The following is a 115,343-nucleotide window of genomic DNA, read 5'->3' as shown; positions in this document are numbered from 1 at the left end:
TCATGCTGCACGTGAAGAACAGAGTTTTTGTGAAAATAAAATTTGCGAAATTGAAAATAAATTATTATGCGCGGAAATTATTGATGTTACTAAAATACCTTTTAAAGGGATTGTTATCTTTGGATCTACTGTAGTAGTATCGCAAATACGTACTAATAAAATTTTTATATATACTATTGTTGGTGACGATGAAGCAAACTGTAAAGAATGTTCTATTTCTATTTATTCGCCTATGTCACGAGCATTAATTGGAAAAAAAGAAAAAGATATTGTAACAGTAAAAACTCCTTCAGGTTCTGTAGAATATTTAATTAAAAAAATTGAGTATATATAAAAAGATATATTTATATTTGATAGAATATTTTTTATTAAAGTATTGATTTGCTTGAATCAGTAAATTTTTAAGTAAATTAAAGATAGATTTTTTTTATATCAGATAATTTTATTTAATTTATAAATATATATAAAGATATATTTTACATATTTTTAATAATTAAATAATTATTTAATATTTATATAAATTAATGATTTTATTTGTATTTTTTAAATTTTTTTATTTAATTTTATATTTTATTATTTTTTGTATAAAACGAGATTATGATTTCAATAAAAAGATCAAATAAATCCAAAAATTGGTTGAAACGTCATTTTTCTGATCCTTATGTCAAAGAAAGAAATAGAAAAAAATTAAGATCTAGAGCATGGTTTAAATTAAAAGAAATTAATGAATCAGAAAAAATTTTTCATACTGGAATGAAAATTATAGATTTAGGATCTAATCCGGGTGGTTGGTCAGAGTATGCTCTTGAAAAAATTGGAAAATCGGGAATGATTTTTGCGTATGATATTTTACCGATGCGTCCATTAAAAAATGTAACCTTTTTTCATGTAGATATCGCTAATATATTGGTTCAACGAAAAATTTTTATTAGTTTAAAAAAATATTCTTGGAATGTTATTATGTCTGATATATCGCCGAATATTAGCGGTTGTTCTATTGTAGATAATGTTAATATGTTTAAATTAAGCAATATTGTATTAAAAATTTCTACATCTGTATTATCAATGCATGGATGTTTAGTAATGAAATTATTTCAAGGTTATGGTTTTAATGAACACGTACAGAAAATTTTTAATATGTTTAAAATAGTAAAAATTTATAAGCCACGCTCTTCGCGTGTTAACTCTCGAGAAGTATTCATTATAGCTCGTAGAATTAAAATATAATTTTTTTTGATTTTAATATTAGTGTAAAGTGAGGTTATCGTTTAATTAATATGGTTAAAAATTTAATTTGTTGTTTTTTTGTTTCAATTATATCAATATTATTGTTTCATCATTTAAATATATATTCTATAAATAATTCTCGTGTTAATTATTCTACATTTTTATCAGACGTTAATAATGATAATATTATTAAAATTCAAATTAATGATAAAAAAGTAGAAGTTACTAAAAAAGATATGACGAAGTATATTACGTATATTCCTTTTCATGATCCCCAATTACTGCACTCATTATTAGAAAAAAACGTTATTATTGCTGGACCTGTTCCGCAAGCATCTAATTTTTTAATATCTACGTTGTCATCTATTTTTCCTGGTTTTTTATCAACAATAATGTGGTTCTTTTTAACAAAAATAATATCTAATAGTAATGGACAAGGAGCATTATTTTTTGGTAAAAGTAAAGCTAAAATGTTATCTAATAGTAAGATTAATATTACTTTTTCAGATATTGCTGGATGTAAAGAAGCAAAAGAAGATGTGTCTGAAATAGTTGAATATTTAAAGGAGCCGGGAAGATTTCAAAAATTAGGAGGAAAAATACCTAAAGGCATATTGATGGTTGGTCCTCCGGGTACCGGAAAAACTTTATTAGCTAAAGCAATTGCAGGTGAAGCTAATGTTCCCTTTTTTACAATTTCAGGATCTGATTTTGTAGAAATGTTTGTAGGAGTCGGAGCTTCTCGAGTACGTGATATGTTTGAAAATGCAAGAAGATATGCTCCTTGTATAATTTTTATTGATGAAATTGATGCTGTTGGTAAACAGAGAGGTACAAGTGTAGGAAACAATCATGATGAACGTGAACAAACTTTAAATCAAATATTAGTTGAAATGGATGGATTTAAAGTTAATACAGGAATTATTTTAATTGCAGCAACAAATCGACCGGATGTACTAGATCCAGCTTTATTAAGGCCTGGTAGATTTGATCGTCAAGTAGTAGTATCATTGCCAGATCTGCTTGGCCGAGAAGAAATTTTAAAAATTCATATGCGTAAAGTTTCTGTTGCCAATGATGTAATACCGATAGTAATTGCTAGAAGTACTCCTGGATTTTCTGGAGCTGATTTAGCTAATTTAGTAAATGAATCAGCTTTATTAGCAGCTCGCTGTCATAAAATAGCAATTACTATGTTAGAATTTGAAATATCGAAAGATAAGATAATCATGGGATCTGAAAGACGATCTATTGTTATGACTGAACATCAAAAAGAATCTACCGCTTATCATGAATCTGGGCACGCAATTGTTGGAAGACTAGTTCCCAGTCATGATCCGTTACATAAAGTTACAATTATTCCTCGAGGACAAGCTTTAGGTATTACGTTATTTTTGCCAACAAATGATATTGATGTATTAGTTACACATCGTCAGAAGTTAGAAGGCCAGATTGCTACATTATATGGAGGACGTTTAGCAGAAGAAATTATTTATGGATCAGATAAAGTATCAACTGGTGCGTCTAACGATATTAGAATAGCTACTGATTTAGCTAGAAAAATGGTAACTCAGTGGGGTTTTTCGGATAAATTAGGTCCGATATTATATATGAATGAAGATAAAGAATTTTTTTTAGAAAAATCTGGATCTCAATTAAAACGCTTTTCTGATAAAACTATTCAGATTATTGATGAAGAAGTAAAATCAATAATTGAAATAAATTGTCAACGTGCAAAAAAAATTTTAAATGAAAATATTGATATTTTACATGCAATGAAGGATGCTTTAATAAAATATGAAACTATTAATTTATTACAAATTGATGATTTAATGTCTAGAAAAACAGTTCGTGAACCGGAAGGATGGAATTTACGATAAAAATAATTTTTATTATGTACAAAAATTTAAATTATTAATTTTTATATTTTATATGTGATTTATATAAATTATTTTATTGCAATAGCTAGTATTTTATTTTTTAAGTGGTTATTAAAAAAATATTTTTTTACATTTATTTGTATATTATTAATATGTTGTAATATAATGGTATCTATTTAAAACGATAGATATCATTAGTGTATTTAAAATAGTACGTGATTGTATTTTAAATATTTAATATGTAATATATTTAAATATATTAATTTGTATATGTAATTTAAGCCCCATATATAAATATAATTTATATAATATTTGATATTTATATATTTTATTTGTAATTATAATACTTATTATTGTTTTATATATTTTAACATCATTTAAATTAGATATATTAATATATGTACATGAATTTATGTTTTTAAAATTAACTAAAAATAAAAATTATTAACTATAATATTATGAATAATATATGAATTGATGATTATTATATTAATATAAATTGTAAATAGTCAATAAAGATAAATTTTTAATTTATCTGTGTATATATCTTTTTAGGTATTACTATAAATAATAGATATATATAAATGATATAATATTTTCATATATATTTAATTAAAATATTGGCAATATAATTAAATTTATATAATATTTTTTAAATTTTTTATAGACAAAATAATTACTTCTGATATATATATAAGTAATTATTTTTACATATAGTTATTTAAATATAAAAATCTTTATATATAGTATTTTATTTTAGTATATTATTGTACAATATATGTAATAATAAATAATATGATTATTGAGTGATTAGATATATAAATAAATATTTATATTTATTAATTATAATATCATCAATATTATAATAATATATACGGTGTTGTTATGCATTTTTTTTTATTAATTATGTTTATTGTTATTTCTTTTTTATTAATTACTACTATTATATTTCAATATAGTTCAGGTAATAATTTATCTGCTAATACTAATGATTATTCATCTCAATTGTTTACTGAACATTCAAAAAGTCATGCAATTATATACATAATATTAGTATTAATAGTCCTATTTTTTATAGTGAGTGTACTACTATGTAGGTTTAGTATATGGGCAAATAGTAGTTTACATATATGATTATTGATAAATAATTTTTATTACATATTATCAATTTAAGTAATACAAATATTTTATATAGTAATAACAGATAATAATAATATTTTTATTTTTAATTATTTTATTTATTTAGTATAAATTTATAAATTATACTAGTATAAAAACTTTAGCCGAAGTGGTGAAATAGGTATACACGCTATCTTGAGGGGGTAGTACTTAATTAAAATAAGTATACGGGTTCAAGTCCCGTCTTCGGCATAAATTATGTTTCTTTTTTCTTTCTTTTTTAATTTTTAAATTGCATTTATTTGTATTACAGTAGATATTTAATATTTTAACCCCGAACAGCTCGGGGTTTTTTGTTATAAATGTTTTATATATACCGTTTTTGATTAGTAATATTTACTACAAAAATTATTAAATATGATTAAAATTAATTTTATACATAAAATATTATTATTTATTTGGATTAATAAAAATTTATTTTTCTTTTGAATTGTTTATTTGGTTGAATATATCCATTTTTAATTTAAGGATAACTGATATGAACAAAGAAATATTATCTGTAGTAGATGCTGTTTCACACGAAAAATCTATTCCAAGAGAAAAAATTTTTGAAGCGTTAGAAAGCGCTTTAGCTATTGCTACTAAAAAAAAATATGATCAAGATATTAATATTAGAGTATGTATAAATCGAAAAAACGGTAGTTTTAATACATATCGAAGATGGTTAGTAGTAAATATTGTATCTAATCCAACTAAAGAAATTACATTAGAAGCGGCTCGTTTTGAAGATAATACTATACAATTAGATGATTATATGGAAGACTGTATTAATTCAGTAACTTTTGATCGTATTGCTACTCAAATAGCGAAGCAAGTTATTATACAAAAAGTAAGAGAAGCTGAACGAGAAATTAGTATTAATCAATTTTATAAAAAAAAAGGTCATATTATTGTAGGAACGGTGAAAAAAATTAGCAGAGATTACATCATCTTAGATGTTGGTAATAGTGTTGAAGGCATAATTACGCGAGAAGACATGCTCCCCAGAGAAAATTTTAGAATTAATGATAGAGTGCGAGGTTTATTGTATAATATTTCTAATGAAACACATGGTGCTCGATTATTGATGAGTCGATCTAGATCTGATATGTTAATTGAATTATTTCGTATTGAAGTTCCTGAAATTGGAGAAAAATTAATAGAAATCAAAGCTATTGCACGTGATCCTGGATCGCGATCTAAAATAGCTGTTACAACATATGACGGTAGAATTGATCCTGTAGGAGCATGTGTAGGTATGAGAGGAGCTCGAGTACAAGCAGTTTCTAGTGAATTATGCGGCGAAAGAATTGATGTAATTTTATGGGATAATAATCCAGAAAAATTTGTAATTAATTCTATGTCTCCTGCTGATGTATCATCAATTATTTTAGATAATAATACTCATACTATCAATATATCTGTTAAATCTTGTAATTTAGCTCAAGCAATTGGGAGGAATGGACAAAATGTTCGTTTAGCATCACAATTGACAGGATGGGAACTCAATATTATGACTTCAAATGATTTGAAAAAAACTAATAAATTAGAAAAAAATGAATTTTTTCAGATTTTTAAAAACGAATTGAAACTTACTGATAATGATATTTCAATATTAATTAGTGCAGGATTTTCTTCAATACAAGCTATTGCTAATGCATCAATACATACTTTATTATCTATTACGGGTATTAAAAATGATGTAATATTAAATGTACAAAGAAAAGCTATGTTTATCTTGAAAAGTGATCCAGTAAAATTAGTTAAACATTTTAACAAAAATTATATTGATTCAGAATTATTGCATTTAAAGTATATTAATAAAATTGTTGTTCAAAAGTTAATAGAAAAAAAAATATATACGGTAGAGCATCTTGCCGAACAAAGTATTGATGATTTAAATGATATTGCGGCGTTAACATCTACACAAGCCGGTAAATTAATCATGGAAGCTAGAAATATTTGTTGGTTTCATGAAAATAAATAATATGGAGTATAAAATATGAAATCTATTATAAACATAATTATAAATCTTTTAAAAAATATTAAATCATTTTTTAAGAAATTTATATAATATTTATTAACTTAAAATATTACATATATTATTATTAATATTCTAATTATTATTTATTAATAATATTATATATGTACTATATATAGTATATATATTAATAATAATATAAACAATTGTTTAAAATAATATTACTTTAAACATTTAAGAATAATATACATAATATATGTTTATATCTTTGATAAAATAAATTTTATAATATTAATTTTTAATTGAATGTACCTTTAAAATAAAAGAGATAATTTTACCAGTGAAATTTAAAAAAATAAGAGATAAACATGATAATAAATTATTAATTAAAGATCATAAAAAAACATTGATAAATACAAATAATGTATTTAAAAAATTTGTATCTAAAAAAAATATAATTTGTAATCAGACAAACAAAAATCATGCATTAATGATTAAACAAAATAATTCTAATTCTACGATACCTTTGAATGATAAAAAAACAAATAATACAAAAGATTTGAATAGTGTAACGAGTAATTATATTGATAATAAAAAATCTATTAGATTTGTTAAAAATAAAATTATTAAAAAAAAAAATAATATATTTTCTGTAAAAGGGTCTGAAAAAAGATTTTCGAATTATAAACAACAAAATAAAGCATATTTAATAAAAAATTCTATTTTACATCAAAAATTTAACAAACCTACTAAAATTTTAAATAAAACAATTAGTATAGGTAGCACTATATCAGTATTAGAATTGTCTAAAAAAATGGCAGTTAAACATTCTATAATTATTAAGATGTTACTTAATTTAGGTATTTCGGCAACTTTTACTCAAATTTTAGACCAAGATACCGCTCAATTAATAATAGAAGAAATGGGTCATAAAGCGTATATACAACCAGATAATATGTTAGAAATTTCTTTAATGCAAGATCGTGATTTTGGTGATGGTATACAAAAAACTAGGTCGCCTATTGTTACTTTGGTAGGGCATGTAGATCATGGCAAAACATCATTATTAGATTATATTCGATCTACTAAAGTAGTGTCTAAAGAAGCAGGAGGTATTACGCAATATATTGGTGCGTATCACGTTAAAACACCTCAGGGTATTATTACATTTCTTGATACTCCGGGTCATGCTGCTTTTACTGCTATGCGAGCAAGAGGAACTAAAATTACTGATATAGTAGTTTTAGTAGTAGCAGCAGATGATGGGGTTATGCCTCAAACTATAGAAGCTATTCAGCATGCTAAAAATGCAAATGTACCAATTATAGTAGCTATTAATAAAATTGATAAAACAAAATCTAATATAATTAAAATAAAAAAAGAATTGATGAAGTATTCTGTTATTTCTGAAGAATTTGGCGGAGAAAATATATTTGTATTAGTATCAGCTAAAACAGGTTTTGGTATTAATAATTTATTATCTGCGATTTTATTACAAGCTGAAATACTAGAATTAAGAGCAGTACACACAGGAATGGCTACAGGTATAGTAATTGAATCTTTTTTAGATACTCAACGAGGACCGGTAGCTACAGTTTTAATAAATGAAGGAACTTTACATATACACGATGTAGTTATTTGTGGAATAGAATACGGTAAAATTAAATCACTTAGAAATGAATTTCATCAAAATATTTCTTTAGCTGGACCATCAATTCCAATAGAAGTTTTTGGTTTATCTGGTGTACCTAAAACAGGCGATACATTAGTTGTAGTTCGTAATGAAAAAAAAGCTAGAGAATTATCGTTATATCGAAAAATAAAATATCGAGATATTAAATTATTAAACAAAAAAAAATTTGATATGAATAATTTATTTGATCAAATTAGTTCAAAAAAGATATCTGATTTAAATATTATTTTAAAAACAGATACGCAGGGTTCTTTAGAAGTAATATTAGATTCATTACATTTAATATCTGATAAAATTATTAAAATTAATATTATCATGTCAGGTGTAGGATCAATTACAGAAACAGATGCTCATTTAAGTATCACCACTACATCCACTTTAATAGGATTTAATGTTCGTGCAGATATTTCTGCAAGAAAAATTATAGAATCAGAGAATTTAAATATTCGATATTATTCAATAATATATAATTTAATTAATGATATTAAAGTTGTTATGTCCGGTTTATTGGTACCGATTAATAAACAAAAAATAATTGGATTAGCAGAAGTTAGAAGTATATTTAAAACTCCTAAATTCGGTTTAGTAGCAGGATGTATGGTAAAAGAAGGAGTTATTAAAAAAGATAATCCGATAAGAGTGTTGCGTAATAATATTGTAATTTATGAGGGAGAACTAGAGTCACTACGTCGCTTTAAAGAAGATGTTATAGAAGTTCGTAGCGGTATTGAATGTGGTATTGGGGTTAAAAATTATAATGATGTCCGTATAGGAGATATGATTGAAGTATTTCAGTTTTTAAAATAAATAATCTTTTATATTGAAATTAAATGATAAGTATTCTCTGATATATATATTGATATTTATTATTATCGGAAAATAATATGTTAAAGAATTTTAGTCGATTAATACGGTTAGAGCGTATTCTACATAAAGAAATTGCTATAATTGTTCAAAGATATTTACGAGATCCAAGATTAAATTTTTTGATTACAATATTAGAAGTAAAATTATCTTCAGATTTAAGTTATGCTAAAATATTTTTTACATGTTTAAATTGTCAAGATAATCATCGCATTAAATTAGTATTAAAGATTTTACAGAAATCAGAAGGATTTATTCGTTCGCTTATTAATAAAAATGTTCTGATTCGTGTTATTCCTAAACTGAATTTTATTTATGATACGTCTTATACTACAGGAATGTTTGTTTCTAATTTAATTAAAAATATTAAATTTAAATAAGTGACCAAATATATTATAAAATCTTATATATTTAGGTTTTACAATGGCCTATCAAAATATTAAAAATAATTCCGGAATATTATTACTAGATAAACCAAAAGATATTTCATCTAATGGTGTATTACAGCATGTTAGAAAAATTTTTTATGGACATAAAGCCGGATATACTGGTTCATTAGATCCTATAGCTACTGGTGTTTTACCTATTTTGTTTAATAATGCAACAAAATTTTCAAAATATTTAACAAATTCAATAAAAAAATATCATGTAATTGCAAAATTAGGTGTAGTTACAGATACTGGAGATTTATCAGGTGAAGTATTATATACTCGTTCAGTATATGTTAGCACAAACAATATTATTAATATTTTAAATAAATTTATCGGTGCAGTAAAACAAATTCCACCTATGTTTTCAGCTATTAAATATCATGGAACTCCATTATATAAATATGCTCGATTAGGAATCGTTATATCTCGGTATCCACGAACAGTTATTATTTATCAATTAAATTTTATTAAGAGAATTGACAAATTTTTAGAATTTACAGTATTGTGTTCAAAAGGAACATATATTCGTAGTTTAGTATATGATATTGGTAATATTTTAAAATGTGGCGCACATGTTGTTTTTTTACGTCGCTTACAAATTGGACCATATTATTCATCACAGCTAGTGAATTTGTCGAATTTATATTTTGTTGAAAATAAATACACGAAACAAACATATCGTTTTTATAAAAAAAATATGTTAAAAACATTTTTATTACCTGTAAGTTCTATGTTTTTACAATATCCTCAGATAAAATTATTTAATAAAGATATAGAAAATTTTAAAAAAAAAATATGTATATCTGTGTTTTTATTTTCTAAAATTGGCTTGGTACGAGTTGTAGCGGGTATAAATAATATGTTTTTAGGAATTGGAAAAATAAATAAATTAGGATTATTGGTTCCGAAATGTATTTTACAAAGTTAGTTGTAATGAATTAAAAATAACATATTTGATTTTTATTTTTGGTAAATTTATATATAGGAGTTTTTATGTTAAAAAATACATCAGCAACACAAGATTTGATTTTAAAATATGGAAATTCGAATAGTAATACTGGCAATTCGTCAGTACAAATTGCATTATTAACATGGAAAATAAATTATTTACAAAAACATTTTATTTTGCATCGTAATGATCATTGTGGTCGCAAGGGTTTATTAAAACTAGTTTCTCGACGTAGAAAATTATTGGATTATATTAAGTTTCATCAACATCAACACTATCTTTCTTTAATTAAAGAGCTCAGCTTACGCTATTAAGTTGTCGTAAAATAGTTATTTTATAGCATTAAAATTTATTAAAAATAGAGTATAATTTATTTACAGGAAAGGGCTATTATAGCTCTTTTCTATGTATTTATATATTTATTACTAATATAATTTTAATTTTTAAAAAAATATTTTATATTATACTGTTTTTATTAATATATAAATATTTTTTAAATTATTTTTATTTAAGGATATTAATTTTGTTAAAACCAATTATACATAAATTTAAATATGGTCAGCATTCTATTGTTTTAGAAACAGGGGTAATTGCTCGACAAGCTACTGCTTCAGTTTTAGCTAGTATGGACGATACTACTGTACTGGTAACTATAGTTAGCGGCGCTCCCGTGTTGTCTGGACAAAAATTTTTTCCTTTAGTTGTTAATTATCAAGAACGTACTTATGCTGCAGGTAGAATTCCTGGTGGGTTTTTTCGTAGAGAAGGACGTCCTAGTGAGAATGAAATTTTAATTTCTAGATTAATTGATAGACCAATACGTCCATTGTTTCCTAAAGATTTTTTGAATGAAGTTCAAATTATTGCAACAGTTATTTCAGTAAATCCTCAAATTAATCCTGATATAATTTCTATTATTGGAGTATCGGCTGCATTATGTTTATCCGGATTACCTTTTTCAGGTCCTGTAGGAGCTGCTCGAGTAGGATTATTAAATAATCAGTATATTTTAAATCCATCAATAGAAAAAATTAAAAAAAGTTGTTTAGATTTAGTAGTATCAGGAACTAAAGATACTATTTTAATGGTTGAGGCTGAAGCACATATTTTATCTGAAGAAGATATTTTAAACGCTATTTTGTTTGGACATGAAAATCAAAAATCATTGATTGATAATATTTGTTTTTTTTCTGAAAAAGCAAATAAAACTCCTAATGTTAGTTATGATTTATATACTGCTGATAATATTTTATATAACTTAGTCTCTAAAAGAGCTAAAAAAGATATTAAATATGCATATCATATTTTTACAAAAAAAGAGAGATTAAATAAATTAAACGAAATTAAACAAAAATTAATTATAGATTTATTAGATCACGATAGTTTATTAACTAGTTCTAAAATTGAAGAAGCAGTTTACTTATTAGAACGTAATATTGTTCGCAAACGTATTTTAAAAGGTAAGCTAAGAATTGATGGACGTACGAATAATGAGATTAGACCAATTGATGTAAGAACAGGAATTCTTCCTCGTGTTCATGGATCTGCTTTATTTACCCGGGGAGAAACGCAAGCATTAGTGTCAGCTACCCTAGGAACATCTAGGGATGCACAAAATTTAGATGATTTGCTAGGAGACAGAACTGATAATTTTTTATTTCATTATAATTTTCCTCCATATTCTGTTGGTGAGATCGGAGTAGTAGGATCACCAAAACGAAGAGAGATTGGTCATGGTAAACTTGCTAAACGTAGTTTTTTGGCTGTTATGCCGAATATTGAGGAATTTCCATATACTATTCGTTTAGTTTCTGAAATTACTGAGTCTAATGGTTCGTCTTCTATGGCTTCTGTTTGTGGTGCTTCTTTAGCTTTAATGGATGCCGGAGTTCCTATTAAGTCAGCTGTTGCTGGAATTGCTATGGGTTTAATAAAAGAACAAGATTCTTATATAATTTTATCAGATATTTTAGGAGATGAAGATTATTTAGGAGATATGGATTTTAAAGTAGCTGGTAGCAGGATAGGTATTACTGCTTTACAAATGGATATAAAAATTTCCGATATTACTAGTGATATTATTAAAGCAGCATTATATCACGCAAAATCTGCAAGATTAAAGATTTTAGATATTATGGAAACTACGTTACATATTCCTAGAAGTGATATTTCTAAATTTGCTCCCAGAATATATACTATGAAAATTAATCCAGAAAAAATAAAAGATGTAATTGGTAAAGGCGGCTCTATTATCAGAATGTTAACTGAAGAAACGGGTACAGTTATTGAAATTAAAGATGATGGAATAGTTAAAATTTCAGCTACGGCAGGAGACAAAGCGAAGCATGCTATTCGTAGAATTAAAGAAATTACTGAAGATATTATAATTGGAAAGATTTATTCCGGTAAAGTAACACGTATTTTAGATTTTGGAGCTTTTGTTTCTATTGGTTTTGGGCGAGAAGGATTAATACATATTTCACAAATTTCACATAAAAGAGTAGATAAAGTTATTGATTATTTAAAAATTGATCAAGTCATTTTTGTGAAAGTATTAGAAGTAGATCGACAAGGTCGTATTCGTTTAAGCATGAAAGATACCAATTTATTAGATAAATTATAAAAATTCTATTTATTTTTATAATTTATATTGACTATCTTATTTTTAACATTTATTGTATAATGAATTTTTATTATTTTATTTATAAAAATAAAATATTTTTAATATTTATATTTTTTATTGAAAACTCTGCTATTTTTAAAAAATTATATACATGCAATTTAGCCTGTTCATACTCTTTCGTAAAAATATAAAAAATTTTCATTACGAGTTATGTAGTAGACTGGCATGGTTGTAACATAAAGAGGCTTATACTCTGCATGACTCAAATTCATCATTCTTTTTCTATTTTTGGACTTAATCCTGTTTTATTGAAATCTCTAAAAAAACTAGGATATATAAAGCCTTCACCAATTCAATCTATTTGTATCCCTTATTTATTATCCGGAAAAGACGTATTAGGTATGGCTCAAACGGGTAGCGGTAAAACAGCTGCATTTGCATTGCCGTTGTTACATAATATTGATATTTCTTTAAAATCTCCCCAAATTTTAGTTTTAGTACCAACTCGAGAATTAGCTATACAAGTAGCAAAAGCATTTTTTGATTTTTCTCAGTATCTTATGGGAACGCAAGTATTAGCATTATATGGCGGTCAAAGATATGAAATTCAATTACAAACACTAAGAAAAGGTCCTCAAATTATTGTAGGAACTCCTGGTCGATTATTAGATCATTTAAAAAGAGGTACTTTAAATTTAATACATTTACACAGTTTGGTTTTAGATGAAGCAGATGAAATGTTGCGTATGGGATTTATAGAAGATGTAGAAAATATTATGTCAAAAATTCCCAAAAAACATCAGACTGCATTATTTTCGGCTACAATGCCTAATATGATTCGTAGGATATCTCAACGCTTTATGAATTTTCCTAAAGAAGTTAAGATACAATCTACCGGAGTGACACGTCCTGATATACAACAAAGTTATTGGATAGTACGTGGCAAAAAAACTGATGCTTTAATTCGATTTTTAGAAGTTGAAGATTTTTCGGCAACTATTATTTTTGTACGTACTAAAAGTGCTACTTTGGAAGTATCTGAAACATTAGAAAAGCATGGATATAATAGTGCTGCATTAAATGGTGATATGAACCAATTATTAAGAGAGCAAACATTAGAACGATTAAAAACAGGAAAATTAGATATATTAATTGCTACAGATGTTGCTGCTAGAGGATTAGATGTAGATCGAATTAGTTTTGTTATTAACTATGATATTCCAATGGATGCTGAATCATACGTGCATCGTATTGGTCGTACAGGTCGAGCAGGCCGAGCAGGCCGAGCATTGCTGTTTGTAGAGTATCGTGAACGTAGATTATTACGTAATATTGAAAGAATTATAAAGCACTCTATTCAAGAAATAGAATTACCGAAATCTGAACTTGTAGCGCAATGCCGATTAAAAGTTATTTCGGAAAAAATACAAAATCAATTAGATAGTTCTGATTTAGAATCATATAAATTATTATTATATAAATTAAATTTAAAAGATAGTTTGGATTTTGAAAAATTATCGGCAGCATTATTAAGATTAGTACAGGGAGAGCGTCCATTAATTATACCGCCGGATAAAAAATATTCATTTATATCTTTTAAAAATAATTCTTCATTTATTATGGCTAATAGAAAGAAATTTATTGTTAATAAAATATATTCAAACTCTCGTTTTATGTCAGATCGTAAAAAATTAGATAATATGGTATTATGTCGTATTGAAGTAGGTCGTCATGATGGAATAGAAGTTCGTCACATCGTAGGAGCTATTGCAAATGAAGGAGATATTAGTAGTCGATTAATTGGAAATATCCGATTATTTACTAGTTATTCTACAGTTGAATTACCACAGAATCATTCTAATCGATTGCTAATTTGTTTATCACGTACGCGTATTTTAAATAAACCCATTAATATTAAATTAATAACACAAGCTGGATTTCGTGAAAATAAAAAAAAATTTATATCCCGAAATCGTCAAAATTATAAAACAAATAATTTTTAATATTCAGGTGGTGTGATTAATTTGGTTTAATTTTGGTTAAAATATTAATTTTATGCCACGAAGTGGCATATTTTTATTTATGTTTATTATATAGATGCTATTGCTTCAATTTCTATGAATACTTTTTTGGGCAATTCTGATATACCAATACATGATCGTGTTGGATATATTGTAGTATGTTTATCAAAAAATTTTTGATAGAATAAATTGATTTCTTTTAATTTATTTATTTTTGTTGTAAAAATTGTAGTTTTAATAATATTTTTGACACTTAACTGATTTTCTTTTAATAGTGTGTTAATATTATTTAACACTAAAGTTGTTTGTTCAGTTAAATATTTTGGTATAAGTCCTGTATTTTGGTCTACTGGAATTTGCCCGGAAATAAAAAATAAATTATTTATCTTTAGAATAGGTGAATATGGTCCAAACGGTTTTTTGAATGTACATTTTTCTTTTAACATATAGAGCTCAATTTTTTATTTATAAATATTAAAGTTTTTTATAAAAATATAATTAAATATAATTTTTTAAATCATTAATTAAAATTTTTTATTAAAAAATTTTTTCTTCGGACAAACACGATACTAATAAAGATTTAATAGTATGTAATCTATTTTCAGATTGCTGAAAACTAAGATTAATACTAGAATTAAAAATATCATCGGTAATTTCTAATCCATTGTTAATTTTAAATTTATTATGTAATTTTAATCCTATTAAAGATTTTTTATTATGTAATGCAGGTAAACAATGTAATATTTTTACATCAGGATTATTAGTCATATTTAACATTTTTTTGTTTATTTGATATGGATATAATTCTTCTATTCGTGAACCCCACACATCATCACTCTCCCCTAGAGATACCCATACATCTGTATAAATAAAATCAACATTTCTTACACCTTCTTGAATTTTATCAGTATAAAAAATATTTTTTTGGTTGTTATTCAAAGAATAATTTTTAGTTAATAGTTTTTTCTGAGGCCAATATGACTTAGGAGCAACAATGTTTAATTTAAAATTTATGATATTGGCTGCTTCAATTAATGAATTAGCGATATTATTTTGAGCATCTCCTACATATGCGCAGTGAATTTTTTTTAATGATTTTTTAGGAAAAGTTTCTATTATAGTAAATAAATCTGCTAGAATTTGAGTAGGATGAAATTTATCCGTTAAACCGTTCCAAATAGGTATTTTTGAATATTTTTTAAGATCTTTAAGTACTGTATCACTAAATCCTCTATATTGGATACCATCGTACATGGTGCCTAATATTTTAGCAGAATCTTCAATAGATTCTTTATATCCGATATGTGTATCATTAGGTCCTATATATGTAGTATGTGCTCCTTGATCATGCGCAGCAACTTCAAAGGCGCATCTTGTTCTAGTAGATTGTTTTTCAAAAATTAGCGCTATATTTTTTCCCTGTATATATTTTTTTTCTGTTTTATTGTGTTTATGTTTTTTTAAAAATTTCGATAATTGTATTAAATAAAATATTTCTTCGCATGTAAAATTTGATAATTTTAAACAACTTTTTTTATATAATGTTTTCATATAAATTCTCATACATATAAATTGATTTTTACTGATTAAAATTTAATTTTTATATAAATGATACTTTATGTCATTTTTAAATGAATTTTTAGTATATAAAATATATTTAATAAAAAATTAGTATTTAATTATTAATTGTATTAATTGATTCGTTAAAACATTAATTTTTAATTAATTATAAATCAAGATATATTCTATATATAGTTAATTCTAACATACTAAATATATGAATATTTTATATATAAATTTTATTTTTTACTTAAATGTATTTTAATAAATTAATTAATTTTAATATGATTAAATCTACCCAGTTATATTTAAATTTAATTGATAATAATAAAATTATGTTTTACAATGTATATTTAAGTATTATTCAATTATGTTAATGTAACATAATTTTTGTATATTTTAAATTGTTAATTATAATTACTATATTTATATTTTAAATGAATTATTTTTCTTAAAAATATAATTATTATTTTTCAGGAATAATTCTTATTGTTATATTTATGTAATAATTTTATATATATTTTATTTAATAAATTTAACTAAATATATATTTAATATAGCTTATACTAATAAATATTATATAAATTAATGAGTATCACACTTTGTGATAAATATCATATATACCAATATGGTATTAAACAATATTGTTTTTTATAATATTTGAATAAAAATAATTATCTTAACATATATAATATTAATAATTATGTTTATATATTTTGATATATCAATATAATTAAAAATATATTTTTACAATCAGTTTAAAATTTTAAAAATATAATTATATAAACAATATTAAATTAAACAAACCAATATAAATAAATAAAAAAAATGGATAAAAATTATAATTTTTCTATAATAGAAAAAAAAATACAAAAATTCTGTAAAAATAATCAAAATTCTTGTAATCACGATAATAAAAATAAAATTAAAAATAATAATTTTTGTATAATGGTCCCGCCACCTAATATAACTGGATATTTACATATGGGACATGCGTTTCAACAAACCATTATGGACGTTTTGATACGATATTATCGTATGTCTGGTAAAAATACTTTATTACAAATGGGTACTGATCATGCCGGAATTGCAACACAAATGATTGTTGAACGACATTTGTTAAAAAAGGAGGGTAAAAATAAAAATTTATATTCTAGAAAAGAATTTATTGATAAAATTTTTGATTGGAAAAAAAAATCTGAATCTATTATGTTTAATCAAATTAAACGATTAGGTCATTTGATTAATTGGGATAAAGTTCGTTTTACATTAGATTCTGATTTTTCTATTGCAGTTAGAAAAGTTTTTATTATGTTGTATAAAGACGGATTAATTTATAGAAAAAAAAAATTAGTGTATTGGGATCCAAAATTACAGACCGTAGTTTCTGATTTAGAAGTAGAAAATCGTATCGGTAATAATACGATGTGGTATATTGAATATTTGTTAACATACGATTGTAATCGTGTTAAATTTATTAATAAAAAAAAAATAGTAGTCGCTACAACTCGACCTGAAACATTATTAGGAGATACTGCATTAGCTGTCCATCCAGATGATATTAGATATAAAAAATATATCGGTTGCTTTGTTATAGTTCCTATAATAAATCGAATAATTCCTATTATTAGCGATGTGTCTATTGATATATCTAAAGGAACAGGGTGTATGAAAGTAACTCCGGCACATGATTTTAATGATTATGATATTGGTCAACGTAATAAATTACCAATGATTAATATTTTTACAAAAAATGCTAAAATATTAAATAAATTAAATATTTTTGATCATGCTGGTAAAAAAACGAAAATATTTCATTCTTTTGTTCCTGAAGATTTACGGTCTCTTGATCGTTTTGTTGTGCGTAAAAAAATTTTATTAATTTTAAAAACAATAGGATTATTAAAAAAATCTATTGTATGTACGAATAGTGTTCCGTACGGTGACAGAAGTGGTGTGATTTTAGAACCAAAATTAACGAATCAGTGGTATTTGAGTACTAAATCATTATCCAGCGTAGCGATTAATGCAGTAAAAGAAAAAAAAATTGTTTTTGTACCTAAACAATATACAAATATGTTTTTATCATGGATGAATAATATTCAAGATTGGTGTATTTCTCGTCAATTATGGTGGGGACATCAAATTCCAGTATGGTATGATTTACAAGATAATATATATGTAGGAGAAAACGAAAAATCTATTCGACAAGAATATTCTTTAAATAAAGATATTATACTTAATCAAGATCCGGATGTATTAGATACTTGGTTTTCTTCGAGTTTGTGGACATTTGCCGGTTTAGGTTGGCCTATTAATAAAAAAAAAATATCTATGTTTCATCCTACTGATATTTTAGTTTGTGGTTTTGATATTATTTTTTTTTGGATTGCTCGTATGATTATGATTACTATGCATATAATAAAAGATAAACATGGAAATTCTCAAATTCCTTTTAAAACAGTATATGTAACAGGATTAATACGAGATGAAGATGGTTTAAAAATGTCAAAATCTCACGGAAATGTTTTAGATCCTTTAGATATGATTGATGGAATTAGTTTAATAGAATTAATTAAAAAAAGAACGAAAAATTTAATTAATAATAAAACATCTAAAATAGTCAAAATTAACACTATAAAAAATTTTCCAAATGGTATTAGTACTCATAGTGTTGATGCAGTAAGATATACTTTTATATCTTTAGCTACTATGAGTAGAAATATTAACTGGAATATGAATCGTTTAAAAGGATATCAAAATTTTTGTAATAAAATTTGGCATGCTAGTCGTTTTGTAATTAAAAATGTAAAAAATAATATATATCGAAAAAAAAATATCCCTACTCTTTTATTAGATCAATGGATTTATATTAAATTTAACAATGTTATTAAGAAATATCATAATTTTATAAAATTATTCCGGTTTGATCTTTTATCGGTACTATTGTATAAATTTATCTGGAATACATTTTGTGATCAATATTTAGAAATGATAAAACCAATTTTACAATTTGGTTTGGATTATGAAAAAAAAGAAATTAAAAATACTTTATTAAATATATTAGGTTCATTATTATTAATAATACATCCAATTATGCCGTTTATTACGACATACATTTGGAATATTTTATGTAAATTAAATGCAGAGTTTAATTCTAATATTTTTTTAAATTCATTTCCACAATATAATATTGCATTTTGCAATAGATATATTATTGAATTTATGTCGTGGTTTAAAAAAATTATTTCTATTTTGCGTTGTATTCGAGTAGATACTAGAGTTAGACATACAAAACTATTGACAGTATATTTGAAAAATATTTCTTTTACTCAAAGAATTTTTTTACATGAAAATAATTTTTTATTAAAAAAAATTGCTTATTTAAATGGTTTAATAGAAATTGCAGATTTAGATAATCGTTCTTCATATATTATGCGAGTTATTGATAATGTCGAAATATTTATTTTAATTGATTCACAGTTTAATATTAATATAGAATTGAATCGTATTAATAGAAAAATTATATCAATTAACAAAAAAATTCAAGAAATCAGGTTTTTATTATTAAATAAAAATTTCTTAAATAAAGCACCATCATGTTTTATATCAGAAAAAAAATTGTTATTAATTAATCTCAAAAATTCTTTAAAAAAGATTATTAGTCAGAAAAAAGATTATTTAAAATATTATTAATATAAAAATTATAAATTTTTTATTTTAAATAAATTTATTATATGAATTTTATTTATTTTTATCTATAATTTTTGTATTAATTAATATTTTATTACAATAAAATTGGTTATAAATTATGTATCAGATAATAAAAAAAAATTCACAAACTAATTTAAAAAAAATTTATTTACATTCTATTAGTCGTAAACATATGATTTTATCTTTTTATAAATATTTTTTTGTTAATGATCCTAAAAAATTATTAAATTTAATTAAAATAAAATTAGAAAAAAAAAATATTTTAGGTCGAATTTATATTTCAGAAGAAGGAATTAATGCATTAATTAGTATTCCTATTATACAGTATAAGTATATTAAACATTTTTTTAAAAATATTAATAAAAACACTAAACGAATGTATATGAATTACACTATTGAAGATAAAAAAATAGCTTTTTGGGATTTAAAAATAATATTTAAAAAACAAATTGTATCCAATAAAATTAAAAATTTTTCTTTTTATGGGCGTAATCAAGGCATTTATTTAAACGCGTGGTTAGTAAATAAATATTTTTTTGATCCAAATTGTATATTTTTAGATATGCGTAATAGTTATGAATATGAAATTGGGCATTTCAGTAACGCTATGACTTTACCTGCTCAAACATTTCGCGAACAATTAGAAAAATTACCAAAATATTTAGATTTACATAAAAATAAAAAAATTATTATGTATTGCACAGGTGGTATTCGTTGTGAAAAATCTACTGCGTTATTAAAATATTATGGATTTCCTCATGTTTATCATATATATGGTGGAATTTTAAGTTATATTAAACAAGTTAAAAAGTATAATTTACCTAATTATTTTAAAGGAAAAATTTTTGTTTTTGATGCTCGTTTATCGGAAAAAATTACAGATGATATTTTATCTAAGTGTATGAACTGTCAAAAATATACGGATCGTGTACACATAAATTGTTTTAATGATTTTTGTCATCGTTTATTTATTCAGTGTCGAACATGTTCAATTAAATTAAATTCATGTTGTTGTTTGACATGTAAAAATACTTTATATAAATAAGTATTTAATATAGTAATATTATTTTTAAATTATACAGACATAAATATAAATTAAAATTTTTTTATTATTTTAATAATTTTATTTAATTTTACTATAAATTAATTAGATATAAAAAAATATTTTTAATAATAAAAATATATATTTTATATATTAAATAGGACATAATTGTGAAAAAAACATCTATATCTGATATTTATACTAAAAATAATTATATAAATAAATTTATTACTATTCATGGTTGGGTACGTAATAATAGAATATCTAAAATAGGAATATCTTTTTTAACAGTATATGATGGTTCATCTATACATACTGTACAAATTATTGCATCAAAATTTTTATCTAATTATTATACTGAAATTATAAAATTAACCATCGGTTGTTCTGTTGTGATTTCAGGTATTTTGATTTTATCTAAAGGTTGTTTACAAATATACGAAATTAAAGCAAAACATATTTCTGTTCTTGGATGGATCGATCATCCTAATTTATATCCTATTTCTGCTAAAAAACATACCATCGAACATATTAGAAATTTTTGTCATTTACGACCACGTACCAATTTAATAAGAGCTATTTCTAGAATTAGAAATGTCGTTTTTCACTCATTGCACCAATTTCTTGATAAATATGGATACTTATGGGTATCAACTCCCATTATTACGAGTATTAATGCAGAAGGAGCAGGATCTATGTTTAAAGTATCTATGTTAGATATTGATAATCATAGAGAAATTAAAAATAACGATAGTAATAAAAAAACAGATTTTTTTAAAAAACAGGTATTTTTAACCGTTTCTGGTCAATTAACATTAGAAGCATATGCTTGTGCTTTATCAAAAGTTTATTCTTTGGGTCCTACTTTTAGAGCTGAAAATTCTAATACAAAAAAACATTTAACAGAATTTTGGATGTTAGAAGTAGAAAAATCTTTTTCAAATATTAACGATATATATATTTTTGCAGAAAAATTATTAAAAAATTCTGTTTTGTGTGTATTAAATAATTGTATTTCAGAATTACTATTTTTACAAAAAACAATTGATAAAAATATTGTTAATCGTCTTAATAGTTTTATAAATACTGATTTTATAGTTATAGAATATACTGAAATTATTAATATTTTATTGAACAATAAAGATGTTATTGATGATGAAATTGTATGGGGAAAAGATTTATCTTCTAATCAGGAAAAATATTTAGTAAATATTTATTTTAAAGCGCCTATTATAGTTATAAACTATCCAAAAATATTAAAAGCATTTTACATGAAAGTAAATAGCGATAATAAAACAGTTGCTGCTTTTGATATACTTATTCCGGAGGTTGGTGAAATTATCGGTGGATCTGAACGAGAAGATAGAATTAAATATTTAGATTCTAGAATAGATCAAACGGGATTAAATAAAAAAGATTATGAATGGTATCAAGATTTAAGAAGGTATGGAACAGTTCCTCATGCTGGTTTTGGTTTAGGGTTAGAACGATTAATTGTGTTTATTACAGGTATTAAAAATATTAGAGAAGCCATTCCATTTCCACGAACAGTAGGACATGCAGATTTTTAAATGATTATTTAATTAGTAAAAAATTAATAATCATTAAAATTTATTATATTATATATATTTTTATTAATTTTAAAAAGTGTAAAAAAATTTTTATTTAATATATGAGTAAATTTTAAAAAATCTATTTTGAGACATTTTTGGATATTTTTAGCGATATAATATAATAAATACGGTTGATTTGGTATTCCGCGATATGGTTCAGGAGATAAATATGGAGAGTCCGTTTCTATACATAATCTATTTAATGGTATAAATTTTAATATTGATCTTAAATTATTTGATTTTTTAAAAGTAATAATTCCAGAAAATGATATATAAAATCCCATATTTAGTAATTTTCTTGCTAAATCTATATTACCTGTAAAAGAATGTATTATTCCGGAACATAATTTATTTTTATTAGTATTAAGTATGCTCAATATTTCATTATCAGCTTGTCTATTATGAATAATAATAGGTTTTTTTATTTTATTAGATATGTATATGTGGTATTCAAATAATTTTATTTGTTCTTTTTTTTTTTGTTTATTTTTATAAAAATCTAATCCTGTTTCTCCTACAGCAATAACTTTATCGTTTTTTACTAATGATTTCATAATTTTTAAATCATTATCAGTATGTTTATAATTAGGATGTAATCCGCATGATAATAATATATTTTTATATGAATATGTATGTTTATATAAATGATAAAAATCTTGTATAGAGGTAGAAATAGATAAAAACAGTTTTATATTTTTTTTGTAAGCTTTTTTTAATATAGAATTTAATTTTAGTGATTGATTATTATAATTTAAGCAATTAATATGGCAATGAGTGTCAATTAAGAACATTTGATATCCTTATTTTTGTTAAAACTATATATTAAATACATAGTGTGTTCATCCAAGACAAAATAAGCTCTATAAATATTAATTTTTTATCAATTTTATATGAATTAGATAATATTTGCGTATATTGAGTCCAGGCAATTAAATTATTTATCAATATTTGGTTATTAGTAATATTAGCAATTTTTTTGATTAATTGTATTTGATCTAAATTTTTAATTTTATATTTTTTACATATTCGATATTTTATTACGTCTAATAGTAAGTAACAAATATATTTTGTTATTATAAATGAATCATATTGAAGCGCTATATTTAATAGTTTATTGTTTTTGTTATTAACAAATTTATAAACTTCTTGCATAAATATGTTTCTTTTTTTAAATGCATGATTATTTAAAAATTTATGTGTAGATATTGGAGAATTATTATTAATACGTAACGCTGTTAATAATTGTACATAAGAGTAATACTGGTTTTTTTTTTTTAACCATTTTATAGATATTATTTCTTTAGGATAACCAATATAATAAAGAGTAGATCTACTTTTAATAGTTTGAATAATTTTTGTAATATTTGTAGTACGTAAAAAAAATATAGTATTTTTTGGAGGTTCCTCCAAAGTTTTTAACAAAGCATTATTTGATTCAGTAGTAAAAATATTAATATTAGGAAAATATACTATTTTTGTTCCTCCTTGTTGGGATGTTTTGTATATATTTTCGATAATTTTGCGAATTATATTTATACCAATATATTTATTTTTAGGAATACTATAAGAATTATAAAAATCGGGATGATTTTTTTGATTAAATAATAAACATGATTGACAATTATTACAATGAGCGTATCTATTTTTATTAGAACATAATATCCATTTGGATATATTTAAAATTAATTGTGAAGTTCCAACACCAATTATTGATTGTATTAAAATTATTGGATGTAGTTTATTTTTATCATATTTATTAATTAAATCTTTATATTGATGTATTATCCAAGGATATATATTCATATATATAAAATATTATTTTTTCTTGTTAAATTTTTGCATAATAAACGTGATAAGATCTTGTACAGATTTTATTTTTTCTGTTTCCATATCAAATAATTCAATTTTTAACTCTTCCTCTAATAACATAATCAGTTCTATAAAATCCAATGAATCTGCTTGTAAATCTTTTTTAAATTCGCTATTTAATGAAATATTTGTTTTTTTTTCTTTGAATTGATTTTTAATAATTTTTTTTATGCGATTAATGATATTATTCATATAATAATCTCTATTTTAGTTAATAAAAATAATAATAATTTTAATTGAAATAGTTTATTTATGTATATTAATAATTTTATGTGGCAAGGTCAATATACATTCCTCCATTAACATGAATATTTTGACCAGTTATATATGATGATCGTTCTGATGATAAAAAAGATACTACATATGCAATATCTTGAGGTGTTCCACATCTTTTCATGGGTATTTTTTTGATGATTTTGTTTTTTTGTAAAGATAATATTTTTTTTGTCATATCAGTTATTATATATCCGGGGGACACTAAATTAACAGTAATGCCTTGTGATGCTACTTCTAATGCTAAAGATTTAGAAAATCCAATTAATCCAGATTTTGATGCAGCATAATTTGTCTGTCCTTTTTGTCCGATACATGCTATAACAGAGCTAATTACGATAATACGCCCGTATTTTTGTTTCATCATAGGCGGTATAATAATTTTAGTTATATGAAATATTGTAGATAAATTAATATCAATAACAGTATTCCATTTTATATCTGGCATTGTTATTAGTAAATTATCATTGATAATACCTGCGTTATGCACAAATATGTCAATAATTTTATATTTACTGATTAATTTTTTAATTTTTTTTTTTGTTGCGGGTATATCAATAAAATTTATTAGTATACCGATTCCTTTGTTTTTTAATATTTTTTTTATTTTATTTATTCCTATTTCAGTAGTAGCTGTACCTATTACATATATTCCTAAATTTGCTAATTCTAATGAAATTTTTTTACCAATACCTTTATTAGCTCCTGTTACTAAAGCAATTTTTTTTTTCATAATTTTTAAGTATATCCATAACTAATGATAGTTTTTGATCACTGTTAGTAGAATATGATGAGATATTTAAATATTTTTTATTTAAATTAGTTAATATTTGTCCCGGACCTATTTCAATAAAAAGGTTTACTCCCATGGAAATAATTTTTATTATACTTTTCTCCCATTGTATTGTTTTATATAATTGTTTAACTAATGAACAATATATATCTTTTTTGGAATATAATATAGTAGCTTTATGATTGCTAATAATTGGATAATTTCCTTTTAAAATTGTTATTTTATTTAAATAATGAGAAAATTTTTTTTTATGGTTTTTCATTAATAGGCAATGTGGTGTAATTAACATGGGTAATCGGATTACTTTCACATGTAGTTGTTTTTTAAATATTAAACCAGCACTATAAACAGCAGAATAATTTCCTGTAATTACTACTTGTTCATTTGAATTTATAATTGAAATAAATACTTTTTTTTTAGTAGAAATTAATGAACAAATTTTTTTAACTAAAATGTAGTTTAGTCCAATAATAACTAATGTTAATATTTTTACATTTTTAACAGCTAATAACATAATTTTATTACGTATTTTAATAAATTTTAATGCTTCTTGAAACAATATATTACCATTACATACAAGAGCAGAATATTGTCCTAAGCTATGTCCCGCTATAATTGTAGGTTTAATGGATATTTCTTGACTTAATAATCTATATATTGCTATAGATGAAATAAAGGTTAATAAGTACATATTTTTATTTAAATAAATAGAATTATTTTTTTTTTTAAAACAATTATAATAAATATTATCATGCAATATATCTGAAGCTTCATTAAATGTATTTTTGATAGTAATGTGATTCTTAATAAATGATTTTAAAAATTCTATATTATGTAGTCCATATCCGGGAAAAATTAATGAAATTTTATGCATAAATTAAGATTACCGTTTTGCTCTATATACTATATTGTACATAGAACAATATTTTTATTATTAATATTATTAATTTAATTATTAAAAATGACATAATAATAATGTTATTATTTATTGATATCATCATGAATTTTGTGATTATCTTCTATAATAATAAATATTAAAAATTGAATATATTCAATATATATAAATTTTTTTAAAATATTATTGTTCGGATTTTTTATAAAATAAAAATGTTTTTTTACCCTTATAAAAACCTTTTTGTGTAACATGATGTCGAATATGTAATTCTTTAGAGGTTCTTTCGATAGAAATTTTGTTTTTATAAACATGATCATGAGATCGTCTCATACCTCTTTTAGATCGGCTAGGTTTGCTTTTTTGTACTGCCATTTTTTTTCCTTCATTTAATTAATAATAATTTTATTTTTATAAAAATATTTTTTAATATTTTTAATTATTTTTAATAAAATATAATGTTTTTTAAATTTAAAATTATAGAATTTATTTTTTTTTTGAAAAAATTTTTAATAAATTTTTAAATTGATCATCTAATGGTGCTGTTATAAAAATTTTTTTATTGTTTTTAGGATGAAAGAATAAAATTTTATAAGCATGTAAGAGTAATCTATTATTTTTTTTATTAATTATTTTTTTTTCTATTTTATGATTTCCGTATTTTTGATCAAAAATAATAGGATGTCCAAATTGTGATGTGTGTACTCGAATTTGATGTGTTCTACCTGTTATAGGGACAATAGATATTAAAGTAGTATTATAAAAATATTGACGTACTTTAAATTTAGTTATTGCGGATTTTCCGTTTTTATGAATACATACTTTTTTTTTTTGATTTATACCTTTTTTTTTTAGTAATGGAAGATTAATAGTAGTATTTTTTTTATTCCAATGACCGTGCAATAATGCTAAATATTCTTTATGTATTGTTTTATTTCGTAATTTTTCATGCATTATTTTTAATATAGATCGTTTTTTTGCGAGCATTAATATGCCAGATGTTTCTTTATCAATGCGATGAATAAGTTCTAAATATGTTAATTCTTTACGGATATTTCGAAATATTTCTATTACTCCGTAATTAATTCCACTACCCCCGTGCACAGCAATTCCGTGTGGTTTATTAAAGATAATTAAATATTTATCTTCAAATAAAATATTTTTTAAAAACAGATTAACTACTGATTTTTTTAAAAAAATATTTTTTTTTTTACTTCTACTGAAATAGAATATAGTGTAATGCAGTCATTAACTTTTAATTTATAGTAAGGATGTACTTTTTTTTTATTAATTTTTATTTTTCCGATTCTTAAACTACGATATATCATACTTTTTGGTAGATTTTTTAAAGATTTAAATAAAAAATTATCAATTCTTTGTTCTGACATATTTTTTGTAATTACAATAGATGTATTTATAGAGTTTATAATGTTCATATATTAATCTTTATAATAAAAATTATTTAATATATATAATTATATATTATTTTTGGTAAATCTATTGATTTATTAGTATTTAATGATATTTTTATATAATTTTATTTATAAAGCAATTAAATAACAGAGATATTATTAATAAATAGTTTATTAGATATTTTATCTATATAATCTTATAAATAATTGTAATAATTTTTATTAAAATTTTTTATAATTATTGTTTAATTTAATTATTTTAAGTTAATTTTTTATAAGTATTAATAGAATAAATTTTTATAAAAATAACTTTAAATTAAATTTAAATATATGAATTTAATTTTAGTAATATGTTTATTTTTATAAATATATATTTTTTATAAAAAATTTTATTTTTTAATAAATTATATTAATAATTAATGAAATAATCTGGATTGATAATTATTTACGTCGTTAATATATTAACGACGTAAATAATGTAGTTATATATATAAAATGTTTGTAATATTATAAAAAATAAATATTTTATTTTTATTTTAATTAACAATTAAATTAATATTTAACAAAATACTATATAAATAGAAACTGGTTGAAATCCAGTTTCTACAATTAATGCTTTAATCTATCGCCATATCTGATTCAATCAATCGAATTATATTTATTGCATTTATTAATTTGGTTGTTGTTTTTTTGTAATTTTTAATCAACATATCCCTTGACATATCCTTAGATTTAAGTTTTAAATCATTTTTTTTATATTTTTCTAACCCTGATGCATTTAAATCATACATTTTGCTGTCATGACGTGCTATTACATCGTCATCACTTAATGATGTAGATTTTAATTGTCCTAAAAATACTGGTTCATGACCTTTTTTATGAATATCTTCTTTTATTACAATTACTCCGCCAGCTTTTATAAGTATTTTTTGATTTTTAGGAACAACAATTGGTTGGTCGTGATTGTTTAGTGCGGTATAGTTGTCCATAGCCACTTCTCTATTTTCGTTTATAGTTACATGACCATCACGTATAAATCTTTCATAACCTTGATCATCTAATACTGAAAACCAACCAGTTTCTGTATCTTCTGTATTAATAGAAGAAGAATCGATATTAGATGGTCGAATATGTATAGAATCGGATTCTATATCTTGTTTTTTTATTATTTTTCTAGCGTCAGATAATACTTTAATGTTATATATATATTGTTTGTTAAAATCTGTATTTACTTGGTCATTTTTTTTCTTATTTATAGTTTTTTTGCTTATTATATTTTTGTCTTTTAAAATAGTAGTTGAATGTATTGTAGTTTTCATCGAAATCTCCGTTTTTTAAAGATATAATATTTTTATTAATCTATAAAAATATTAAGATATAGTAATAATTAAATTAATTAATTATTTATTAATGTTACTAAAATTTTTACTTTTAATTTTAAATAATAAATAAAATTAAAAATATATATATTAACAATAATATATCAAATATATTTTTAATTAAAATATATTTTTATATTGATTAATAATTATACCATATAAATATTAAATTTATTAATAAATTTAATATTTATTTAATGTTTTTTTATTAAAAATATAAATTATTGTTTTTTTAATATACAAATATTGAATATTTATTAATATATATATACCATATAAAATTCAATTTTTAATAAAATTTATATATTAAAATATTTAATTTTTATGTGTATCAATATTTTTATATTGTACAAATAATTTAGTTATTTATTTTTATTTGAAATAAATAAATCTTATTATATGTATGATATAATAAAGCAGGTAATATTTGTATGTTACATATTTAAATTTATATATATGTATATATATACAATATATATAAATTTTTTAAAAAATATATCTTTTATATTCTTATTTTGAACACAATAATAGTATGTACATTAATTTTCAAAATATTTAAATAATTAACTAAAATATTAACTTTTTTATTTAATTTATAAATTTTTAAATTATTAATATTAATTATTTTTAATAACTATTTTATTTTATTTTTAGGATATAAATATATTTTTACTATTATATTATAATTGTAATTATTATTACAATTTAAATATTTTATTATTTTTATTTTTATAAATTTTATTTTATAATATTAATGCTGTTATAATAATTAACTAATGAAATCTATTGAGTGATAAATTATAATATTAATTATACGGTAATTTATAATTACATCGTTGAAATTATAATTATGTTTAATTATTCTTGATAAGTATATTAAACATTTTAATTAAAAATAATATTATTAATGTTATTCAACTGTATTAATATTATCATTAATTATAATACAACATTATTTTTTTATGATTAATAATCCTATTAATATAATTACAATGTATTAAAAAATTATATAATTTTTATATAATTAAAATTTAATTATTTTAATATTATGAATATTGTTTATTGATTTGATAATTCATGTCAATGACATTAAGGCATATGAATTATTTTTATACTTTTACATAAAAGAATGGAATGTATATGAAAAAATTTGCTATTATATGTATTTTGTTTGTAACTAGTTTCTTTTCAACAGCTCATGCAAAATCTATATCTAGGTCAGGAAAATGGAATTTTGGAATTCAATGTCATGCATTGCATCCAATAAAATTATATAATAAATACAAGAATTTAGATTATTTGAATTATAATAATATAATACAAGGTATTATTGCACTACGTCCTGGTATTTTTTCAAAATATCAGTTTAATCCTCATTTCAATATAGAGTTAAAATCTAATATATTGGAAAATGTTATTAAAGATATTAAGCATAATACATTCAGTACATATTTTTCTAACATAGAATATGCTGCGAATATTATTCATCCAATTAAAGATAAGATTAATGTTTATACTAAAATTGGAGCTCAATTAACGGCTGAAATAAATAATAACAAATTAACAGATATTTTTATGTTACAAAAATATAAACAGTTTTATCCAATTTTTTCTGTTGGTATGGAATATTTAATAAATCAATATGTACATTGTGATGTGCACGTTAATATCAATAAAAAATTAAATCAAGTAAATTTTAAAAGTTTGAATAGTTTATTAAATAATATAAATGTAGGAATATCATGGAAATTATATCCTCATATTAAAATCAAGAATTCTAATATCTAGAAAAGTAATATAGAATTATTCTATATATAGAAGCTTGATAGAAAATTAAAAATATAAAAATAATATTTTTTATTTAACTAATTTCAAATTATATATAAATATATATCATAAACTACATATATAAAATAATAGAATTTTATTATTAAAAAGATAAAATTTTTTAATTACTATTAATTCTACAATGAATATATATGATAAATTTTTTTTAATAATATATTTATTAACAATATTTGAATTCTTAAATACTTAAATAAAAGTTAGTCATTATTAATTAGCAATTATTTATTGTATATTAAACAATTATTAATTAAAATATATATATAAATTAATATTAAATATATGTAGTTTTAAAAAAACGTTTTTGAATTACTTTACTTTTTTTTTAGTTCTTAGTATAATATATTTTGATATATTCATATTAGGAGGAATGGCTGAGTGGTTTAAGGCAGCGGTCTTGAAAACCGTCGATGAGAAATTATCCGAGAGTTCGAATCCCTCTTCCTCCAATTTAATCTACATATATTTAATATGGCGCGTTGACAGATTGGTGATGTAGCGGATTGCAAATCCGTGTAACCCGGTTCAATTCCGGGACGCGCCTTCAGTACAGTTTAATGTTATTGTTTTTTTTAATAATAATTTATTGCCCGGGTGGTGAAATCGGTAGACACAAGGGACTTAAAATCCCTCGGCTTTTATGGCTTTGCGGGTTCAAGTCCCGCTCCGGGTAAAAGTATTAATTATTTTATTTAATTATTTGATATATTTTATAATCATATGTTTTTAATAAAATACTATAATTTATATTATATTTTTTAAAAATATAATTACATGATATAAAAGAACTAATCACGATACGTAATTCACCTTTTTTTTTTAAATAATTTTTTGCGTTTTTTATTATGTTAGTGATTGTATTTAAATTAATATTCAAATGATCATGAAAAGGGGGGTTAGATATAATTAAATTATAATTTTCTTTTATTTTAGAATAAATATTACTAAATAGTACTCTTCCTGAAACATGATTTTTAATTAAATTTTTTTTACTACACCATATTGCTGAATTATAAATATCAATTAATGTTAAATCTATTAATGGATTTTTTATTGCTAATGTAATACCTAAAATTCCCGTCCCGGACCCTATATCTAATAATTTTCCTTTGATACGTTTATTAAATGTTGATATTAATAATTTGCTACCTGTATCTATTGTTTTATATCCAAATACTCCTGGTAAACTATAAATAATTGTATTTTTCCAAATATATTTTTTTATAAATTTTTGAAAAAAAAATTTTGGTTTTTTTAATACATATCCTTGATATAAACAGCAGTTTCTAGCATAATCTATTTTTTTGAATTTAATATAATTAAAAAATATTTTATTAATACTATTAATTCCGCTTTTTTTTCTACCAATTACATATATAATACAATTATTAGAGATACATTTTAATAGATATGTTAGTTGTAACTGAGATTCTTTTTTGTCTTTTATCCAAAAATAAATTAATTGTTGATATTTATATATTTTATTTGGATTATCGTAATAATTAAAAATTATATTTTTTTTTATTGTATTTGATTTTATTTCATATAAATTATAATATTGAGTATATATAATAAATTTTTTAAATAAATTTGTATAACATATATCTTCTGGAATGAATCCTGATAAAATAGTAGTGTTATTGTCTAATATTTGAGAATTTTTTATTAATAATTTATGCTCTTTGGAGATTTTTAAATATTTTTTGTTTTTTTTATTCATTATTGTTAATAATATAATTATTAAAAAGTTTAGTGATTTTTTTGAAATTAATTTTTTAATTTTTAATAAAATATTTATTTTTATTAAAAATTATATGAGCAATTATTTTGACAGATATTAATTTTTTATTTATTGTATGATTATACAATTATATTAATATTATTGAAATATACATATCTTGATATATAAATATTTATTTATAATAATAATTGATTTATAATAATTTTATTAGTAACTGAGTTAAAATATGAAAAATAAACAAATAACTTTTAAAAAAAAAAATTTCACTATTTTGGTGATTTGCTTAAATCAAATAAAATTTGATTTTTTTAAAAATTTTTTATATCAACAGATTCAAGAATCTCCTTCTTTTTTTAAAAATATACCTGTTGTACTAAACATAGAAAATTTATTCTATTCATTAGATTGGATTCATGTAAAAAATTTTATTTTATCTGTTGGTTTGTTTTTAATTGGTATTATTGGTTGTAAAGACAAAAATTTAAAAAAAATAATTTTACAGTCAGGAATACCTATTTTATCTGAATCAAAAATCATAATATCAAAATTATATAAAAATTTTAATAGTGATCAATACAATAAAAAATCTATACATTTATCATTATCCCAGATATCATCTTATCAAAGTGATATAATTGACTCTATAATACGTTCTGGTCAACGAGTTTATTCGCCATATAATGATTTAATAATTACTAATAATGTTAGTTCAGGTGCTGAATTAATATCAGGTGGTAATGTCCATATATATGGTGTAATGCGAGGTCGAGTGTTAGCGGGAGTAAATGGAGACGTTACTAGAAAAATTTTTTGTACATCTTTATTTGCAGAATTAATTGCTATTGCGGGAGAATATCTGACTATTGAACAAATACCAATTAAGTTTTTAGGTAAAAGTGTTGAAATTAGTTTAATAAAAAAAATTTTATTTATTAAAAATTTAAAATAAATATTTATTTATTTTATAAAATAAAGGTATTAATTATATGTCTCGAATCATAACTATTACTTCTGGTAAAGGAGGTGTTGGAAAAACAACTTCTAGCGCTTCTATTGCTACTGGTTTAGCGTTATGCGGAAAAAAAACCGTAGTAATTGATTTTGATATTGGATTAAGAAATTTAGATTTAATTATGGGTTGTGAACGTCGCGTAGTATATGACTTTATTAATGTAATTAAAAAAGAATCCACTTTAAACCAAGCTCTTATACGAGATAGACGTATAAAAAATTTATTTTTACTTCCAGCATCTCAAACAAGAGATAAAGATTCCCTAACAAAATCTGGAGTAGAACAAGTGTTACATGTACTTTTAAAAATGGGTTTTGATTTTATTATTTGTGATTCCCCTGCTGGTATAGAAAATGGTGCAATTCTTTCATTTTATTTTTCTGATGAAGTTATTATCGTAACTAATCCAGAAATTTCATCTATTCGAGATGCTGATCGAATATTAGGGATAATATCATCTAAATCAAAAAGATCTGAAAATAATGATACCCCAATAAAAGAATATTTACTTTTGAATAGATATAATTCAGAAAAAGTAAAAAAGGGTGATATGTTAAGTATGGAAGATGTCATAGATATATTACAAATCCCTTTAATTGGAGTAATTCCGGAAGATTGTTCTATTTTAAAATCTTCTAATCAAGGATTATCTGTTATATTGGACACTACGTCTATTGCTGGACAAGCATATTCCGATACAGTGCAACGATTATTGGGGATTGACGTCCCGTTTCGATTTCTTTTAGAGGAAAAAAAAAGTTTTTTACAATGGTTATTTAGGAGATAAATATAATGTTATTAGATCTATTTTTGTCTAAAAAAAAATATACAGCTAATTTAGCTAAAAAAAGATTAAAAATAGTAATTCAGCAAAAACAAAAAAGTGGATATGAACCGCATTATTTTCCGCAATTAAAAAATGATTTATTATTAGTAATTGCGAAGTATGTCAACATTGAACCAAAAAAAATATTGGTTCATATAGGACGAAATAACAATATTTATGTATTAAAAGTTAATATTCCTTCATATTAAATTATAATATAATTAACAATTATATTATTTAACGTATTGTATGTAAATATCTTGGATATATTTGTGTTATTGGGGAATATTTATAATATTTTAAATATTTTATAGCACAAGAAATGATATCTTTAGAATGTGGAGTAGTAATATGTGTATAAAATAATTTAATAGATTTTTTTAAATTTTTTGTATGTATATTTAATCCAATTGCAGACCACACGCCTGAACATTTCATTATTTTTTTTTTAATTATGTTAATATTTTTAAATAATTTTTCGGTATATCCGCCAACCCATAAACCTATTTTATTTTTGATATATTTGGCCCAAAAGATTTGATTTTTAGAGATTTGAATTGCAATTAAAACACGTTTTATTTTATTAATTTTCCAACTCTGTTCTGACAAAATTTGTAATGTAGAAAAACCAATAATAGGAATTCTGTAAATAATAGATATTGTTTGCGAAATTCCTATAGATATTCTAATTCCAGTAAAACTTCCGGGTCCTATTGTACACGTGATATAATCAATATTATTTAATGTAATATTTGCTTTATTTAGAATTTTTTTAATCATATTAAGTATTTTATTTTCATGATTTTTAACACATAGTTTAAATAAACTATATGTTTTTTCGTGATGTAATAAAGATACAGAAGAAGAATATAAAGTAGTATCTAAAGCTAGAATTGTGTTGTTAAAATTCATATTCAATGTCATCCTTATGATATTTAATAAATATTAATATTTTTAAATTATTTTATGTTTAGTAATTTTTATTAAAAGTATTTGATATGAACTAGATTTTAGTATATGAAAGTAATAATATTTATAATAAAGAATTGTTCCCGTTACAGGAATTTTTTTATGTTTGTTTATTAAAAAATCAGCTATTGAATTACAGCTATTATTGGATGATATAAAATCAATATTTAATATTTTTCTTAAATTATTTAAATGCGTAGTACCTTGCACAATCCAATTATCTTTATTAATAATAACTTCAGGTTTATAACTTGAATCTAAGAATTTTCCTACAATTTTTTTAAATACATCTACTGGTTTTATTATACCTTGTATAATTCCGGATTCATTACTGATTATAATCATGTTGTGTTGTGAATAACGCAATAAATGTAATACATTTATTATATTTAAAATATCTAAAATAATTATTGGCGGATACTGTATTGCAAAATTATGTATGTCTTCATTATTATTAATAATTTTAATTAATTTTTTTGTCGGAACTACACCAATAATTTCGTTTAATTTATTTTGACATATTGGTAGAGTACTATATGAAGTATTTGCTACAGTATTTTTTATATTTTCATAATCTTTTGTAATATCAATCCATACAATATCTTTTTTAGGAATCATAATATCATTAATTGAATAGTTACTTAATTTTAATGCATTAGTAATAATATTGATTTCTTTATTCTGCATTTCTTTAGAATAACTTGTATTTTTTAAGTAAAGTTTACTGTTATTTTTAATATATTTGGAAGGAATTAAATTTTTTTCTTTATTTTGATTATTTGGAATAGTTTCTTTAATTATTTTAAATATAGCATGTGATATTTTTTTTCTAAAAGGTTTTTTTGATTGTTGAATAGTTATATTTCTAATTCTTATTTGATTCATAAGTTCAACAAATAAAGAAAATATAATAGCTGTATATAAATATTCTTTTGGGATATATAATCCTAGCGATTCTGTAATTAAATGTAAGCTAATCATTAATAGTAAACTTAAACATAAAATTATTATATTTTTTTGTGAATTAATAAATTTAATAAATAATTGAGATAAAAATATCATTAATATTGTGGAAATAGTAACCGCAGATATCATAATTAGCAAATTATTTATCATTCCTACGGCTATCATAATAGAGTCAATAGAAAATATTGCATCTAATATTACAATTTGAAACACTATATACCAAAAATTTTGTGTTGTTTTATTTGTTTTAGATTTTGAATCAATATTTTTAATATTATTGATTAATTCAAATATTGATTTGAAAAATAAAAATATTCCTCCTATTAATAATAAAATTTCTTTGATAGAAAAAACGAAAAATTTACTGACTATTATAGGTTTAGTTAAATTTATTAATCGTGATGCAATAATTAATAATCCAAAACGCATAAATAAAGCTAATATTAAACCAGTATATCTTGCTTGATTACGTTGGTTATAGGGTAATTTTTTAGATAAAATAGCAATAAATATTATATTATCAACACTTAAAATTATTTCTAAAAATATTAATGTAAACAGACCCGCCCAAGCAGATGGATCTAAAAAAAAATACATAAAAAAATACTCCAAAAAAGATATTAAATATCATTAAAATTAATTAAAAAGTATATATTTTTGTTTATTAAATATATACAATTTATCGATTTTATTGTAATAATGCAAATATAATATTTTTATTAAAAAATTATTTTATATATTACAATATATTTTATATTAAATGATTTATTAAAAATAAAAATTATTTTTTATAAAATTAGTATTTAATATATATAAATTAATTTTATATATCAATTAATAATAATTGTATTATTTATAATATTTATATATAGATATTATCTATATATAAATATTTATAGTTTATGTATCAATAAGAGTGTCATTTATATAATAAAAATTTTTTATTTTATACGGTAAAATTATATATTATTAATAATAAATTTTTTTTTATTAATAATTAATCATTGATATATATGTTTATATTGATAAAATAAATAATTTAAATAAATAAAAACTATACTTAATATAGAATTTTTTATTATTATTTAATAATTATATAGATATTCAATTTAATAATTCAAGTTGTTTTTTATTAAAACAGATAAATAAATATTTTTAATGTATTTTATAAATATTTTACAAATTATATTTAATTAAATATTTAAAATATTACATATTATTGATAATAATTTAGTTTTTATTAAATATATAATTCTAATTTTTTATTTAATAATTTTAAATTAATTATTTAAATATTTAAATTTAATTAAAAAAAATAATTTAATAATAATAACTATTAATTATATTTTTAATAAAAATTAATTATTTTGATTAATTTTTTAATATTAAAAGGATATATATTATCCCAATTTAATTATAATTATTAATATAAATACTAATTTATATTATACAAGAACATGTATTATATTACATGTTAAAAAAAATTATTAAAGAATATAAAAATATTTATATATTTTATAAAACTTTCAATATACTTACGATATAAAAATTTTAAATAATATCTTTATTTCAAAAGAAATATAAAATATTATAATAAATAATTATTATTTATGTGTTTGTAAATTTCCATTAATGATTATCCCAATTTTTATTATCTTGCTGTATTAATTTATGAGATGATTCTGGTCCCCAAGTACCTGCAGAATAATATTGCAATAGAGACGGATATTCTTGATATGCTTGTATAATTGGATCAATCCATTTCCAAGAATATATAATTTCTTTTTGATGAACAAACAAGAATTTGTTATTTTGCATGATTTCAGTTAATAATCGTTCATATTCTTCAGGTATGTAGTGGTGTGGAAAAAATTTTTTATAATCATAAGATAACTCTAAAGGTTTTAGTTTAAAGCTTGAATCTAATTTAGGAATTTTATTAAATAATTTTATAGCGATTTTAGAAGTTGACTGTAAGTCTACAGTAATACGATTTAATTTATCTTGTGACTGTATATTATTAAAAAGCATATTTTTTGTTTTTTTTAAAAAAATAACAATTTTTGAACATTTTTTCTTTAATCTTTTTCCTGTTCGAATATAAAAAGGAACATTTTTCCATATTTTGGTATCTAAATATAGTTTCATAGCAACAAATGTTTCAGTAATACTATTTTTTTGAGCTTTATTTTCATGTAAATAATCGAGCACAGGTTGATTATTAATAATTCCTTTAGAATATTGTCCTAATGATACATATTTATGTATATTATTTTTATTAATATTACGCAAAGATTTTAAAATTTTTATTTTTTCGTCGTAAATATGATTTTTATGTAGTGATTTGGGGGTATTCATTGCAAAAATAGAAATAATTTGCAAAATATGATTTTGTACCATATCTATAATTTGTCCAGTTTGATCAAAATAATTCCATCGATTTTCTATTCCGATACTTTCTGATAAGGTAATTTGTACATGATCTACATAATCTTTATTCAAAATATTGTAAAATAATGGATTAGCGAATTTTAATGAAATAAGATTTAATATTGCTTCTTTACCTAAATAGTGATCAATACGAAATATTTGTTTTTCAGAAAAATATTTTTTAATAGATTGATTAATATCATAGAATGTATTTAACGATTTTCCAATTGGTTTTTCTATAATAATTTTAGAGTTATCTTTGTTACACTGGATAGAGGCTAATCCCTTACAGATTTTTACGAACATATCAGATGATACTGCAAAATAATGAATTAAAATATCATATTTGTTTTTAATAAAAACAATTAATTTTTTAAAATTTTGAATTTTATTGATATTTATTTTACAAAAGATAAAACGTTTTTTAAATTTATTCCATACAGATAATTTTATAGTTTCATTTAAGAATTTTTTTAAGGCATTATAAATAATATTTATATACTCCTTATTACTAGAACTAGAGCGACTAATACCGATAATTTGTACATTATTTGTAAGTTTATTTTTTTTTTCTAATCGATATAAAGCTGAAAATATTTTTCTTTGAACTAAATCACCTTTAGTGCCAAAGATAAATAAATTATAATTTTTTTTTTTTGACGTCATGATAGACCTTATTATTGTAATATTTATATAATATAAATTTATTATGAATAAAATAATACATGAATTATACATAAATTATATTCATTGATATTAATTCGAATATTTATAATTAAAAATTTTTAAAATTTAAAGATATATTTTTGTTTTTTGTAAATATACAAAATTAATTTATTAATTAGAAAATTATTTTATATATGTAATGAATGTTATAAAACAATATGTATAATGGAGTATATAACATATATATAAAAAATAATAATTTTAGTTAATGGTAAATTTTATATATATTAATATATTGTAGTACAAATAAAATTATTGATATTATCATGGCATAGTGTTTTTATATTTTAATTAGAATAATTATTCTACTAAAAACAATTATATATAATATATATGTATTTAAGGAAGTATTAAATGACTAATTTTATTAGAAGAACAAAAATTGTTGCTACATTAGGACCTTCAACTGATGATAAGCAAGTTTTAAAAAAAATGATACAATCTGGAGCTACTGTATTAAGATTAAATTTTTCTCATGGTACGGCAGAAGATCATATTAATCGAGTAAAAAAAATTAGATCAATAGAAAAAGAATTAAATTGTTTTGTAGCATTAATCGGAGATTTACAAGGACCTAAGATACGTATTTCTAGTTTCAAGACAAAAAATATTTTTTTAAATAAAGGAAATTTTTTTACTTTAGATTTAAACATTCCTGAACATCAAGGAGACATTAATACCGTAGGTATTAATTATAAGAATCTTCCTGAAGAAGTATCGTGTAATGATATTCTATTATTAGACGACGGAAAAATACAATTAGAAGTTATAAAAATAAATAATACAAAAATTTTTACAAAAGTAATTGTTGGTGGATATTTATCTAATAATAAAGGTTTAAATAAACTTGGAGGAGGTTTATCTGCGTCTGCTTTAACGAAGAAAGATAAACAAGATATAAAATTAGCCGCATTACTGGATGTAGATTATTTAGCTGTGTCTTTTCCAAGATCTCCAGAAGATTTGCAAAAAGCGCGTTTATTAATACAGCAAGAAGGTAGTGTAGCAAAAATTATTGCTAAAATTGAACGAGCAGAAGCTATACTATCTGATCAAATAATAAAAGATCTTGTATTAGCGTCTGATGCGATTATGATTGCAAGAGGTGATTTAGGTGTTGAAATTGGTGATTACCAATTAATCGGTATACAAAAAAAATTAATTAAAATATCAAGACAATTAAATCGTGCAGTGATTACAGCAACACAAATGATGGAATCTATGATTGTAAATCCGTTTCCTACACGTGCAGAAGTTATGGATGTTGCTAATTCTGTTTTAGATGGTACAGATGCAGTAATGTTATCAGCAGAAACAGCATCTGGAAATTTTCCTGAAATAACGGTACAAACTATGTCTAAAATTTGTTTAGGAGCTGAAAAAGTTCCGTCTATAAATATTTCCAAACATCGTTTACATAAAAAATTTAATAGTATTTCTGAAACAATTTCTATGTCAGCTATGTATGCTGCTAATCACTTAAATAATGTTTCTGCAGTTATTATTGCATTAACGTCTCATGAAATTGCTTTATTAACATCAAGAATTACATCTGGATTACCAATTTTTTATATATCTAATTGTGTTAAACAATTACGTTTATCTTCTTTATATAGAGGAGTAATTCCGATACATATAGATGATAATTTTATTAAAAACAAAATTACTAATAATAGTATACAATTATTAAAAGATAAAAAATTATTAAATAAAAATACTAATATTGTTATGATAAAATCTAATCAAAAAAATGGTAATGAAATTGTTAATATGTTTAAAATTATAAAAGTTACATAAAAATATTTTAATATATTTTTGTAAATTAATAAAATTCTGTATTGACTAAATATGATGAGATACGTATATATAAATATATTGACGATAAAAAAATATTTTTAGTTAATATAAATAACTTTTATATTCCATTTTACAAAAATATTATTTATTTATCATAAATTTAAATATATTAAACTTAATTTTTGTCATATATAGTCAATTCAGAACATTCATATATATTTTTAAATCATTAAAAATAGATTACGTTATTGATATAAAGTACAGTTATTTTTAAACTAATAAAAATTATTGAATATTTAAACATGCATATTATATATTTTTAAAAAATTTGTTAAATTTATAAAATTACTGTTTTATTAATAAATTTTCCCATTATGAACTATATATATAGTTTCTTTTAGTTGTTTCAACAAATTAATCATATTTATGATTTTATTATTATTATTAGAGTCTAAATTTTGCATAATTTTAGGAGTAATTAACATATTAATATTATTGATAATTATAGAATAAGAGGATAAGTATTGTTTTATTATTTTTAAATTTTTAATTTCAACGTTTATATATAAAAAATTTTTATTTATTCTATTATTATGTAAAAGATTATTTTTATTAATTATATCTAAAATTAGATTTTTATTGTTTATGTTAATATTAATTTTTAATATATAAAAAAAATTAAATAAATATTTAATATTTTCGTATTTTGTCAAACGCGCATTAAATTGAGAAAAAATATTTCTTATATTAGATACTGTTCTATTACTATTATCAGTATTACAATGTATAACAATTGCAGTACCTGCTGGACCGTATCCTGCATATTTCATGGTTTTAAATGTATATTGTTTGTTTGATCCGGAACTACGTTGTATAGCATTATTAATTAATTTTTTTTTTAAGTTATATGAATGAGCTTTTTCTAAAATATTTCTTAATTGAAAATTTTGATTAATATCTGATCCATTTTTTGCGCTAGATGTTGCGATTTCTTTGATAATTTTAGTAAATATTTTACTACGTTTCACATCCTGCGCGTATTTTCTGTGTTTTGTATTTGCCCATTTGCTATGCCCGGCCATGTTTCCTCATTTATAAAATATAATAATTTTTAAAATATATAAAATAGATTTTGTGATTTTTAATACTCAAGTTAATTATAATTTATACGTTTAATATTTCGTGTATTATTAGCAAGGCGCACCTGTCATTAAACAAGTTGCAGAAGTAGTTTTTGGAAAAGCTATTACGTCAGTAATGGTATTACTATCTGTTAATAACATAGTTAATCGATCTAAACCTAGAGCTAATCCGGAATGAGGAGGTGCACCATATTTTAAAGCATTAATAAAAAAATCAAATTTTTCTTTTTGTTGTATTTTACTTATTTTTAAAATATTAAAAATTTCAGTTTGTATTTTAAAATTATAGATACGTTGAGAACCACCGCCTATCTCATATCCATTAATAACTAAATCAAATGCACTAGATAGAATTTTTAGCGGATTTTTGGAAATTATGTTTATATTTGCATCTTTTGGAGCAGTAAACGGATGATGCATAGATTTTAAATTATTATTTTTATCTTTTTTAAATAAAGGAAAATCTATAATCCAAACAGGACATATATTGTTAAAATCAGTAATTTTTAAATCAATTCCTATTTTTATTCGTAACGCACTTAATGCTTTATTTGCTAAATTTGATTCTTCTGCTACTATAAACAATATATCTCCATTGCATGTAGTAGTATTAGATATTATTTTAGATAGTATATTTTGATCAATATTATTATTAAATATGTTATGATTATTAGTAATTTTTTTTTCTACATTAATAATTTTTATATACATAAATTTGTGTATATTTATTTTTTTTAATAATTTTTTATATATTTTTATTTGACTATCTGAAATTTTTTTTGTTCCATTAGGAATATTAATAGAAATAATTCGATTAATATTACTGTTTAATAACCACGGAAAAAAAATAGTGTGTTTATCTTTAAATAAATGATTTAATTCAATAAACTTAATAGAATTTCTTAAATCAGGTTTATCTGTACCATACATAAATATGCTATCATAATAACTAATTGTTTTTATTTTTTTTATTTGTATATTTTTAATAGATAACCATAATTTTTTTATTAAATCATTAATCAGTATTTGTAAATAATTTGTTTTTGTAAACGCTACTTCAATATCTATTTGGGTAAATTCAGGCTGTCGATCTGAACGCAAATCTTCATCTCTAAAACATTTGGCTATTTGATAATATCGATCTATGCCAGATATCATTAATAATTGTTTAAATAATTGAGGTGATTGTGGTAACGCATAATATTTTCCGGGATATAATCGACTATTAACTAAATAATCAGATGCTCCTTCTGGTGTGGATTTGGTAAGAATAGGAGTTTCAACTTCTATAAATTTATTATGTATAAAAAATTTTCTAATTAATCTATTAATTTTACTTCTTATTTTTATATTATTAAACATAATATCACGACGTAAATCTAAATAACGAAATTTAAACCGTATATCTTCTTTATTTTTTTTTCCGTAATCTAAGGGTATAGGAAGGGTTTTATTGAAAATAAATAACTTAAATGCAACAATTTCCATTAAATTGACTGATATACAGTTTTTAAATAAACTTTTCTGTTTTTTTAAAGTTACTAATCCATTAACTTGTATGCAAAAATCGTTACGTAATTTCAATGCTAATGAAAAATTATTAATATATTGTTTATTAAAAATAACTTGTATAATTCCTGTAGTATCTCGTATATCAATAAAAATAATATTTTTTAAAATTCGTGTTTTTTTTACCCATCCACATATAGTAATTATTTTATTTATATCTGTTGGTACTATTTTTCCGCAATACTTTGTACGCATAAAAATCCTAATATTTTATTTTTATAAAAATTTATTGAAAATTATAAATACAGATTATATTGATAATAATAAACATTATTTTTATAAATCTTAAATTTTTTATATATAATCAAAAAATTATTTATAAATTTATCTACTTCTAAAAATAATTCTTCCTTTGCTAAGATCATAAGGTGTTAATTCTAATGTAACTTTATCTCCAGTTAAAATTCTTATATAATTTTTTCTCATTTTTCCGGATATATGAGCTATAATGATATGTTTATTTTCTAATTCTACTTTAAATGTAGTATTTGGCAAAGTATCTATCACTATACCTTGCATTTCTATGTTTTTTTCTTTCATAAATTAATTCCTTATATACTTAATAAAAAATTAAGTATTTATTTATACATGATTATTTAAATATTTTTCAGCATCAATAGCAGCCATACAACCACTAGCTGCTGCAGTTATAGCTTGTTTATAAATATGGTCTGATACATCGCCCGCAGCAAATATTCCCGGTATATTAGTTTGAGTTTTCATTGTATTATGATTACAGCTAATTTTTACATAATTATTTGTAATGTCAATATATTTGGAAAAAATTTTAGAATTTGGAATATGTCCAATGGCGATAAATAATCCGGATATATCTAAATAAATAGTTTTATCTTCTTGTTTAGAATAAATTTTAATTTGTTTTATTTCTTTTTTATCGCCTAAAATATCTTGAATGATAGAATTAAAATGAATGATAATATTTTTGTTTTTTTTAATAATTTCATGTAACCTATCAATTAATATTTTATCTGCTCGAAATTGATCACGACGATGGATTAAATGTACTTTTTTTGCAATATTAGATAAATATATAGTTTCTTCAATTGCTGAATTTCCACCCCCTATAACAGCTATAAATTGATTTTTAAAAAAAAATCCATCACATATAGCACATGTTGATATTCCTTTTCCCATATATAAATTTTCAGAAGAAATATTTAATAACTTTGTATAGGAACCTGTAGCTATAATTACGGCATCGCTAAAATAGTTATTTTCTTGTCCGTTTAATTCGAATGGACGATTCTTAAAATTTACAGATTCAATAATATCATGAATAACATTAACAGAAAATTTATTTACATGATGTAACATACGATCCATCAAATTAATACCACTAATATTGTTGTAATCACCGGGCCAATTTTCTATTTCGTTAGTTTTTATTAATTGTCCTCCGGGTTGAGGACCGGTTATTAATATGGTGTTAATATTAGAACGAGCGGCGTAAATTGCAGATGTATATCCAGCTGGTCCTGATCCCATAATAACTAATTTGGTATATTTTTTATTCATTTTTTTCATAATTTTTTTCCAATTTATAGCATTGATATATTAAATTTTTTAAACTAAAAATTAGTTAATATAATGAAATTAAGATGTGTGTATAATAATAGAATCACTGTTTTATATAATATCATCTTATTTTATATTTTATTTATTAATAATAATTATTATGTGTAGTATATGTTTATTATATATAGTTTTTGATATAAAATAAAAAATATAAAAATTATATAATAAATAATTATTTTTTATAAAAATAATTTTTTTATAATAAATTATTTTTAATAAACATTAAAGATTTATTAAAAATTTATATACTGGAAAATTATAGATACTATGTTAAACTTTAATGAAATTAAGAAAAATTATTGTTTTTATCGAGATCAATTGAAAAAAAGAAATTATATATTGGATATAGATAAATTTAAAAAATTAGAAAAAAAACGTAAAAAATTACAGATAAATAGTGAAACTAAAATATCAGAACATAAAAAATTATCTAAATATTTAATATATAGAAAAAAAATTTATTGTAATTGTGATAATTTTAAAAATCAGTTAATTAATTCTCGTATTTATATTAATTTTTTAAAGAAAAAATTAGAAAAAATACAAAAAAAAATATATAAAATGTTAATAGTTATCCCTAATATACCGCATTGCAATGTACCTATAGGTACAGATGAGAAAAATAATAAATTAATTTATTATTGGGGAAAAAAAAATAAATATAATTTCTCTATTATGGATCATATAGAAATTGGTAATAAATTACAAGGATTTGATTGGCAAGCTTCTTCTATTATATCAGGTTCTGGATATGTAATTATGAAAGGTGTAATTGCACAATTACATCGAGCCCTAGGACAATTTATGTTAGATGTACAAACTAAAATTAATGGATACAAAGAGGTGCATGTGCCGACTGTTGTTAGAGATACTTGTATGTTTGGTTCTGGTCAATTACCAAAATTTAAAACAGATTTGTTTCATACATATACTATGCATAGTAATGGTAAAAAAAAGAAATATAGTAATTTATTTTTAATACCAACATCTGAAGTACCATTAATTAATTTAGTAAATAATACAATTATTTCATCTAAAAAATTACCAATAAAATTTACTGCTCTCAGTTCTTGTTTTAGAGCAGAAACAAATACTTATGGTAAAAATGTTAAAGGATTAATTCGAAATCGTCAATTTGATAAAGTTGAAATTATACAAGTTGTGCGTCCTGAAGAATCTGAATGCGCGCTTGAAAAATTAACACAACATGCAGAAAAAATACTACAATTATTACAATTGCCATATAGAAAAATTTTACTTTGTACAGGAGAACTTGGTTTTTCATCTCAAAAAACATATGATCTAGAAGTATGGTTACCTGCTCAGAATTTATACCGAGAAGTATCATCATGTTCTATGGTAGGTGATTTTCAATCTAGGCGAATTAATGCGCGTTGCAGGGATAAAAATAATAAAAAAAAATTTTTTTTACATACATTAAATGGTTCTGGATTAGCTGTTGGAAGAACTTTAGCTGCTATTTTAGAAAACTTTCAATGTTCAAATGGTAATGTTGCTGTTCCAAAAGTATTACAATATCCGTATATGAATGGTATGAAATTTTTAATTTAATTGATTAAAAATAAATTTATTATCTATAATTTTTAAAAAAATAGAATAAAATTGGTGATAAATATGTCTATTATATATAATTTTAATCCTGGACCAGCTATTCTTCCGAAAGAGATATTATTGGAAATAAAAAAAAATTTTCTTAATTGGAATAATTCTAAATCTTCAATTGTTGAAATTAGTCATCGTAGTTCAAAATTTATAGAATTTACTTTAAAAACTGAGAAAGATTTACGTTATATTTTAAATATTCCTGAAAATTACCGAATATTATTTTGTCATGGAGGAGCAAGGGGTCAGTTTTCTGCAATACCTTTAAATTTAACGAGTAAATTTATACAACCTGACTACATTAATAGCGGGTACTGGTCATTATGTGCTTTTCAAGAAGCAAAAAAATATTGTAATCCTAATATTATTAATATACGGAGATTAACTAAAAATAATCAGATTTATGTTAAATCTGTTCGACATTGGAAAGTATCGTCTAAAAATACATATATACATTATTGTCCTAATGAAACAATTGAGGGGATAGAAATTTTTGAAGAACCTATTTTTCATAATAAAATTATAGTAGGTGATTTTTCTTCCAATATTTTATCGCGTAAAATTAATATTGAAAAATATGGTATTATTTATGCTTGTGCTCAAAAAAATATTGGTCCTGCTGGAATTACACTTGTTATTATTCGTGATGATTTATTGCAATTTACTAGTCGTCAATCTCCTTCAATTTTAGATTATCAGTTATTAGCTCAATCAAATTCTATGCTGAATACTCCTAGTATTTTTTCATGGTATGTTGCTGGATTAGTTTTTAAGTGGATAAAAAAAATAGGAGGATTAGATTTTATAGAAAAAAATAATAAAAAAAAAGCAAGAATTTTATATAAATATTTAGATTCTACTAATTTTTATAACAATTATATTTTTCCGATTAATCGATCACGTATGAACGTTACTTTTCATTTACAAAAAAAAAAATTAACAGATGTATTTATTAATATGGCAGAAAAACATGGATTATATGGATTAAAAGGCCATTCATTGGTTGGAGGTATTAGAGCATCAATTTATAACGCTATGCCTATCAATGGAATAAAACGTCTTATTTTTTTTATGAAATATTTTGAAAAAAAATTTAGTTAACTTATATTAATAAAATATTTATATATATTTATATATATTTATATATTATTACCTATTCTAGGATTATATTAATATGAAAAATAGTGTAACTTTACAACCAGTTAATTATGTTAACGGTGAATTAAATTTACCCGGCTCAAAAAGTATTTCGAATCGTGTACTATTGTTATCAGCTTTATCATACGGAACAACAATTATAAAAAATTTATTGTATAGCGATGATGTTAAATATATGTTAAAAGCTTTATCTCAATTAGATATTAAGTATTCTTTAAATAAGAATAAATCTGAATGTATTATACATGGTATATCTGGACCGTTACATATAATAAAAAAAATTACCTTGTATTTAGGTAATGCTGGTACTGCTATGCGTCCATTATTAGCGGCATTATCATTAAAAAATAATCAAGTTATATTGACTGGTGACGCAAGAATGCAAGAAAGGCCAATTAGTCATTTGGTAGACTCACTACGCTTAGGAGGAGCAGTTATTAACTATATAAATAAAGAAAGATATCCTCCATTATATATAGAGGGAGGCTTTAAGGGAGGAGAAATTATAGTGGATGGAACGATTTCTAGTCAATTTTTAAGTTCATTATTAATGGCGGCACCGTTAGCTGAATTAGATACAACTATTATTATAAAAGATATTTTAGTATCTAAACCATATATTGATTTAACGATTAATTTAATGAAAAATTTTGGTATTATAGTAAAAGTTTTAAATAATTATAAAATTTTTTATATTAAAGGAAATCAGACATATATTTCTCCTAAAGTTTTCTTAGTAGAAAGTGACGTATCTTCTGCTACTTATTTTTTAGCAGCTGCTGCTATAAAAGGTGGTTGTGTAAAAATACGTAATATGAAAAAAAATAGCATACAAGGAGATATTTCATTTGTTGATGTACTAGAAAAAATGGGAGTTTCTATTACTTGGAAAGAAAATTCTTTAATTTGTAAAAAAAATCATTTATTTGGTATTACAATGGATTGTAACCATATTCCAGATGCAGCTATGACAATTGCTATGTTGGGATTGTTTTCTGATCAATTAGTTTATATTAAAAATATATATAATTGGCGAGTTAAAGAAACAGATCGTTTATATGCTATGACTACTGAACTAAGAAAAATCGGCGCTAATGTACAGGAGGGAAATGATTTCATTATTATTTATCCGGTGAAAAAATTTTTACATGCTACTATTAATACATATAATGATCACCGAATTGCTATGTGTTTTTCTCTTATCGCCTTATCTGGCGTACCTGTGACTTTATTAAATCCAATCTGTGTAAATAAAACGTTCCCATCTTTTTTTGAAAAATTTCATTCAATTTGTCAATATTCAAAAAAATTATAATTTTAAGTTTTATTGATAAAAATAAAATTATTATTAATAATAATTTTATTTTTATACAAATGATATATAAAATAATACTATAATTAAATATAATTTAATTATATATTTTATATATAAATTATTATATAAAATTAAAATTTTTATATATATTTTTATATTTTTATTTAATTTATTTAAAATATTGTAGTTTTTTTATAAAAATTTTATTTGAATATATTAATATATAAAAAATATTTTTATTATATTATTGATAAATTTACAGAATTTTATTTGTTAATAATAATTTTTGTATATTTAAATTATTATTTAATATATTTATTAAATATATATAATAATTTATATGTATTTATACTGAACCCCATTTACAATAAATGGTTTTTATTGACTTGTTTATGTATGTTTAATTTATTTTTAAAAATTTTATTTTAAACGTTCATAATATTATATGAATAGAAAATTTTATATGACAATATCTTTTGCGGAATTATTTGAAGAATCGTTACGATATACAGTAACTCGACCGGGATCAATTATTAAAGGATCTGTAGTATCTATAGATAATGATGTAGTTTTAGTAGATGCTGGATTAAAATCAGAATCTTGTATTCCAGTAGAACAATTTAAAAATTCAAAGGGTTTTTTAGAAATAAAAATAGGAGACATAGTAGATGTTTCTTTAGATGCTATAGAAGATGGCTTTGGAGAAACTATTTTATCGAGAGAAAAAGCTAAACGACATGAATCTTGGATTAAATTAGAAAAAGCACATATAGAATCACACAATGTAATTGGTATCATCAATGGAAAAGTAAAAGGCGGTTTTACTGTTGAATTAAATGATATAAGAGCTTTTTTACCAGGTTCTTTAGTTGATGTTCGACCAGTTAGAGAAACTTTGCATTTAGAAGGAAAAGAATTAGAATTTAAAGTAATTAAATTAGATCAGAAAAGAAATAATGTTGTAGTTTCACGCAAAGCGGTTATTGAGTTGGAAAATAGCGTTGAACGTGATCAATTATTAAAAAATTTACAAGAAGGTAATATTATTACCGGAATAGTAAAAAATTTAACGGATTATGGAGCTTTTATTGATTTAGGAGGTGTAGATGGATTATTACATATTACTGATATGTCCTGGAAAAGAGTACAGCATCCTAGCGAAATAGTAAAAATTAGTGATAAAATTCAAGTAAAAGTATTAAAATTTGATGAAGAAAAAACACGAGTATCTTTGGGATTAAAACAGTTAGGAACAGATCCTTGGATAAATCTTTCAACACGTTATCCTGAAGGAAGTAAACATGCTGGACGTGTAACAAATTTAACAGATTATGGTTGTTTTGTAGAAATTGAAGAAGGTGTAGAAGGATTAGTTCACGTTTCAGAAATGGATTGGACAAATAAAAATATTCATCCTTCTAAAGTTGTAAAATCTGGAGAAACGATACATATATCTATCTTAAATATAGATGAATCTAGACGACGTATTTCGTTAGGGATTAAACAATGTAAAGTTAATCCTTGGAAACTATTTGCTGAGAAATACAATAAAGGATGTAAAGTTACAGGTAAAATTAAATCTATTACTGATTTTGGAATTTTTATAGGATTGAAGGGAGGAATAGATGGATTAGTTCATTTATCAGATTTATCATGGGTTACAACAGGAGAAAAATCTGTTCAAAAATATAAAAAAGGTCAAAATATAGAAGCAATTGTTTTACAAGTTGATTCAGATAGAGAGCGTATTTCGTTAGGAATTAAACAGCTTAAAGAAGATCCGTTTCATAAATATATTTTACAAAACAAAAAAAATACAATAGTTTTAGGTATTATTCAATTAATTGAAGAAAAAGCAATATTAATAAATATAGAAAAAGGAATTCAAGGATGTTTAAAGGTAACAAACATCCCTATTGATTATCGTCAAAAATATACATCTCAATTATGTATTGGAGATAATTTATTAACACAAATTATAGGATTTGATAAAAAAAATAGAATTATATATGTCTCTATTACTGAAGAAATTCATTTAAGAAATTTACAGAAAAAAATATTAAAAGAAAATTCAATTAATTCTAACGATATTGATAATACTATGACACAAGCGTTTGAAGACGCAAAAAATTAAAATAATAACTAAAATATTAAAATATTTTATTATATTTTCATTTAGAGGATATATGACAAAATCAGAGTTATTTGCAAAAATTAATAAAAAAAAAATTTATATTTCAGCAAAAATTATTAAATTTTTGGTAAAAAATATTTTAGAATATATGGCTCTCTCTTTAGAGAAAGGTAATCGGATTGAAATTCGAGGATTTGGTAGTTTTTCATTACATTATCGATGTGCTCGAGTAGGTAGAAATCCTAAAACAGGTGAAAAAATTTATTTAAAGGGAAAATATGTTTCTCGTTTTAAACCCGGCAAACAATTAAGGGATCGTATAAATCATGTTCATCAGAACATTTAAAATTTTATTATTTAAATATAAAATACTATATATATAACTTCATTTAATAAATAATTTATATAATCAGCAATTATTTTGAGTGACTAAACTCTAATAATTGCTTATAAGGCGTAATAAAATGATTAAACCGATTATTGTGGGTAATTGGAAATTAAATGGTACTCAAGAATCTATTAAAATTTTTTTAAACTTATTAAATAAATTTTTAGTAAATTATCATGAAAAATGTACAGTAGTTATATCCTTACCTATTTTATATGCGTATTTAATACGAAATACATTATTATTTGATAATAAAAATTTTTTTTTAGGAGCACAAAATACCGATAATCATAATTCTGGATCTTTTACAGGAGAAATATCTCCTATTATGTTAAAAGATTTAGGTATTAAATATGTAATTATCGGTCATTCAGAAAGACGTTTTAATCATAATGAAACAAATCGTATGATTGCTAATAAATTTTTTTTATTAAAAAAAGAAAATTTAATTCCTATTTTATGTATTGGAGAAACTAAACAAGAAAAATTAGAAAATAATACTATTAATATTTGTAAAAAACAAATAGATTCAATTTTTGATATATGTGGTATTCAGGCATTTAATGATTCTATTATTGCTTACGAACCTGTATGGGCAATTGGATCTGAAATTTCAGCTACACCGAAAGAAGCACAATTTATTGCTCGTTTTATACGTCAATATATAGTGAGCCGCACAAATGATAGAATTAAAAATTTTTTCATTCAATATGGGGGATCGGTAACGAGAAAAAATGCAAAAAATCTTATTAAACAAAAAGATATTGATGGTTTTTTATTAGGAAGATCTTCTTTACAAATTGAAGAATTTACTAAAATTATAGAAATAATACATGTTTAATATTTTATCAATATATAAATATAATTTTTATAAAAATTTGAATAAATATTTAAAAATTTTTTATTTATGAAAATAAATATATATTTTTTTTATAAAAATATACAAAATTTAAAAATAATAACTTATATTTAAGCGCCGGATTACCGGCACTTATTTATATTACTAATATTTATATTACTAACATTTATATTATTAGAATAATTTTAATTAGTAAGATCTTTTATCATATGTAACCAGTGTTTTTGACATGATTTTTTCATATATTTTAATGCATAGTTAATATCGTGATGAACTATTTTATTATTTATAATTCCAACACATTTTCCTTTGTTTTTTTTTAAAAGTAATTTTACCGCATATACGCCCATACGAGACGCTAAAATTCTATCGTATGCGACCGGAATACCTCCCCGTTGAATATGCCCTAATACTGTTGCTCGAGTTTCTTGATTAGTATTTTTTTGAATATATTTAGCTAATTCATATACATCACATATATGTTCTGTAACAGCTATTATTGCGTGTTTATTTCCCTTTTTGATACTTTTTTGTATTTCTAATAATAATAATTCTTTTTTATAAATTATTTCGGGAATAATGATAAATTCACATCCTCCAGCAATAGAAGACAATAATGTTAAATCTCCACAATAACGACCCATGATTTCAATTATAGAAATTCTTTGGTGTGATGATATGGTATCTCTTAATTTATCGATAGAACTTACTACTGTTTCTAACGCAGTAAAATACCCTATAGTATAATCTGTTCCAGGTACGTCGTTATCTATAGTACTTGGAATACCAATGCAAGGAATACCCATGTCAGTTAAACATTGAGCCCCTATATACGATCCATTACCACCAATAATAATTAATACATCAATTTTTCTTTTTAAAATATTATGAAATGCTATTTTTTGTATTTTTTTTAATCGAAAATTTAAAAACCTAGAGGATCCTAAAAAAGTTCCACCTTTATTTAATAAATGAGCAACACTTTCTTTATATAAAGGTATCATAGTATTTTCATATAAACCTAAAAATCCATTTTTTATACCAAGTATTTCTAAATTATTATTTAATGCCGTATAAACTATAGAGCGTATTGTTGCATTCATACCAGGAGCGTCGCCGCCACTTGTTAAGACTCCTATTTTTTTAATCATTATAATTCTGTAACCTTGATGTTTAATATCAATTAATATAAATAAAAAATTATTATTTTTTAATATATAAAATATTGCTTAATATCTGAAAATTAAATATATTTTTATAAAATAATGTTTACTGTATAAATATATAGTTTTAAACAAGTAATATTAGTAATTAATACTGATAAATATTTACAAAAAATATTTTTTAAAAAATTATATTATTATAAATAATAATATCTTAAAGGTTTAAGATCATAAGAAAATTCATATACAATAGGAGATCCTGTAGAGATATCTAATTTTTCTATATCAATATCATTAATTTTGTTTAAATATTTGATCAATGATCGTAATGAATTACCATGAGCTACAATAATGATATTTTTATTTTTTTTAATTTGTGGAAGAATATTTGATTCCCAAAACGGAATTACTCTTTTAAATGTCATTTCTAGGCTTTCAGAAGCTGGAATGTTTTCTTGTTTTAATTTTTTATATTTTTTATCATTTTTTATTAAATTTATATCAGAAATATTATTTTTAGGTGGCATTTCTTTAAAACTTCTTCTCCACAGTTGAACTTTTTTTTCCCCATATTTTTGTATTGTTTCTTCTTTATTTAATCCCTCTAAAAATCCATAATTTCGTTCGTTTAATCTCCAAGATTTATGTATCGGTATCCACATACAATCTAATTTTTTTAAAATTATCCATAATGTGTGAATAGCTCTTTTTAAGACTGATGTATAAGCTATGTCAAAAAAAAATTTGTTTTCTTTTAATAATTTAGCAGCACGTAATGCTTCTTGTTTTCCTTGTTCAGATAATTTAATGTCTTTCCATCCAGTAAATTGATTTAATTGATTCCACTGACTTTCTCCATGTCGCATTAAAACTATTTTTTTATTATTCATTTTGTACCTATATATTTTATATATTACTGCTTAATTAATATTGTTGTTAACTATTTATATATATTTTATATGATAGTAACCATATAATTGAAATTAAAAATAAATGTATTTAATATATTTGTGTACTAGATACAATTTTTTAAATAAAAATTATTATATCATGTATTTAAAATAAATATTTATTGTATTAATTATGAATATTATTGCAATAACTTTACTACTGGATAATTTACATATTAAACATCAATTATAATTCGAGAAAAATCTTCTATAATATCTTTTATATAATTTAAAAACTGTATGGCTTGTTTTCCATCAATTATTTGATGGTCATATGATAAGGCTAAATACATCATAGGATATATTTTTATTTTATTACATGACACAACCGGTCTATTTTTAATATTATGCATACCCAATATAGCTACTTGTGGAGGATTTATTATTGGAGTAGATAATAAAGAGCCGAAAACACCTCCGTTTGTAATAGTGAATGTACCAGATTCTAAGTCTTCTAATTGCAATTTTCCTGATTTACCTAAACGAGAAAAATATTCTATTTTTTTTTCAATTTCAAACATAGATAATCGGTCAGTATTTTTTAAAATCGGTGTAATTAATCCTCTAGGTGTAGATATAGCTATATTAATATCATAATAATCATGATATATAATATCAGTACCTTCGATAGATGCATTAATATCTGGAAATTTCTTTAATGCTTGTGTTGCTGCTTTTATATAAAAAGACATATAACCTAATTTATTATATTTATTTTCGAAAATACTATTGTATTTTTGTCTTTTTAACATAATTGGTTTCATATTAACTTCATTAAAAGTAGTTAACATAGCCGTATTTTGAATAGTCGACAGTAATCTTTCTGAAATTTTTTTTCGTAACGGACTCATGGGAATTCTACGAAAAGAACGAGTATTTTTGAATAAATTTTTGTTTGTATGTTTTTCTGATAATATTTTTTTACTTATTTTTTCATTTTTTTTTAATGCAGTATCTTGATATAGATTATTTATAATGAATTTATTTTTAGTAATTTTACCATGTGTTTTAATACCTTTAATAGTTAATTTATTAATTTTATTATTTGAAATTAATCTACGCATTTTAGGTGTAAAAAAATAATTTTTTTTGTTCTTTTGAGTGAATTTATCAGTAATTTTATGAATATTATTATCTAAATGAATTGATTGAATATACCCAATTATAGATCTAGATTTTATTTTTTGACCTACTTTAAATAATTTTTTATATAAAGTGCCGGTAATAGGAGATGAGATTTCTAATATTATTTTATCAGTTTCAATCTCAGCAATTAATTCGTCTTCTTGAACAGTGTCTCCTATTTTTTTGTGCCATTTTAATATAATTGCGTTATTAATTGATTCAGGTAAATCGGGAGCTAAAATTTTGATGTCTTTATTCATAATTTTCACTTATAATTTAATTACATTGATACTGAAAATGCTGATTTTATGATTTTTTTTTGTTGTATCTGATGATCTATAAAATTTCCTTCAGCAGTAGAAGATAATTTTGGTCGACCAATATATTCTATAGATATTTGATTAAATTTTATTAAAATGTATTTTTTAAAATAAAAATAAATATACGTCCAACTACCTTGATTCATAGGTTCTTCCTGACACCATATAAAATTTTTTATATTAGTAAATTTACATAAAATATTATTTATAGACAAATACGGAAAAGGATATAATTGTTCGATACGTATTATTGCAGTATCAACAATATTATTTTTTTTATAAAAATTTAATAATTCGTAATAAATTTTACCTGAACAAAAAATAATACGGGATATTATTTTTTGTGTATTTTTTAATGAAGTTAATAATACGGTATGAAATTTTTCTTGTAATAACTTTTTTGCGTCAATAAAGGTTAATGGATTTCTTAATAATGATTTTGGAGTAAATATAATTAATGGAATTTTAGAAAAATTCATTCCTTGTTTTAACAAAATATGATACCACTGAGATACTGTTGTAGGTATGCAGATTTTAATATTATTTTGAGCGCATAATTGTAAATATCTTTCTATTCGTCCTGATGAATGTTCAGGACCTTGTCCTTCATAACCATGCGGTAGTAACATTACTATGGAAGAAGAATGACCCCATTTTTGTAAACTTGAAGTTATAAATTGATCAATTACTATCTGTGCGCCATTTGAAAAATCGCCAAATTGTGCTTCCCAAACATTTAATACGTTATGAGATACTGTAGAATATCCATATTCAAATGCTAATACAGATTCTTCTGATAAAACTGAATCCCAAATATAAAATGATCCTTTAACATTAGATAAATTTTGTAAGGGAATATATACGATATTTTTTTTTTGACAAACTACAGCAGCATGTCTATGACAAAATGTTCCTCGTCTTACATCTTCTCCAGTTAATCGACATGTAATACCATAATACATTAAAATTGCATAAACTAAATTTTCAGCTGTTCCCCAATCTAATGGAGTTTTATTGTTAGCCATTTGTATACGATTTAAGAAAATTTTTTTTATTTGTGAATGTATAGATAAGTTTTTAGGTAATGTGAATAATTCATTTGCTATTTTTTTAAAATCATGAAAATGAATTTTTTTTGGAATTAAATAATTTGATAAATTTATTTTATTATATGGTAATATTGAAGTATTTGATTTTTTATAAGATTTTTTTGATTTTTTCAATAATTTATCTATAAAACAAGTATATAATTGTTTATAAGAGATATTATTATCAATTAAAATATTAATTATTTTTTTAGAGTATAGTGTACAAATACGTTCATGTTGTTTTATTGTAGAATACATTTTTGGTTGTGTTATAGACGGATCATCTACTTCATTATGACCTAATCTTCTATAACATATTAATTCAATAAAAACATCTTTCTTAAATAAATATCGAAATTTTAAAGCTAAGGTAATTATAAACATCACTTCTTCTGGTTGATCGGCATTAACATGAAAAATTGGTGAATCAATCATTTTTGCAATATCTGTACAATAAAAACTAGTTCTTAAATATTTTTTATTAGAAGTAGTAAATGCAATTTGATTATTTATAATGATATGTATACTTCCAAAAACATTATATGCAGGAACTTGAGACATATTTAATGTTTCTTGAATTACTCCTTGTCCTACAAAAGCAGCATCACCGTGTATAATGACAGATATAGGATTATTTGTTTTTGGTTTATTATCTATAAAAAATTTACAATATCCCATAACAACTGGAGTTATAATTTCTAAATGAGAAGGATTATCTAATAAATGAATTTTAATTTTTTGTTTATTTTTATAAATAATTTTGTTTATTCCTATATGGTATTTAACATCTCCTGTACCATTATGATTTTTAATTGATTGAGAATAATTTTTAAACATATGTAATACATTATGATGCAAAACATTATTCATTACGTTCAATCTACCGCGATGAGCCATTCCTAAAAATATTTTTTTAGTTTTTTTATGCATACAAAATTCTATAATTTTTTTTAAAACAGGTATTAAAACATCGCATCCCTCTAATGAAAAACGTTTATAACCTGGAAATTTGGTATGAATAAATTTTTCAAAAGAAGTAGATTGTATTAAATCCGATAGTATGTTTTTTTTTTCTTTATTAGATAAAAAATTCGAAATATGATTAGTTTCAATATAATTTTGTAACCATTTTTTTTCATTTTCTGTATTTAAATGCATATATTCAAAACCAATATAATTGGAATATTTTTTCTTAAAAAATAAATATATCTCTTTAAAAGAATTAATTTTTTTTTTAAAAAATAAAAAATTAAAATTTATTAAATTATTTAATTCTTCTTTTTTTATATTGTGAAATAAATAAGATAATTCAGGAATATATTTTTTTATTTTATGGCGTATAAGTGGATTGATATTTGATGCGTAATGTCCGTACATTCGATAAGCATTTATAAGATTTAAAAATTTTTCTTGTAATAGTACAGAATTGCTATTTAATACTATTTTTTTAGAATTTTTTGTTAAATCATTATGTTTATAATGAGAAATTTTTTGATTAATAATATCATCCTTTATATTGTTTTTATCTGATAAAGTATTAAATATATCTTTCCAATATATGTCTAATGATTTTGAATTAGATAAAAATTTTTCATAAATATTTTCTAAAAATGATTGGTTATTTGCGTATAACCATCCGTTATTATGTGAATATATTTTTTTTTTATTTGTCATGTGAATGTCTATAATTAATAGAGTTAATAATAAATTAAAATTTAATGGATTTTTTCTATTATTATATGGGATTGTATATATCAATGAATTTAATTTTTAAATCATTATATTGACCAGATAACCATTTTCCTAATAAATAAACTCCTGATTTTTCTGTAGCATGATGTCCTAAAGAAAAAAAATGTATGTTATTTTCTTCTGCAATGTGAATAGTTTCTTCTGAAATTTCTCCTGTTAAATATGCATCAATATTTAAGTTTGTTACTTGATTAAAAAAATTTTGTCCTTTTCCGGTACACCACGCCACATTTCTAATGTATTCAGGACCTGTTTTACCATAATGAAATGGAGTTCTATTTAATTTTTTTTTTATTATATTAATTAATGATATGACGGTATGTTTTTTTTTAAATTTTCCATGTAATATGTATGGATTTATTTTATCATTAATATTATTATTAATGTTAATGTTTAATAATTTTCCCAATTGAACGTTATTACCAAGCTTAGAATGTACGTCTAGAGGTATATGCCAGCTATATAAATTAATATCGTTTAGTAATAACATTTTTAAACGATTTCTATGCATTCCTAAAACTTTTTTGTCTTGATTATTCCAAAAATAACCATGATGCACAATAATTGCGTCAGCATGTTGTTTTATAGCTACTTTTAAAAGATTTTTACAAGCAGTTACACCTGTAATAATTTTTATTATTTCAGATCGTCCTTCTACTTGTAAACCATTAGGTGTATAATCATTTTTATATTTATGGCTATTTAATTTTTCATTAATTATTTTTTCAAGAAAAAAATTGTTCATATTATAATGCTCTATATTTATTGTGTATTTATATATTTTTAAAATATTTTTGTATATGATATAATATTTATATAAGTAAACATTTATAATATATTTTGATATATATAAATTTATTAATAAAATTAAACAAAATTATAAATTTTCTTTAAAAATATATTTTGAATTTAAGATTTATTTTATAAAAATAGTTTAATTAATAGTTATAAGTTATTTAATTAAATTTAATTTAATAAAAATATATTTTTATTTATTTTAAAAATAAATTAAGATAATCAATAAAATTATTAATATATAAAATATCAATAATTTTTTTATAATATATATTTTTTATATATTTATTGATTTAGATATATGTATTTTTTTTAAAAATTTTTGTGATTATTTTAGATATATTATTAGTATGTTTAAATTAATGTGATTGATATATCATAATTAATGATTAAATTTTTAATTTTTTATTTTAAAAAAATAGTCATATGAACTTTAGTATAGTAAATAATTTCTTTAAATTATATTTATTTAACAGATTTTTAAAATTTATATTTTTTTATTTTTAATAAAATTATTTTGATCATCTTATTATTATTAATATATAAAGTATATCCTCTTTTGAATTGTTCTATAAGTCTTAAGTTACGATATCAAAATGAATGTTTAATTTAGTTAATTTTTTATTAAAAAATTGATTTATATATATAAAAAAGATTAATCAGTAAATTTTATTTTAATAAAAAGAAATACTGTAAAAAAATTAATAATGTTGTTTCTTATATATTAAGATATAAAATTATTATAAAATTTTATCATAAAAATAATTAAAAAAATTATATTAAATAATTTAAAAATTATTTTATTGATAAATATTATAATATATTATACAAAATATATCAGCAAAATATTTTTATAAATTATTAATATATATAAATATATATTTAATATATATTTATATATATTTATATATATTAAATATATATATTTAATATATATAAATTAATAATTTTAATAAAAGTAAATATTACTTTAAATTAAACTAAATTTTTATAAAACATTATTTTGATTAATATTAATGTTTTTATTAAGAAGGCAAAAATGGATCAAGTAGGTATTTTCTATGGTAGTGATACTGGAAATACAGAAAAAATTTCTTATATTATACAAAAAATTATAGGGATAAGCCAATCTAATGTTTTTGATATTTCTAATATTTCATTAAATAAAATGGAAGATTTTAATATCTTATTTTTAGGAATATCTACATGGTATTATGGAGAATTGCAGTGTGATTGGGAAGAATCGTTACAACAATTAAAAAAAATAAATCTAAAAAATAAAATTGTTGCTCTTTTTGGATGCGGTGATCAAGAAGATTATTCAGAATATTTTTGTGATGCTATTGGAATTATGTATCATCTTTTAAAAAAAAAAAGTGTTCAATTGGTTGGATCTTGGCCAATAACAGATTATTATTTTGAATTTTCTAAAGCTCAAAAAAATAAAACACATTTTTTTGGATTACCGCTTGACGAAGATAATCAATCTCATTTAAGTAATCAACGCATTAAAAGATGGTTAAAATTAGTAAATTCAGAAATTAATATTTTACATTCTAACAATAAATTAAATTAATTAAATTAATATATGTTAAGTAATTATTTATTAATAATTATTAATAAATTGAAAAAATAAATATTTGACAGTATCAAAATAAATATTATTGAATACTGTCAGAATATATTTAAAATTTTAAATATGCAATGTATATATAAATAAATAAAACTATCTAGACGCAATCCATTCAGCTAAATCTAATACTTTTGTAGAATAACCAACTTCATTATCATACCATGATATTAATTTAACAAAATTTTTATTTAATGCTAAACCAGCTTTTTCATCAAATATCGATGTTAAGTGTGACCCATTAAAATCACTAGACACTACTTCTTCATCAGAATATCCTACAATATCTTTCATATATGTATTAGATGCTATTTTAATTGCAGAACATATATCTGTATAATTTACTTCTTTTTTTAATTTAACGGTAAAATCTACTACTGATACATTTGCAACAGGTACTCTAAACGCAATTCCGGTAATTTTTTTGTTTAATTCAGGGAGAATTTTACCGACTGCTCGAGCAGCTCCGGTAGATGCAGGTATTATATTTTGTAAAGCACCTCTACCGCCTCTCCAATCTTTTAAAGAAACTCCGTCTACGGTTTTTTGAGTAGCTGTAATTGCATGAACTGTAGTCATTAATCCTTCAATAATTCCAAATTCATCATTTACTATTTTGGCTAAAGGAGCTAGACAGTTAGTTGTGCAAGATGCATTAGAAACAATTTTTTGGCCATTATATTGGCTAAAATTGACTCCTTTAACAAACATAGGTGTATCATCTTGTGATGGTCCGGTTAATACAACTTTTTTAGCTCCAGCGATTATGTGTTGAGAAGCAGATTGAGTAGTTAAAAATATTCCAGTTGATTCAATCACTATATCAATATCAAGATCTTTCCAATTAATTTTTTTGGGATCTTTTTCAGAAAAAATATTGATTTTTTTATTGTTTACGAGTAAATAATTTTTTTTGTTTTTAATAGATCCGTTAAATAAACCATGAGTTGAGTCATATTTCAACATATACGCAATGTATTTTGAATCTAATAAATCATTAATTGCAATTATTTCTATATTTGGTCTTGTTTGAGCAATTCTAAATATCATTCGTCCAATACGACCAAATCCGTTTATAGCAACTTTAATTTTCATATAAAATGATTACCAATAAATTTAAGTATATATTTTTGATAAAACTATTTTTTTGTTTTTTTTTATTAAAATAATATATTTATTTTTGAATAATTATATAAAGCATATTTCTATACAATTTAAAAATTATATTTTTTAAAAAAATATTTATTTTTAACTATGTATTTTATAAGTTTTATAAATTATTTTCAATATAGTATATATATTATATTAAATAGTAGCATTTATACCTTAATATATCAACATTGAGATATTTTATTATTCATTTATATGTAATATTATACTTAATAATTTAAATGAATGTTTAATATTTTTATATAAACTTTATTTTCAATAAATATTTTTATATACTAAAAATTTATCAGAATTAATTAATTAATCTTATTTTATACTTTTTAATACCTATAATTATATTAATAGCATTATATTTAAATGTAAAATTATATTTTTTAATTTAATTTTATTTACATTTAATTAAATTAAATTTATTAATAATTATAATATATATATATGTTGCATAATAATAATAATATTATTATTTTTTATTTATATAAAATTGGAATATATTTATTAAATGAAACATTTTACAGCAATAAAAGATAAAAAAAATAATTTTTCTGAATTAACTTCAACAACAAAAATATTTCATAAAAATCAATTAGTAGTACATGTTAAATACGGTATTGGTAGATATATTGGATTATGTACTTTAAATACTAACGGTGTAATAGCGGAATATTGTATATTAATGTATGCTGATCAAGCAAAATTATATGTTCCTGTTACATCTATTGATTTAATTTATTCCTATAATCCTATTACATCTTCAGAAGTACCACTACATACATTGAGTAGTAAGAAATGGTTATTAGAACGTAATAAAACAAAAAAAAAAATTTATGATGTAGCTGTTCAATTAATTGATAATAGATCTCATCGTATTTTAAGAAAGGGGTTTTCTTTTAAAAAAAATATTCTTCAATATGAAAATTTTTGTAATCAATGTTCTTATTTAATTACAGATGATCAAAAAAAATCTGTTCAAGAAATTATTAGTGATATGATGAAACCTGTTCCTATGGATAGATTATTGTGTGGAGATGTAGGTTTTGGAAAAACTGAAATAGCAATGCGAGCTGCTTTTATAGCTTTAGATAATCACAAACAAGTTGCTTTATTAGTACCAACTACATTATTAGCTCAACAACATTATAAAACATTTAAAAATAGATTTTCTAAATATTCGTATAATATTAATACATATTCGCGTTTTACTTCTACTAAAAAAGAATTATTAATTAAATATAAAATAAAAAATGGACAAATAAATATTTTAATAGGCACTCATAAAATTTTATCAAAAAATTTAATATGGAAAAATTTAGGATTACTTATTATAGACGAAGAACACCGGTTTGGTGTACATCATAAAGAAATAATAAAAAGATTATATATAAATATAGATGTATTAACATTAACAGCTACTCCAATTCCTAGAACTCTTCATATGTCTTCTTTAGGAATTAGAGATTTGTCTATTATATCAACACCTCCTAAAAAACGCTTAACTATAAAAACTTTTGTTCAAAAATTTAATTCAAAAACTGTAAGAAAAGCAGTTCTTAAAGAATTAAAACGAGGCGGACAAATATATTATATATATAATAAAATCAAAAATATTGAATATAAAAAAAAATATTTATCTAAATTAATACCGGAAGCACGTATTCAAATTAGTCATGGAAAAATGCATCGTAAAGATTTATATAACATTATGTGTGATTTTTTGAAAAAATCTTTTGATATATTACTAAGTACTACTATCATAGACACTGGAATTCACATTAGTAATGTTAATACGATGATTATAGAACATGCAGATCAATTTGGTTTATCGCAATTACATCAGTTAAGGGGTCGTATTGGTCGTTCCACAAGACAAGCTTATGCGTTTTTTTTTATATCAAATCGTATAAAAATTAATAAAAAAGCAGAAAAAAGATTAAATTTAATTAAATCTTTTACAAGTTTAGGTGCTGGTTTTATATTGTCTACATATGATTCAGAAATTAGAGGGGTCGGAGAATTATTAGGAAAAAATCAGAGCGGACATATTAACACTATCGGTATTGAATTATATAAAAAATTTTTAAATAATGCCATTAACACAATTACAAAAAATAAAGACACAACTGCACTTAGTGAACTACATTTAAATAATATGCATGTAGATATTCAACTACATGTATCAGCAATTTTACCTGAAAGTTATATTAATGATATTAATATTCGATTAATGTTTTATAAAAAAATATCGCGTATTAACAATAATAAAAAATTAAAAGCTGTTAAAAATAAAATATACCATTTATTTGGAAAATTACCGAAATATGCAGAAAATTTATTTTTATTAACTATAATAAAAATTATGTCTTCCAAAATAGGAATAAAAAAAATTCAATTTTCTTTTACAAAAATATATATATTTTTTTATAAAAAGAATATTCTAAATATTAATTGGTTATACGAAAAAATAATAAAAAATCCACAATACTGGAAATTATCAACAGATAAATTATCTTATAGTAAATCATTTAATGATGATCAAAAGAGTTTATTATGGGTTAAAAAATTCTTATATGATATCCTTAAATCTTATTAAGTGTATTAATTTTATTTGATGATATCTAGTATTTTATATATAAATATTAACAAATAATTAACTGTGTAGTATTTTAAATACTTATATAATAATGATATCTTGTAAAATATTATTTTTAAATACATTAACTCTAAAAACAGAGATCAAATATAATCTGTTATTAAAACTTAATTGTAATAATAAATATTTTACAAATTATTAATAATTACTATCAAATGTTTATATAATATTTTATATATTATTGAAAATAAATAATTTTATTGACATATCTTTTGTTGGAAAATATATGAAAAAAAATATTTTTATTTCTTGTTCGCTTAATAAGCATATTGAACACTGGACTTTAACAGAAAATTATATTTTATTAAAAAAATCTATTTTTTATACAACCGGATACCCTCAACCTTTAAAATATAATCAAAAAGACAAATTATTATATGTTGGAGAAACAATTAATAATAAAATTGTTACATATAAAAAATATTTAAACAATCAATTTAAAAAAATTCATGAAATTAAATTATCTCATACACCTAATTATATTTCTTTAAATAAAAATAAAACAGTTTTATTAATGGCATCATATCACGGTAATAGATTTAAAACATTTTCATTAAATTCAATTGGATTAATTAATAATATTAGTTGTATTGTGAAAAATATTCAAGGATGTCATTGTATTAAAATACATTATAAATATAACTTAATATTTGTATCTGCTCTTAAAGAAAACAAAATATATATTTATAGTATCTTTTTTAAAAAAAATACTAAAATTACTATAGTATTAAAAAATATTGTATATACTGTACAAAAAAGTGGTCCGAGACATATGGTATTTCATCCTTTAAATCCTTTTGTGTATTCTATAAATGAATTAAATGGAACAATTGATGTTTGGAAAATTGATAATCAATTGATTACATTAATATTGATACAATCAATTTCATTAATATCAGACGCTCAAACACATCATTTTTGGGCTTCAGATATCCACATACACCCTAGTAAAAAATATTTATATGCTTGTGATCGATTTCATAGTATTATTTCGTTTTTTAGTATTAATGATACTACAGGTATTTTATTACATAAATATACTTATAAAACTATATTACAGCCTCGATCATTTTGCATCAGTAAGGATGGAAAAATATTAATAGTAGTAGGAGAAATTTCAAATTCTATGATGATATATCGTATTAATAATCATACTGGTTATTTGGCAGTAAAAAAAGAAATATCTATAGGAAATAATCCTTTATGGGTATTAATTGAATGATAAATAATGTTATATAGATTATAATATGTTAAGAATATATAAATAAAAATTTATGTTACATATATTATGTAACATAAAATATTTATATATTTTTTTAAATAAGAAAATAATTTTTAATTATATCTATTGTCTAGATTTTATAAATTATAATAATTTTTATTTAAATTAAATTTTTTAAATAAAAAAAAATTTTATATCTTATATATTGGATAATTTTTACATATTATTTTTATTTTTTTTCTAATACTTTTTATTTGTAATAAATCATAAGGATTGCTTAAAATATCACATATCCAATTAGTTATCTTAATAACATCATTAATTTTAATATTACGCTTAACTATTGCCGGAGTACCGATACGAATTCCTGACGTAATAAACGGATTTTTACAATCATTAGGAATAGTATTTTTGTTGACAATAATTCCTGCATGAGAAAGAATATTACTGGCTTCTTTTCCCGTTAATCCCTGTTTTGATACATCTATTAAAAACAAATGATTTTCTGTTTTTTTTAATATAACTGTAAATTTTCTTTTTAAAAATACTTTAACCATTTTTTTAGAAAAAAATAAAATATTTTTTTGTAATAATGAAAATTTTTTATTCAAAGCTTCTTTAAAAGCAACTGCTTTAGCTGCAATGACATGCATTAAAGGCCCGCCTTGAGTACCGGGAAACACAGACGCATCTAATTTTGAATATAATTGTTTATTTCCATTTTTAGATATAATCAAACCTCCTCTTGGTCCGCCTAAAGTTTTATGTGTTGTAGTGCTAACTACGTGAGCATAATTTAATGGATTTGGATATAATCCAGCTATAATTAAACCTGCAACATGTGAAATATCTACTAAAAAATATGCATTAATTTTATCAGCAATTTTACGCATATATTTCCAATCACATATTCCTGAATATGCTGAAAACCCACCAATAATTAATTTAGGATGATGCAAAATACATAAATGCTTAAATTCTTCATAATCTATATCACCTTTTTTATTAACACCATATGTGTAAGATTTATATATTTTTCCTGAAAAATTGACAGTTGATCCATGAGTTAAATGTCCGCCATGATTTAAATTCATCCCTAATATAACATCCTGTGGTTTTAGCAAAGCCTGAAATATTGCAAAATTAGCTTGTGAACCTGAATGAGGTTGAACATTAGCATAATCAACATTAAATAATTTTTTTGCTCTACGAATGGCAATAGATTCAATATGATCAATAATTTTACATCCATTATAAAAACGATTTCCGATATATCCTTCTGCATATTTGTTAGTTAAACAAGAACCTTGCGCTTCTAGTATAGAAGAACTTGCATAATTTTCAGATGCAATTAAATTAATATATGATTCTTGTCTAATTTTTTCTTTGTTAATTAGATTCCAGATTTTTAAATCTGTTTTTTTTAGTGTTTTATTTATCATGATTATATTGTACTTATATTAAAATATTCGTTTTATTTTTTAAAAAATTTTATAAATATTTCATTAATTAAAATTATTTTAAATAAATGATATTTATTTTCATATTGTAATAGTTAATTAATAAAAACGCATGGACGTTTAAAAATACGATTAATTGAAATAATTTTTTTTGTTTTTTTGAATACATTTTTAATTAAAATTTTATTCATATTTAGCATATTAGGTTCTAAAATTAATAAAAAATTTGATTTTATTTTTTTTGATATATTTTTATAATTATTATTTTTTAGTATTTTTAAAGAAGTATTTATTCTAAATTTCGGCCATATTAAACGTAATCTATTAGATAGATATATTGCAAATACTGAATAAATAGATTGTAAAAAAATAATATTTATATCTATAAAAAAATTTTTAAAATAATTAGGGTTAAATAATTTTTTTAGGATGAATAATCTATCCATACCAATTGCAAAACCAATAGCTGCGTTTTTTTTACCGCCTAAATATTCTACTAAATTATCATAACGACCACCAGCACAAATAGTATGTTGTGATCCTAAATATTTTGAAGTCCATTCAAAAACAGTATCGTTATAATAATCTAATCCTCTAACTAATCGATTATTTATTTTATAATTTATTTTTGATTGACTTAATAGCTTACACAGTTTTTTAAAACGCATATATGAATTTATATTTAAATAGTTATTTAATATCGGCGCAAATTTTAGTAATTTTTGTATATAAATATTTTTACTATCTAAAATACGAATAGGATTAGTAGATAGTAATTTTTTTTCATGTTGAGTTAATTGAGAAATATGTTGTTTAAAAAAATTTATTAACTCTGATGCAAAAATTTTTCTATCTGGTATTTGGCCAATTGAATTTATTTCTAATTTTAAATATTGTAATAAATTTAATTTTTTCCAAATTTCAGTAGTTAACATAATAACTTCATAATCAGTAATATAATTTTTTAAACCAAAAAATTCTACTCCTAATTGATAAAATTGTCTAAAACGTCCTTTTTGTGGTCTTTCGTAACGAAACATGGGACCGTGGTACCATAATTTTTGAATTTGAGAATCATAAAATATATTATTTTGTATACATGCACGAATACAACTCACTGTTCCTTCTGGCCTTAAAGAAATTTTATTTTGTTTTTTATCCCAAAAATTATACATTTCTTTGTGAATAATATCGGTATTATTGCCAATGGCTTTTTCAAATAATTGTGTTTTTTCAACAATTGGAAAACGAATTTCAAAATAAGCATGACTATATAATATATTTTTAATTTTTTTTTCAATTGTATTTAAATAATAAGTATCACAAGGAAGAAGATCGTGCATACCTCTAATTGATTGATATTTTATACTCATAAAAAATTAACATTCCTATATTAAAATTATTAATTTAATTAAATTTCTATACATCAAAAATATTAATATTTTAAAAAAACTAACAAAAATAAAACATTGATTATTATATATTTACTTGGGAAATATTTTTTCCAATTAGTTGCCCACAAGCAGCATCAATATCAGAACCTCTGTTCTTTCTAATTGTAACAATAAAACCTTTATTTTTTAAGTAATTTGAAAAAATAATAATTTTTTCGTAACTACTGCATTGATAAAAAGAATTTTTTATAGGATTCCACGGAATTAAATTAATTTTACATGGTATATTTTTTAATAAAACTGATAATTCTTTAGCATGAGATATGCTATCATTAATATTCAATAACATAATATATTCAATGGTTACTATACCACGATTTGCGGTAGATTTACTTAGATAATTTTTAATTGATAATAATAACATGTTTATATTGTAAACTTTATTAATTGGCATAATCATGTCACGAATATTATCATTAGGTGCATGCAGGGAAATAGCTAATGAAATATCTATTTTGCCTGCAATTTTATTTATTGCGGGAACAATACCAGCTGTAGATAGAGTTACCTTATTTTTAGAAAAATTAAAACCATTTTTATCTATAATAATATCTATAACAGGAATTATATTACGTAAATTTAATAAAGGTTCTCCCATACCCATCATTACAATATTTGTTATAGGGTGTAATATATAATTTTTTAATTTAAATTGATGTATTTTATTTATAACAAACCATATTTGACCAATAATCTCCGAAACTAATAAATTACGAGTATATCCTAATTTACCTGTAGCGCAAAAATTACATTTTAACGCACAACCTGCTTGTGATGAAATACATAAAGTAGCACGATTTTTTTCTGGAATATATACAGTTTCAACAAATTCAGTATTAAATAAAAATTTCCATTTTATTGTTCCGTCATTTGATTTTTTTTCTTCTGAACATTGCGGTAACTGAATTACGGATACATTTTTTAATTTATGTTTTAAAATATTACTTAAATTATGCATTTTATTAAAATTTATACAATATTTTTTATAAATCCATTCCATCATTTGTATTGCTCTAAATTTTTTTTCTCCTAACTGTAAGAAAAAATCTATCATTTTTTTTAAATTTAAATCTAATAAATTTATTTTTTTTTTATTTTTTTTTAACATCATTATTTCCTAATATATATCAGTTAATATTATTTAAATATTAAAATATAAATAAATTTTTTAAATTTATTAAAAATAAGTATATAATAAATAATTTATTAAAAATAGATTAATTTTTATTATAAAAATTAATCTATTTTTAATAATATTTAAATTTATGTTAAAATACGGGAAAATTATTATATGAATCCTATACTAAATATAGCTATTAGAGCTATTCGAGTAGGCGGGAAAATTATTTCACAATATTATGATTCGAAAAATATAGAATGTGTTACAGAAAAATCCAAATTTTTACATTGTATATATAAAATAAGAGAAAAAGTATTTTTATCAATTTCTTCTATTATACATCAATCATATCCCAAACATTCTATTATCAATACATGTTCTAAAAAAAAAATTATTGATGATAATTATCAATGGTTAGTGAATCCGTTAAATGGAACAATCAACTTTATTAAAAAAATTCCACATTTTTGTTTATCTATACTTATAAAAGAAAAAAATAGAATATGTATATCAGTAATATATGATCCTATTAAAAATGATTTATTCACAGCTATTAACGGTCAAGGCGCTCAATTAAATGGTTTTCGTGCTAGATGTTGTGAATATAAAGATCACGTTCAAAATAAAATTATAGCTATTTATTTTAAAAAAAAAAATATAAAAAACACTTATCTATATACATCATTAACACAACAATTACTACAAGAGAAAATATCTTTACGACAAACAGGATGCTCAATTTTAGATTTAGCATATTTATCTTCTGGAAAAATAAATGCATATATTGGATTTAATGAAAAATTTGTGCGTATTGCTTTTGGAGAATTACAAATCCGAGAATCCGGCGCATTAATAACAGATTTTTTAGGCGGACATAATTATATTAAAAATAATATGTTATTAGTTGGACAAGCTAATATATTAAAATTTATTTTAAAAAAAACACGTATTTTAAACCAAAAAATAATTTAAAAAAAATTTATATATAAAATTTATTAATTATATTTAATAATAAACATTATTGTCATTATTTTTATGATGACGTTATTAATATAAATATTAAATATATTAATTAAAGATGTATTTTGTATAAACATAAATAGATATCAATAAAAATTATTAATCTACAGTTATCAATATTTTTATTGATAATATCTATATATTAGATACTTTTCAAGTTAACTGAATTGAAAATATTGTTTATATTAATAGAATTTAATGCTATGAAGTTTCCAGTTTTTAAATTTTTAGGTAATTTAATAACACCATAACTAATACGAATTAATCGATTAACTTGTATGCCTACAGAATTCCATAATAAACGTACTTCATTTTTTTTGCCCTGTAGTAATGAAACTTTAAACCATTGATTTTTATTTTTATTATTTTGACAAACAATATCTAAAAATTTAGAAATAGAATTACCTATTTTAATTCCATTTTTTAAAATTAAAATTTTTTTATTTGATATTTTTCCATACACTCTTACTAAATACTCTCGTTTAATCATATAACGAGGATGCATTAATCTATATGCTAATTCTCCATAATTTGTAAATAATAGCAAACCTGATGTATTAATATCTAACCTACCTATACTAATCCAACTAGAGTTATATAATTTAGGTAATTTGTTAAATACAGTAATTCTATTGCTTGTATCTTTTTTTGTACATATTTCACCAATAGGTTTGTTATAAATAACAATTTTTGTTGTATCTTTTTTTAAGAAAAATTTTTTGTTGTTTAATGAAATATATTGGATATTATTTTTTACAAAACTTTGACCTAAAGAAACAGATTTTCCGTTTATTTTAATTAATCCTCTACATATTTTTTTTTCAATATTACGACGTGAACCAAAACCATAACTAGATAATATTTTTTGAATTCTTTCTTTCATAAAATATTTCCTATCTATATAAATATATATGTAATATGTAATATTACTGTGAGAATATATTTGAATATTTATTAAAGTATATTATATTTTCATACACAAATTATTTTATAAAGATATTTAATCTCTCAAATATTTATTTTTTTAAAATATTTTTTTTTATTTAAAAAAATGCTATTATAATTTCATTAAAATTATTAAAATTTATTAATATATAATTAATTAATTTTATTGATTGCATCATATTATATATACATTATTCATATAAATTAATACTAAAGTTTAATATAATTAAATTATTTTTAATATATAATTGTACATATCAATATATTATATATATATAATATAAATTAATACATTATAATAAGTAAAAATCATAAAAATATTATTTTTTAATAAAATTAAATATTTTTTAATAAAATAATATTAAAAAATAAATTAATTAATTATAATAATAAAATAGTAATTTATTTATAATCAAATAAGATTTTTTGTATTTTTTTAATCCAAAAAAAATTTTACACAAACCATATCTTGTAGTTTAAAAAAATTATTATTTAATAAATTTACATAAAAATATGAAAAAAATTTTAAAAAAAATATATAATGGAAAATATTTAAATGAATTAGAAAGTTATACATTATTTGAAAGCATATTTAAAAAAAAGATAAATAATATGCAAATTGCAGCTGTATTAGCAATATTATCCTCTCGAACAGAAACATATGAAGAAATTATTGGTGCAAGAAAATTTTTAATACAACAAATGCCATTATTTCCTAAATCTCATGGCTATATATCTGATATTGTAGGAACAGGCGGCGATCAACAAAATAGTTTTAATATATCAACTGTTAGTGCTATTGTTTCTGCGTGTTATGGTATTAAAATTGCAAAAATATGTAATATAGGTTCGTCTAGTCAACTCGGATCTGCGAATTTATTGCAACAATTAAATATAAATACCAATATTACTCCTAAACAATCTAAACAATGTTTAGATAAAATGAATATTTGTTTCTTACTAGCTAATAATTATTTAAGTGATTTTAAAAAAATATCTAAAATTCGTAGTTTATTACAAACAAAAACAATTTTTAATATACTAGGCCCGCTATTAAACCCTGCCCAACCTACTTATGCATTAATTGGAGTATATAAACCTCAATTAATGTTAACATATGCAAGAATATTATCATACTTACTGTATAAGCGAGCTATTATCGTTCATAGCAGCGGTATAGATGAAGCTACTTTACATTCCAATACAACTATTGTGGAATTGAATAATAAACAAATAAAAGAATATGAGTTATCTCCCGAAGATTTTGGTTTAAAAAAATATCATAAAAACTATATTATAAAAAAAAGTAAATTAGAAAATTATTTAGAAACTATAAAATTGTTTAAAGGAAAAGGAGAACCGGTATATACACAAACAATTGCCATGAATGTTTCATTATTAATGAAAGTATTGGGTAATAATGATATACGTAAAAATACATCAGATATTTTAAATTTTATTAATACTGGTCAAGTATATAAATTTGTTCTTAAACTATCTAAATTATGCAAATTATTTAATTAAATAATATTATGAAAAAAAATATAATTTCAAAAATATTAAACAGTACATATCAATGGATCCAATATAAAAAAAAAAAAATACCTTTAAATTCTTTTTATGGAAAAATTGAAACATCAAAATTTTCTTTTGAAAATAGTTTTAAAAAAAATCATCCATCATTTATATTAGAATGTAAAAAATCATCACCATTAAACGGTGTTATTAACACTAAATTTAATATTTCAAAAATAATTAAAGTTTATAATAAATATGCTGATATTATTTCTATAATTACCGAAGAGAAATTTTTTCAAGGTAATTTTAAATATTTGTTAAAAGCACGTGCTAAAACAGATAAACTTCTATTATGTAAAGATTTTTTTATTGATCCTTATCAAGTATATTACGCACGTTATCATCAAGCAAATGCAATTTTGCTGATGTTATCTATTTTAGATGATAATACTTATATAAACTTATCTAAGATTGCAAATAGTATGAATTTAGGAGTTTTAACAGAAGTACATACTTATGAAGAATTACAACGTGCATTATTTTTAAAGGCATCAGTAATAGGAATAAATAATAGAAATTTAACAAATTTATCTGTAAATATCAGTAATACACAACAATTAGCACCATTAATTCCTAAAAATAAAATTGTTATTTGTGAATCAGGTATAAATAGTTATAAAAATGTTCGTTTATTAAGCAATATTGTAGATGGTTTTTTAATTGGAACACATTTAATGCGTTCTAATAATTTAGAATTTGCTACACGTAAAATAATCTATGGTAAAAACAAAATTTGCGGTTTAAAACAAGACATTATTACAAAATTAGCATCAAAAATAGGTTGTATCTATGGAGGATTAATTTTTATTCCTCAGTCTCCACGATATATTGATACTCAACAAAGCAAAAAAATCATACAAAATACTTTACTAAAATATGTAGGTATATTTAGTAACGAACAACCTCAATATATTTTAAAAAAAGTATGCGAGCTTGATTTATATGCAGTACAGTTACATGGTCAAGAAAATGAAGAATTTATTAAAATTTTAAAAAATTTATTACCTCATCATGTACGTATTTGGAAAGTTATATCAATGAATAAAAATACAATAATTCACAAAAATATAAATATCAATCGTTATGTGCTAGATAATAAAAACGGAGGTACTGGAAAAACTTTTAACTGGAATTTAATAAATAATTTTGATGTATCTAATATGATGTTAGCTGGTGGTTTAAATTTAAAAAATATTTTTACAGCATCTAAATTAGGATTTTGCGGATTAGATTTAAATTCAGGTTTAGAAGCATCTCCGGGTATAAAAGATCCAAATAAAATTAAGTCAGCATTTAAAATATTACGATTATGTTCTAAAAAATAACCATTTATTTAACTAAATTATAAAAATTAATAATATGACTATATTAAATCCTTATTTTGGAAAATTTGGCGGTATGTTTGTTCCCCAAATTTTAATGCCGGCTTTACATGAATTAGAAAAGATATTTGTACAAACACAACATGATAAAAAATTTAAAAAAAAATTAAAGTACTTATTATGCTCCTATGCTGGTAGACCTACTCCATTAACATTATGTAAAAATATTACAAAAAATACAAAAACTAAAATTTATTTAAAACGAGAAGATTTATTACATGGAGGAGCTCATAAAACAAATCAAGTTTTAGGACAAGCTTTATTAGCAAAAAAAATGAAAAAAACACATATTATTGCAGAAACTGGAGCCGGGCAACATGGCGTTGCATCTGCTATAGCTTGTGCTTTATTAAATTTAAAATGTCGTATATATATGGGAAAAACAGATGTTCTGCGACAATCTCAAAATGTGTTAAGAATGAAATTATTAGGTGCAGAAGTTATCTCGATATCATCTGGATCCGGAACTCTTAAAGATGCTTGTAACGCTGCTATGAGAGATTGGTCTAATAGTTACTATAACTCTCATTATATGATCGGTACAGTAGCCGGTCCCCATCCATACCCTACTATTGTAAAAGAATATCAAAAAATAATTGGAAAAGAAGCTAAAAAACAGATTTTATTAGTAAATAAAAAATTACCAAATTACGTTATTGCGTGTATAGGTGGAGGATCAAATGCCATAGGAATTTTTTCTTCTTTTATACAGCATAATTCGGTCAAATTGATTGGAGTAGAGCCAGCAGGGTTAGGGTTAAATACTAATAAACATGGTGCTGCTTTAAATGTAGGAAAACCAGGAATTTATTTTGGCATGAAATCATACTTAATGCAAAATTATGATGGACAAATTAAAAAATCATGGTCTATTTCAGCGGGTTTAGACTTTCCATCAGTAGGTCCGGAACATGCTTGGTTAAAATCTATTAATAGAGTTCATTATTCAACTATTACAGATGAAGAAGCAATTTATGCTTTTTTACAGTTATCTAGGTTAGAAGGAATAATTCCAGCTTTAGAATCTTCACATGCTATTGCATACGCATTAAAAATAATGCACAAAAATCCAAATCGGGATCAAACTATTATTGTAAACCTATCAGGACGAGGCGATAAAGATCTTGCTACCATCCATGATAAAATTAATTAATTAATTTAAAGTAAAATTATGAGCTCACGATATAAATTGTTGTTTAAAAAATTATCTTCTAAAAAAGAATGTTGTTTTATTCCATTTGTAGTATTAGGAGATCCATCTATAGATATATCAATAAAAATTATTGACATATTAGTTAAAAATGGCGCTGATGCACTAGAATTAGGAATGCCATTTTCAGACCCTATTGCTGATGGACTCACTATACAGAAAGCGCACTTAAGAGCTCTTTATAATAAAGTATCTATTAAAAAATGTTTCAATATTATTGAAAATATTAGAAATAAATATACTAATATTCCAATAGGAATATTAACTTATGCTAATCTTGTTTATCATAAAAAAATATCAATTTTTTATTCATATTGCAGTTCGATAGGTATCGATTCTATTTTAATTGCAGATTTACCGATAGAAGAATCTAATTTTTTTAAAAAAGTAGCTGATAAATATCAGATTTCATCGATTTTTATTTGTCCTCCAGATGCTAAAACTAGCTTGGTTAAAAAAATTATCAAAGTAAATAAAGAATATACATATTTAGTCTCTAGACCCGGCGTTACTGGAATACAGCCACTATATTCTCAAAAATTATTATTCAAAACAATTCAAAAATTAAAAAAATATAAATCATCTCCTATTATACAAGGATTTGGAATCTATAAATCTTATCAAATTAAAGAAATTTTAAAAAATGGTATTCAAGGTATTATTTGCGGTTCGCGTATTGTACATATAATAGAAAAAAATATTCAAAATAATACTAAAATGTTTATAAAAATAAAAAAAGTAATAAAAAAATTTAAAAATGAAACAAAAAATATTTGCGTTTAAAAATTTAATATATATATTTAAATATAAACATATGATCTAATGAAAATATATAAATATATTATTTGATATAAAATTTTATTTTAAGTATTAGGAGGAAGAATATATTTTGTCGAATATGTATATTATAATGATTGATGTAAATCGATTTTTTTATAACAATAAAATAAAAATATTTATATTTTCTACTATAAGCGCGTTTACTAATCTATTTATAGAATATATATGTAGCGTTAATATAAATGAATTTTCTATTTTATATAATTTAGATTACTCTAAAAAATTATCTTTATTTAACATAATTAATAATATGAGTATAAATCAAAAAAATATTATTTTTTATATAGAATGTATTAAATTAATAAGTGTTACTGTTAGTCAATTTTTATTAATTACATCGGTGATATGGTTAATTCCATTTATTTCTCTACCCTTAATAAAAAAATTTACTTATATACAAAAAAAAATATTTAAATATTTTTTTTTATTTATCTTAACAATTTATCTACAATATTCGTTAATAACACTAAAATTTAATTTTTTTATAATTATAAAAATAATATTCTCTATTTTTTTACTTACATCTATAATTTTTTATATAATAGAAAAAAAAAGTATTTTTTATACATTAAAAATTAGTTCAAGATGTGTAATACATAATACACATTTAATGATACCAATTATTTTTATGTCATTAATATTTAAATATTTAATTTTTATCTTATTAAATTTATTTAATATATCTGCCATACATATTAATATTTTTATTTTAAATATTTTTATAAATATATATTTTTCTTATATAATTATCTACTTATTTAGATTTTATATTTTTTGTAAAACAAAGGATACTATTTAATATGATTAATATTAATGAAGTATACTATATGTATTTCTAATAATTAAAAATATTTTAATTATTAGATTGAAATAAAATATGAAAATTATATAATCTTTTATATTAAAGAATAAAATAAAAATTAGTATTAAAAATAAACATTTATTATTTTTTATATAAAATTTATAAATTTAACAATTAAAATAGTTATTATGTATAATTTTTATAAAAAATTTTGTTCAATTCTAACTAATTAGTGAATAAAATGCCTAATCGTAAAGATTCTAATGTTGTTTGTGATAAAAATTTAATGTTAAGAACGCTTGCTATGCCATCTCATAATAATGTAAACGGAAATATTTTTGGCGGATGGATTATGTCACAAATGGATCTGGGTGGTGGTATATTAGCTAAAAAAATTTCACAAGGAAAAATATCTACATCTTATATTAAGGATATAAATTTTATAAAACCAATATTTGCTGGTGATTTAGTAAGTTGTTATGCTAATTGCGTAAATATCAAAAATACTGCTATAAAAATTTACATTGAAATATGGATAAAAAAAATAACCACGCATTCTTACGGATTAACATATTGTACTAATACAGCTTTTTTTACCTATGTAGCTATAGATGATTACGGAAAACCAAGAGTATTTTCGACTATTTAATATTTCTATATAGTTTTTATATATATATCACAATTTCATTATTATATTAATATACATAATATAATATAAATTAAAAATATATTATCAAAAATAATATTTATAAAAAATTTTCAAAAAACAATTGATAAATGTTTACAAAAACTTAATAAAAATATGAATAGATCTCATAAATATAAACAAACAATTTCATAATATTTATTATAAATTGTAAAAGAAACAATAATAAATAAATTTAAATGTTTTTTAAAATATTAATAATATCAATGTATTTAATATATACAAACTATACAAGTTTTATATTTTAAGCATTAGTTTTATATATAAATTATATAAAATTTATTTTTTATAATATTTATTATATTATTTAATTTTTTAAAGATATTTAATAATTAAAGAGGTTAATTATTCATATGAGTACACTATTTATATTAATAATAAAAATGCTAAAATATGCATATAAATTATTAAATATAATTAAAGATTTAATACTTAATGCAATTTTATTACTAATAATCATTGTTGTTATTTGGACAATATGTAGTGTAAAAAAAAACAATATTCCTGAAACTAAAGAGATACCAGATAAAATATTGGTTATAAGTCCGCAAGATTCTATGGAAGAGTTGCCTATACTAAATAAATCACAAAATAATATATGTCCAGATTTTTTAAATAATTTTGTTAAAAATAAAAAAAATAATTCTATTTTTGAAATTACTAAAAAAATTAAACAAGCAGAAAAAGATCCTAAAATATTAGGCATAATATTAAAAGTAAACAATACTTTTAATAGTAATCAAGTAATTCTAGAGTATTTTGGAAAAAAATTACAAGAATTTAAAAAATCTAGCAAACCAATTATTGCCATGGGTAGTAGTTATTCACAAAGTGAATACTATTTAGCAAGTTTTGCTGACAAAATTTTTTTATCGCCACACGGATGTATTAATCTAAACGGTATTTCCAATGATAAAATGTTTTTTAAAAAATTTTTTGATATTTTTAAAATACATATGCATATTTTTAAAGTAGGAAAATATAAAGGAGCAGTAGATCCTTTTTTAAGAAATTCTCCATCAAAAGAGAATAAAATAATAGATAAATCTATCGTCCGGTTTAAATGGAAAAAATTTTTGGAAGTTATAGCTCGCAATAGACATGTGCCTATAAAAGAAATTTGTCCTTATCCCGATAAAATCATTAAATATTTAAAAAAAAATAATAATAATTTCGTAAAATACGCATTACATTACCATTTAATAGATCATGTTGTTAAAAATAAAAACTTTACCAATTGTATAAACCATAAATTTTATGACGATCAAGAAAATCACGCTCATGATTTTATTGATATTAGTGAATATCAACTTCATGAAAAAAAAATACCATCAAATCCCAATAAAATCTCTATCATTATAGCTAATGGAGTGATTGGGCAAAATTCTGACCAACCTAATTCTATGGATGTTCAGTATATTTTAAATGAAATTAATACCGCTAAAAACGATGATACCGTAAAAGCAGTTATTCTAAGAATCAATAGTCCGGGAGGTAGTACTGAATATTCAGAAATTATAAGACAAGAACTAATTAAATTACGAAAAACTAAAAAACCATTAATAATCTCTATGGGAGATATTGCTGCATCTGGAGGTTATTGGATTGCCACTGCTGGTGATTATATCATTGCACATCCTACTACAATTACGGGATCAATAGGTATTTTTTCTGTAATACCTACACTAGAAAAACTACTTTCGTCTATAGGCGTACATAATAGTAGGATATGTACACAACAAAATCATACATTTAATATTTTTAATAATCTTACATTACAAGATAAAAAAAAAATTATGCTAGATGTTTGCTCTGGATATAAAAAATTTATCAATATTGTAGCTCAATCACGTCATAAAACAAATAAAGATATACAAAAAATTGCAAATGGTCGAATATGGTTAGGTATTCATGCAAAACAAATAGGATTAGTCGACCAATTAGGTGATATAGATGTTGCTATCAAAAAAGCAGCTGAATTATCAAAAATAAAAGATTTTAATATTGTTTGGCCAGTACCATTATGCTCGATATCAAAAAATGTTACAGATAAAGTTAATACATTAATTAAAATAATATCAAAGAATATATTAAGAGCATTTTTTTCTGAAGTTTTAGTAAACAACATGTTTATTATCTATAATAAAATTTATTTTATATGGTCAATAATAACATCACACCAATCAATTTCTATTTGTCTTGATAACTATACATTAAAATAATAGAAAAATTTTTATAAAAAACACCAATAAAAAAATAAATTAATTTTTTTTTGGTGTTCATGTACATATTTTTAAAAATACTTCATGTATATTAAGTACAAATATATTTTTAATAAAAATATATTTATATTAAAAATAATAAATGATTTATATATATATAAATATATAATAATTTATTAATATTCGATAAATATCATATTTTATATGATTCATATTGTTTATCTGCATGATAAGAAGATCTAACTAAAGGACCGCAAAATACTTTAGAAAATCCTATAGATAATGCAGCATGTTTAAAATTTGTAAATTCTTGAGGTGTAATATATTTTTTAACAGATAAATGATATTTACTAGGCTGCATATATTGACCAATAGTAACAATAGAAACACCTACTTTTTTTAAATCTTTTAATACAGATATAACTTCTTGTTTTTTTTCACCTAATCCCAACATTATCCCTGATTTTGTGGGTATTTTTGGACACATTTTTTTAAATTGATTCAATAAATTTAAAGAATTAATATAACTTGCTCCTGGTCGAACTGAAGAATATAATCTGGGAACATTTTCGATATTATGATTGAAAACATCGGGCGGATATTGATTAATTATATTTAATGCTATTTGTTCTTTTCCGCGAAAATCAGGCACTAAAATTTCTATTTTAATATTTTTTGTTTTTCTAATTTCACGTATACAATTAGAAAAATGATTAGCGCCTCCATCTTTTAAATCATCTCTAGATACTGATGTCAAAACTACGTATTTTAAATTTAACTTCACAGAAACGTTAAATATTTTTTTAGGTTCATTAATATCTATAATTTTAGGTCTACCTTTTTGTACAGCACAAAATGGACATTTGCGCGTACATATAGATCCTAATATCATAAATGTTGCGGTTCCTTTATTAAAACATTCTGATAAATTTGGACAGTGAGCTTCTTCACATACAGAATGGAGATTATGGTGTTTTAATATATTTTTAATGTTATTAATTTTATTTGTATTAGAGGGTAATTTTACTTTTAACCATTTTGGTTTTTTTAAAATTGATGATGTAGTATTTGAAGGTAAAATATTAGATATCAAATATGTATCTTTTTTATCTTTATAAGAAATATTTATTTTATTTTTGCGAAACATATTAATTCTTCTATAAATTTTTATGTTATTCATTACGAATAAATCAATTAGGTTTTATTTATTAATTTTCAATTATTAGATAATTAAAAAAAATACAAAAATTTTTTATAAAAATATTTTGTATTTCTGGTATCGTAATATTTGGATGAAAATTTTTTATTTGTGTCATTGTAACATTCTTATTTCCGCAAGGATTGATATATTTAAATGGTGTTAAATTCATGTTTACGTTTAAAGATAAACCATGTAATGAGCATCCTTTTATAATACGAAAACCTAATGAACAAATTTTTTTTTCTTTAACATATACTCCGGGCCATTTTTTATTTATATGTGAAGGTATATTTAAATCTTTTAATAGTTTAACAATTACTATTTCAATATTTTGTACTAATTTATAAAATTGAATTTTTTTTCTTTGTAAATTTATTAAAAAATATATAATTAATTGCCCGGGACCATGATATGTAATTTTTCCTCCTCTAATCGAATGGAATACTGGTATTCCGTTAATATAAGGTTTTTTATATTTTTTTTCAGAAATACCATATGTAAAAACAGGATAATGTTCTGCAAACCATAATTCATCAACAGTATCTTGATTTCTATTTTTTGTGAATTTATGCATTTTTTCTTCTATATCAAGCCAATTACATAATTTTAAATATCGTATAAAAATGTTCATTTTTTTGTTAAAAATTTTTTTAAAATAATAAATATTTTTAATAATATTTATTATTGTTCTATTTTTTATACAATATAATTTTTCATTAAAATAATATTATTAATAATAATCATTTTTAATAAAATACTACTACACAGTAATAGTAAATTACTAATAAAAATATTTTATTAATTCAATAAATTTAAAATTATTTAAAACAAAACTATATTATATAAATAAAATTTATAAATATAAGATATATACATATATTCATAAATATTCATATTTACTTTATTATAGATAATACTTCAATGTAAATATAAACGATATATTGATTATATCTGTATAGATTTATTTTGACTATATATTGTGATAAACATAATTTAATTTATATAATAATTTTTATATAAATACTGTGTTATTACAAAAATAATATTTATTAGTTAGGTAAATCTTAATAATTAAATTATTTTATTTAAAAATTTTTATATTATTTTTGATATTATTATTTATTATTTTAATAATTATAAAAATATAGTAATATTAATTACTATTGTTTAATAATATAAATTATATTAGTATTATTACGATAATATCAATAATTTCTAGTTAACTAACGATGCAATAATTTTTTTAGTATCATTATTGATAAATAATAAACGTACAATAATACTATCTGACACTTGATGATGAATTTTATTGTTTATGTATATTACTCCATATTCTGGATGACATATTATTTCACTACGAATATTATGTATATATGAAGAAGGAATAAATATAAAAGCTCCAGTATTTATTAAACGAGCATGTATTCCCCCTCTAGATATATCAACAATATCTGCTAGATAATGTTTATTATCATTTTTTATTGAACAAAAAAATTTCATATATAACCATTCTTCTATATCTCTAACGGCCATTCTATTTTTTCTTTTACGATCATGAATATGAGATAACAAAATATTATCAGGAGGTGTTATGTTACTACACTTATTGATTATCGACTTAATTAATCGATGATTTATCATATCGCTATATTTTCTGATCGGAGATGTCCAAGTTGCATAAGAAGTAAGACCTAAAGAAAAATGAGGTTTAGAAAATAAACTAATTTCTCCAAAAGACTGGAACTTACGTATTCTGTAATTCACATATTCATTAGATAATTTATCTAATGATCTTTTTAATCGACAAAATCCTGATAAAGTCATAATTTCTTCTGAAGTATAAAAAATATTATATTTTTTTAAAAATTTAACAGCATTTTTTGCATTACAAGAATCAAATCCAATATGGGTATGATATAAACCAAATCCTAATTTTTTGTCTAGAAAATCAGCAGCACAAATATTAGCTGAAATCATAGATTCTTCAATTATTTTATGAGCTATTCTTCTATTTTCTATTGAAATATTTAATATTTCCCATTTTTTAGATAGATGGAAACGATATTCCGGACGATCTTTAAATATCAAGGCATTTTTTTTTCTCCAAAAATTTCGAATTTTATATATTTTTTTTAATAAAAGTATCTGTTTTTCAATATTATTATTATATGGTTTCCAATTACCTAATTGTTCTAGCCAATCAGATACGTTATCATATGATAATTTACCCCGAGATTTAATCCATGCTAAAAAAAATTTTGTTTTTTGCATAATAATAGAACCATCATTGTCAATTATTATTCGACACGCTAATACTGGTCTTTTTACATACGGTTTTAAAGAACAAATATCTTCAGACAATTTTTTAGGTAACATAGATATATTTAATCCTGGTAGATAATTTGTAAAAATACGTTTTTTAGCTATATTATCTATTTCAGTGTTTATTGGTATATATTCAGTAGGATCTGCAATAGCTACTGTAAGAGCTAATTTATTTGTACCAATTTCTTCTACGAAAAGAGCATCATCTATATCTTTAGTATAGCAATTATCAATTGTAATAAAATCCAAACACGTTAAATCAATACGATTATCACTAGAAATATTATCAGGCGATACATTTAAAAAATTCATCATTGGTGATTTTTTTTCTAAATTATATCGTGATAAAATTACATGCCATGGTGATAACGGATTATCTTTTTCAGAAATAAATTCTAGTATATCAACACTAAAATCGTTATTATCGCGTAAACTATGTTGTGTTAATTCTGCTACTATCCAGTCACCGTCTTGCCAAGATCTTATAATAGAAGTTTTATATTTATAAAAATATACATTACGTACATACGGATATATTGGTTGTATGCAAATACAATTATTTTTTTTATATATTGATCCTATAAATTTCTTTAAAAACGGTTCTATTAATTTTTTAGGAAATATAATTTCTTTGTTATTATTTATCTCAATCAATCCTATAATTTTATCTCCATGAATAACTTTTTTCATATTTTGAGGAGGAATAAAATATGTTGTTTGAAAATCAACTTCTAAAAAACCAAAACCTTTTGCAGTACTCTTTACAATTCCTTCTACTTTAAATTTCTTTTTTTGTAACTTATTTTTTAATTGTATTAGTATAGGATTATTTTGAAACATAATATTGTAACCTAATAATTTTATTATTATTTAAAAAAATGGAATTAAATCAATATTCATATGACAATATATTTTATTAAAATTAAATAAATAAAAAATTAATAATATACAGTGTATTATTAAACAATATTGTTACCAGTATCTACATATATAATTTGTCCGGTAATACCGCGAGATAAATCAGAACATAAAAATGCTGCAACATCTCCAATTTCTTGAATAGTTATATTTTTATGTAATAAAGAATTATCTTTACTGACAGTTATAATTTTATGAAAATTTCTTATTCCATAAGAAGCCGTTGTTTTAATCGGTCCAGCTGAAATTGCATTAACACGTATATTTTTTCCTATAGAAGCAGCTAAGTATCTTACATTAGCTTCTAAAGATGCTTTTGAAATACCCATTATATTATAATAAGGAACGTATTTTACAGCTCCTATATATGATAATGTTATAATAGCTGATTTATTATTAAGAAATTTTTTAGCTGCTTGTGCTATGGCTACTAGACTAAATGAATTAACTTCATGTGCATGTAAAAAATTTTTACGATTAACTACTTTGATATAATTTTTATTTAATTGAAATTTTTCTACATATGCAATTGAATGTACTATTCCGTCTAATTTTTTCCATATTTTAGATAAACTCTTAAATAATTGAATTATCGAATTATCTGAAGTAACATCACATTCTAAAACAATATTAGATTGAACTTTTTCAGCTAATAATATTATATTTTTTTTAGATTTTACATTATGATAAACAAAAGCTAATTTAGCTTTTTGTTTATACATAGACATAGCAATGCCCCATGCAATTGAAAAATGATTTTTAACTCCAAATATCAAAATATTTTTATTTTTTAAAAAAGTCATCTTTATATTGTATACCTATATGATAATTATCATTTTTATATTTTATATGTATTTGTATTTACATATATTTAGTATAAATATATATAATTAATATATCTATAATTAATTATATTATATATTTAATTAAATAGTATTTTATATTAAAAAATAGATATGATTAATTACGGTAAGTACGGTATATTTTTATATATAATAGAACCTCCTATACATTGATCATGCTGATAAAATACTGCAGATTGTCCAGGTGTAACACACTCTACTGGTTTATTAAATAATACTTGAATGTAATCAAATTTATTTTTAAAAATTATACAACACATTATTGGTTTATGTTGATGTCGAATTTGTACTAAACATTTAAATTTTAAAATGTTCAATATACCGTTAATCCAATGAATTTTTTTTATTAAAAAACCATATGATAATAAATATGGATTTTTAGATCCTTGTACAACTAAAATAATATTTAATTTAATATTTTTTTTAACTACATACCAAGGATACATATTTTTATTTTTTTTTCCACCAATTTTTAATCCTTTTCTTTGACCAATAGTGTAATATTCATATCCGTAATGTAATCCCAATAATTCTCCCGACATAGTTAATATTTTTCCTACTTTATACGGAATATATTGGTTTAAAAATAAATTAAATTTTTTTGGTTGAACAAAGCAAATACCAGTTGAATCTTTTTTTTTATATACACATAATTTTATTTTTTTTGCTATTTTACGTGTTTGCGTTTTTGTTATATTAGCTAACGGAAAAATTATTTTTGATAAAATTTTTGATTTTAAAGTATATAAAAAATAACTTTGATCCTTGTTTAAGTCTATAGATCTATACAAATAATACTTATTTTTTTTTTTTTTAATTTTAGCATAATGACCTGTTGCAAAATAATTTGCTTGTAAATATTGTAAGGCAAAATTTAAACAAATATTAAATTTTATAATTTTATTACATAAAATATCTGGATTAGGAGTACGTCCTTGTTTATATTCTATAATAAAATTTTTAAATACTTTTTCCCAATACTCTGTTGAAAAATTAATAGTATGCAATAAAATACCTAATTGTTTACATACTAATTTTGCATCATTGAAATCTATCTTAGCAGAACAATAATTTTTAGAATCATCTTCATCCCAATTTTTCATAAACAAACCTTCTACATGATATCTTTTTTTTAATAATAACCATGCTGAAACTGAAGAATCTACTCCTCCTGACATAGCTAAAATAACTTTTTTTTTTTTCATTCTACTATTAACACCGCATTATATTAATTTAATTTAAATAAAATAATTTTTATATATAATTATATAACTTTATAAAATAATTTATTAATAATTTTATAATTTATTTTACATACAAAATATATTTTCAATAAAATAATTATTAAATAGTTATATATGATATATATCATATATAATAAATATGATATATATCATATTTATATTTTTTTTATTTATTATATATGATATATATAATATTTTTATTAAGAATACTTTAAATAATAATATAAATTATTATATAAATAAAATTTATATAAAATAAATTATAAATAAAAATGGTGTATTAGTTATATTATGAAATATATAAGAAATTTTTCTATTATTGCTCATATAGACCACGGTAAATCAACTCTATCTGATCGATTAATACAAACATGTGGGGGTCTTTCCGCAAGAGAGATGTCAGAACAAGTTTTGGATACTATGGAATTAGAACGAGAACGAGGTATTACTATTAAAGCGCAAAGTGTTACTATTAACTATAAATCTAAGATAGGAAAAAATTTTTGCTTAAACTTTATTGATACACCAGGCCATGTTAATTTTGCATATGAAGTTTCACGTGCATTATCAGCATGTGAAGGTGCTTTATTGATAGTAGATGCAGCCCAAGGTGTTCAAGCACAAACTATAGCTAATTGTCATAGTGCTTTAAAAATGAAATTATCTATTTTACCTATTTTAAATAAAATTGATTTACCTAATGCTAGACCTGACCAAGTATGTAGAGATATACAGAATATTATCGGTATTTCTACAAAAAATATTGTTTTGTGTTCCGCAAAAACAGGTGCCGGAATATCAGATTTATTAGAAAAAATAATAACAGTAATACCAGCCCCGATAGGAAATTATTCTAATTCATTACAGGCTTTAGTTATTGATTCTTGGTTTGATAAATATTTAGGTGTAGTATCCCTGATACGTGTAAAAAATGGTTTTATAAAAGTTAAAGATAAAATCTTAATTATGAGAACTAAAGAAGTATATCAAGTTGATCAAATGGGTATTTTTACACCTAAACGAATTTCAAAATCTATTTTATATTCCGGTGAAGTGGGATGGATAATCTGCGGAATTAAAAATATTCGTTCTATACTGGTAGGTGAAACCATTACTTCTTTTGTTAACCCTACTACTAAATTATTATTAGGGTTTAAAAAAATTAAACCAAAAATATATGCTGGTTTATTTCCCGTTAAAAATAATCAATACAATCGATTTAAAGAAGCTTTGTATAAACTTCAATTAAATGATTCTTCTTTGTTTTATGAGCCTGAAAATTCACAAGCATTAGGTTTTGGTTTTAGATGTGGATTTCTAGGAATGTTACATATGGAAATTGTTCAGTCACGTTTAGAAAGAGAATATAATATAAAAATAATTATTACAGCACCTTCAGTTATTTATGAAGTAATACTAATAAAAAATAAAAAAAAAGTTTATTTAGATAATCCAGCAAAATTCCCTAATACTCATTATATTTCTGAAATTAGAGAACCGATAACATTTTGTAATATTCTAACTCCTACTAAATATATTGGAGAAATTATAAATTTATGCATTAAAAAAAGAGGAATACAAAAAAATTTAATATATCATAATAAAAAAACTATTATTCAGTATGAAATTCCATTATCTGAAGTAATTTCTAATTTTTTTGATCAACTAAAATCTATATCAAGCGGGTATGCTTCATTAGAATATAATCTTATTGGATTTAAAAAAAGTAATTTAGTTAAAATTGATATTTTAATTAATTCAATGAAAATAGATGCACTATCATCCATATGTCATAAGAAAAATTCTATTCGTATTGCTAAAGATATAATAGAAAAGATTCAAAAAATAATACCGAGACATCAATTTAATGTACCTATTCAAGCTTCTATTGAAAATAATATTGTTTCTAGAGCTAATATTAAGCAATTAAGAAAAAATGTATTATCAAAATGTTATGGAGGAGATATTAGTCGTAAAAAAAAATTATTACAAAAACAAAAAAAAGGAAAAAAACGAATGAAAATAATAGGAAATGTAAAAATTCCTCAAGAAATATTTTTTTCAATCCTACAAGTTAAATAAATAAAATATACGAGAAGATTATATATGGAATTTTTAAATCAATATGCGCTAATTATAATAACCGGAATAATAGGATTTTTTTGGATATATTATCATATTAATAATATTTACATTAATTTTTTTAAAAAAAAAAATAAATTATATAATCATAAAGCATTAAAGCAATTGAATTATATTTTTCCTATTATGATTTTAATTTGTAATATAAGATTTTTTGCTTATGAACCGTTTAAAATTTTTTATCATTCTATGAATCCAACATTACTTACTGGTGATTATATCATTATACAGAAATTTTCTTATATAAAAGATAATTCATATAAAAAAAAATTTACAATAAAAAGCTATCAACCTAAAAGAAATGATATTATTGTATTTCAACCGCCTTATGACAACACTATCAATTATGTTAAACGTATTATAGGTATGCCGGGAGATATTGTAATTTATGATCCTTTTAAAAAAAAAATGTGTATTATAACAAAAAAAAATATTAAATATACAACGTTATCTCAAAAAAAAAATGATATAAATATATCATCAAATAATGTTAAAAATAATAAGAAATATCTTTATAATCGTTGTATAAATACATATCGTTCATTAAAAATTGAGCGATATCAAGAAAAATTAAAAAAAAATATATATAATACATTAATTACTCATGGTATGAAAAATTTTTCACATCCATTATATAAACAATCTAATTATCAAAATAAACGGACATGGATTATTCCTGATAATAAATATTTTGTGGTAGGGGATAATCGAGATAAAAGTTCAGATAGCAGATATTGGGGTTTAGTTTCTAAAAAAAATATTTTAGGAAAAGCTAAATATATATGGTTTAGTATAGATTTTAATAACCAAAATTGGTTAAAAATAATACGATTTAATAGAGTTTTTAAAAAAATTTCATAAAATTATTTATAAGTTATGTACATAAAATACAATAATATAATCGTATTAATAAATTCATTAATTATTTTATCTTTTAATCGGTGTTATATGAATTCAATAGTGATGAATAAATTACAACAATTTATTGGTTATACATTTACCAATGTGTCATTATTAAAACATGCTTTAACGCATAGAAGTGCTAGCGCGCAGCATAATGAACGATTAGAATTTTTAGGAGATTCGATCCTTAGTTTTGTTATAGCAAAAGCTTTATATCATCATTTTCCTAAAGTTAATGAAGGAGGAATGAGTAGAATGCGTGCAACATTAGTGCGAGGTAATACATTAGCTGAAATTGCATCTGAATTTTCTTTAGGTAATTATCTTAAATTAGGACATGGAGAAAAAAAAAGCGGAGGATTTAAACGAGAATCGATATTAGCTAATGCAATAGAAGCTGTAATAGCTAGTATATTTTTAGATAGCAATATATATACTGTAGAGAAAATAGTATTACAATGGTATAAAAATCGTTTTATAAAAATTAGTCCTATTGGAACAAAAAAAGATCCAAAAACTAGATTACAAGAATTTTTACAATCAAAACATTTTCCGTTACCCGTATATAATATTGGACAAATATATGGTGCAGCACATAATCAAATTTTTACTATTTATTGTAAAATAAATGGATTATCAGAAATATTAATTGGAATTGGAGCGAGTCGTAGAAAAGCCGAACAAGATGCTGCTCAAAATGCATTAATTCGATTAGAGGTAGAATAATACAATAATGAAAAAAAGTATTTTTGGAAAAATTCTAATTGTAGGTCGAACTAATGTGGGAAAATCAACTTTATTAAATCAGTTAATTAATGCGAACATTTCTATAATTTCGCGAAAACCAAATACAACTCAAACACATATTACCGGAATTTATACCGATAAATTAACACAATTTGAATTAATTGATTCACCTGGTATAAAAAATAAATATAGTAATATAGAAAAAAAAAAATTACGTGATACATTTAACTTAATACAGGAAGTACATATAATAATATTTTTAATTAATTGTTTTATTTGGACTAACGAAGAAACAAAATTATTAGAATATATTAAAAAAAATAATAGTAACTATATAATAGTTATCAATAAAATTGATTGTATAAAGAAAAAAAAATTATTACTACCATTTATTTATAAAATAAATCAATTAACTTTAAATCATGAGATTTTTTTAATTTCAGCAAAAAAAAATATATACTTAAAAAATTTATTAATTTATATCAATGAAAAATTACCAATATCATCTCATAAACATTTAAATAATCAAAAAACTAATTGTACTAAAAAATTTTTAATTTCAGAAATAATTCGCAATACTTTAATGAATCTTGTAAATAAAGAAATAGTGTATTCATTTACAGTAGAAATTTTTGATTTTTATAGACAAAAAAACGAAAAATATTTTATAAATAGTATTGTTTTTGTTAAAAACAAAAGACATAAAAAAATTATTATTGGGTATAAAGGAAAAAAAATAAATCAATGTAAGGAACAGTCACAATATAAAATAGAGAAACTGTTAGAAAAAAAAATTTATTTTAAAATATTAGTAAAAATTAAATAAAATCATTTTATTAATTTATAACAGAGATTATTATGTCAATAATAGGTATTGGAATAGACATGATTAGCATCATGCGTTTTAAAAAATTAATTTTTCGTTATGGTACGGCGATACCCAAAAAAATCTTATCAAAAAATGAATTATATGAATATAAAAATATACATAATAAAGAAAGATATTTAGCTAAAAATTTTACAGCCAAAGAAGCAGCTGCTAAGGCTATAGGACTAGGAATATACAAACATATGTTTTTAAAAAATTGTGAAGTTATATATGATATATATGGAAAACCAAAAATAAACATGTTAGGATGTATTAGAGATAAATTTAAAAAATTACAAGTAAAAAAAATTTTTTTAAGTATTACAAATACACATAAATATACTCAATCTATTGTAATATTAGAAAATTAAATATAAAAATTTTTTATCTTTTTTTTTTAAAAAATTCTTTTAATATACCCGAACATTCATGAAATAAAATTCCAGACGTGATATCTTTTAAATGATGTTTTATTTTATGAATGTATAACAAATTCATAAAATAAGAAAAATTATATTTTTTAGAGCTATAAGAACCGTAGACTATACGGTTTATTCTGGCAGATATAATCGCCGCAGAACACATAAAACAGGGTTCATGTGTAACATATAATGTAGTATTATATAATCTATAATTTTTTAATTTTTTACTACCCTTTCTTATTACTAATATTTCAGCATGTGCGCTTATATCAAGTAAAGAAATACAAGAATTCCATGATGAACTAATAATTTTGTTGTTTTTAACTAGCAAAGATCCTATAGGTATTTCGCCATTTTTCTCTCCATAATAAGCTTGATTTAATGCTTTTTTCATCCAATAATTATCAATATTTATTTTATTCATAAAAACCTGTATTTAAAAATATTTTTAATTATATTATTTATTTAAAGATATACGTTTGTATATGGTAGATTGTTCAATTTTCCAAGAACGATTTTTTTTATCTAATCGTTTATCTTGATTGGATTTACCTGTAGCAATCCCAATTTTAATCTTACACCAAGATTTATTCCAAAATAATTTTAAAGGAATAATTGTGTATCCTTTTTTTTTGTTATATAAATTAATAATTTCAATTTCTTTTTTTGTTAATAATAATTTTCGAATGCGATCTGATTGATGTAGATAAAATTTTGAAATATTAACTAATGGTTGAATATTTACTCCGATTAAATATACTTCATTTGCATCAAAAATCACATATCCATTGGTAATTTGCACAAATCCTGAACGAATCGATTTTACTTCCCATCCTTGCAATATAATTCCAGCAACAATAGTTTTTTTGATAAAAAAATTATAAATCGCTTTTTTATTTAAAAAAACTTTTTTTTTTTAATATTTTTTTTTTTTTTAAAATTACTCAATATTTTTACCTTATTTTTATTTAAAAGAAAAATTTTTATCAACATAAATAAAAATCTCTTAAATATATCAGTACTCATAATACTACTATTTTATTTGAGAAACTGATACTAGCGCAGGTCTTAATAACCTATTATTTATTGAATATCCTTTTTGAATAATGCAAGAGATAAAATTATTTTTATATTTTCCAGAAAAATCAATTGATATAGCTTGATGTAAATCTGGATTAAATGGAATATTAGTTGATTCAATCACTGATATTTTGTATTGTGTAAATAAATAAAAAAAATTTTTTTGTATATTCTTTAAAGATATATATATATCATTAGAATTATCTTGATGCAAAGAATCCAATAAATTAACTGATGAATCAATACTATCAACGATAGGTAATATTGATATGAAATATTTTTCAAGAAAAAAATTATATGTATTATAAATTTTTTTTTGTAATCTTTTTTCTAATTTTAATAATTTATCAGCGTATAATTTGGAGTGTTTTAAAATATCATTTTTTAAATCTAATACCTTTAATTTTTTTTTTTCTAAATATTCTATATTTTTTTTTAATTCTTTATTGATTAATTCTTTTTTAATATGATCCAAAGATGAATTATTAAGAATATCATTACACTTCATAAGTATATTTGTCCGAATATATTCATATAAAATTATTTTTAATAATATTTTTTAAAAATTACTTCAAAATAATTAATTTCGGTGCGGACGGGATTCGAACCCGCGACCCCCGGCGTGACAGGCCGGTATTCTAACCGACTGAACTACCGCACCTTTTATTTTATAAATTAATAACTAAACTATAGTATATATCATAAATATTAATTACAATTAATTAAATATAGTTTTTTAATATTATTTTCATATATTTTTCATGTTTTTTATTTTCGGATTTAGATGCAAATAAAATTTTTAATACTCGGTTATCAGCATGAATATTCATTACAGGAGGAGTTATTCTGCTTTTTTTTTTTTCTGTAAACGATATTGTGATTTGTTTACTTGTCATGTATAGATATAATTTCATTAATATCTTAGCATCTATCAATGCACCATGTACAGTTTTACGTGTATTTATGATATTATATCTACGACACAATGCATCTAAATTATTTTTTTTTCCCGGAAATAATTGTCTGGCAATCACTAACGTATCTATAACTGTAGAAAATTCTCGAATTTTTTTTATTCCGCAATTTAATTGACTAAATTCATAATCTAAAAAACTAATATCAAAAATAGAATTATGAACTACAATTTTTGATTTTTTTATAAAATTTAAAATATTTAAATAAACTTCTTTAAATCGCGGTTTTTTAATTAATTGATTTCTAGAAATTCCATGAATTTTATATGCTTCTTTTTCAATATCACGATCTGGATTTAAATAATAATGTAAATATTTTCCGGTATATTTTCTGTCAATAATTTCTAATATTCCGATTTCTATAATCTTATGATTTAAATATAAACATCCAGATTTATTCATTCCAGTAGTTTCTATATCTAGAACTACTTTTCTAGATTTTTTTAAAATATTCATTATACAAATATTTATAAAATATATTTTTTAATTTTAAAAATATAAATTTTTAAAAAATTTAATTTAATCATAAAAATAATAAAATATAAAATAATAGTGATTTAATTAATTAATTTATTATTAATTAATACTAATATTGGAGCTAAGCGGGATTGAACCGCTGACCTCCTGCGTGCAAAGCAGGCGCTCTCCCAGCTGAGCTATAGCCCCCTATTTTATTAACAAAAAGATATTAATATAATATTGGTTGGTAGGCCTGAGTGGATTTGAACCACCGACCTCACCCTTATCAGGGGTGTGCTCTAACCGGCTGAGCTACAAGCCTGTTTACTACAATAAATCAGAAAATTTCTGTGGGCACGATCCAATTAAATGCTTTATATTTTAAGGAGGTGATCCAACCGCAGGTTCCCCTACGGTTACCTTGTTACGACTTCACCCCAGTTATGAACCACAAAGTGGTAAGCGCCCTCCAAAATTTGGTTAGGCAACCTGCTTCTTTTGCAACTCACTCCCATGGTGTGACGGGCGGTGTGTACAAGGCCCGGGAACGTATTCACCGTGACATTCTGATACACGATTACTAGCGATTCCGACTTCGTGGAGTCGAGTTGCAGACTCCAGTCCGGACTACGATACACTTTATGAGGTTTGCTTATCTTCGCAGAGCTGCTTCTCTTTGTATGTACCATTGTAGCACGTGTGTAGCCCTGGTCGTAAGGGCCATGATGACTTGACGTCGTCCCCACCTTCCTCCGGTTTATAACCGGCAGTCTCCCTTGAGTCCCCGGCCGAACCGCTGGTAACAAAAGATAAGGGTTGCGCTCGTTGCGGGACTTAACCCAACATTTCACAACACGAGCTGACGACAGCCATGCAGCACCTGTCTCATAATTCCCGAAGGCACTTCTATATTTCTATAAAATTCTATGGATGTCAAGACCAGGTAAGGTTTTTCGCGTTGCATCGAATTAAACCACATGCTCCACCGCTTGTGCGGGCCCCCGTCAATTCATTTGAGTTTTAGCCTTGCGACCGTACTCCCCAGGCGGTCGACTTAATGCGTTAGCTTCAGAAGCCATTCCTCTTAGGAAACAACCTCCAAGTCGACATCGTTTACAGCATGGACTACCAGGGTATCTAATCCTGTTTGCTCCCCACGCTTTCGCACCTCAGCGTCAGTTTTCGTCCAGGAGGTCGCTTTCGCCACAGGTATTCCTCCAGATATCTACGCATTTCACCGCTACACCTAGAATTCTACCTCCCTCTACGAAACTCTAGTCATTCAGTTTCAAATGCAGTTCCTAGGTTGAGCCCAGGGATTTCACATCTGACTTAAATAACCGCCTACGAGCTCTTTACGCCCAGTAATTCTGATTAACGCTTGCACCCCCCGTATTACCGCGGCTGCTGGCACGGAGTTAGCCGGTGCTTCTTTTTCAGGTAACGTCAATTAATAACGATATTAGCATTATTACCTTCTTTCCTGACGAAAGTACTTTACAACCCTAAGGCCTTCTTCATACACGCGGCATAGCTGCATCAGGCTTGCGCCCATTGTGCAATATTCCCCACTGCTGCCTCCCGTAGGAGTCTGGACCGTGTCTCAGTTCCAGTGTGGCTGGCCATCCTCTCAGACCAGCTAGAGATCGTCGCCATGGTAAGCCATTACCTTACCATCAAGCTAATCTCGTCTGGGTTCATCTGAATGCGTAAGGTCTCTTTTATAAATATAGAGATCCCCTACTTTAGTTTTTCAACATTATGCGGTATTAGCTATCGTTTCCAACAGTTATCCCCCTCATTCAGGCAGATCCCCAGATATTACTCACCCGTTTGCCGCTCGCCGGCAAAAATATAAATATTTTCCCGTTGCCGCTCGACTTGCATGTGTTAGGCTTGCCGCCAGCGTTCAATCTGAGCCATGATCAAACTCTTCATTTACGTGTAACTTTTATTACAAAACTAATTTTTTTTTACATTAAAATTAATAATGAATAATTTGTATCTGAACATTTAATCTTCATGTGCCCACAGAAATTTTCTGAAATATTTTTTTAAAGAACATTTTTGTTACAAGATCTATCTTATCTTTTTTTTGAAAAAAGTCAACATATTTTTTATAATTTATATAAAATTTAATATTAATTATTATATATTGTATATTTTATCAAATTAAATTAATTAAACATATAAATAATTTATAAAATAGATAATTTAAAAAAATATTCAAAATAAATATTTTATTCTTTAAGAAAGATATTTTTACAAAAAATTTAAAATTATTATATAATTATTATCATTAAATATTTTTGTGTTTCATTATATAAATAATTAACATATATATTAAAAACACACATTAATTATTAATAATATTGGTAAAATTATGAATATTCAGGAATTCTTAAAAAATAAAATAAAAAAAATTTGCATAAAATATAATATTCCAGATAATTTTGATCCTATTATTCGAAAAAATACCAAAAATAACGAAATTGACTATCAAATTAATGGAATTATTAAGTTAAAAACAAAAATACCATATTCTTCATATCAACTTGCAATTAATATTGCTAACGATTTAAAAAAATATAATATATTTAAAAAAATATCAGTTCCTCCACAAGGATTTATTAATATTACTTTAAAATCAAATTGGTTATGTAAATATATCAATAATATGTATTATTCAAAAAACTTTAATATATCTACAAAAAATCCAAAAATAATTATTATTGACTATTCTTCTCCTAATATAGCTAAGGATATGCATGTAGGGCATTTACGATCTACTATTTTAGGAGATGTAACTGCTCGATTAATGGAATTTTTAGGGCATACCGTTATAAGACAAAACCATGTTGGTGATTGGGGTATACAATTTGGAATATTAATCACACAATTACAATTAACAACATGTTATTCTATTAATAAAATTGAAAAAATTTATAAACAAGCAAATCTAAGATATCAACAAGATCCATATTTTATTAAAAAAACTAAAAAAAATGTAGTTAAACTACAAAATAATAATAAAAATTGTTTAAAAATATGGAATTTATTAATTCATCATACTATACAACAAAATAACATAATATATAAAAAATTAAATATCACTCTTACTGATAAAGATATTCGTGGAGAAAGTTTTTATAATTCTATGTTGCCAAACATTATTTCTGATCTTAAAAAAAAAAAAATTGCCGTTAATTACAACGGTGCTGTTATTGTTCATCTCAACAAATTTAAAAATCGTTTAGGTGAAAACATGGGAGTTATTATACAAAAAAAAGATGGAGCATTTTTATATACTACAACAGATATCGCGTGTTTAAAATATAGATGTAATACATTAAAAGCCAATCGAATTATTTATTATATCGATAATAGACAAAAACAACATCTCCTTCAAGTATGGGAAATAGCTAAATTAGCAAAATATGTACCTAATGATACATTATTAGAGCATCATACGTTTGGAATGATTTTATCTAAAAATAAAAAACCTTTTAAAACACGTCATGGAAAAACAATCAAATTAATAGATTTATTAAACAAAAGTATTGATAAAGCAAAAAAAATAATAAAAAATAAACATCAAAAAATGACTAAAAATGAAATAACATCTATTGCTCATAGTATAGGAATTGGTGCTATAAAATATTTTGATTTATCAAAAAATCGAATATCTGATTATATTTTTGACTGGGATCAAATGTTGTCATTAAATGGAAATACAGCACCTTATATACAATACGCATATACAAGAATTCAATCAATTATTAATAACAATAATTCAACTTACGAAACAAATATTCATCCGATTAAAATTTTTACAAAATTTGAACGAAATTTAATATTAACTATTTTGCAATTTGAAGAAACTATATTACATTTAGAAAAATTTGGAACACCTCATTTGATGTGTAATTATCTATACGATCTTGCTGGAAAATTTTCAAAATTTTATGAAAATTGTTCTATTTTATTCGTAAAAGAAACACACATCAAAATCAGTCGGATAAAATTATCTATATTAACAGCAAAAATAATTAAAAAAGGATTATATTTGTTAGGTATTAATACGGTTAATAAAATGTAAAATCATACTTTTATTATGCGTATCTAATCTTTATATTTACCGATAGTATGTACAATTTTTATCGTACGGTCTTCGGAAATTTCAGAAAAAGATAAAACAATTAATTCTGGAATACTTATCATGAATAATCTTGCTAATAAACTACGTAATTGCGGATGAACTACTAATACTAATGGAAATTTATTTTTTTTTTGCATAATAACTAATAATTTAGTTTTATTAATTAAATTTTCTGAAAATACAGGTTCTAATTGACCATCCTTATTATTGATTATTTTTAATAAAATACATTCTATATCTGCACTTAATCCAAGTACACAAATTTCATAAACGTTCAAAAAAAATTTTTGTGTAATAAAATTACGTAATGCAATTCGAGTAACATCTGTAAGTTTTTCAACATTATTTTTTATGCCACTACCATGTTTTATTAATGTTTCCAAAATTGTTCTAATATCTTTAATAGGAATATTTTCACGTAATAAATTTTGTAAAATACTATGTAACATAGTTATTGAAATTATATTAGGTATTAAATACTCTACTAGGCGCGGATAAGTTTGTGAAATACGATCTAATAACTGCTGAGTTTCTTGTAAACCAAATAATTCATATAAATTTTTTCTAATAATATTATTAATATGCGTAATAATTACTGAATTAGGCTCTACAATTAATAATTTTTTTTTAATAATTTTTTCTTTATTATCAGGATGAATCCAAAAAGCAGGTAGATCAAATACCGGTTCTTTTACTTTTATTCCTGGCACAGTAATTATACTATTACTATTATTTATAGCTAATAATTTATCTAAAAAAACATATCCACATCCAATTTCTGCCCCTTTAATTAAAATTTTATACTGTCCATCTTCTAATTTTCGATTATTAATTAAATAAATATCGGAAATTAGAAAACCAAAATCTTTAGCAATATTTTTTCTTAAAAAATATATTTTTTTTAACAAATAATTATATTTATCTTTATAAATAGATTGAAAAAAAATAGAGCTTAATTCTAAAGCAATCAAATGTTCAAATTGAATATCATTCCACGAAAAACCTAATAACTTATTTTTTTTTACATTTGATACTTTAGAAAAATTTTTACTTATGTAATTTTTATTATATAAATACCACGATAATATTAATAAACTAATAGTAAAAGATAAAAAAATAAAATTTGGCATTCCTGGTATTAAACTAAATATACCAAATATAACACTACTTAAAAATATAACTTGAGAATTATCAAAAATTTGATTAATTATCTGTTTACTAACATTAATTTTGTCAGATCCAACACGCGTTAAAATAATACCAGAAGCTATTGATATAATTAAAGAAGGAATTTGAGCCGCTAAACCATCTCCAATTGTTAAGATACTATATGTTTTAGCTGCTTGCAAAAATGACATATTATGCTGGGTAATTCCTATAACTAATCCACCTACAATATTTACTATTATAATTAATATACCGGCAACGGCATCACCGCGAATAAATTTGCTAGCTCCATCCATCGATCCATAAAAATCGGCTTCTTTATACACATTAATACGTCTTTCTTTTGCCTCTCGCTCAGAAATAATACCAGCGTTTAAATCAGCATCTATGGCCATCTGCTTTCCGGGCATAGCGTCTAAAATAAATCTAGCTCCTACTTCTGCAATTCTTCCAGAACCTTTCGTAACAACAATAAAATTTATAATTACTAAAATAATGAAAACAATAATTCCGATAAAAAAATTTTTACCAATTAAAAAAACACCAAATGATTCAATAATACGTCCTGCAGAATATGATCCTGTATGTCCATTTAACAAAATCACACGTGTAGAAGCAACATTTAAAGATAACCGCAATAATGTTGACAACAACGATACTATTGGAAAAGAAGAAAAATTTAGTACGTCAGTAACGACCATAGAAACAATCAAAATAATTATCGAAATAACAATATTAAACGTAAAAAATAAATCTAAAAAAAAAGTTGGTAAAGGCAAAATAAGCATACATAAAATCATTAAAATTAATGATGGAGTGAATAAAGAATATAAACTCATATTATTAATTTTATTAATAAAATTCAATAAAATAGATAATTTTTGCATCAATTATAGATCTCCTAAAAGTAATTTATTACTTATTAAAAAATATCATTGGCATCGTTGGGTATATACCGCCATATTTTTTCCAACGTTTAACTTTCCAAGCCCACGCTAAAATTTTAGCAATTGATGAATGTAAATTAATCGGAATCTGATTACCAATAAAAGAATTTTTATACAAATAAATTGCTATAGAATCAGAAATAAATATTGGAATATTATTTTTTTGTGCAAATTTTACGATATGAATGGATAACTTTTCTAATCCTTTAAAGAGTACTTTAGGAGCAGACATCGTAATTGAATTATAATGTATAGCTACAGCGCAATTTATAGAATTAAAAATAATTACATCGGATTTAATTAATTCAGATATAGGATATCTATGCAGTGAGTTTCGTATTAAAATTTGAATTCTTTGTTTTATTAATGGATTGCCCTCTAATTCTCTTTGTTCATCTTTTACTTCTTGAACAGTCATTTTAAGTTTATTAAAATATTCTAAATACTTTATAATAGTATCAATAATAGCTATTATACCTATAATTGTCATCATTAATAATATATATCTATACATCCAATAAAATCCAAAAAATAAATTATTTAATAATGAATTAAAATAAAAATTATTGATATTAAAATAATTATTCCGAATAAATAAAAAAGAAACGGCAATAATTATTATTATTTTCGATGAAATAGATAAAAAATCAATTATTATATCAAAAAAACTTTTTTTTTTAAAATTATTGATAATATTGAAAGAATTTAAGCTAATTTTTAAAAATCTTATTCTAACTATTTCTCCATAAAAAAAAATAGGTGAAAATACTAATATACATGCTATTCCTAAAAATAATATTAAAAAATATAAAATAAAAATTTTTGTATGTTGTAATGTAGATACAAAAAATAATTGAGGATAATTAATAAACTTTATATCAAATGTTAAATTCAATACAAATAATTTTAGTAAACGTAAAAAAATAAATTTTTTATTTAAATAAAATAAACAAAAAAAAAATGATAATATCAGAAAAGAATTTAAATCATATAAATATTGTATATATCCGTTTTTTTTAAATTTTTTAATTTTATGAGGAGTTGCAGCTTCAGTTTTATCTTCATTTAAGCTATAATTCATATATTTATACCTTTATATATAAAACTTTAATATTATCCATAATAACAGTAATTTACTATTATATAAATTCTGATTGTTTTAACTATATTAAAATTTCATTTACTAGAAATTTTCTCTTACTTCGTTAAAATAATTATTTGTATTAAACATAATTATGTATATAAAAATATATACTTATACACAAATTTTAAACATTTATTATTATAAATAAAATATAATTTATAATTATAAAATAAACTATTTTTTATTAACAATAAAATTGTATTTATTATTTTATATTACATAAAAAATAAAAATTAATTATTTATATCCATATATAAACAACATATAAGAATAATTTATTAAAAATATTTTTTAAAAGATTTATTCATTGTAAAAATTAATTGTATTAATCTATTTATTATATATCAATCTATTTGTATTCAGGATACTTACTATGCATACTACTAAATATTTACTTTCTACTATAAAAGAAATACCTGCCAATACAGAATCAATTAGTCATCAATTAATGTTACGTGCTGGTATGATACGAATGTTATCTGCAGGAATATATACATGGTTACCTACAGGGTATAGAGTGTTAAAAAAAGTTATAAAAATTATTTCTAATACCATGAATCAACATGGATGCCTAGAAATTTGTGCTCCTATCATACAACCTAGAAAATTATGGGATCAAAGCGGAAGAACGAAATTATACGGAAAAGAATTAATTAATCTTATAGATCGTAGAAAAAAAAAATATATATTAAGTCCTACACACGAAGAAGCTATTAGTTATATATTTAATCAAGAAATTCACTCATATAAACAACTACCCATAGTTTTTTACCAAATACAGAAAAAATTTAGAGACGAAATAAGACCAAGATTTGGAGTTATTCGATCTATAGAATTCCTAATGAAAGACGCATATTCTTTTCATATAAACAAAATTTCTTTACAGAAAACATATGAGCTAATAAAAGAAATTTATATACACATATTTACACAACTAAAACTTGATTTTAAAATTATTAAAGCAGATTCAAAAATCATGGGAGGATCGATATCTCATGAATTTCATGCTATATCTAATATTGGAGAAGATAAAATTATTTTTTCCAAACATTCTAATCATGCCGTACATATTAGTAAATTTAACAAAAAAAAAAATAAAATTAAAATTTATTTAATAAAAACTAAATCAAATCAGTCTCAATATTCTATGGCTGCTTTACTAATGCGCAAATATGACCCTTTAAATGTAAAAGATTTACAAAATATTAATATTCTTGAATATCCTATAAAATTCATTAAATATAATAAAATGATTTTATCATATCAATTAACTGTTAATAAAAAATATTATAATAATGAAAATATATTTATGTTAGCAGATTCTAAAATAATCAATATACCGTATTTAATTATTACAAATAACTGGTTTAATAAAAAATTCACTCCAATTTTATGGAATAAAAGGATAATATTTAATAAAATAATTAATGTTAAAAACTATGATCATATATTTTATTACGATACAAATCAAGAAAAATTAAAAACAAAAAATAGTATTGAAATAGGGCACATCTTTCAAATTGGAAAAAAATATTCTAAAAACATAAATTTTTCATTACATGACAAAAATCATAATAAAAAAACATTACATATGGGATGTTATGGCGTTGGAATTAATAGAATTATATCGTCTATTATAGAACAAAATCATGACAATAATGGAATTATATGGCCTAATTGTATTGCTCCTTTTCAAGTATTTATTATTCCCATAAATATGCATAAAAATAAAAATATAAAAAATATAGCAAAATCAATTTATACGCAATTAATACACAATAAAATTGATGTTTTATTTGATAATAGAAAAGAAAATTTAGGTAAAATGTTTGCTGATATGAATTTAATTGGAATTCCGTACGGAATCATTATCAGTGATAATACTATTAAATATAAAGAAATTGAATTTTATTCAAGAAAAAAAAATTCAAAAATAAGAATTCTTATTTCTCAAATAACTCCGTTTATAAAAAAATTATATAATCGTTAACAGCTTCAAATATACAAATATTTTAAATAAAATTCACTATAAATATTTTATGTATAAAATATCAATAATAATTAATTATTTATAAAAATTTAATTTAATAATTATATTATTTTCAAATGTTTTTAAATAATTTAAAAAATTATTATCAGGATATACTTTATAAATTTTATCAAGTAATTGATGTTGTATGTAATATTTTTTCTTGAAAATAAAGTTTATTAACACATTTCCGGGACGTACGTTATGTAATAAATAATCATGCAATTTATCAAACATATATTTAATTATTTTATTATTATGTTTAATATATATTTTTATACTACGTATTCTGTTTGCTCGATATTCTTCAATATTATAAATTTTACGTACTACGATACGTGATCGATTAACAAAAGAGTCATGTGATAATTTTCCTAAAACTATTACAATAAAATTTTCCTTACAAGATAATTGATCTATTAAATAACTAAAATCATCAAAAACAATAATATCTAAACGGCTATATGAATCATCTAAAGTAATAATATAAAATTTACTTTTATTTTTGGTAAATGACGATTTAATAGAAAGAATAACGCCTGAAATTATAATGCTGTTAGTCGTATTTTTTAACAAACAATCATATAAAGTAACTCCATTAGTATAATAGTGTATTTCTTTTAAAAAATTTTTAATAGGGTGGTCAGTAATGTACAGTCCTAATATTTCTCGCTCCCATTTCAAAATTTTTAGCATAGTGCTATAAAATTTTTTATCGAATGTATTAAAATTATTTTTATTATTTTTTATCAAAAGTTTTTGTATACTACAATCGTTAAAATGAAACAAGTCATGCTGTTGTGTTTGTATAGATAAAATTTTTTGTTTAGCAATCTTTATTGTATTATCTATACTATTAAACAATTGAACTCGACATATGTTAAAACAATCACATGCACCTGACATTACCAATATTTCAAAAATATGACGCGTTATTTTTTTTAAAATTAAACGAATACACAAATCTATAAAGTTGATAAATAAATTACCTTGTTGATTTCTTTCTGCTAATATAATGTCGATAGAAGATTTACCTAATCCTTTTATAGCGCCTAAACCATAAAGTATTTCTCCATTTTTATTTACAGAAAAAGCATAATCACTAAAATTTATATTAGGCGGTTTAACTATTAAACACATACGACGTGCATCATGTATTAAATTCACTACCTTATTAGTACGCATCATATCTAGCGTCATAGCAGATGCCATAAATTCAGCAGAATAATTTGTTTTTAACCATAAAGTTTGAAATGCTAATAAAGCATATGTTACTGAATGTGATTTATTAAATCCATATGCAGAAAATTTTTCCAACAAATCAAAAATTTTACTTGATAGCTGTAAACAAATAGAATTTTTTGCAGCACCTAATTGAAATAATTTTCTTTGTTGTAACATTTCCTTGGGATTTTTTTTTGCCATCGCTCTTCTTAAGATATCAGCTTCACTAGGAGTAAAGTTTGATAAAACTTGAGCAATTTGCATAACCTGTTCTTGATATAAAATAATTCCATATGTTGACTGTAAGATAGGTTTTAACCATTCGTGCTGCCATCTACGATCAGGATACGAAATAATTTCTTTACCATGCTTACGATTTATAAAATTATCTACCATACCCGATTGTAATGGTCCGGGTCGATAAAGGGCCACTAACGCAATAATATCTTCAAAAGAATCAGGTTTTAAACGCTTGATCAAATTTTTCATTCCTAATGATTCTAATTGAAAAATAGAAGTTGTTTCAGATTTATTTAACAGAACAAAACTTTTTTTATCTTTTAAATCAATTTGATAAATAAAAAAATTTTTTTTTCCATTACGTACATTTTTTATATTAATCATATTAATAATCATGTCAATCATAGTTAAAGTTTTTAATCCTAAAAAATCAAATTTAACTAAACCTACAAACTCAATGTCATCTTTATCAAATTGCGTAATCTGATTTTTACCTTGTGAATCACATAATATAGGTACAAAATCAGAAATTTTAGTAGGAGAAATAACTACTCCTCCAGCATGTTTGCCTATATTCCGAATTACTCCTTCTAGTTTTTTAGCTATATTAATTAATATTTTAATATCATAATTATTATGGTATAAATTTACTAATTCATTATTCATAGAAAATGCTTTTTTTAAAGTCATTTTTGGATCTAATGGTATTAATTTAGAAATTTTGTTCATCAAACCATACGGATAACCCAATACTCTACCAACGTCTCTAATAACTGCTTTAGCAGCCATTGTACCAAAAGTAATAATTTGTGAAACTGAATCACGACCATATGTTTTCATTACATGATCAATCACTAAATCTCTTTTATTCATACAAAAATCAATATCAAAATCAGGTAATGAAACACGATTAGGATTTAAAAATCGCTCAAATAATAAATCAAACTGTAAAGGATCTATTTCCGTTATATTTAAAGCAAATGATACTAAAGATCCGGCACCAGAACCTCTACCCGGACCTACTGGTATACCAGTATGCTTAGCCCATTTAATAAATTCCATTACAATAAGAAAATAACTAACAAATCCCATTTTTTTTATAATTAATAACTCATGATGCAATCTAGCAAAATATATTTCTTTTTTTATGTTTTTTTCTATTTTATTGGAAAAAATATTAGTTAAACGTAATTCTAAACCCTTAATTGCTTTTTCTACAAAAAAATGATAAGAATTCACGGAACCGGTAGGGAATATTGGTAAAAAATAAGAACCAGAAGGAATAATAACATTACAACGCTTTACAATCTCTGTACTGTTAATTATTGATTCAGGACAATCATGAAAAATATGAATCATTTTATCTGGATGTTTTAAATACTGATGTCTGGTATGTTCATAAATAAACTTTGGATCAGTAATAGTTTTTTTTTTATGAATAGCAACTTTAATTTTATGAATATATGAATCATTTTTTTTTAAAAATAATACTTCATTAGTAGCAACTATTGGTAAGGAATGTGTATAAGAAAGATATTTAATGTATTTAATATATTCTTCTTCCCGTGAAACTCCTACACGAGAAATTTCTAGATAATATTTATTCGGAAAATGTTTTTTGTAAAAAAAAATACAACGATTTAATAAATTTACATCATTTCTAAATATACATAAACCGATATCACCTTTTATGCCTCCCGATAAAACTAATAAACCGCGTTTAAATCGTAATAAATGGTTCATATCTATTATTAAACCAAAATTATCATCATATCCTAATTTATAGGATTCAGATAATAATTCAATTATATTCTTATAACCATAATTATTAGCAGCTAACAAGGTTAACTTGTGTTTCATGTCATCAATAATATTTGATTGTACAGTAACATCAACACCAATGATCGGTTTAATGCCTACTTTGCAGGCTAATGAATAAAATTTAATAACACCATGTAAATTATTCACGTCAGTGATACCTAATGAAATCATATCCATTTTTTTTGCATATTTAATTAATTTATCTAATTTTACCATGCCATCAATCATAGAATAATCACTATGTATCCGCAAATGTACAAAATTATTTACATACATACTTAATCCAAATTCATTACATAAATTTATTAGAAATATAAACTTCTACTAAAAATTTAACATAAATAAATATTTATATTAAAACGAATAAAGTTTATTAAATTTGTTTATAAAAAATATTAATTTTATATAAATTTATTAATTTTAATATAAAAACCAATTTTTATATATAAAACTATTTATCACAAACCGCTAAAGATATAGTCGATTGACATACAATATTTTTTTTAACCATTACTATACCTTTGAATAAATAAATACTACATAACTGTTTTTTAAAAAATATCTTTATAATCATTTGATCGCCAGGATATACTGGACGAATAAATCGTGTATTATATATTCCAGTTAAATAACAAATTTTTTTCTTAACATAGTTATTTGTTTTGTGATAAAAGAGTAATAAACCACTTGATTGGGCAATTGATTCAACTATTAACACACCTGGAAAAATTAATTTTTTCGGAAAATGACCAAAAAAAAAAAAAATCATTTACAGTAATGTTTTTTAATGTACATATATATATTTTTTTTTTAAAATCTAATATTTTATCAATTAATAAAAATGGAAATCGATGTGGTAAAATTCGTAAAATATCATTTATACTACAAGTATATTTACTGTCTTGTATATCGTTCATCGTTATATCTCTTATCTAAAAATAATAATTTTTTATTATTATTATTTTTACATTCATTTTTAACAAATATTAAAAATATTTTATAAAAAATTCACACTAAATCTATTTAAAAAATAATTAGATATATTATGTGGATGTAGTGGAAATGCAAATGTAAAAGTAATAGGACCAAATATTGAATACCAACGTATAAAAGTACCAGCAGATAAATATGTATAATTAGGTTGACCAATAGTTAAAGATTCTTTAATAGAATATAATGAAATAGTATTTTTCCAATTAGTATCCCAAATGTTAATAGCATCTAGAAATACACCCGCCTGAAATATTTGAAAAATTTTTTTCAATATTGTTATCTTGGGAGATGATAACTCTACATTAGCATGAACCATCATATTTCCGCCTATAAAATCTGTAGAAGGATAAAAGTGCGATACAATATTTTGTTTAGAATTAGCTGAATGATCATTACTATTCTTATAGTAAATCGCTATCGGACCAACAGAATTATCTTTAAATCCACTTTTTGTATTTTTATGATAAAACTTATAATTTTCATAAAAAGGAAAAATATGATGACCTAATGTTAATCCTGATCCAAATTCTAAAAAATTATGTATAGTAATATCATATATCTTTTCTAAAGGAACATACTGGTTAATACTAAAAAAAATCTTATGATAAAAATTATCTGAAAAAGGTAATGTTAATTTACCCAAAAATTTTATATGTGTACCCATTTTAAAAAAATTTTTTTCTTTTATATTGTTAAAATCAAACATATATTTAACAAAAAAATCATTAACAATAAGATTATCTATTTTTGAATTTAAAAAAAATTTTTTTGAAAATGATGATAAATATTTTAACAATACAATATGAGGAGATGTAAGTAAGATTTTTGTTTTTTCATATCCGCATGTCACAGAAAATTTTTTATTTTTTATTTTAGGTGTATAACATGAGGTATCAAAACCAAATAATTTATTAGTAGAAGTGTTTGGAAAAATATAACGTTCTTTCATAACGTTAACAAAAGCATTAGATTTTAAAAAAAAATTTTTTAATAATCTTAACGGCTTTAATAAATGAATCTTTAAATTAGTATCATAAATATTTTTTAAAACTGTAATACATAATTCATTTCCAGCATTAAGAAAATTTTTTTCTAGTAATAAAAACTTTAACAAAACACCTCTTCCGTTTTCATAACTAGTTGATACACTTACGTTTCTAGTATTATCACATTTTTTAAAATAATAATAAATATCAACTTTATCATTACTATATAAGTGTTTTTTTACACATACTTTTATATTATTAAATAAACTAGTTTTAAATAAATCATGACAGGATTTTTTTATTAAATTTATATTAAATAAATCATTTTTATGATTATATATAAAAATATTTAAAAATTTCTGATCTATAAAAGAATTACCTGAAAAATTTATTTTATTAACAAAGTATTGTTTTTTTAAATCTAATAGAATATACAAACATATTGTATGATTTTTTTTATTTAATTCTGAATGTAATAAGATACGAGTATTTAGTAAACCCATTTTTAAAAAAATATTTTTAAAATCTTTTTTTAACTGGCTAATAGTAGATTCACAATAAGGAGCATTTAATACATATTTTTGAATATCATGCACAAATTTATTGCTACACAGTCCTTTATGTTCATCTATAAAAATTTTTTTAATATAATATCGTGATCCTTCATTAATATTTATTTTTAAATCAATACATTTATCATCTCGTGAATAATGTTGTTTTGCTATATTTATTTTAATATCTAAATATCCGTGACGTATATAGAAATTATATAACGCGCGTAATGATTTTTTAAATGTAGTATAATCACATCTATTAAAATCAAAAAAATTCCACAATAAATTATTATCATGTTGATTTAAATCTTGTAATACTTTTTTTTTATAAAAATTTTTGTTACCATAAATAAAAATTTTTGATATTAATGATATTGGTTCTTCTTTAAATATTATTTTTAATTGAACAGTATTGTCGGGATAACGAACAATTTTTAACGCACAATGAATACTAAAATATCCTTGTAATTGATATGCTTTTTTTAAATATAAAAAAAAATTATTAAAATTAAATATATTAAAAGATTTATTTTTTTTGACTTTAAATCTATTAAGCAATTTATTAAAATATTTCAATTTTTTATTATTAACACCTAATATGCTAATATCAGTGATAATAGGAAATTCCTGTACAGAAAGTATTAAAGTATCGTTTAATCTAGAAGTATGTATTTTCATAAAATAATTAGTACGTAATAACAACGCAATTATTTTCGAAACATTAATACATGTATTATCGTTAAAGGAATTCAATTGTAAAGTTTTTAATATATTATCTCGAGATACATGTTTAACTCCACATACAGAAATACGTTTAATATGTTTCATATTTACAGCAGATACAGATACAGAAAAAAACAAACAACATATAAAAAAAATTTTTTTTAATAACATATTTATATAATATTCCTATATAACATCTATAATATTGGATTATATTAATATCTATTATTATAATTTTAATTTATTAGAACTGTCATTCTATTAAATAAAATAATTAATAGATAAATTATCTTTTAAATTATTAATTTGAAAATAATAGTTTAAATATATATTTAAATCAATAATAATAAATAAAAAATAAAAATTAAATTATTAATAATTCTTTTTCTTTAATTATAGTAATATCATTTATTTTTTTTATAAATAGATTAGTGTTTTGTTGAATATTTTGTTTACATTCTTGCGCTACATCTTGATTAATTTCTTTTTTTTTTAATAAATTTTTTACTCGATCATTCGCCTCTCTCCGAATATTTCGTATAGATATACGTGCATTTTCTGCCTCGTGTTTAATAATTTTAATAAATTCTTTTCTCCTAGATTCTGTTAAAGCCGGTATAGGAACACGTATACATGAATCATTAGAAATAGGATTTAAACCTAAATTAGCATTAATAATTGCTTTTTCTACAATATTTTTTATAGATATATCAAATAAAGTAATTTTTAATATACTATTATTTTCTAAAATAATATTAGATAATCGGCTTAATGCAGTTAATGTACCATAATAATCAATATGAATATTATTTAATAAATCTGGTGAAATACGATTTGTGCGAATTTTATGTAAATCTTTATTAAATAATAAAAAACATTTATTCATCTGCACATAAACTTGTTCTTTTAACATAATTAGCATATTTTTTCTCTTAATAAAATCATTCCACTAAACTCATAAATTAATAACTTGTTAATAAATCAAAGTACCGACTGAGTTAGCATTAATAACAATGTCATGTAAAACTTTTGGATTATGCATATCAAATACCAAAATAGGTAATTTATTTTCATAAGCTAATATTAATGATGTATAATCCATAAATTTTAATTTCTTATTTAAAGCTTCTTTATATTTTAATGTATGATATAATTTAGCAGATGAATTAACTAATGGATCAGATGAATAAACTCCATCTACTTTCGTTCCTTTTAATAAAATATCAGCTTTTATTTCAATACCATATATACAGGCCGCTGAATCTGTGGTAAAAAACGGTACCCCTAAACCAAAACAAAATATCGCAATATATCCATTCTCTAATGCATCATTTACTTTATCTAATCTATATCGTTCACACATTCCATCCAAACGAGTTGATGAAAAAATCCTACTTTTAATTTTATATTTTTGCATAAACTCATAGATTAATAATCCATTAATAACCGTCGATAACATCCCTACGTGATCTGATATAGTTCTTCGCATCCCTAATTTTTCTAAATCAGAACCTCTAAATAAATTCCCTCCTCCTACAACTAAACCAACTTTAATACCAAATTGTGTTAATAAATATATCTGATCTACTAAATCTTTAATAAAATCAATATTAATACTTCCTGTATAATTATCTTTTAAAAATTCTCCGCTAATTTTTAATAAAATTCGATTATATTTATTTTTATTTTTCATGATCAATCACCAAACCTATATTTGTATTACCAATAAAAATCAACTAATACCATTTAACTGAGTACTAATCAAACTATAATTTACACACATATATATGTATTTTATATATTTTCTCCAACTTGAATGCGTATAAAAGAACGTATAGTAATCGAATTACTGTTTAAATAATCATTAATTATTATTTTAGGATCCATAATAAACTTCTGACGAATTAAAGTTATATCATTAATAAATTTATTAATACGCCCTTGTACAATAGACTTAATTACATGATTATTTTTGCCAATTTTATTGGCTATATTTTTTTGAATAGAGATTTCTCGTTCAATTATATCTTTAGGAATATCTATTTCTGATAAAAATAATGGCCGAGAAGCTGCAATATGCATAGCAACATTCTTAAAACATTGATTTATATTATTTTTATTATCTTTATTAGAGGAAGAAGAGACTATTCCTTCTACTAAAACACCTATTTTATTTGAATGAACGTATGAAATAATAGTATTTCCCGTAATATATTTAATTCTACGAATTATAATATTTTCACGAATCCTAGAAATTAAAGAAATTCTTTGTGAATTAAAAATATTATTCAAATCATTCAAAATAAAAATTTTTTTTTTACCGGAATAATTAACAACAGTTTTTCCAAAATTATTAAATTCATCATTATTTGCTACAAAATCAGTTTCCGAGTTTAATTCTAATAATACACCAACATTTTTATCATGATATAAAAATATTCGACCAAATTCTGTTTGACGTGATATCTTGCCAGTTGCAATACATACACCTAATGTTCTTAAATAATCAATAGCATGATTAATATTTCCGTTAGATTTTTGCAAAGCAACCTTACAATCCATAAAACCAGATCCTGTTTTACTACGTAATTCTTGTATTAATTTTTTTGAAATTTCCATTCTATTAATCATCCAAATTTAAAACTGTTACTATATTATTTAATAAATATTAAGATTATGATTCTTGTAATCTTTTCTTTAAAATGAGTGATTCTTGTTTTTTTTTATAACATTTAGATAAAGAATCAGATAAAATACTTAAATATAAATTAATTGATTTAATTGCATCATCATTACCTGGAATAATATAATCAACACCTTCAGGACTAGAATTAGTATCTACTATAGCAAATACAGGTATCCCTAAATGATTAGCTTCTTGAATTGCTATATGTTCATGCATAGTATCAATCACAAAAATCGCATCAGGTAAACCTCCCATATTTTTAATACCGCCTAAACTATTCTCTAGTTTATTTAAAGATCGTGTTCGCAATAAAGCTTCTTTTTTTGTTAATTTATCGAATGTACCATCAGTAGATTGTTTTTCTAAATCTTTCAATTTATTAATAGATTGTCTTACTGTTTTCCAATTAGTTAACATACCACCTAACCAACGATGATTAACATAAAACTGATG

90 protein-coding genes, 7 tRNA genes and 1 rRNA gene (2 of these 98 running past the window's edge) are annotated in these 115,343 nt (G+C 22.3%); 47 read left to right on the top strand and 51 right to left on the bottom strand.

Annotated elements, in window-relative coordinates:
- The 12 genes from greA to BUCIKOCA2762_RS01170 form a co-directional block, all read left to right on the top strand.
- Positions 1-334, top strand: the 3' portion of a protein-coding gene (gene greA / locus BUCIKOCA2762_RS01225; protein ID WP_172598355.1) for a transcription elongation factor GreA. 146 nt of this gene lie to the left of the window's left edge; 334 of the gene's 480 nt are visible here — the last part of the coding sequence; its start codon lies off the left edge, out of view; the stop codon is at positions 332-334.
- 263 nt (positions 335-597) lie between these two features.
- Positions 598-1,227: an RlmE family RNA methyltransferase gene (locus BUCIKOCA2762_RS01220; RefSeq protein WP_154028650.1), complete on the top strand. Its 630-nt coding sequence runs from the start codon at positions 598-600 to the stop codon at positions 1,225-1,227.
- A gap of 50 nt (positions 1,228-1,277) precedes the next feature.
- The gene (gene ftsH, locus BUCIKOCA2762_RS01215; RefSeq protein WP_154028648.1) at positions 1,278-3,107 is read left to right on the top strand and encodes an ATP-dependent zinc metalloprotease FtsH; all 1,830 of its coding nucleotides are present in this window, start codon (positions 1,278-1,280) and stop codon (positions 3,105-3,107) included.
- Positions 3,108-3,992: 885 nt separating this feature from the next.
- Positions 3,993-4,241 carry a preprotein translocase subunit SecG gene (secG, locus tag BUCIKOCA2762_RS01210; RefSeq protein WP_154028646.1) on the top strand — a complete coding sequence of 83 codons (249 nt, stop codon included), beginning with the start codon at positions 3,993-3,995 and terminating at the stop codon, positions 4,239-4,241.
- 148 nt (positions 4,242-4,389) lie between these two features.
- Positions 4,390-4,478: transfer RNA gene (locus BUCIKOCA2762_RS01205), tRNA-Leu, on the top strand.
- Between the two features lie 286 nt (positions 4,479-4,764).
- On the top strand, positions 4,765-6,252 hold the full coding sequence (gene nusA, locus BUCIKOCA2762_RS01200; RefSeq protein ID WP_154028644.1) for a transcription termination factor NusA: 1,488 nt from the start codon (positions 4,765-4,767) through the stop codon (positions 6,250-6,252).
- Between the two features lie 334 nt (positions 6,253-6,586).
- A complete protein-coding gene (infB, locus tag BUCIKOCA2762_RS01195; RefSeq protein WP_420022477.1) occupies positions 6,587-8,746 on the top strand; it encodes a translation initiation factor IF-2 in 2,160 nt (719 codons plus the stop codon).
- 77 nt (positions 8,747-8,823) lie between these two features.
- Positions 8,824-9,183, top strand: coding sequence for a 30S ribosome-binding factor RbfA (rbfA, locus tag BUCIKOCA2762_RS01190; protein ID WP_154028640.1), 360 nt, complete (start codon positions 8,824-8,826; stop codon positions 9,181-9,183).
- Between the two features lie 43 nt (positions 9,184-9,226).
- Positions 9,227-10,162: a tRNA pseudouridine(55) synthase TruB gene (gene truB / locus BUCIKOCA2762_RS01185; protein ID WP_154028638.1), complete on the top strand. Its 936-nt coding sequence runs from the start codon at positions 9,227-9,229 to the stop codon at positions 10,160-10,162.
- 65 nt (positions 10,163-10,227) lie between these two features.
- Positions 10,228-10,497 (top strand): 30S ribosomal protein S15, encoded by a 270-nt coding sequence (gene rpsO / locus BUCIKOCA2762_RS01180; protein WP_154028636.1) that lies wholly within the window; start codon positions 10,228-10,230, stop codon positions 10,495-10,497.
- Between the two features lie 209 nt (positions 10,498-10,706).
- A complete protein-coding gene (gene pnp / locus BUCIKOCA2762_RS01175; RefSeq protein ID WP_154028634.1) occupies positions 10,707-12,806 on the top strand; it encodes a polyribonucleotide nucleotidyltransferase in 2,100 nt (699 codons plus the stop codon).
- A gap of 257 nt (positions 12,807-13,063) precedes the next feature.
- Positions 13,064-14,809 (top strand): DEAD/DEAH box helicase, encoded by a 1,746-nt coding sequence (locus BUCIKOCA2762_RS01170; protein ID WP_154028632.1) that lies wholly within the window; start codon positions 13,064-13,066, stop codon positions 14,807-14,809.
- Positions 14,810-14,895: 86 nt separating this feature from the next.
- Here the strand turns inward: BUCIKOCA2762_RS01170 and BUCIKOCA2762_RS01165 are convergent, their stop codons facing one another.
- Positions 14,896-15,273, bottom strand: coding sequence for a Rid family detoxifying hydrolase (locus BUCIKOCA2762_RS01165; protein ID WP_154028630.1), 378 nt, complete (start codon positions 15,271-15,273; stop codon positions 14,896-14,898).
- A gap of 91 nt (positions 15,274-15,364) precedes the next feature.
- Positions 15,365-16,378, bottom strand: coding sequence for an ornithine carbamoyltransferase (gene argF, locus BUCIKOCA2762_RS01160; RefSeq protein ID WP_154028628.1), 1,014 nt, complete (start codon positions 16,376-16,378; stop codon positions 15,365-15,367).
- 837 nt (positions 16,379-17,215) lie between these two features.
- On the opposite strand from argF, the gene BUCIKOCA2762_RS01155 reads away from it, so the two are divergent.
- The 3 genes from BUCIKOCA2762_RS01155 (at position 17,216) to asnS (ending at position 22,714) form a co-directional block, all read left to right on the top strand.
- Complete coding sequence (locus BUCIKOCA2762_RS01155) at positions 17,216-20,083, top strand: valine--tRNA ligase (RefSeq protein WP_154028626.1); 2,868 nt, start codon at positions 17,216-17,218, stop codon at positions 20,081-20,083.
- A 115-nt stretch (positions 20,084-20,198) separates the two neighbouring features.
- On the top strand, positions 20,199-21,146 hold the full coding sequence (locus BUCIKOCA2762_RS01150; protein WP_154028624.1) for a rhodanese-related sulfurtransferase: 948 nt from the start codon (positions 20,199-20,201) through the stop codon (positions 21,144-21,146).
- A 167-nt stretch (positions 21,147-21,313) separates the two neighbouring features.
- The gene (gene asnS, locus BUCIKOCA2762_RS01145; RefSeq protein WP_154028622.1) at positions 21,314-22,714 is read left to right on the top strand and encodes an asparagine--tRNA ligase; all 1,401 of its coding nucleotides are present in this window, start codon (positions 21,314-21,316) and stop codon (positions 22,712-22,714) included.
- Between the two features lie 23 nt (positions 22,715-22,737).
- On the opposite strand, the gene BUCIKOCA2762_RS01140 is transcribed toward asnS, so the two are convergent.
- The 9 genes from BUCIKOCA2762_RS01140 to BUCIKOCA2762_RS01105 form a co-directional block, all read right to left on the bottom strand.
- Positions 22,738-23,547, bottom strand: coding sequence for a TatD family hydrolase (locus BUCIKOCA2762_RS01140; RefSeq protein ID WP_154028620.1), 810 nt, complete (start codon positions 23,545-23,547; stop codon positions 22,738-22,740).
- 31 nt (positions 23,548-23,578) lie between these two features.
- Positions 23,579-24,559 (bottom strand): DNA polymerase III subunit delta' C-terminal domain-containing protein, encoded by a 981-nt coding sequence (locus BUCIKOCA2762_RS01135; RefSeq protein ID WP_154028618.1) that lies wholly within the window; start codon positions 24,557-24,559, stop codon positions 23,579-23,581.
- 12 nt (positions 24,560-24,571) lie between these two features.
- Positions 24,572-24,817, bottom strand: a complete 246-nt coding sequence (gene acpP / locus BUCIKOCA2762_RS01130; protein WP_154028616.1) for an acyl carrier protein — start codon at positions 24,815-24,817, stop codon at positions 24,572-24,574.
- Between the two features lie 76 nt (positions 24,818-24,893).
- On the bottom strand, positions 24,894-25,631 hold the full coding sequence (fabG, locus tag BUCIKOCA2762_RS01125; protein ID WP_154028614.1) for a 3-oxoacyl-ACP reductase FabG: 738 nt from the start codon (positions 25,629-25,631) through the stop codon (positions 24,894-24,896).
- Positions 25,597-26,565 (bottom strand): acyltransferase domain-containing protein, encoded by a 969-nt coding sequence (locus BUCIKOCA2762_RS01120; protein WP_154028612.1) that lies wholly within the window; start codon positions 26,563-26,565, stop codon positions 25,597-25,599. The genes fabG and BUCIKOCA2762_RS01120 overlap by 35 nt, the downstream gene beginning before the upstream one ends.
- A gap of 204 nt (positions 26,566-26,769) precedes the next feature.
- On the bottom strand, positions 26,770-26,958 hold the full coding sequence (rpmF, locus tag BUCIKOCA2762_RS01115; protein ID WP_154028610.1) for a 50S ribosomal protein L32: 189 nt from the start codon (positions 26,956-26,958) through the stop codon (positions 26,770-26,772).
- Between the two features lie 111 nt (positions 26,959-27,069).
- Positions 27,070-27,687 (bottom strand): RluA family pseudouridine synthase, encoded by a 618-nt coding sequence (locus tag BUCIKOCA2762_RS01110; RefSeq protein ID WP_232036827.1) that lies wholly within the window; start codon positions 27,685-27,687, stop codon positions 27,070-27,072.
- An 86-nt stretch (positions 27,688-27,773) separates the two neighbouring features.
- Entirely contained in the window at positions 27,774-28,019 is a 246-nt protein-coding gene (locus tag BUCIKOCA2762_RS02075) for a S4 domain-containing protein (protein ID WP_232036826.1), read from the bottom strand.
- A 593-nt stretch (positions 28,020-28,612) separates the two neighbouring features.
- Positions 28,613-29,314 carry a hypothetical protein gene (locus BUCIKOCA2762_RS01105; protein WP_154028608.1) on the bottom strand — a complete coding sequence of 234 codons (702 nt, stop codon included), beginning with the start codon at positions 29,312-29,314 and terminating at the stop codon, positions 28,613-28,615.
- 1,200 nt (positions 29,315-30,514) lie between these two features.
- Here BUCIKOCA2762_RS01105 and BUCIKOCA2762_RS01100 point away from each other — a divergent pair.
- From BUCIKOCA2762_RS01100 to BUCIKOCA2762_RS01085, 4 genes are all read left to right on the top strand, one after another.
- A complete protein-coding gene (locus BUCIKOCA2762_RS01100) occupies positions 30,515-31,162 on the top strand; it encodes an outer membrane beta-barrel protein (protein WP_172598354.1) in 648 nt (215 codons plus the stop codon).
- A 421-nt stretch (positions 31,163-31,583) separates the two neighbouring features.
- Positions 31,584-31,668: transfer RNA gene (locus BUCIKOCA2762_RS01095), tRNA-Ser, on the top strand.
- A gap of 24 nt (positions 31,669-31,692) precedes the next feature.
- Positions 31,693-31,763, top strand: a tRNA-Cys gene (locus BUCIKOCA2762_RS01090).
- Between the two features lie 44 nt (positions 31,764-31,807).
- Positions 31,808-31,892: transfer RNA gene (locus BUCIKOCA2762_RS01085), tRNA-Leu, on the top strand.
- A 15-nt stretch (positions 31,893-31,907) separates the two neighbouring features.
- On the opposite strand, the gene BUCIKOCA2762_RS01080 is transcribed toward BUCIKOCA2762_RS01085, so the two are convergent.
- Positions 31,908-32,939, bottom strand: coding sequence for a methyltransferase (locus tag BUCIKOCA2762_RS01080; protein WP_154028604.1), 1,032 nt, complete (start codon positions 32,937-32,939; stop codon positions 31,908-31,910).
- A 247-nt stretch (positions 32,940-33,186) separates the two neighbouring features.
- On the opposite strand from BUCIKOCA2762_RS01080, the gene minC reads away from it, so the two are divergent.
- The 3 genes from minC to minE are packed head-to-tail and all read left to right on the top strand — an operon-like array spanning position 33,187 to position 35,007.
- Positions 33,187-33,909 carry a septum site-determining protein MinC gene (gene minC / locus BUCIKOCA2762_RS01075; protein ID WP_154028602.1) on the top strand — a complete coding sequence of 241 codons (723 nt, stop codon included), beginning with the start codon at positions 33,187-33,189 and terminating at the stop codon, positions 33,907-33,909.
- 37 nt (positions 33,910-33,946) lie between these two features.
- Positions 33,947-34,759, top strand: a complete 813-nt coding sequence (gene minD, locus BUCIKOCA2762_RS01070) for a septum site-determining protein MinD (protein WP_154028600.1) — start codon at positions 33,947-33,949, stop codon at positions 34,757-34,759.
- Positions 34,760-34,764: 5 nt separating this feature from the next.
- Complete coding sequence (gene minE, locus BUCIKOCA2762_RS01065; protein WP_420022476.1) at positions 34,765-35,007, top strand: cell division topological specificity factor MinE; 243 nt, start codon at positions 34,765-34,767, stop codon at positions 35,005-35,007.
- A gap of 28 nt (positions 35,008-35,035) precedes the next feature.
- Here the strand turns inward: minE and tsaB are convergent, their stop codons facing one another.
- From tsaB to zwf, 3 genes are all read right to left on the bottom strand, one after another.
- Entirely contained in the window at positions 35,036-35,710 is a 675-nt protein-coding gene (gene tsaB / locus BUCIKOCA2762_RS01060) for a tRNA (adenosine(37)-N6)-threonylcarbamoyltransferase complex dimerization subunit type 1 TsaB (protein WP_172598353.1), read from the bottom strand.
- A 42-nt stretch (positions 35,711-35,752) separates the two neighbouring features.
- Positions 35,753-37,330, bottom strand: coding sequence for a TerC family protein (locus BUCIKOCA2762_RS01055; protein WP_154028594.1), 1,578 nt, complete (start codon positions 37,328-37,330; stop codon positions 35,753-35,755).
- 1,032 nt (positions 37,331-38,362) lie between these two features.
- A complete protein-coding gene (gene zwf / locus BUCIKOCA2762_RS01050; protein ID WP_172598352.1) occupies positions 38,363-39,829 on the bottom strand; it encodes a glucose-6-phosphate dehydrogenase in 1,467 nt (488 codons plus the stop codon).
- A 414-nt stretch (positions 39,830-40,243) separates the two neighbouring features.
- Here zwf and pyk point away from each other — a divergent pair, with 414 nt between their 5' ends.
- Entirely contained in the window at positions 40,244-41,686 is a 1,443-nt protein-coding gene (pyk, locus tag BUCIKOCA2762_RS01045; RefSeq protein ID WP_154028590.1) for a pyruvate kinase, read from the top strand.
- 356 nt (positions 41,687-42,042) lie between these two features.
- On the opposite strand, the gene BUCIKOCA2762_RS01040 is transcribed toward pyk, so the two are convergent.
- From BUCIKOCA2762_RS01040 to trxB, 4 genes are all read right to left on the bottom strand, one after another.
- A complete protein-coding gene (locus BUCIKOCA2762_RS01040; protein ID WP_154028588.1) occupies positions 42,043-42,768 on the bottom strand; it encodes a YebC/PmpR family DNA-binding transcriptional regulator in 726 nt (241 codons plus the stop codon).
- Positions 42,769-42,876: 108 nt separating this feature from the next.
- Complete coding sequence (aspS, locus tag BUCIKOCA2762_RS01035) at positions 42,877-44,592, bottom strand: aspartate--tRNA ligase (RefSeq protein ID WP_154028586.1); 1,716 nt, start codon at positions 44,590-44,592, stop codon at positions 42,877-42,879.
- A 129-nt stretch (positions 44,593-44,721) separates the two neighbouring features.
- Positions 44,722-44,937, bottom strand: a complete 216-nt coding sequence (gene infA, locus BUCIKOCA2762_RS01030) for a translation initiation factor IF-1 (protein ID WP_154028584.1) — start codon at positions 44,935-44,937, stop codon at positions 44,722-44,724.
- Positions 44,938-44,979: 42 nt separating this feature from the next.
- Positions 44,980-45,942: a thioredoxin-disulfide reductase gene (gene trxB / locus BUCIKOCA2762_RS01025; RefSeq protein WP_420022475.1), complete on the bottom strand. Its 963-nt coding sequence runs from the start codon at positions 45,940-45,942 to the stop codon at positions 44,980-44,982.
- A 318-nt stretch (positions 45,943-46,260) separates the two neighbouring features.
- Between trxB and serS the strand changes: the two genes are divergently transcribed.
- The 6 genes from serS to tpiA all read left to right on the top strand — a co-directional run bounded on the left by serS (position 46,261) and on the right by tpiA (position 53,452).
- The gene (gene serS, locus BUCIKOCA2762_RS01020) at positions 46,261-47,565 is read left to right on the top strand and encodes a serine--tRNA ligase (protein ID WP_154028583.1); all 1,305 of its coding nucleotides are present in this window, start codon (positions 46,261-46,263) and stop codon (positions 47,563-47,565) included.
- Between the two features lie 63 nt (positions 47,566-47,628).
- Positions 47,629-48,717, top strand: coding sequence for a 3-phosphoserine/phosphohydroxythreonine transaminase (gene serC, locus BUCIKOCA2762_RS01015; protein ID WP_154028581.1), 1,089 nt, complete (start codon positions 47,629-47,631; stop codon positions 48,715-48,717).
- Positions 48,718-48,790: 73 nt separating this feature from the next.
- The gene (gene aroA, locus BUCIKOCA2762_RS01010; protein ID WP_154028579.1) at positions 48,791-50,089 is read left to right on the top strand and encodes a 3-phosphoshikimate 1-carboxyvinyltransferase; all 1,299 of its coding nucleotides are present in this window, start codon (positions 48,791-48,793) and stop codon (positions 50,087-50,089) included.
- Positions 50,090-50,552: 463 nt separating this feature from the next.
- Complete coding sequence (gene rpsA, locus BUCIKOCA2762_RS01005; RefSeq protein ID WP_154028577.1) at positions 50,553-52,223, top strand: 30S ribosomal protein S1; 1,671 nt, start codon at positions 50,553-50,555, stop codon at positions 52,221-52,223.
- 52 nt (positions 52,224-52,275) lie between these two features.
- Positions 52,276-52,569 (top strand): integration host factor subunit beta, encoded by a 294-nt coding sequence (locus tag BUCIKOCA2762_RS01000; protein WP_154028575.1) that lies wholly within the window; start codon positions 52,276-52,278, stop codon positions 52,567-52,569.
- Between the two features lie 118 nt (positions 52,570-52,687).
- Complete coding sequence (gene tpiA / locus BUCIKOCA2762_RS00995) at positions 52,688-53,452, top strand: triose-phosphate isomerase (protein ID WP_154028573.1); 765 nt, start codon at positions 52,688-52,690, stop codon at positions 53,450-53,452.
- Between the two features lie 203 nt (positions 53,453-53,655).
- Here the strand turns inward: tpiA and pfkA are convergent, their stop codons facing one another.
- The 5 genes from pfkA to BUCIKOCA2762_RS00970 all read right to left on the bottom strand — a co-directional run bounded on the left by pfkA (position 53,656) and on the right by BUCIKOCA2762_RS00970 (position 60,613).
- Positions 53,656-54,621 (bottom strand): 6-phosphofructokinase, encoded by a 966-nt coding sequence (gene pfkA / locus BUCIKOCA2762_RS00990; RefSeq protein WP_154028571.1) that lies wholly within the window; start codon positions 54,619-54,621, stop codon positions 53,656-53,658.
- 209 nt (positions 54,622-54,830) lie between these two features.
- A complete protein-coding gene (gene gpmA / locus BUCIKOCA2762_RS00985) occupies positions 54,831-55,523 on the bottom strand; it encodes a 2,3-diphosphoglycerate-dependent phosphoglycerate mutase (RefSeq protein ID WP_154028569.1) in 693 nt (230 codons plus the stop codon).
- A gap of 236 nt (positions 55,524-55,759) precedes the next feature.
- A complete protein-coding gene (sucB, locus tag BUCIKOCA2762_RS00980; RefSeq protein WP_154028567.1) occupies positions 55,760-56,968 on the bottom strand; it encodes a dihydrolipoyllysine-residue succinyltransferase in 1,209 nt (402 codons plus the stop codon).
- Positions 56,969-56,988: 20 nt separating this feature from the next.
- Positions 56,989-59,790, bottom strand: coding sequence for a 2-oxoglutarate dehydrogenase E1 component (locus BUCIKOCA2762_RS00975; RefSeq protein ID WP_154028565.1), 2,802 nt, complete (start codon positions 59,788-59,790; stop codon positions 56,989-56,991).
- A 61-nt stretch (positions 59,791-59,851) separates the two neighbouring features.
- On the bottom strand, positions 59,852-60,613 hold the full coding sequence (locus tag BUCIKOCA2762_RS00970) for a Nif3-like dinuclear metal center hexameric protein (RefSeq protein WP_154028563.1): 762 nt from the start codon (positions 60,611-60,613) through the stop codon (positions 59,852-59,854).
- Positions 60,614-61,702: 1,089 nt separating this feature from the next.
- Between BUCIKOCA2762_RS00970 and BUCIKOCA2762_RS00965 the strand changes: the two genes are divergently transcribed.
- Entirely contained in the window at positions 61,703-62,239 is a 537-nt protein-coding gene (locus BUCIKOCA2762_RS00965) for a flavodoxin (protein ID WP_154028561.1), read from the top strand.
- A gap of 150 nt (positions 62,240-62,389) precedes the next feature.
- Here BUCIKOCA2762_RS00965 and gap read toward each other — a convergent pair whose 3' ends face one another.
- Entirely contained in the window at positions 62,390-63,388 is a 999-nt protein-coding gene (gene gap, locus BUCIKOCA2762_RS00960) for a type I glyceraldehyde-3-phosphate dehydrogenase (protein WP_154028559.1), read from the bottom strand.
- A 574-nt stretch (positions 63,389-63,962) separates the two neighbouring features.
- On the opposite strand from gap, the gene mfd reads away from it, so the two are divergent.
- Together mfd and BUCIKOCA2762_RS00950 are read left to right on the top strand one after the other, a co-directional pair.
- A complete protein-coding gene (gene mfd, locus BUCIKOCA2762_RS00955; RefSeq protein ID WP_154028557.1) occupies positions 63,963-66,050 on the top strand; it encodes a transcription-repair coupling factor in 2,088 nt (695 codons plus the stop codon).
- A gap of 286 nt (positions 66,051-66,336) precedes the next feature.
- Positions 66,337-67,332, top strand: a complete 996-nt coding sequence (locus BUCIKOCA2762_RS00950; protein ID WP_154028555.1) for a beta-propeller fold lactonase family protein — start codon at positions 66,337-66,339, stop codon at positions 67,330-67,332.
- A 191-nt stretch (positions 67,333-67,523) separates the two neighbouring features.
- Here BUCIKOCA2762_RS00950 and glyA read toward each other — a convergent pair whose 3' ends face one another.
- The 3 genes from glyA to rlmN form a co-directional block, all read right to left on the bottom strand.
- Positions 67,524-68,774: a serine hydroxymethyltransferase gene (glyA, locus tag BUCIKOCA2762_RS00945; RefSeq protein ID WP_154028553.1), complete on the bottom strand. Its 1,251-nt coding sequence runs from the start codon at positions 68,772-68,774 to the stop codon at positions 67,524-67,526.
- A 113-nt stretch (positions 68,775-68,887) separates the two neighbouring features.
- A complete protein-coding gene (gene hisS, locus BUCIKOCA2762_RS00940) occupies positions 68,888-70,165 on the bottom strand; it encodes a histidine--tRNA ligase (RefSeq protein ID WP_154028551.1) in 1,278 nt (425 codons plus the stop codon).
- 103 nt (positions 70,166-70,268) lie between these two features.
- Positions 70,269-71,354, bottom strand: coding sequence for a 23S rRNA (adenine(2503)-C(2))-methyltransferase RlmN (gene rlmN, locus BUCIKOCA2762_RS00935; RefSeq protein WP_232036825.1), 1,086 nt, complete (start codon positions 71,352-71,354; stop codon positions 70,269-70,271).
- 183 nt (positions 71,355-71,537) lie between these two features.
- Here rlmN and BUCIKOCA2762_RS00930 point away from each other — a divergent pair, with 183 nt between their 5' ends.
- Positions 71,538-72,338, top strand: coding sequence for an inositol monophosphatase family protein (locus BUCIKOCA2762_RS00930; protein WP_154028547.1), 801 nt, complete (start codon positions 71,538-71,540; stop codon positions 72,336-72,338).
- A 190-nt stretch (positions 72,339-72,528) separates the two neighbouring features.
- On the opposite strand, the gene BUCIKOCA2762_RS00925 is transcribed toward BUCIKOCA2762_RS00930, so the two are convergent.
- Positions 72,529-73,269 (bottom strand): pseudouridine synthase, encoded by a 741-nt coding sequence (locus BUCIKOCA2762_RS00925; protein ID WP_154028545.1) that lies wholly within the window; start codon positions 73,267-73,269, stop codon positions 72,529-72,531.
- A 575-nt stretch (positions 73,270-73,844) separates the two neighbouring features.
- On the opposite strand from BUCIKOCA2762_RS00925, the gene trpD reads away from it, so the two are divergent.
- The 7 genes from trpD (at position 73,845) to sppA (ending at position 82,071) form a co-directional block, all read left to right on the top strand.
- Positions 73,845-74,855: an anthranilate phosphoribosyltransferase gene (gene trpD, locus BUCIKOCA2762_RS00920; protein WP_154028543.1), complete on the top strand. Its 1,011-nt coding sequence runs from the start codon at positions 73,845-73,847 to the stop codon at positions 74,853-74,855.
- Between the two features lie 8 nt (positions 74,856-74,863).
- Positions 74,864-76,234 (top strand): bifunctional indole-3-glycerol-phosphate synthase TrpC/phosphoribosylanthranilate isomerase TrpF, encoded by a 1,371-nt coding sequence (trpCF, locus tag BUCIKOCA2762_RS00915; RefSeq protein WP_154028541.1) that lies wholly within the window; start codon positions 74,864-74,866, stop codon positions 76,232-76,234.
- Positions 76,235-76,268: 34 nt separating this feature from the next.
- A complete protein-coding gene (gene trpB, locus BUCIKOCA2762_RS00910) occupies positions 76,269-77,444 on the top strand; it encodes a tryptophan synthase subunit beta (protein ID WP_154028539.1) in 1,176 nt (391 codons plus the stop codon).
- An 18-nt stretch (positions 77,445-77,462) separates the two neighbouring features.
- Positions 77,463-78,284: a tryptophan synthase subunit alpha gene (gene trpA / locus BUCIKOCA2762_RS00905; RefSeq protein WP_154028537.1), complete on the top strand. Its 822-nt coding sequence runs from the start codon at positions 77,463-77,465 to the stop codon at positions 78,282-78,284.
- Between the two features lie 115 nt (positions 78,285-78,399).
- Complete coding sequence (locus BUCIKOCA2762_RS02090; RefSeq protein WP_420022479.1) at positions 78,400-79,140, top strand: YciC family protein; 741 nt, start codon at positions 78,400-78,402, stop codon at positions 79,138-79,140.
- A 244-nt stretch (positions 79,141-79,384) separates the two neighbouring features.
- Positions 79,385-79,792, top strand: coding sequence for a hotdog domain-containing protein (locus BUCIKOCA2762_RS00895; RefSeq protein WP_154028533.1), 408 nt, complete (start codon positions 79,385-79,387; stop codon positions 79,790-79,792).
- Positions 79,793-80,202: 410 nt separating this feature from the next.
- Positions 80,203-82,071, top strand: a complete 1,869-nt coding sequence (gene sppA / locus BUCIKOCA2762_RS00890; RefSeq protein WP_154028531.1) for a signal peptide peptidase SppA — start codon at positions 80,203-80,205, stop codon at positions 82,069-82,071.
- 193 nt (positions 82,072-82,264) lie between these two features.
- Here the strand turns inward: sppA and lipA are convergent, their stop codons facing one another.
- The 5 genes from lipA to mnmA all read right to left on the bottom strand — a co-directional run bounded on the left by lipA (position 82,265) and on the right by mnmA (position 88,583).
- Positions 82,265-83,218: a lipoyl synthase gene (lipA, locus tag BUCIKOCA2762_RS00885; RefSeq protein WP_154028529.1), complete on the bottom strand. Its 954-nt coding sequence runs from the start codon at positions 83,216-83,218 to the stop codon at positions 82,265-82,267.
- A 61-nt stretch (positions 83,219-83,279) separates the two neighbouring features.
- Positions 83,280-83,903: a lipoyl(octanoyl) transferase LipB gene (gene lipB, locus BUCIKOCA2762_RS00880; protein ID WP_154028527.1), complete on the bottom strand. Its 624-nt coding sequence runs from the start codon at positions 83,901-83,903 to the stop codon at positions 83,280-83,282.
- Positions 83,904-84,487: 584 nt separating this feature from the next.
- Positions 84,488-86,437 (bottom strand): exoribonuclease II, encoded by a 1,950-nt coding sequence (locus BUCIKOCA2762_RS00875; RefSeq protein WP_154028525.1) that lies wholly within the window; start codon positions 86,435-86,437, stop codon positions 84,488-84,490.
- Positions 86,438-86,556: 119 nt separating this feature from the next.
- On the bottom strand, positions 86,557-87,318 hold the full coding sequence (locus tag BUCIKOCA2762_RS00870) for an enoyl-ACP reductase FabI (RefSeq protein ID WP_154028523.1): 762 nt from the start codon (positions 87,316-87,318) through the stop codon (positions 86,557-86,559).
- Between the two features lie 161 nt (positions 87,319-87,479).
- Entirely contained in the window at positions 87,480-88,583 is a 1,104-nt protein-coding gene (gene mnmA, locus BUCIKOCA2762_RS00865; RefSeq protein WP_154028521.1) for a tRNA 2-thiouridine(34) synthase MnmA, read from the bottom strand.
- Between the two features lie 330 nt (positions 88,584-88,913).
- On the opposite strand from mnmA, the gene lepA reads away from it, so the two are divergent.
- From lepA to acpS, 5 genes are all read left to right on the top strand, one after another.
- Positions 88,914-90,704 carry a translation elongation factor 4 gene (lepA, locus tag BUCIKOCA2762_RS00860; RefSeq protein ID WP_154028519.1) on the top strand — a complete coding sequence of 597 codons (1,791 nt, stop codon included), beginning with the start codon at positions 88,914-88,916 and terminating at the stop codon, positions 90,702-90,704.
- A gap of 24 nt (positions 90,705-90,728) precedes the next feature.
- The gene (lepB, locus tag BUCIKOCA2762_RS00855) at positions 90,729-91,625 is read left to right on the top strand and encodes a signal peptidase I (RefSeq protein ID WP_154028517.1); all 897 of its coding nucleotides are present in this window, start codon (positions 90,729-90,731) and stop codon (positions 91,623-91,625) included.
- 87 nt (positions 91,626-91,712) lie between these two features.
- Positions 91,713-92,393 (top strand): ribonuclease III, encoded by a 681-nt coding sequence (gene rnc, locus BUCIKOCA2762_RS00850; RefSeq protein ID WP_154028515.1) that lies wholly within the window; start codon positions 91,713-91,715, stop codon positions 92,391-92,393.
- Between the two features lie 7 nt (positions 92,394-92,400).
- Entirely contained in the window at positions 92,401-93,240 is an 840-nt protein-coding gene (era, locus tag BUCIKOCA2762_RS00845; protein ID WP_154028513.1) for a GTPase Era, read from the top strand.
- 32 nt (positions 93,241-93,272) lie between these two features.
- Complete coding sequence (gene acpS / locus BUCIKOCA2762_RS00840) at positions 93,273-93,653, top strand: holo-ACP synthase (protein ID WP_154028511.1); 381 nt, start codon at positions 93,273-93,275, stop codon at positions 93,651-93,653.
- Between the two features lie 13 nt (positions 93,654-93,666).
- Here acpS and tadA read toward each other — a convergent pair whose 3' ends face one another.
- The 8 genes from tadA to BUCIKOCA2762_RS00800 form a co-directional block, all read right to left on the bottom strand.
- A complete protein-coding gene (gene tadA, locus BUCIKOCA2762_RS00835) occupies positions 93,667-94,128 on the bottom strand; it encodes a tRNA adenosine(34) deaminase TadA (protein ID WP_154028509.1) in 462 nt (153 codons plus the stop codon).
- A gap of 33 nt (positions 94,129-94,161) precedes the next feature.
- Complete coding sequence (gene smpB / locus BUCIKOCA2762_RS00830) at positions 94,162-94,575, bottom strand: SsrA-binding protein SmpB (RefSeq protein WP_232036838.1); 414 nt, start codon at positions 94,573-94,575, stop codon at positions 94,162-94,164.
- A 162-nt stretch (positions 94,576-94,737) separates the two neighbouring features.
- Positions 94,738-95,292, bottom strand: coding sequence for a nucleotide exchange factor GrpE (locus tag BUCIKOCA2762_RS00825; RefSeq protein ID WP_154028505.1), 555 nt, complete (start codon positions 95,290-95,292; stop codon positions 94,738-94,740).
- A gap of 79 nt (positions 95,293-95,371) precedes the next feature.
- A tRNA-Asp gene (locus BUCIKOCA2762_RS00820) sits at positions 95,372-95,445 on the bottom strand.
- Positions 95,446-95,506: 61 nt separating this feature from the next.
- Positions 95,507-96,214, bottom strand: coding sequence for a DNA polymerase III subunit epsilon (gene dnaQ / locus BUCIKOCA2762_RS00815; RefSeq protein WP_154028503.1), 708 nt, complete (start codon positions 96,212-96,214; stop codon positions 95,507-95,509).
- 137 nt (positions 96,215-96,351) lie between these two features.
- A tRNA-Ala gene (locus BUCIKOCA2762_RS00810) sits at positions 96,352-96,424 on the bottom strand.
- A 38-nt stretch (positions 96,425-96,462) separates the two neighbouring features.
- Positions 96,463-96,539 (bottom strand) — tRNA-Ile (locus BUCIKOCA2762_RS00805).
- Positions 96,540-96,599: 60 nt separating this feature from the next.
- Positions 96,600-98,158, bottom strand: a 16S ribosomal RNA gene (locus BUCIKOCA2762_RS00800).
- A 442-nt stretch (positions 98,159-98,600) separates the two neighbouring features.
- Between BUCIKOCA2762_RS00800 and argS the strand changes: the two genes are divergently transcribed.
- Complete coding sequence (gene argS, locus BUCIKOCA2762_RS00795) at positions 98,601-100,316, top strand: arginine--tRNA ligase (protein ID WP_154028501.1); 1,716 nt, start codon at positions 98,601-98,603, stop codon at positions 100,314-100,316.
- Positions 100,317-100,339: 23 nt separating this feature from the next.
- Here the strand turns inward: argS and BUCIKOCA2762_RS00790 are convergent, their stop codons facing one another.
- Positions 100,340-102,430 (bottom strand): flagellar biosynthesis protein FlhA, encoded by a 2,091-nt coding sequence (locus tag BUCIKOCA2762_RS00790; protein ID WP_154028499.1) that lies wholly within the window; start codon positions 102,428-102,430, stop codon positions 100,340-100,342.
- Positions 102,431-102,458: 28 nt separating this feature from the next.
- Entirely contained in the window at positions 102,459-103,571 is a 1,113-nt protein-coding gene (locus BUCIKOCA2762_RS00785) for an EscU/YscU/HrcU family type III secretion system export apparatus switch protein (protein WP_154028497.1), read from the bottom strand.
- A 436-nt stretch (positions 103,572-104,007) separates the two neighbouring features.
- Here BUCIKOCA2762_RS00785 and proS point away from each other — a divergent pair, with 436 nt between their 5' ends.
- Positions 104,008-105,624, top strand: a complete 1,617-nt coding sequence (gene proS, locus BUCIKOCA2762_RS00780; RefSeq protein ID WP_154028485.1) for a proline--tRNA ligase — start codon at positions 104,008-104,010, stop codon at positions 105,622-105,624.
- Between the two features lie 75 nt (positions 105,625-105,699).
- Here proS and dnaE read toward each other — a convergent pair whose 3' ends face one another.
- The 7 genes from dnaE to rpsB form a co-directional block, all read right to left on the bottom strand.
- On the bottom strand, positions 105,700-109,224 hold the full coding sequence (dnaE, locus tag BUCIKOCA2762_RS00775) for a DNA polymerase III subunit alpha (RefSeq protein WP_154028483.1): 3,525 nt from the start codon (positions 109,222-109,224) through the stop codon (positions 105,700-105,702).
- Positions 109,225-109,399: 175 nt separating this feature from the next.
- Positions 109,400-109,717, bottom strand: a complete 318-nt coding sequence (locus BUCIKOCA2762_RS00770; protein ID WP_154028481.1) for a hypothetical protein — start codon at positions 109,715-109,717, stop codon at positions 109,400-109,402.
- A gap of 228 nt (positions 109,718-109,945) precedes the next feature.
- Complete coding sequence (bamA, locus tag BUCIKOCA2762_RS00765) at positions 109,946-112,375, bottom strand: outer membrane protein assembly factor BamA (RefSeq protein WP_154028479.1); 2,430 nt, start codon at positions 112,373-112,375, stop codon at positions 109,946-109,948.
- Positions 112,376-112,568: 193 nt separating this feature from the next.
- Complete coding sequence (frr, locus tag BUCIKOCA2762_RS00760) at positions 112,569-113,126, bottom strand: ribosome recycling factor (protein ID WP_154028477.1); 558 nt, start codon at positions 113,124-113,126, stop codon at positions 112,569-112,571.
- 51 nt (positions 113,127-113,177) lie between these two features.
- Complete coding sequence (gene pyrH / locus BUCIKOCA2762_RS00755) at positions 113,178-113,897, bottom strand: UMP kinase (protein WP_154028475.1); 720 nt, start codon at positions 113,895-113,897, stop codon at positions 113,178-113,180.
- Between the two features lie 101 nt (positions 113,898-113,998).
- The gene (tsf, locus tag BUCIKOCA2762_RS00750; RefSeq protein ID WP_154028473.1) at positions 113,999-114,835 is read right to left on the bottom strand and encodes a translation elongation factor Ts; all 837 of its coding nucleotides are present in this window, start codon (positions 114,833-114,835) and stop codon (positions 113,999-114,001) included.
- A 43-nt stretch (positions 114,836-114,878) separates the two neighbouring features.
- A protein-coding gene (gene rpsB / locus BUCIKOCA2762_RS00745; protein ID WP_154028471.1) for a 30S ribosomal protein S2 crosses the window boundary here: on the bottom strand, positions 114,879-115,343 show its 3' portion. The gene runs 261 nt beyond the window's last position; the window shows 465 of its 726 coding nt (coding positions 262-726); its start codon lies off the right edge, out of view; the stop codon is at positions 114,879-114,881.

It is taken from the genome of Buchnera aphidicola (Cinara kochiana kochiana) (assembly GCF_900698905.1).
GTDB classification, from domain to species: domain Bacteria; phylum Pseudomonadota; class Gammaproteobacteria; order Enterobacterales; family Enterobacteriaceae; genus Buchnera_F; species Buchnera_F aphidicola_W.
The sequence above is the reverse complement of the archived record's forward strand: the minus strand, read 5'-3'. Positions and strand labels throughout refer to the sequence as shown.

Bases quoted from the DNA above. Each gene is read 5' to 3' on its own strand.
- BUCIKOCA2762_RS01155 (WP_154028626.1), top strand. From the start codon at position 17,216: ATGGATAAAAATTATAATTTTTCTATAATAGAAAAAAAAATACAAAAA.
- BUCIKOCA2762_RS01140 (WP_154028620.1), bottom strand. From the start codon at position 23,547: ATGTTCTTAATTGACACTCATTGCCATATTAATTGCTTAAATTATAAT.
- aroA (WP_154028579.1), top strand. From the start codon at position 48,791: ATGAAAAATAGTGTAACTTTACAACCAGTTAATTATGTTAACGGTGAA.
- argS (WP_154028501.1), top strand. From the start codon at position 98,601: ATGAATATTCAGGAATTCTTAAAAAATAAAATAAAAAAAATTTGCATA.
- trpB (WP_154028539.1), top strand. From the start codon at position 76,269: ATGACTATATTAAATCCTTATTTTGGAAAATTTGGCGGTATGTTTGTT.
- BUCIKOCA2762_RS01120 (WP_154028612.1), bottom strand. From the start codon at position 26,565: ATGCATAAAATTTCATTAATTTTTCCCGGATATGGACTACATAATATA.
- BUCIKOCA2762_RS00825 (WP_154028505.1), bottom strand. From the start codon at position 95,292: ATGAAGTGTAATGATATTCTTAATAATTCATCTTTGGATCATATTAAA.
- bamA (WP_154028479.1), bottom strand. From the start codon at position 112,375: ATGTTATTAAAAAAAATTTTTTTTATATGTTGTTTGTTTTTTTCTGTA.
- minC (WP_154028602.1), top strand. From the start codon at position 33,187: ATGAAAAATAAACAAATAACTTTTAAAAAAAAAAATTTCACTATTTTG.
- BUCIKOCA2762_RS01165 (WP_154028630.1), bottom strand. From the start codon at position 15,273: ATGTTAAAAGAAAAATGTACATTCAAAAAACCGTTTGGACCATATTCA.
- era (WP_154028513.1), top strand. From the start codon at position 92,401: ATGAAAAAAAGTATTTTTGGAAAAATTCTAATTGTAGGTCGAACTAAT.
- trpA (WP_154028537.1), top strand. From the start codon at position 77,463: ATGAGCTCACGATATAAATTGTTGTTTAAAAAATTATCTTCTAAAAAA.
- BUCIKOCA2762_RS00875 (WP_154028525.1), bottom strand. From the start codon at position 86,437: ATGTTTCAAAATAATCCTATACTAATACAATTAAAAAATAAGTTACAA.
- argF (WP_154028628.1), bottom strand. From the start codon at position 16,378: ATGAAAACATTATATAAAAAAAGTTGTTTAAAATTATCAAATTTTACA.
- zwf (WP_172598352.1), bottom strand. From the start codon at position 39,829: ATGACGTCAAAAAAAAAAAATTATAATTTATTTATCTTTGGCACTAAA.
- BUCIKOCA2762_RS01135 (WP_154028618.1), bottom strand. From the start codon at position 24,559: ATGAATATATATCCTTGGATAATACATCAATATAAAGATTTAATTAAT.
- BUCIKOCA2762_RS00770 (WP_154028481.1), bottom strand. From the start codon at position 109,717: ATGATTTTTTTTTTTTTTGGTCATTTTCCGAAAAAATTAATTTTTCCA.
- BUCIKOCA2762_RS01220 (WP_154028650.1), top strand. From the start codon at position 598: ATGATTTCAATAAAAAGATCAAATAAATCCAAAAATTGGTTGAAACGT.
- glyA (WP_154028553.1), bottom strand. From the start codon at position 68,774: ATGATAAATAAAACACTAAAAAAAACAGATTTAAAAATCTGGAATCTA.
- BUCIKOCA2762_RS02075 (WP_232036826.1), bottom strand. From the start codon at position 28,019: ATGAACATTATAAACTCTATAAATACATCTATTGTAATTACAAAAAAT.
- lipB (WP_154028527.1), bottom strand. From the start codon at position 83,903: ATGAACATTTTTATACGATATTTAAAATTATGTAATTGGCTTGATATA.
- nusA (WP_154028644.1), top strand. From the start codon at position 4,765: ATGAACAAAGAAATATTATCTGTAGTAGATGCTGTTTCACACGAAAAA.
- trxB (WP_420022475.1), bottom strand. From the start codon at position 45,942: ATGAAAAAAATGAATAAAAAATATACCAAATTAGTTATTATGGGATCA.
- BUCIKOCA2762_RS00970 (WP_154028563.1), bottom strand. From the start codon at position 60,613: ATGAACAATTTTTTTCTTGAAAAAATAATTAATGAAAAATTAAATAGC.
- sppA (WP_154028531.1), top strand. From the start codon at position 80,203: ATGAGTACACTATTTATATTAATAATAAAAATGCTAAAATATGCATAT.
- BUCIKOCA2762_RS01040 (WP_154028588.1), bottom strand. From the start codon at position 42,768: ATGGCCGGGCATAGCAAATGGGCAAATACAAAACACAGAAAATACGCG.
- BUCIKOCA2762_RS00975 (WP_154028565.1), bottom strand. From the start codon at position 59,790: ATGACAAATAAAAAAAAAATATATTCACATAATAACGGATGGTTATAC.
- BUCIKOCA2762_RS00785 (WP_154028497.1), bottom strand. From the start codon at position 103,571: ATGAATTATAGCTTAAATGAAGATAAAACTGAAGCTGCAACTCCTCAT.
- BUCIKOCA2762_RS00870 (WP_154028523.1), bottom strand. From the start codon at position 87,318: ATGACTTTTTTAAAAAATAAAAATATTTTGATATTTGGAGTTAAAAAT.
- rbfA (WP_154028640.1), top strand. From the start codon at position 8,824: ATGTTAAAGAATTTTAGTCGATTAATACGGTTAGAGCGTATTCTACAT.
- minD (WP_154028600.1), top strand. From the start codon at position 33,947: ATGTCTCGAATCATAACTATTACTTCTGGTAAAGGAGGTGTTGGAAAA.
- BUCIKOCA2762_RS01105 (WP_154028608.1), bottom strand. From the start codon at position 29,314: ATGAAAACTACAATACATTCAACTACTATTTTAAAAGACAAAAATATA.
- tsaB (WP_172598353.1), bottom strand. From the start codon at position 35,710: ATGAATTTTAACAACACAATTCTAGCTTTAGATACTACTTTATATTCT.
- tpiA (WP_154028573.1), top strand. From the start codon at position 52,688: ATGATTAAACCGATTATTGTGGGTAATTGGAAATTAAATGGTACTCAA.
- pyrH (WP_154028475.1), bottom strand. From the start codon at position 113,897: ATGAAAAATAAAAATAAATATAATCGAATTTTATTAAAAATTAGCGGA.
- pfkA (WP_154028571.1), bottom strand. From the start codon at position 54,621: ATGATTAAAAAAATAGGAGTCTTAACAAGTGGCGGCGACGCTCCTGGT.
- trpD (WP_154028543.1), top strand. From the start codon at position 73,845: ATGAAAAAAATTTTAAAAAAAATATATAATGGAAAATATTTAAATGAA.
- tadA (WP_154028509.1), bottom strand. From the start codon at position 94,128: ATGAATAAAATAAATATTGATAATTATTGGATGAAAAAAGCATTAAAT.
- BUCIKOCA2762_RS00950 (WP_154028555.1), top strand. From the start codon at position 66,337: ATGAAAAAAAATATTTTTATTTCTTGTTCGCTTAATAAGCATATTGAA.
- BUCIKOCA2762_RS01170 (WP_154028632.1), top strand. From the start codon at position 13,064: ATGACTCAAATTCATCATTCTTTTTCTATTTTTGGACTTAATCCTGTT.
- pyk (WP_154028590.1), top strand. From the start codon at position 40,244: ATGACTAATTTTATTAGAAGAACAAAAATTGTTGCTACATTAGGACCT.
- serS (WP_154028583.1), top strand. From the start codon at position 46,261: ATGTTAAACTTTAATGAAATTAAGAAAAATTATTGTTTTTATCGAGAT.
- BUCIKOCA2762_RS00965 (WP_154028561.1), top strand. From the start codon at position 61,703: ATGGATCAAGTAGGTATTTTCTATGGTAGTGATACTGGAAATACAGAA.
- BUCIKOCA2762_RS01100 (WP_172598354.1), top strand. From the start codon at position 30,515: ATGAAAAAATTTGCTATTATATGTATTTTGTTTGTAACTAGTTTCTTT.
- minE (WP_420022476.1), top strand. From the start codon at position 34,765: ATGTTATTAGATCTATTTTTGTCTAAAAAAAAATATACAGCTAATTTA.
- BUCIKOCA2762_RS01080 (WP_154028604.1), bottom strand. From the start codon at position 32,939: ATGAATAAAAAAAACAAAAAATATTTAAAAATCTCCAAAGAGCATAAA.
- acpP (WP_154028616.1), bottom strand. From the start codon at position 24,817: ATGAATAATATCATTAATCGCATAAAAAAAATTATTAAAAATCAATTC.
- mnmA (WP_154028521.1), bottom strand. From the start codon at position 88,583: ATGAAAAAAAAAAAAGTTATTTTAGCTATGTCAGGAGGAGTAGATTCT.
- gap (WP_154028559.1), bottom strand. From the start codon at position 63,388: ATGAAAATTAAAGTTGCTATAAACGGATTTGGTCGTATTGGACGAATG.
- acpS (WP_154028511.1), top strand. From the start codon at position 93,273: ATGTCAATAATAGGTATTGGAATAGACATGATTAGCATCATGCGTTTT.
- sucB (WP_154028567.1), bottom strand. From the start codon at position 56,968: ATGAATAAAGACATCAAAATTTTAGCTCCCGATTTACCTGAATCAATT.
- dnaE (WP_154028483.1), bottom strand. From the start codon at position 109,224: ATGTATGTAAATAATTTTGTACATTTGCGGATACATAGTGATTATTCT.
- hisS (WP_154028551.1), bottom strand. From the start codon at position 70,165: ATGAGTATAAAATATCAATCAATTAGAGGTATGCACGATCTTCTTCCT.
- frr (WP_154028477.1), bottom strand. From the start codon at position 113,126: ATGCTAATTATGTTAAAAGAACAAGTTTATGTGCAGATGAATAAATGT.
- lepA (WP_154028519.1), top strand. From the start codon at position 88,914: ATGAAATATATAAGAAATTTTTCTATTATTGCTCATATAGACCACGGT.
- BUCIKOCA2762_RS00895 (WP_154028533.1), top strand. From the start codon at position 79,385: ATGCCTAATCGTAAAGATTCTAATGTTGTTTGTGATAAAAATTTAATG.
- rpsO (WP_154028636.1), top strand. From the start codon at position 10,228: ATGTTAAAAAATACATCAGCAACACAAGATTTGATTTTAAAATATGGA.
- rpsA (WP_154028577.1), top strand. From the start codon at position 50,553: ATGACAATATCTTTTGCGGAATTATTTGAAGAATCGTTACGATATACA.
- gpmA (WP_154028569.1), bottom strand. From the start codon at position 55,523: ATGAATAATAAAAAAATAGTTTTAATGCGACATGGAGAAAGTCAGTGG.
- proS (WP_154028485.1), top strand. From the start codon at position 104,008: ATGCATACTACTAAATATTTACTTTCTACTATAAAAGAAATACCTGCC.
- BUCIKOCA2762_RS01000 (WP_154028575.1), top strand. From the start codon at position 52,276: ATGACAAAATCAGAGTTATTTGCAAAAATTAATAAAAAAAAAATTTAT.
- BUCIKOCA2762_RS00925 (WP_154028545.1), bottom strand. From the start codon at position 73,269: ATGAAAGAAAGAATTCAAAAAATATTATCTAGTTATGGTTTTGGTTCA.
- BUCIKOCA2762_RS00790 (WP_154028499.1), bottom strand. From the start codon at position 102,430: ATGCAAAAATTATCTATTTTATTGAATTTTATTAATAAAATTAATAAT.
- rnc (WP_154028515.1), top strand. From the start codon at position 91,713: ATGAATTCAATAGTGATGAATAAATTACAACAATTTATTGGTTATACA.
- ftsH (WP_154028648.1), top strand. From the start codon at position 1,278: ATGGTTAAAAATTTAATTTGTTGTTTTTTTGTTTCAATTATATCAATA.
- BUCIKOCA2762_RS02090 (WP_420022479.1), top strand. From the start codon at position 78,400: ATGTATATTATAATGATTGATGTAAATCGATTTTTTTATAACAATAAA.
- tsf (WP_154028473.1), bottom strand. From the start codon at position 114,835: ATGATTAATAGAATGGAAATTTCAAAAAAATTAATACAAGAATTACGT.
- lepB (WP_154028517.1), top strand. From the start codon at position 90,729: ATGGAATTTTTAAATCAATATGCGCTAATTATAATAACCGGAATAATA.
- aspS (WP_154028586.1), bottom strand. From the start codon at position 44,592: ATGCGTACAAAGTATTGCGGAAAAATAGTACCAACAGATATAAATAAA.
- BUCIKOCA2762_RS01150 (WP_154028624.1), top strand. From the start codon at position 20,199: ATGTATCAGATAATAAAAAAAAATTCACAAACTAATTTAAAAAAAATT.
- BUCIKOCA2762_RS01055 (WP_154028594.1), bottom strand. From the start codon at position 37,330: ATGTATTTTTTTTTAGATCCATCTGCTTGGGCGGGTCTGTTTACATTA.
- trpCF (WP_154028541.1), top strand. From the start codon at position 74,864: ATGAAAAAAAATATAATTTCAAAAATATTAAACAGTACATATCAATGG.
- truB (WP_154028638.1), top strand. From the start codon at position 9,227: ATGGCCTATCAAAATATTAAAAATAATTCCGGAATATTATTACTAGAT.
- infA (WP_154028584.1), bottom strand. From the start codon at position 44,937: ATGAAAGAAAAAAACATAGAAATGCAAGGTATAGTGATAGATACTTTG.
- dnaQ (WP_154028503.1), bottom strand. From the start codon at position 96,214: ATGAATATTTTAAAAAAATCTAGAAAAGTAGTTCTAGATATAGAAACT.
- rlmN (WP_232036825.1), bottom strand. From the start codon at position 71,354: ATGTTAAAAAAAAATAAAAAAAAAATAAATTTATTAGATTTAAATTTA.
- secG (WP_154028646.1), top strand. From the start codon at position 3,993: ATGCATTTTTTTTTATTAATTATGTTTATTGTTATTTCTTTTTTATTA.
- mfd (WP_154028557.1), top strand. From the start codon at position 63,963: ATGAAACATTTTACAGCAATAAAAGATAAAAAAAATAATTTTTCTGAA.
- fabG (WP_154028614.1), bottom strand. From the start codon at position 25,631: ATGAAAAAAAAAATTGCTTTAGTAACAGGAGCTAATAAAGGTATTGGT.
- BUCIKOCA2762_RS00930 (WP_154028547.1), top strand. From the start codon at position 71,538: ATGAATCCTATACTAAATATAGCTATTAGAGCTATTCGAGTAGGCGGG.
- lipA (WP_154028529.1), bottom strand. From the start codon at position 83,218: ATGTTTCGCAAAAATAAAATAAATATTTCTTATAAAGATAAAAAAGAT.
- serC (WP_154028581.1), top strand. From the start codon at position 47,629: ATGTCTATTATATATAATTTTAATCCTGGACCAGCTATTCTTCCGAAA.
- rpmF (WP_154028610.1), bottom strand. From the start codon at position 26,958: ATGGCAGTACAAAAAAGCAAACCTAGCCGATCTAAAAGAGGTATGAGA.